This is a genomic window from Ensifer adhaerens (assembly GCF_002007205.1).
Taxonomy (GTDB): domain Bacteria; phylum Pseudomonadota; class Alphaproteobacteria; order Rhizobiales; family Rhizobiaceae; genus Ensifer; species Ensifer adhaerens_D.
This window is the reverse complement of record NZ_LAZS01000005.1, coordinates 1061992-1175632: the sequence shown is the minus strand read 5'-3', so window position 1 is coordinate 1175632 and position 113641 is coordinate 1061992. Positions and strand designations below refer to the sequence as shown.

At 61.4% G+C, this 113641-nt stretch carries 104 protein-coding genes, 11 tRNA genes and 2 pseudogenes (2 of these 117 running past the window's edge); 53 read left to right on the top strand and 64 right to left on the bottom strand.

Annotation, left to right across the window (positions count from 1 at the left end):
* The 3 genes in view from map to phaC are tightly spaced (at most 30 nt apart) and all read right to left on the bottom strand, a layout consistent with a single transcriptional unit that may run on beyond the window.
* A protein-coding gene (map, locus tag XB14_RS09440) for a type I methionyl aminopeptidase (protein ID WP_077961330.1) crosses the window boundary here: on the bottom strand, window positions 1-654 show its 5' portion. The gene continues 186 nt to the left of window position 1, outside the view; the window shows 654 of its 840 coding nt (coding positions 1-654); its start codon is at window positions 652-654; its stop codon lies beyond the left edge, outside the window.
* A gap of 30 nt (window positions 655-684) precedes the next feature.
* Window positions 685-1404: a DNA/RNA nuclease SfsA gene (sfsA, locus tag XB14_RS09435; RefSeq protein WP_077961329.1), complete on the bottom strand. Its 720-nt coding sequence runs from the start codon at window positions 1402-1404 to the stop codon at window positions 685-687.
* Window positions 1405-1424: 20 nt separating this feature from the next.
* Window positions 1425-3266, bottom strand: a complete 1842-nt coding sequence (gene phaC, locus XB14_RS09430) for a poly(3-hydroxyalkanoate) polymerase subunit PhaC (protein WP_077961328.1) — start codon at window positions 3264-3266, stop codon at window positions 1425-1427.
* Between the two features lie 105 nt (window positions 3267-3371).
* On the opposite strand from phaC, the gene XB14_RS09425 reads away from it, so the two are divergent.
* The 4 genes from XB14_RS09425 (at window position 3372) to recJ (ending at window position 8475) form a co-directional block, all read left to right on the top strand.
* Complete coding sequence (locus XB14_RS09425; protein WP_077961327.1) at window positions 3372-3680, top strand: hypothetical protein; 309 nt, start codon at window positions 3372-3374, stop codon at window positions 3678-3680.
* Window positions 3681-3806: 126 nt separating this feature from the next.
* Entirely contained in the window at window positions 3807-5024 is a 1218-nt protein-coding gene (locus tag XB14_RS09420; protein WP_077961326.1) for an LL-diaminopimelate aminotransferase, read from the top strand.
* Window positions 5025-5116: 92 nt separating this feature from the next.
* Window positions 5117-6439, top strand: coding sequence for a homoserine dehydrogenase (locus XB14_RS09415; protein ID WP_077961325.1), 1323 nt, complete (start codon window positions 5117-5119; stop codon window positions 6437-6439).
* Between the two features lie 233 nt (window positions 6440-6672).
* Complete coding sequence (recJ, locus tag XB14_RS09410; protein ID WP_077961324.1) at window positions 6673-8475, top strand: single-stranded-DNA-specific exonuclease RecJ; 1803 nt, start codon at window positions 6673-6675, stop codon at window positions 8473-8475.
* A 631-nt stretch (window positions 8476-9106) separates the two neighbouring features.
* Here the strand turns inward: recJ and XB14_RS09400 are convergent.
* From XB14_RS09400 to XB14_RS09375, 6 genes are all read right to left on the bottom strand, one after another.
* Window positions 9107-9181, bottom strand: a tRNA-Glu gene (locus XB14_RS09400).
* A gap of 138 nt (window positions 9182-9319) precedes the next feature.
* Window positions 9320-9394 (bottom strand) — tRNA-Glu (locus XB14_RS09395).
* 199 nt (window positions 9395-9593) lie between these two features.
* Window positions 9594-9668: transfer RNA gene (locus XB14_RS09390), tRNA-Glu, on the bottom strand.
* A gap of 199 nt (window positions 9669-9867) precedes the next feature.
* Window positions 9868-9942, bottom strand: a tRNA-Glu gene (locus tag XB14_RS09385).
* Between the two features lie 136 nt (window positions 9943-10078).
* Window positions 10079-11425, bottom strand: a complete 1347-nt coding sequence (locus tag XB14_RS09380) for a YcbK family protein (RefSeq protein ID WP_077961322.1) — start codon at window positions 11423-11425, stop codon at window positions 10079-10081.
* 395 nt (window positions 11426-11820) lie between these two features.
* Window positions 11821-12261, bottom strand: coding sequence for a VOC family protein (locus XB14_RS09375; protein WP_077961321.1), 441 nt, complete (start codon window positions 12259-12261; stop codon window positions 11821-11823).
* A gap of 196 nt (window positions 12262-12457) precedes the next feature.
* On the opposite strand from XB14_RS09375, the gene XB14_RS09370 reads away from it, so the two are divergent.
* From XB14_RS09370 to XB14_RS09360, 3 genes are all read left to right on the top strand, one after another.
* Window positions 12458-13036 (top strand): cold-shock protein, encoded by a 579-nt coding sequence (locus tag XB14_RS09370; protein WP_043623636.1) that lies wholly within the window; start codon window positions 12458-12460, stop codon window positions 13034-13036.
* Complete coding sequence (locus XB14_RS09365) at window positions 13036-13521, top strand: DUF192 domain-containing protein (RefSeq protein WP_077961320.1); 486 nt, start codon at window positions 13036-13038, stop codon at window positions 13519-13521. The genes XB14_RS09370 and XB14_RS09365 overlap by 1 nt, the downstream gene beginning before the upstream one ends.
* Before the next feature lie 164 nt (window positions 13522-13685).
* Window positions 13686-14339, top strand: coding sequence for an outer membrane protein (locus XB14_RS09360; protein ID WP_077961949.1), 654 nt, complete (start codon window positions 13686-13688; stop codon window positions 14337-14339).
* A 65-nt stretch (window positions 14340-14404) separates the two neighbouring features.
* On the opposite strand, the gene XB14_RS09355 is transcribed toward XB14_RS09360, so the two are convergent.
* Entirely contained in the window at window positions 14405-15034 is a 630-nt protein-coding gene (locus XB14_RS09355; RefSeq protein WP_077961319.1) for a DUF1062 domain-containing protein, read from the bottom strand.
* A 504-nt stretch (window positions 15035-15538) separates the two neighbouring features.
* Window positions 15539-16714, bottom strand: a complete 1176-nt coding sequence (locus XB14_RS09350) for a GGDEF domain-containing protein (RefSeq protein ID WP_077961318.1) — start codon at window positions 16712-16714, stop codon at window positions 15539-15541.
* Between the two features lie 242 nt (window positions 16715-16956).
* Here XB14_RS09350 and XB14_RS09345 point away from each other — a divergent pair.
* The 4 genes and pseudogenes from XB14_RS09345 (at window position 16957) to XB14_RS09330 (ending at window position 18937) form a co-directional block, all read left to right on the top strand.
* A tRNA-Pro gene (locus XB14_RS09345) sits at window positions 16957-17033 on the top strand.
* A 236-nt stretch (window positions 17034-17269) separates the two neighbouring features.
* Window positions 17270-17575 carry an ETC complex I subunit gene (locus XB14_RS09340; protein WP_034791376.1) on the top strand — a complete coding sequence of 102 codons (306 nt, stop codon included), beginning with the start codon at window positions 17270-17272 and terminating at the stop codon, window positions 17573-17575.
* 34 nt (window positions 17576-17609) lie between these two features.
* A tRNA-Arg gene (locus XB14_RS09335) sits at window positions 17610-17686 on the top strand.
* 299 nt (window positions 17687-17985) lie between these two features.
* Window positions 17986-18937: pseudogene (locus tag XB14_RS09330) on the top strand (IS630 family transposase).
* Here XB14_RS09330 and XB14_RS09325 read toward each other — a convergent pair.
* The 6 genes and pseudogenes from XB14_RS09325 to XB14_RS09295 form a co-directional block, all read right to left on the bottom strand.
* Window positions 18818-19855 (bottom strand): hypothetical protein, encoded by a 1038-nt coding sequence (locus tag XB14_RS09325; protein WP_077961317.1) that lies wholly within the window; start codon window positions 19853-19855, stop codon window positions 18818-18820. The pseudogene XB14_RS09330 and the gene XB14_RS09325 overlap by 120 nt on opposite strands.
* Before the next feature lie 59 nt (window positions 19856-19914).
* On the bottom strand, window positions 19915-22440 hold the full coding sequence (locus tag XB14_RS09320) for a polysaccharide pyruvyl transferase family protein (RefSeq protein ID WP_077961316.1): 2526 nt from the start codon (window positions 22438-22440) through the stop codon (window positions 19915-19917).
* A 251-nt stretch (window positions 22441-22691) separates the two neighbouring features.
* A pseudogene (locus tag XB14_RS09315) lies at window positions 22692-23088 on the bottom strand (type II toxin-antitoxin system HicB family antitoxin).
* A gap of 323 nt (window positions 23089-23411) precedes the next feature.
* Window positions 23412-24260: a glycosyltransferase family 2 protein gene (locus tag XB14_RS09305; RefSeq protein WP_077961315.1), complete on the bottom strand. Its 849-nt coding sequence runs from the start codon at window positions 24258-24260 to the stop codon at window positions 23412-23414.
* 99 nt (window positions 24261-24359) lie between these two features.
* Window positions 24360-25082: an FkbM family methyltransferase gene (locus XB14_RS09300; RefSeq protein ID WP_077961314.1), complete on the bottom strand. Its 723-nt coding sequence runs from the start codon at window positions 25080-25082 to the stop codon at window positions 24360-24362.
* A gap of 65 nt (window positions 25083-25147) precedes the next feature.
* The gene (locus XB14_RS09295; RefSeq protein ID WP_143348306.1) at window positions 25148-25852 is read right to left on the bottom strand and encodes a class I SAM-dependent methyltransferase; all 705 of its coding nucleotides are present in this window, start codon (window positions 25850-25852) and stop codon (window positions 25148-25150) included.
* 414 nt (window positions 25853-26266) lie between these two features.
* Here XB14_RS09295 and XB14_RS09290 point away from each other — a divergent pair, with 414 nt between their 5' ends.
* Complete coding sequence (locus tag XB14_RS09290) at window positions 26267-27247, top strand: GlxA family transcriptional regulator (RefSeq protein WP_077961312.1); 981 nt, start codon at window positions 26267-26269, stop codon at window positions 27245-27247.
* Window positions 27248-27295: 48 nt separating this feature from the next.
* Entirely contained in the window at window positions 27296-27730 is a 435-nt protein-coding gene (locus XB14_RS33915) for a DUF2441 domain-containing protein (RefSeq protein WP_077961311.1), read from the top strand.
* 65 nt (window positions 27731-27795) lie between these two features.
* On the opposite strand, the gene XB14_RS09280 is transcribed toward XB14_RS33915, so the two are convergent.
* From XB14_RS09280 to XB14_RS09270, 3 genes are all read right to left on the bottom strand, one after another.
* Window positions 27796-28059 carry a hypothetical protein gene (locus XB14_RS09280; RefSeq protein ID WP_077961948.1) on the bottom strand — a complete coding sequence of 88 codons (264 nt, stop codon included), beginning with the start codon at window positions 28057-28059 and terminating at the stop codon, window positions 27796-27798.
* 153 nt (window positions 28060-28212) lie between these two features.
* A complete protein-coding gene (locus XB14_RS09275; protein ID WP_077961310.1) occupies window positions 28213-28467 on the bottom strand; it encodes a YMGG-like glycine zipper-containing protein in 255 nt (84 codons plus the stop codon).
* Window positions 28468-28653: 186 nt separating this feature from the next.
* A complete protein-coding gene (locus XB14_RS09270; protein WP_077961309.1) occupies window positions 28654-28893 on the bottom strand; it encodes a hypothetical protein in 240 nt (79 codons plus the stop codon).
* Window positions 28894-29092: 199 nt separating this feature from the next.
* On the opposite strand from XB14_RS09270, the gene XB14_RS09265 reads away from it, so the two are divergent.
* Window positions 29093-29431, top strand: a complete 339-nt coding sequence (locus XB14_RS09265) for a hypothetical protein (protein WP_077961308.1) — start codon at window positions 29093-29095, stop codon at window positions 29429-29431.
* A 247-nt stretch (window positions 29432-29678) separates the two neighbouring features.
* Here the strand turns inward: XB14_RS09265 and XB14_RS09260 are convergent, their stop codons facing one another.
* Window positions 29679-29945, bottom strand: coding sequence for a hypothetical protein (locus XB14_RS09260; RefSeq protein WP_077961307.1), 267 nt, complete (start codon window positions 29943-29945; stop codon window positions 29679-29681).
* A gap of 373 nt (window positions 29946-30318) precedes the next feature.
* On the opposite strand from XB14_RS09260, the gene XB14_RS09255 reads away from it, so the two are divergent.
* Window positions 30319-30900, top strand: coding sequence for a hypothetical protein (locus XB14_RS09255; protein WP_077961306.1), 582 nt, complete (start codon window positions 30319-30321; stop codon window positions 30898-30900).
* A gap of 891 nt (window positions 30901-31791) precedes the next feature.
* Here XB14_RS09255 and XB14_RS09250 read toward each other — a convergent pair.
* Window positions 31792-31867 (bottom strand) — tRNA-Lys (locus XB14_RS09250).
* Window positions 31868-32058: 191 nt separating this feature from the next.
* Between XB14_RS09250 and XB14_RS09245 the strand changes: the two genes are divergently transcribed.
* On the top strand, window positions 32059-32805 hold the full coding sequence (locus tag XB14_RS09245) for a cytochrome c biogenesis CcdA family protein (protein ID WP_077961305.1): 747 nt from the start codon (window positions 32059-32061) through the stop codon (window positions 32803-32805).
* A gap of 119 nt (window positions 32806-32924) precedes the next feature.
* On the top strand, window positions 32925-33887 hold the full coding sequence (locus XB14_RS09240) for an AEC family transporter (protein ID WP_077961304.1): 963 nt from the start codon (window positions 32925-32927) through the stop codon (window positions 33885-33887).
* Here the strand turns inward: XB14_RS09240 and XB14_RS09235 are convergent.
* Window positions 33855-35066, bottom strand: a complete 1212-nt coding sequence (locus XB14_RS09235; protein ID WP_077961303.1) for a UbiH/UbiF family hydroxylase — start codon at window positions 35064-35066, stop codon at window positions 33855-33857. The genes XB14_RS09240 and XB14_RS09235 overlap by 33 nt on opposite strands.
* 274 nt (window positions 35067-35340) lie before the next feature.
* On the opposite strand from XB14_RS09235, the gene pcsA reads away from it, so the two are divergent.
* The 8 genes from pcsA (at window position 35341) to XB14_RS09195 (ending at window position 44259) form a co-directional block, all read left to right on the top strand.
* Window positions 35341-36066: a phosphatidylcholine synthase gene (gene pcsA / locus XB14_RS09230; protein ID WP_077961302.1), complete on the top strand. Its 726-nt coding sequence runs from the start codon at window positions 35341-35343 to the stop codon at window positions 36064-36066.
* Between the two features lie 9 nt (window positions 36067-36075).
* On the top strand, window positions 36076-37053 hold the full coding sequence (locus tag XB14_RS09225; protein WP_077961301.1) for a quinone oxidoreductase family protein: 978 nt from the start codon (window positions 36076-36078) through the stop codon (window positions 37051-37053).
* Between the two features lie 48 nt (window positions 37054-37101).
* Window positions 37102-38676, top strand: a complete 1575-nt coding sequence (locus XB14_RS09220) for an ABC transporter ATP-binding protein (RefSeq protein ID WP_077961300.1) — start codon at window positions 37102-37104, stop codon at window positions 38674-38676.
* Window positions 38666-39760 carry an ABC transporter permease gene (locus XB14_RS09215; protein WP_077961299.1) on the top strand — a complete coding sequence of 365 codons (1095 nt, stop codon included), beginning with the start codon at window positions 38666-38668 and terminating at the stop codon, window positions 39758-39760. The genes XB14_RS09220 and XB14_RS09215 overlap by 11 nt, the downstream gene beginning before the upstream one ends.
* Window positions 39760-40680, top strand: a complete 921-nt coding sequence (locus tag XB14_RS09210) for an ABC transporter permease (protein WP_077961298.1) — start codon at window positions 39760-39762, stop codon at window positions 40678-40680. Before XB14_RS09215 ends, XB14_RS09210 begins: the two co-directional genes overlap by 1 nt.
* A gap of 49 nt (window positions 40681-40729) precedes the next feature.
* Window positions 40730-41800: a BMP family ABC transporter substrate-binding protein gene (locus XB14_RS09205; RefSeq protein ID WP_077961947.1), complete on the top strand. Its 1071-nt coding sequence runs from the start codon at window positions 40730-40732 to the stop codon at window positions 41798-41800.
* A gap of 256 nt (window positions 41801-42056) precedes the next feature.
* A complete protein-coding gene (locus XB14_RS09200; protein WP_077961297.1) occupies window positions 42057-42800 on the top strand; it encodes a FadR/GntR family transcriptional regulator in 744 nt (247 codons plus the stop codon).
* A gap of 166 nt (window positions 42801-42966) precedes the next feature.
* Window positions 42967-44259: a hemolysin family protein gene (locus tag XB14_RS09195; protein WP_077961296.1), complete on the top strand. Its 1293-nt coding sequence runs from the start codon at window positions 42967-42969 to the stop codon at window positions 44257-44259.
* Between the two features lie 271 nt (window positions 44260-44530).
* On the opposite strand, the gene glp is transcribed toward XB14_RS09195, so the two are convergent.
* The 5 genes from glp to XB14_RS09170 are packed head-to-tail and all read right to left on the bottom strand — an operon-like array spanning window position 44531 to window position 49987.
* Window positions 44531-45742: a gephyrin-like molybdotransferase Glp gene (gene glp, locus XB14_RS09190; RefSeq protein ID WP_077961295.1), complete on the bottom strand. Its 1212-nt coding sequence runs from the start codon at window positions 45740-45742 to the stop codon at window positions 44531-44533.
* Window positions 45743-45746: 4 nt separating this feature from the next.
* Entirely contained in the window at window positions 45747-46235 is a 489-nt protein-coding gene (gene moaC / locus XB14_RS09185; RefSeq protein ID WP_077961294.1) for a cyclic pyranopterin monophosphate synthase MoaC, read from the bottom strand.
* The gene (gene trpC, locus XB14_RS09180) at window positions 46235-47050 is read right to left on the bottom strand and encodes an indole-3-glycerol phosphate synthase TrpC (RefSeq protein WP_077961293.1); all 816 of its coding nucleotides are present in this window, start codon (window positions 47048-47050) and stop codon (window positions 46235-46237) included. Before trpC ends, moaC begins: the two co-directional genes overlap by 1 nt.
* 16 nt (window positions 47051-47066) lie before the next feature.
* Complete coding sequence (gene trpD, locus XB14_RS09175; protein WP_077961292.1) at window positions 47067-48080, bottom strand: anthranilate phosphoribosyltransferase; 1014 nt, start codon at window positions 48078-48080, stop codon at window positions 47067-47069.
* A 17-nt stretch (window positions 48081-48097) separates the two neighbouring features.
* Entirely contained in the window at window positions 48098-49987 is a 1890-nt protein-coding gene (locus XB14_RS09170) for a peptidylprolyl isomerase (RefSeq protein ID WP_077961291.1), read from the bottom strand.
* A gap of 349 nt (window positions 49988-50336) precedes the next feature.
* On the opposite strand from XB14_RS09170, the gene XB14_RS09165 reads away from it, so the two are divergent.
* Window positions 50337-51983, top strand: a complete 1647-nt coding sequence (locus XB14_RS09165; protein ID WP_077961290.1) for a Na/Pi cotransporter family protein — start codon at window positions 50337-50339, stop codon at window positions 51981-51983.
* A 13-nt stretch (window positions 51984-51996) separates the two neighbouring features.
* Here the strand turns inward: XB14_RS09165 and XB14_RS09160 are convergent, their stop codons facing one another.
* Window positions 51997-53757, bottom strand: coding sequence for a hypothetical protein (locus XB14_RS09160; protein ID WP_077961289.1), 1761 nt, complete (start codon window positions 53755-53757; stop codon window positions 51997-51999).
* A gap of 243 nt (window positions 53758-54000) precedes the next feature.
* Here XB14_RS09160 and glmU point away from each other — a divergent pair, with 243 nt between their 5' ends.
* The 4 genes from glmU to XB14_RS09140 all read left to right on the top strand — a co-directional run bounded on the left by glmU (window position 54001) and on the right by XB14_RS09140 (window position 58647).
* Window positions 54001-55371: a bifunctional UDP-N-acetylglucosamine diphosphorylase/glucosamine-1-phosphate N-acetyltransferase GlmU gene (glmU, locus tag XB14_RS09155; protein WP_077961288.1), complete on the top strand. Its 1371-nt coding sequence runs from the start codon at window positions 54001-54003 to the stop codon at window positions 55369-55371.
* A 229-nt stretch (window positions 55372-55600) separates the two neighbouring features.
* A complete protein-coding gene (gene glmS, locus XB14_RS09150; protein WP_077961287.1) occupies window positions 55601-57427 on the top strand; it encodes a glutamine--fructose-6-phosphate transaminase (isomerizing) in 1827 nt (608 codons plus the stop codon).
* Window positions 57427-57924, top strand: a complete 498-nt coding sequence (locus tag XB14_RS09145; protein WP_077961946.1) for a GNAT family N-acetyltransferase — start codon at window positions 57427-57429, stop codon at window positions 57922-57924. The genes glmS and XB14_RS09145 overlap by 1 nt, the downstream gene beginning before the upstream one ends.
* Window positions 57925-57942: 18 nt before the next feature.
* Window positions 57943-58647, top strand: coding sequence for a DUF502 domain-containing protein (locus XB14_RS09140; RefSeq protein ID WP_077961286.1), 705 nt, complete (start codon window positions 57943-57945; stop codon window positions 58645-58647).
* A 43-nt stretch (window positions 58648-58690) separates the two neighbouring features.
* Here the strand turns inward: XB14_RS09140 and recG are convergent, their stop codons facing one another.
* A complete protein-coding gene (gene recG / locus XB14_RS09135) occupies window positions 58691-60796 on the bottom strand; it encodes an ATP-dependent DNA helicase RecG (protein ID WP_077961285.1) in 2106 nt (701 codons plus the stop codon).
* A gap of 153 nt (window positions 60797-60949) precedes the next feature.
* On the opposite strand from recG, the gene XB14_RS09130 reads away from it, so the two are divergent.
* Window positions 60950-61255: a succinate dehydrogenase assembly factor 2 gene (locus tag XB14_RS09130; RefSeq protein WP_077961284.1), complete on the top strand. Its 306-nt coding sequence runs from the start codon at window positions 60950-60952 to the stop codon at window positions 61253-61255.
* 7 nt (window positions 61256-61262) lie between these two features.
* Entirely contained in the window at window positions 61263-64766 is a 3504-nt protein-coding gene (gene mfd / locus XB14_RS09125; RefSeq protein WP_077961945.1) for a transcription-repair coupling factor, read from the top strand.
* Between the two features lie 77 nt (window positions 64767-64843).
* On the opposite strand, the gene XB14_RS09120 is transcribed toward mfd, so the two are convergent.
* Entirely contained in the window at window positions 64844-65506 is a 663-nt protein-coding gene (locus XB14_RS09120; RefSeq protein ID WP_077961944.1) for a DsbA family oxidoreductase, read from the bottom strand.
* Between the two features lie 88 nt (window positions 65507-65594).
* Entirely contained in the window at window positions 65595-67409 is a 1815-nt protein-coding gene (locus tag XB14_RS09115; protein WP_077961283.1) for an extracellular solute-binding protein, read from the bottom strand.
* A gap of 273 nt (window positions 67410-67682) precedes the next feature.
* On the opposite strand from XB14_RS09115, the gene XB14_RS09110 reads away from it, so the two are divergent.
* On the top strand, window positions 67683-68312 hold the full coding sequence (locus XB14_RS09110; protein ID WP_077961282.1) for an invasion associated locus B family protein: 630 nt from the start codon (window positions 67683-67685) through the stop codon (window positions 68310-68312).
* A 78-nt stretch (window positions 68313-68390) separates the two neighbouring features.
* Here XB14_RS09110 and hspQ read toward each other — a convergent pair whose 3' ends face one another.
* From hspQ to XB14_RS09095, 3 genes are all read right to left on the bottom strand, one after another.
* Complete coding sequence (hspQ, locus tag XB14_RS09105; protein ID WP_077961281.1) at window positions 68391-68720, bottom strand: heat shock protein HspQ; 330 nt, start codon at window positions 68718-68720, stop codon at window positions 68391-68393.
* A gap of 280 nt (window positions 68721-69000) precedes the next feature.
* Window positions 69001-70410: a type I glutamate--ammonia ligase gene (glnA, locus tag XB14_RS09100; protein WP_077961280.1), complete on the bottom strand. Its 1410-nt coding sequence runs from the start codon at window positions 70408-70410 to the stop codon at window positions 69001-69003.
* A 64-nt stretch (window positions 70411-70474) separates the two neighbouring features.
* Entirely contained in the window at window positions 70475-70813 is a 339-nt protein-coding gene (locus XB14_RS09095) for a P-II family nitrogen regulator (protein WP_003528058.1), read from the bottom strand.
* Between the two features lie 342 nt (window positions 70814-71155).
* Here XB14_RS09095 and XB14_RS09090 point away from each other — a divergent pair, with 342 nt between their 5' ends.
* Window positions 71156-72631: an NAD(P)H-hydrate dehydratase gene (locus XB14_RS09090; RefSeq protein WP_077961279.1), complete on the top strand. Its 1476-nt coding sequence runs from the start codon at window positions 71156-71158 to the stop codon at window positions 72629-72631.
* A gap of 69 nt (window positions 72632-72700) precedes the next feature.
* On the opposite strand, the gene gpt is transcribed toward XB14_RS09090, so the two are convergent.
* Window positions 72701-73198, bottom strand: a complete 498-nt coding sequence (gpt, locus tag XB14_RS09085) for a xanthine phosphoribosyltransferase (RefSeq protein ID WP_034791068.1) — start codon at window positions 73196-73198, stop codon at window positions 72701-72703.
* A gap of 129 nt (window positions 73199-73327) precedes the next feature.
* Complete coding sequence (locus tag XB14_RS09080) at window positions 73328-74083, bottom strand: competence/damage-inducible protein A (protein ID WP_077961278.1); 756 nt, start codon at window positions 74081-74083, stop codon at window positions 73328-73330.
* 165 nt (window positions 74084-74248) lie between these two features.
* On the opposite strand from XB14_RS09080, the gene wrbA reads away from it, so the two are divergent.
* From wrbA to XB14_RS09065, 3 genes are all read left to right on the top strand, one after another.
* Window positions 74249-74848 (top strand): NAD(P)H:quinone oxidoreductase, encoded by a 600-nt coding sequence (gene wrbA, locus XB14_RS09075; RefSeq protein WP_077961277.1) that lies wholly within the window; start codon window positions 74249-74251, stop codon window positions 74846-74848.
* Window positions 74849-75078: 230 nt separating this feature from the next.
* On the top strand, window positions 75079-75321 hold the full coding sequence (locus tag XB14_RS09070) for a DUF2188 domain-containing protein (RefSeq protein WP_077961276.1): 243 nt from the start codon (window positions 75079-75081) through the stop codon (window positions 75319-75321).
* A gap of 80 nt (window positions 75322-75401) precedes the next feature.
* Window positions 75402-75620 carry a hypothetical protein gene (locus XB14_RS09065; protein WP_077961275.1) on the top strand — a complete coding sequence of 73 codons (219 nt, stop codon included), beginning with the start codon at window positions 75402-75404 and terminating at the stop codon, window positions 75618-75620.
* Window positions 75621-75705: 85 nt separating this feature from the next.
* Here XB14_RS09065 and XB14_RS09060 read toward each other — a convergent pair.
* The 4 genes from XB14_RS09060 to XB14_RS09045 all read right to left on the bottom strand — a co-directional run bounded on the left by XB14_RS09060 (window position 75706) and on the right by XB14_RS09045 (window position 79149).
* Window positions 75706-75790, bottom strand: a tRNA-Leu gene (locus XB14_RS09060).
* A gap of 523 nt (window positions 75791-76313) precedes the next feature.
* Entirely contained in the window at window positions 76314-77018 is a 705-nt protein-coding gene (locus XB14_RS09055; protein ID WP_077961274.1) for an HAD family hydrolase, read from the bottom strand.
* A gap of 4 nt (window positions 77019-77022) precedes the next feature.
* Window positions 77023-77613 carry a hypothetical protein gene (locus XB14_RS09050; protein WP_077961273.1) on the bottom strand — a complete coding sequence of 197 codons (591 nt, stop codon included), beginning with the start codon at window positions 77611-77613 and terminating at the stop codon, window positions 77023-77025.
* Window positions 77614-77694: 81 nt separating this feature from the next.
* Window positions 77695-79149, bottom strand: a complete 1455-nt coding sequence (locus tag XB14_RS09045; RefSeq protein WP_077961272.1) for a TrkH family potassium uptake protein — start codon at window positions 79147-79149, stop codon at window positions 77695-77697.
* 152 nt (window positions 79150-79301) lie between these two features.
* Between XB14_RS09045 and ilvA the strand changes: the two genes are divergently transcribed.
* Window positions 79302-80549: a threonine ammonia-lyase gene (gene ilvA / locus XB14_RS09040; protein WP_077961271.1), complete on the top strand. Its 1248-nt coding sequence runs from the start codon at window positions 79302-79304 to the stop codon at window positions 80547-80549.
* A gap of 76 nt (window positions 80550-80625) precedes the next feature.
* Entirely contained in the window at window positions 80626-80946 is a 321-nt protein-coding gene (locus XB14_RS09035; protein ID WP_077961270.1) for an HlyU family transcriptional regulator, read from the top strand.
* A gap of 172 nt (window positions 80947-81118) precedes the next feature.
* Here the strand turns inward: XB14_RS09035 and XB14_RS09030 are convergent, their stop codons facing one another.
* Window positions 81119-83092 carry a bifunctional 2',3'-cyclic-nucleotide 2'-phosphodiesterase/3'-nucleotidase gene (locus XB14_RS09030; RefSeq protein ID WP_077961943.1) on the bottom strand — a complete coding sequence of 658 codons (1974 nt, stop codon included), beginning with the start codon at window positions 83090-83092 and terminating at the stop codon, window positions 81119-81121.
* Window positions 83093-83336: 244 nt separating this feature from the next.
* Here XB14_RS09030 and XB14_RS09025 point away from each other — a divergent pair, with 244 nt between their 5' ends.
* A complete protein-coding gene (locus XB14_RS09025) occupies window positions 83337-84584 on the top strand; it encodes a sensor domain-containing diguanylate cyclase (RefSeq protein WP_077961269.1) in 1248 nt (415 codons plus the stop codon).
* A 14-nt stretch (window positions 84585-84598) separates the two neighbouring features.
* Here XB14_RS09025 and XB14_RS09020 read toward each other — a convergent pair whose 3' ends face one another.
* Window positions 84599-85060: an Lrp/AsnC family transcriptional regulator gene (locus XB14_RS09020; protein WP_077961268.1), complete on the bottom strand. Its 462-nt coding sequence runs from the start codon at window positions 85058-85060 to the stop codon at window positions 84599-84601.
* Between the two features lie 157 nt (window positions 85061-85217).
* On the opposite strand from XB14_RS09020, the gene ald reads away from it, so the two are divergent.
* Window positions 85218-86336: an alanine dehydrogenase gene (gene ald, locus XB14_RS09015; RefSeq protein ID WP_077961267.1), complete on the top strand. Its 1119-nt coding sequence runs from the start codon at window positions 85218-85220 to the stop codon at window positions 86334-86336.
* Window positions 86337-86388: 52 nt separating this feature from the next.
* Here ald and XB14_RS09010 read toward each other — a convergent pair whose 3' ends face one another.
* The 5 genes from XB14_RS09010 to XB14_RS08990 all read right to left on the bottom strand — a co-directional run bounded on the left by XB14_RS09010 (window position 86389) and on the right by XB14_RS08990 (window position 90185).
* Window positions 86389-86856: a DUF1203 domain-containing protein gene (locus XB14_RS09010; protein WP_077961266.1), complete on the bottom strand. Its 468-nt coding sequence runs from the start codon at window positions 86854-86856 to the stop codon at window positions 86389-86391.
* Window positions 86857-86948: 92 nt separating this feature from the next.
* The gene (locus XB14_RS33160) at window positions 86949-87512 is read right to left on the bottom strand and encodes a GNAT family N-acetyltransferase (protein ID WP_077961265.1); all 564 of its coding nucleotides are present in this window, start codon (window positions 87510-87512) and stop codon (window positions 86949-86951) included.
* A 4-nt stretch (window positions 87513-87516) separates the two neighbouring features.
* A complete protein-coding gene (gene sseA / locus XB14_RS33155; protein ID WP_077961264.1) occupies window positions 87517-88371 on the bottom strand; it encodes a 3-mercaptopyruvate sulfurtransferase in 855 nt (284 codons plus the stop codon).
* 16 nt (window positions 88372-88387) lie between these two features.
* On the bottom strand, window positions 88388-89137 hold the full coding sequence (locus XB14_RS08995) for an alanyl-tRNA editing protein (RefSeq protein WP_077961263.1): 750 nt from the start codon (window positions 89135-89137) through the stop codon (window positions 88388-88390).
* 7 nt (window positions 89138-89144) lie between these two features.
* On the bottom strand, window positions 89145-90185 hold the full coding sequence (locus XB14_RS08990; protein WP_077961262.1) for a cysteine synthase A: 1041 nt from the start codon (window positions 90183-90185) through the stop codon (window positions 89145-89147).
* A gap of 304 nt (window positions 90186-90489) precedes the next feature.
* On the opposite strand from XB14_RS08990, the gene XB14_RS08985 reads away from it, so the two are divergent.
* Window positions 90490-91332 (top strand): SDR family NAD(P)-dependent oxidoreductase, encoded by an 843-nt coding sequence (locus XB14_RS08985; protein ID WP_179119563.1) that lies wholly within the window; start codon window positions 90490-90492, stop codon window positions 91330-91332.
* Here the strand turns inward: XB14_RS08985 and XB14_RS08980 are convergent.
* From XB14_RS08980 to XB14_RS08960, 5 genes are all read right to left on the bottom strand, one after another.
* Window positions 91320-91646, bottom strand: coding sequence for an SMR family transporter (locus XB14_RS08980; RefSeq protein WP_077961260.1), 327 nt, complete (start codon window positions 91644-91646; stop codon window positions 91320-91322). The two genes, XB14_RS08985 and XB14_RS08980, sit on opposite strands and share 13 nt — an antisense overlap.
* Window positions 91633-92004 carry an SMR family transporter gene (locus XB14_RS08975; protein WP_077961259.1) on the bottom strand — a complete coding sequence of 124 codons (372 nt, stop codon included), beginning with the start codon at window positions 92002-92004 and terminating at the stop codon, window positions 91633-91635. Before XB14_RS08975 ends, XB14_RS08980 begins: the two co-directional genes overlap by 14 nt.
* An 80-nt stretch (window positions 92005-92084) precedes the next feature.
* Complete coding sequence (locus XB14_RS08970) at window positions 92085-93338, bottom strand: SAM-dependent methyltransferase (RefSeq protein ID WP_143348304.1); 1254 nt, start codon at window positions 93336-93338, stop codon at window positions 92085-92087.
* A gap of 86 nt (window positions 93339-93424) precedes the next feature.
* On the bottom strand, window positions 93425-94888 hold the full coding sequence (locus XB14_RS08965; RefSeq protein ID WP_077961257.1) for a cryptochrome/photolyase family protein: 1464 nt from the start codon (window positions 94886-94888) through the stop codon (window positions 93425-93427).
* Window positions 94889-94986: 98 nt separating this feature from the next.
* A tRNA-Asn gene (locus tag XB14_RS08960) sits at window positions 94987-95061 on the bottom strand.
* A gap of 158 nt (window positions 95062-95219) precedes the next feature.
* Between XB14_RS08960 and XB14_RS08955 the strand changes: the two genes are divergently transcribed.
* The 4 genes from XB14_RS08955 to XB14_RS08940 all read left to right on the top strand — a co-directional run bounded on the left by XB14_RS08955 (window position 95220) and on the right by XB14_RS08940 (window position 97245).
* Complete coding sequence (locus tag XB14_RS08955) at window positions 95220-95513, top strand: hypothetical protein (RefSeq protein ID WP_034791391.1); 294 nt, start codon at window positions 95220-95222, stop codon at window positions 95511-95513.
* 223 nt (window positions 95514-95736) lie between these two features.
* Window positions 95737-96471 (top strand): hypothetical protein, encoded by a 735-nt coding sequence (locus tag XB14_RS08950; protein WP_077961256.1) that lies wholly within the window; start codon window positions 95737-95739, stop codon window positions 96469-96471.
* Between the two features lie 152 nt (window positions 96472-96623).
* Window positions 96624-96697: transfer RNA gene (locus tag XB14_RS08945), tRNA-Cys, on the top strand.
* A 215-nt stretch (window positions 96698-96912) separates the two neighbouring features.
* On the top strand, window positions 96913-97245 hold the full coding sequence (locus XB14_RS08940; protein ID WP_143348303.1) for a hypothetical protein: 333 nt from the start codon (window positions 96913-96915) through the stop codon (window positions 97243-97245).
* Window positions 97246-97332: 87 nt separating this feature from the next.
* On the opposite strand, the gene lexA is transcribed toward XB14_RS08940, so the two are convergent.
* A complete protein-coding gene (lexA, locus tag XB14_RS08935; RefSeq protein ID WP_077961254.1) occupies window positions 97333-98055 on the bottom strand; it encodes a transcriptional repressor LexA in 723 nt (240 codons plus the stop codon).
* Window positions 98056-98289: 234 nt separating this feature from the next.
* Window positions 98290-98679, bottom strand: a complete 390-nt coding sequence (locus XB14_RS08930) for a hypothetical protein (RefSeq protein WP_234804015.1) — start codon at window positions 98677-98679, stop codon at window positions 98290-98292.
* Between the two features lie 249 nt (window positions 98680-98928).
* On the opposite strand from XB14_RS08930, the gene XB14_RS08925 reads away from it, so the two are divergent.
* Both XB14_RS08925 and XB14_RS08920 read left to right on the top strand, forming a co-directional pair.
* Entirely contained in the window at window positions 98929-99543 is a 615-nt protein-coding gene (locus XB14_RS08925; RefSeq protein ID WP_143348302.1) for a hypothetical protein, read from the top strand.
* Window positions 99544-99669: 126 nt separating this feature from the next.
* The gene (locus XB14_RS08920; RefSeq protein WP_077961252.1) at window positions 99670-100272 is read left to right on the top strand and encodes a hypothetical protein; all 603 of its coding nucleotides are present in this window, start codon (window positions 99670-99672) and stop codon (window positions 100270-100272) included.
* A gap of 249 nt (window positions 100273-100521) precedes the next feature.
* Here XB14_RS08920 and XB14_RS08915 read toward each other — a convergent pair.
* Window positions 100522-100597: transfer RNA gene (locus XB14_RS08915), tRNA-Ala, on the bottom strand.
* Between the two features lie 117 nt (window positions 100598-100714).
* Window positions 100715-101143, bottom strand: a complete 429-nt coding sequence (locus XB14_RS08910) for a GNAT family N-acetyltransferase (protein WP_077961251.1) — start codon at window positions 101141-101143, stop codon at window positions 100715-100717.
* Between the two features lie 232 nt (window positions 101144-101375).
* On the opposite strand from XB14_RS08910, the gene XB14_RS08905 reads away from it, so the two are divergent.
* Together XB14_RS08905 and XB14_RS08900 are read left to right on the top strand one after the other, a co-directional pair.
* The gene (locus XB14_RS08905; RefSeq protein WP_077961250.1) at window positions 101376-102890 is read left to right on the top strand and encodes a ComEC/Rec2 family competence protein; all 1515 of its coding nucleotides are present in this window, start codon (window positions 101376-101378) and stop codon (window positions 102888-102890) included.
* A 541-nt stretch (window positions 102891-103431) separates the two neighbouring features.
* Window positions 103432-103632: a hypothetical protein gene (locus tag XB14_RS08900; protein ID WP_077961249.1), complete on the top strand. Its 201-nt coding sequence runs from the start codon at window positions 103432-103434 to the stop codon at window positions 103630-103632.
* Window positions 103633-103754: 122 nt separating this feature from the next.
* On the opposite strand, the gene XB14_RS08895 is transcribed toward XB14_RS08900, so the two are convergent.
* The 7 genes from XB14_RS08895 to XB14_RS08870 all read right to left on the bottom strand — a co-directional run bounded on the left by XB14_RS08895 (window position 103755) and on the right by XB14_RS08870 (window position 111507).
* Window positions 103755-105560 (bottom strand): TniQ family protein, encoded by a 1806-nt coding sequence (locus tag XB14_RS08895; RefSeq protein ID WP_179119562.1) that lies wholly within the window; start codon window positions 105558-105560, stop codon window positions 103755-103757.
* A 10-nt stretch (window positions 105561-105570) separates the two neighbouring features.
* Window positions 105571-106641, bottom strand: coding sequence for a TniB family NTP-binding protein (locus tag XB14_RS08890; RefSeq protein WP_077961247.1), 1071 nt, complete (start codon window positions 106639-106641; stop codon window positions 105571-105573).
* Entirely contained in the window at window positions 106638-108995 is a 2358-nt protein-coding gene (locus tag XB14_RS08885; protein WP_077961246.1) for a hypothetical protein, read from the bottom strand. Before XB14_RS08885 ends, XB14_RS08890 begins: the two co-directional genes overlap by 4 nt.
* Window positions 108995-109648: a hypothetical protein gene (locus tag XB14_RS08880; RefSeq protein ID WP_077961245.1), complete on the bottom strand. Its 654-nt coding sequence runs from the start codon at window positions 109646-109648 to the stop codon at window positions 108995-108997. Before XB14_RS08880 ends, XB14_RS08885 begins: the two co-directional genes overlap by 1 nt.
* A 43-nt stretch (window positions 109649-109691) precedes the next feature.
* Window positions 109692-109850: a hypothetical protein gene (locus XB14_RS33150; RefSeq protein ID WP_179119561.1), complete on the bottom strand. Its 159-nt coding sequence runs from the start codon at window positions 109848-109850 to the stop codon at window positions 109692-109694.
* A gap of 102 nt (window positions 109851-109952) precedes the next feature.
* A complete protein-coding gene (locus tag XB14_RS08875; protein ID WP_077961244.1) occupies window positions 109953-110342 on the bottom strand; it encodes a hypothetical protein in 390 nt (129 codons plus the stop codon).
* Between the two features lie 604 nt (window positions 110343-110946).
* On the bottom strand, window positions 110947-111507 hold the full coding sequence (locus tag XB14_RS08870; protein ID WP_077961243.1) for a type II toxin-antitoxin system VapC family toxin: 561 nt from the start codon (window positions 111505-111507) through the stop codon (window positions 110947-110949).
* A gap of 251 nt (window positions 111508-111758) precedes the next feature.
* On the opposite strand from XB14_RS08870, the gene XB14_RS08865 reads away from it, so the two are divergent.
* The 3 genes from XB14_RS08865 to XB14_RS08855 all read left to right on the top strand — a co-directional run.
* The gene (locus XB14_RS08865) at window positions 111759-111947 is read left to right on the top strand and encodes a hypothetical protein (protein ID WP_077961242.1); all 189 of its coding nucleotides are present in this window, start codon (window positions 111759-111761) and stop codon (window positions 111945-111947) included.
* A gap of 461 nt (window positions 111948-112408) precedes the next feature.
* Window positions 112409-112756: a hypothetical protein gene (locus XB14_RS33535; RefSeq protein WP_234804014.1), complete on the top strand. Its 348-nt coding sequence runs from the start codon at window positions 112409-112411 to the stop codon at window positions 112754-112756.
* An 11-nt stretch (window positions 112757-112767) separates the two neighbouring features.
* Window positions 112768-113641 carry the beginning of an AAA family ATPase gene (locus XB14_RS08855; protein WP_077961240.1) on the top strand. 983 nt of this gene lie beyond the right edge of the window, so 874 of the gene's 1857 nt are visible here — the first part of the coding sequence; it begins with the start codon at window positions 112768-112770; its stop codon lies off the right edge, out of view.

Below are 113641 nucleotides of genomic sequence, written 5' to 3'. Positions count from 1 at the left end.
CGGCTCGATGGTGAAGATCATGCCTTCGCGCAGCTCAGGCCCCTCATTGGCGCGGCCATAGTGCAGGATGTTCGGCGCGTCGTGGAAGAGCTTGCCGACGCCGTGGCCGCAGAAGTCGCGCACGACGGAGCAGCGTTCCGCTTCGGCATAGGCCTGGATCGCCTCGCCGATCGCACCGGTACGGGCACCGGGGCGCACGGCGGCAATGCCGCGCATCAGGCTCTCATGGGTGACGTCGAGCAGTCGTTCGGCCGCCCGTTTGATCTCGCCGACCGGATACATCCGGCTCGAATCGCCATGCCAGCCATCGACGACATAGGTGACGTCGATGTTGACAATGTCGCCCTCGCGCAGCGGCTTGTCGTTCGGGATGCCGTGGCAGACGACGTGGTTGATCGAGGTGCAGGACGACTTCGTATAGCCGCGATAGTTGAGCGTGGCCGGCAGCGCGCCATTGTCCATGCCGAACTCGAAGACGAAGCGGTCGATCTCGTCGGTGGTGACGCCCGGCTGTACCCGTGAGACGAGCTCGTCCAGACAGCGCGCAGTCACCTGGCAGGCCTTTCGCATGCCCTCAAAGCCTTCCGGTCCGTACAGCCGGATAACGCCAGTGTTCTTGTAGGGCGCAGACCCTGCCTCGATGTAAGTCACCATTCCAAAGCTTTCAGTTGTTCCAGTCGGATTTCATAGAGCAGCGAGGGCCGCTTCGTCCACTGCCATCAGTCCGGTCGGGCGGATTTGCGTTGGCGAAACCTGACATTTGATCGCATAGGCCTCGACCCCGCGCATCATTGCCCGATCAAAGGCACGAGCATAGGCGGGATCGAACTCGCGGCAGATCCTTAAAGTGGCGCAGTCATCCCGCTGCACGAGATAGATCATGATGGCACGGTGACCGGCCTCGACCATGTCGCCGAGCTCGTCGAGGTGTTTGGCGCCCCTGGTCGTCGGGCTGTCAGGAAATTCGGCGAGGCCGGGCGTGCGGCTGAAATGCACGTTCTTGACCTCGACATAGGCAAGGCCGCGTTCGGGGTCGCTGAGGAGAATGTCGATGCGCGAGTTGCGTCCGTATCGCTGCTCGCGCGCGCTGTGCGCATAGCTATGAAGATCGGACACGAGCCCCAGCTGGATGGCCTCTTCTGCAAGTCGGTTGGGCAGGCCGGTGTTGATGCCGACCATGGTCCCGTCAGCCTCGACGATCTCGAGCATGTGCCGGTACTTTCGCGTCGGGCTGTCATGTTCCGACATCCAGATGCGCGAGCCGGGTGTCGTGAGCCCGCGCATCGAACCCGTGTTTGGGCAGCACCCGGTCATGGCCGTGCCATCGGGCAGGATCGCATCAAAGAGAAAGCGCTTGTAGCGCTGCACGAGGGTCGCCTGTGCGAGCGGTGGATCGAAGATCAAGACGGGTCCTGCAACTGGCTTTAAGCGCGGGCGCGCACGTAGGAGCCCGGCGCTTCTTCGAGCGTGTTCAGCGGGCCGCCGGGTTTGCGGGCGGGGACGCGCTTCTTGTCGAGCTTCTCGATCCATTGATGCCAATGCGGCCACCAGGACCCCGGCGTTTCCTTGGCGGCCTTGAACCAGTCGTCGAAGTCGCCCTTGGGCGCCCCGCCGGTCCAGAACTGATACTTGCCCTTGTCCGGCGGGTTGACGACACCGGCAATGTGGCCCGAGCCCGAAAGCACATAAGTGACCTTGCCGCCGAAGGATGCGCTGCCGAGGAAGACGGATCGCGGCGGGGCGATGTGATCTTCCTTGGTCGCGAGGTTGTAGATCGGGATGTTGACGTCGCCGAGCGATACCTTCTTCCCGGCGAGCATCATTTCGCCCTTCGAGAGCTTGTTCTCGAGGTAGCAGTTGCGCAGGTAGAAGGAGTGGTTGGCGGCGGGCATCCGCGTCGAATCGGAGTTCCAGTAGAGCAGGTCGAAGGGCAGGGGTTCCTGGCCCTTGAGGTAGTTGTTGACGAAATAGGGCCAGATCAGTTCCGAGGCGCGTAGCATGTTGAAGGCGGTCGCCATCTTCGATCCGTCGAGATAGCCGGTCGCGCTCATGTTCTGTTCGATCTGGCGGATCTGATCCTCGTCGACGAAGACCTTGAGGTCACCCGCATGGGTGAAATCGACCTGCGTCGTGAAGAGCGTTGCCGAGCGGATGCGGTCGTCGCCCTCGGCCGCATGCAAAGCGAGCGTTGCGGCAAGCAGAGTGCCGCCGACGCAATAGCCGATGGCGTTGACTTCGCGTTCGCCCGTCGCCTGCTCGACGATATCAAGTGCAAAGCCGATACCTTCTCGGGCATAGGATTCCCAGTCCTTCGTCGCATGCCGCTCGTCCGGGTTGACCCAGGAAATGACGAAAACCGTATGCCCCTGGTCGACCGCCCATTTGATGAAGGATTTCTGCGGGTTGAGATCGAGCACGTAGAACTTGTTGATCCACGGCGGGCAGATCAGGAGCGGCCGTTTCAGCACCGTTTCTGTCGTCGCCTCATATTGCAGCACCTGGCAGACGTCGCTCTGAGCGATGACCTTGCCGGGCGTGATCGCGATATTCTCGCCGATCGCAAACTTGCTGGTATCGGTCTGCCTGAGCTTGAGGTCGCCGCGGCCGGCGGCGATGTCCTCGGCAAACATCTGCATGCCCTTGACCAGGTTGGCGCCGCTTGAGGCAACCGTCTCGCGGTAGAGCTGCGGATTGGTGGTGACGAAGTTCGTCGGGGAAAGCGCACTCGAAACCTGCCGGACGTAGAAGGCCGCCTTGTGTTTCGTGTGGTCGTCGAGGCCTTCGGCGTCCTCGACCATGCGCTCGGCCCAGTCGGACGTCACGAAATAGGCCTGGCGAATGAAGTCGAAGAACGGGTTCTTCACCCAATCCTCGTCGGTGAAGCGCTTGTCATTGCGCAAAAGTGCGGGTGGTTCCGCCGCCGCAGCGTCGCTGGACATGCGATGAAGCGTTCGCGACCAGATCTCGAAGAAGCTGCCCATCAGGTGAGTCTGCGCTTCGAGCGTGCGACGGGGATCGGAGAGCCAGTACTCCGAGACCTTGGACAGCGTCTTCACCATATCGGTGACGGGTTCGGCGAAGGTATCGGACTTCTGGCCCGATTCACGCGGCGCCAGCCAGGCCGAAGCCGCCTTGCCAAGCTGTTCCATGGCGCGGGCGAGGTTGACGGCGAGGCTTTCCGGATCCTTGACGATGTAAGGCTCGACGGATTTGGGGTCGAAGCCTGCGTAGCCGTCCTTGCCTTCCGCATTCCTCTCTGCTGTCACCCGGCGTCCTCCACAGCATCTTGTTTTGTATTTTTACATTCTGCCCGAAAATGATTACAAGGGCTAGCGCATCGTCGCGCCATCAAAATAGAGGTCGTCTCCAGTATGCTTGCCGTCGGAAAACAGCGTTCCATCACCTGGGTTGCCGGGATCGTTCTGCTAGGCACGCTTGCTGGCTGCAACAGCCAGGGGACCAACTTCGAGAACTACCCTTCGGTCTACGGCCAGAAGCCGGCTGCAACGACGCAGATGACCAACGAAGAGGCGGCCAACATGCAGGCGCGGCTGGCCTCGCTCGGCGCTGCCCGCAAGTCCGGTGCGATCTCCGAAGCCGAATATCAGCGTCGTCTGAAGGAGATGCGCGCGCTCGCCGAACAGCACGGCGCCGACACGCTCAAAGAGATCCAGAATTAGCGCTTGCCTTTCCGGTGATTTGGACGCAAAGCGTTCAATGGCCGCATGGACGGCCGTTCACCACAGCGCACGGTTTCGCAAAGGCTAGAGCCGCTGGCGGGAGCGTGCGCCAAACGAGGTTTGGAGATGGAAGAGTTTCACAAAGTCCGGCGTTTGCCGCCCTATGTTTTCGAACAGGTCAACCGTTTGAAAGCAAGCGCGCGAGCGGCCGGTGCTGACATCATCGACCTCGGCATGGGCAATCCGGATCTTCCCACACCACAGTCGATTGTCGACAAGCTCTGCGAGGCCGTTCAGGACCCGCGCACGCATCGTTATTCGTCGTCGAAGGGCATTCCCGGGCTGCGTCGTGCCCAGGCCGCCTATTACGCCCGCCGCTTCGGCGTCAAGCTCAACCCGGATACCCAGGTCGTCGCCACCCTTGGCTCCAAGGAAGGCTTCGCCAACATGGCGCAGGCGATCACGGCACCTGGCGACGTGATCCTGTGCCCGAACCCCACCTATCCGATCCACGCGTTCGGCTTCCTGATGGCCGGCGGCGTCATCCGCTCGATCTCGGTTGAACCGGACGAAACCTTCTTCGGACCGCTGGAACGGGCCGTTCGCCACTCGATCCCGAAGCCTTTGGCGCTGATCCTCAACTATCCGTCGAACCCGACGGCGCAGGTCGCGACTCTCGACTTCTACAAGGACGTGATCGCGTTCGCGAAGAAGCACGACATCATCGTGCTGTCGGATCTTGCCTATTCGGAAATCTACTTCAACGACGCACCGCCGCCATCGGTTCTGGAAGTGCCGGGCGCGATCGACTGCACGGTCGAGTTCACCTCGATGTCGAAGACCTTCTCGATGCCGGGCTGGCGCATGGGTTTTGCCGTCGGCAACGAGCGGCTGATCGCGGCGTTGACGCGGGTGAAATCCTACCTCGACTACGGCGCCTTCACGCCGATCCAGGTGGCCGCGACCCAGGCGCTGAACGGCGACGGCAGCGACATCCACGAGGTTCGCAACATCTACAAGCGTCGCCGCGACGTGATGGTCGACAGCTTCGGCAAGGCCGGCTTCGAAGTGCCGCCGCCGGCGGCAACGATGTTTGCCTGGGCAAAGATCCCGGAGAAATTCCGGCATCTCGGTTCGCTCGAGTTCTCGAAGCTTCTGGTCGAAAAGGCGGATGTCGCGGTTGCCCCGGGCATCGGCTTCGGCGAGCAGGGGGATGACTACGTTCGTCTCGCACTCGTCGAGAACGAGCACCGCATCCGCCAGGCGGCGCGCAACATCAAGAAGTTCCTGTCGACCGCCGACGAGACGATGCACAACGTCATCTCGCTCAACGCCCATAGGTAAGTAAGACCGGAGGCGCGCCTTTGGGGTTGCGCCTCCTTCCACAACGGCCTCGCGGTTCTCGCGGTGTGCTCTCTACATGTTAGGAAATGGCTATGGCAGATGCCCTCAAAATCGGCATTGCGGGCTTGGGTACCGTCGGTGCCTCGCTCGTGCGGATCCTCCAGGATCGTCACGAGATGCTTGCGACAACGTGCGGACGGGCAATCGAGACCACGGCCGTCACGGCGCGCGACCGCAACCGAGATCGCGGCGTCGATCTTTCGAAGACCACCTGGTTCGACGATGCCATTTCGCTCGCGCGTGACGCTGATATCGACGTTTTCGTCGAACTGATGGGCGGTGCCGGCGATCCGGCCTATTCGGCGGTCAAGGCCGCCTTGCAGCGCGGCATCCATGTGGTGACCGCCAACAAGGCGCTGCTGGCTGCCCACGGCATCGAGCTTGCCAAGATCGCCGAGGAGAAGGGCGCGCTGCTCAACTACGAAGCGGCTGTTGCCGGAGGTATCCCGGTCATCAAGGCGCTGCGCGAATCCATGACCGGCAACACGATCTCGCGCGTCTACGGGATCATGAACGGCACCTGCAACTACATCCTGACGAAGATGGAGAAGGAAGAGCTTTCCTTCGAAGCCTGCCTCAAGGAAGCGCAGCGCCTCGGTTACGCCGAAGCCGACCCGGCCTTCGACATCGAGGGCAACGACACGGCGCACAAGCTGTCGATCCTGACGAGCCTCGCCTTCGGCACGGCGATTGCCGCCGACGACATCTACCTCGAGGGCATCACCAACATCTCGATCGACGACATTCATGCGGCCGCCGATCTCGGTTACCGCATCAAGCTCCTGGGTGTCGCCCAGCGCACCGAGAGCGGCATCGAACAGCGCGTCCACCCGACGATGGTGCCTTATGATTCCGTCATTGCCCAGGTCGACGGCGTCACCAACGCCGTCGCGATCGAATCCGACATTCTCGGTGAACTTTTGATGGTCGGCCCCGGTGCCGGCGGCAACGCGACCGCATCGGCGGTGCTTGGCGACATCGCCGACATTGCCAAGAGCCGCCCGGGCGCTCAGCATGTGCCGGCCTTCGGCCGCCCGACCAATGCGCTGCTGCCCTACAAGCGTGCGCAGATCCAGAGCCACGAGGGTGGCTACTTCATCCGCCTGAAGGTCGTCGACCGCACCGGCGTTTTCGCCAGCATCGCCACGCGCATGGCCGACAACGGCATCTCGCTGGAATCGATCATGCAGCATTCCAAGCATCTGATGGAATCGGGCGAGCCGCAGACGATCATCTTGGTCACGCATGCAACCTCGGAGCACTCCGTTCGCGACGCGATCAAGGCGATCAAAGGCGAAGGCTATCTCGTCGGCGAGCCGCAGGTTATTCGCATCGAACGCCCGAAGGCGAACTGAGGGCCACAAGGACCTTGGATCGCTCGGCATGACGGCGCGCAGCGCCGTTTGCCGCCGATAGATTGGAAGCCTCGCCGCGCAAGCAAGCCGGTGAGGCTTCTTTTTGAGAATTGGGCGCTTACAGCTCGCAAACGCCCGTAAACAGTGGATCTCTGTGTATGCCGTTCCAAAAACGGTCACGATTTCCAGGGTTATGCGCTAAGAGGAATGAAGCGCCAAGCGGATGGACGAGCATGGACGAATTGGTGGATCCGGTACAGCGGGCCTTTCTGAATGTCGAGCGGTCGGTCAGCGGCCAGCGCTGGGTGTCGCGCCTCGACCAGGCGGGCCAGAACCGGGCACTCGCCATCAGTCAGGTTCACGGCTATTCCGATCTGCTCGGTCGCGTTCTGGCCGGCCGCGGCGTCGTGCTCGACGATGCGGCGAGCTTTCTTGATCCGACGCTTCGCTCGCTGATGCCGGACCCGGACAAGCTCACTGACTGCCGCAAGGCCGCGGAGCGTCTGACCAATGCTATCAAGCGCGGTGAAAGGACGGTGATCTTTGGCGACTACGACGTCGACGGTGCCGCGTCCTCGGCGCTGATGGCGCGCTTTCTCCGCCATTTCGGCATCGATGCCGAGATCTACATTCCGGATCGGATCTTCGAGGGCTATGGTCCAAACCCGACGGCGATCGAGCAATTGATCGACAACGGCGCCGAGCTCATCGTGACCGTCGATTGCGGTTCGACCAGCCACGAGGCGCTTGCTGTCGCAGCAAACCGCGGCGTCGATGTCGTGGTGATCGACCACCATCAGGTCGGCTCGGCGCTGCCGCCCTGTCATGCACTCGTCAATCCCAACCGCGAAGACGATCTCTCGGGGCAGGGGCATCTTTGCGCCGCCGGCGTCGTCTATCTGGTTCTCGTCAATACGCTGCGGGTTCTGCGCGGTGCCGGCGATGTCCGTGTGTCCTCCTTCGACCTGCTGGGCCAGCTCGATCTCGTGGCGCTTGCGACCGTCTGTGACGTCGTGCCGCTCAAGGGGCTCAACCGCGCCTATGTCGTCAAGGGACTGATTGCGGCGCGGCACATGGGCAATGTCGGGCTTTCGGCCCTCTTGCGCAAGGCGGCGATCGGTGGCCCGGTCACGCCCTATCATCTGGGCTTTCTCGTGGGCCCGAGGATCAATGCCGGTGGCCGTATCGGCGATGCTGCCCTCGGCAGCCGCCTGCTGGCGATGGAGGATGCCGGGGAGGCGGAGAAGATCGCAGCCCAACTCGACGAACTCAACCGCGAGCGGCAGGCCATGGAAGCCGTCATGCTGGCCGAAGCCGAGGCTGAGGTTCTGGCCGAGTACGGCACGGGCGAGGGCGCCTCGGTGATCGTCACGGCGCGCGAAAACTGGCACCCGGGCATCGTCGGGTTGCTTGCCGCCCGAATCAAGGAAAAATTCCGCCGCCCGACCTTTGCCATCGCCTTCGACCCGAACGGACGCGGCACCGGCTCCGGCCGCTCGATCAACGGCTTCGACATGGGCAAGATGGTCCGGGCCGCCGTCGATGGCGGTCTGCTGATCAAGGGCGGCGGCCACGCCATGGCTGCCGGACTCACGGTCGAACGCGCGAAACTCGGCAAGCTCCGGCAGTTCTTCGAGGAGCGCGCGGAGGCAGCGGTGCGCGAGCTCGTCGCCATCCAGACACTCAAGGTCGACGGTGCGCTTGCGGCCTCGGGCGCGACGCTGGACCTCATCGACCTCCTGGAGCAGGCGGGGCCTTATGGCTCCGCACATCCGCAGCCGGTCTTCGCTTTCCCGCAGCACCGGCTGCGCGACAGCCGTCAGGTGGGCGCCAACCACGTCAAGGTGACGCTTGAGGGGCAGGACGGCAGCCGGCTCGACGGCATCGCATTTCGGGCCACCGAAACGCCACTCGGGGATTTCCTGCTCGCCAACCGCGGCGCATCGATTCACGTGGCGGGGTCCGTATCCGCGGATCTCTGGCAGGGCCAGCGCCGTGTGCAGCTACGCGTTACGGATGCTGCGAAGGCGGTTTGACGGGCCGACGCCGCGGCGGATGTCGAAGGGACAAAGCCCTTCGTCGACGGGTGGCCGCGATGAGCTTGGCAGCTAATCCCTTGCTGGCGCGCCTCCACTTCTACTCACAGCGCTGCAAGTCACGGGACATACGCACGGACTTGCAGAGCCGAGACGGTTGGCACAAAGCGCGACCAGAAGGATCCGTCAGCGCGGCATCTCCAGCCAAGGTGCTCCGCGCCAGTTCCAAGCGCTACGAGTGCAGTTGGGGTAATTCGCGCGCCCAATAAATTGCCGCGATGACGCAAGCGATGAGCAGTGGCATTCGAATCCAAAAGTATCGCATGATAATCTTATACAGGTCGCGGAGAAGGTATGCGGGCAAAATCAAGGCAGTAAGAAGCGACATTGATAGGATGAATAAGGGGTAGCTTAGATATCTCGCGATCATGCCCGTAACCCGTTTCCATAAGAAGAGAGTTGGAATCAACATTCTTTTAGGCGGGCAAGATTGCGTAAATGAGACGAAGCTTCGCGCTCAGACAAAAATCGGCTGACCATCCGTAAGTGTACGCGTCATTGCCACAGTCCGGGAAACAGCGCTGCAAGCATTGGCTAACTGCGTCTGTCGTCAACTAAATTTGTTTGACCTTGGCACGCCCAACGGGAATCGAACCCGTGTTGCCGCCGTGAGAGGGCGGCGTCCTGACCGCTAGACGATGGGCGCCTCGGTATCCGATTGAGTGCAGGCGATTGCTGCACATTCCCGTATCTTAAGCTTGCCCGGCGAAAACGACGAGCAAAATCGATACGCAGTGGCTAGCTGGTGAAATGGTCGCTGATGTGGGGGAGAAATTCAACACAGTGGCACGCCCTAGGGGAGTCGAACCCCTCTTCCCAGAATGAAAATCTGGTGTCCTAACCGATAGACGAAGGGCGCACTCGCTGTGTGGGCGCCTTATAGCCAGCGACTCTGGATACCGCAAGCGCCAAACTCAGTTTTTTTATGCTTTTCCTGTTGAAATCGACGAGAAAAATTCGGCGTCGGAAGGCCCGGAATCGAAGATGCTTCCGGGACGGCAAGTTATCGCTTCAATACGAAAAACGACGATATTCTTGGGAGAGGAAGGTCAACACAGTGGCACGCCCTAGGGGAGTCGAACCCCTCTTCCCAGAATGAAAATCTGGTGTCCTAACCGATAGACGAAGGGCGCACTCGCTGTGTGGGCGCCTTATAGCCAGCGACTCTGGATACCGCAAGCGCCAAACTCAGTTTTTTTATGCTTTTCCTGTTGAAATCGGCGAGAAAAATTCGGCGTCGGAAGGCCCGGAATCGAAGATGCTTCCGGGACGGCAAGTTGCCGCTTCAATACGAAAAACGACGATTTTCTTGGGAGAGGAAGGTCAACACAGTGGCACGCCCTAGGGGAGTCGAACCCCTCTTCCCAGAATGAAAATCTGGTGTCCTAACCGATAGACGAAGGGCGCACTCGCTGTGTGGGCGCCTTATAGCCAGAGGATTTCAGAACCGCAAGCGGGTATTTTCATATTTCTGTAAAAATTCCACAAGCGCCAAACAATGAGGGACTTTTGCGGAATCCCTCGTGGAAACAAATGGTTGCCTTCATCCCTTGGCGCGCCGGCAGCGCCAGTTCCAGTCCCGTTGTGCGCCGATGTCGATGTGGACCGACTCCGTATGGCAATAGGTGCCGACGCCGCCGCGGCCGGGGACGCTGCGCAGGAATTCTGCGAGATCCCACTTGCTGACGCCCTGGACCTGAATGTCAGCCGCCTCGCAGCGCGTATGCAGCGATTGCTTGGCGCGGTTGACCTTGATCGGTCTGAGGCCCGAGGTGACCATGACCTGCTTGCCGTAATGCGTCTCCACCTTCTTCAGCATCTGCATGAGCTCTGGCTTGAAGCAGCCGGCATCGACTTTCTCGGTCTGCAGAATGAGCCCGCTTGGTGCCAAGCGCGCAAGGCCTGAAAGGGATGCGACCTGAACCGGCGCGCCGTCGTCGTCATCGCCGAGATGCTCTTCGTGCTCGAAATTATAGAGCGAATTCAGTTTGACGCCCGGAAGCGTGTAGGCGAGGGAGGCCGTCTGCGGCTGGCTCGCGTTGCTGGTGGTAATCGTCTTCTTTTCCGCCGGCTGCACTGCGCGAAGTGCCGCCTGCTGCGGCTTTTCCTTGCGCTTGCCGGCAAAAAGGGCCGCGAGCGTCCAGGTTTTGGAGGTGTCCTTGTTATCGTCTGCCGGCGTGGCTTCTGGTGCTGCCTGCTGCGCGGCGGCGACCTCGGTCGTTGCCGGTACCGCTTCGGCATTGGCCACCGCCTGTGGCGTCGAAGAGGTTTGTCCGCTGGCGGCAGCCTCGGCGCTCAGCGGCACCGGAACGGCAACAGGAAGGGTGGCGTCCTGCGCGGGAGAGGGAGCATAGGCGGCGACAGCGGCGGCGTCCTTCGCTACGTCGGTGGCCGTGTTGGCGGCCCCCTGCTGCGGCGCTATGACCGGCAGCGGCTGTCGCTGGGTGCCGCTGAAAAGACTGTTGGTGGTTGCGTTCATGCCGGGCTGGCCGGCGGGGAGCGGAACAGTTCCCGTCGTCTGTGGCTGGCCGGTCGTCGTTGCCTGTGCGGCAGGTGCCTGGCCATAGATGCTGGAGGAGGCGGCGCGCAGGCCGGTGCCCTGCATCGTCAGTGATTGCGGCTGGCCGGCATCCTGAGGGGCTACGGCACCGCCGGCTGCCTGTTGCGCCTGCGGATTGCTGCCGAGCGCAACTACCTGTCCATCCTGAACCGTGCCTTCCGATTCGGCGGTTTGCGCAGGGGCTACCTGATTTTCGGCTTTCAGCGCGGTCGCGGCATCGCCTTCCCCGGCTGCCGACATGCAGCCGCTCAAAGCCAGCAGCGAGACGGATAAGGCTGCCGCCCGCGCAATGGTGACGAGCACTGCGCCCTTCGTGTCCGGATCTTGCAACGTCTTATCCCCGCTCTCCGTGCATGATCGGCGAAGTCCCCGCCTTGTCATGCATTAAGTCTCAGTTCCGAAACATCGCTCAGAACAAACAAACTCATGCTTCTCGCGGCGACCGGAATGGGCGCCCGGGAAAAGATCAGGCCAAGTACAAAAAGGGGTCGCCGCCACGAGACATCGCGGATAGGACCCGGCATCAACGTTTCGCGCGAAAAAATACTCAACGATACGCGATTTGTAAACCGGCGCTAACCTTGAGCCCGCATGTTTCCGACATGCAAAGGCCCGGATAGACCAGGCCCTGGATCATTCACAGCTGCTGCTGATCGACGGCTCGGCCGTGCGCCGGGTTTGCCGGCAGCACGCGGCCATCCTCGTTTGCGAGAATTGTGCGGAGCTTACCAGGCGCCCGTATTGGCCATCGACGCCCAGGGCTCCTGCGGCGGACGGTTTTCGCCTTTCTGCAAAATCTCGATCGAAATGCCGTCGGGCGAGCGCACGAACGCCATGTGGCCATCGCGCGGCGGTCGGTTGATGGTCACGCCGTTTTCCATCAGATGCTGGCAGAAGCCGTAGATGTCGTCGACTTCATAGGCGAGGTGCCCGAAGTTGCGCCCGCCCGTATAATCTTCCGCATCCCAGTTGTAGGTGAGTTCGAGGCAGGGCGAGAGTTCGCCGCGGGCGCGGTCGAGGTCGCCGGGCGCGGCCAGGAACACCAGCGTAAACCGGCCCTTTTCGTTGTCGTAGCGGCGGATTTCCGTCAAACCGAAAATCTTGCCGTAGAAGTTCAACGCCTCGTCCAGATTCTTGACGCGAACCATCGTGTGCAGATAGCGCATTGCAATGTCCCTGTTTTGCAGAAGATGGCGTATACTGGGCCGCCAGCAAGCCAGAGGCAAGGCTGCGTCCCCATATTAGTTCTCGGCCAAAATATGCCGAGGGTCTTGCGTATCCGCGGCGGGACGATGTTATTCTGGTCAATAAGAATCAGTTAACCGTATCGGTAGTCGCGCGTAAACGAGGGGCTGGGAGAGAATGGCGGATAGAACATCTTCAAAAGACGTCATGCATGGTGACGACTTTGGCAGCGATGCTCTCGACCTCATCGAAATCACCGGCGTGATCAAATGGTTCGACGTCGCCAAGGGGTTCGGTTTCATCGTGCCCGACAACGGCATGCAGGATGTGCTGGTCCATGTGACGTGCCTGCGGCGCGATGGCTACCAGACGGTTCTTGAAGGCGCGCGGGTCGTTGCCCTTATCCAGAAGCGCGACCGCGGCTACCAGGCCTTCCGCATCCTTTCCATGGACCAGTCGACGGCGGTGCATCCATCGCAGCTGCCGCCGGTTCGCACCCACGTCCAGGTGACGCCGACCAGCGGCCTCGAGCGCGTCCTGGTCAAGTGGTTCAACCGCACGAAGGGTTTTGGGTTCCTGACACGCGGCGAAGGGACGGAGGATATCTTCGTTCATATGGAGACGCTTCGGCGCTTCGGCCTCACCGAGCTTCGGCCCGGCCAGGTGGTCCTCGTACGTTTCGGCGATGGCGAAAAGGGCCTGATGGCCGCTGAAATTCATCCGGACGGCCCGTCGCCGACGAGCCGGTCGCACTGATGTTGGTCGCTCGCGACCCTGTCGGAAAAAGCGCCCTTTTGGCGCTTTTTTTGTTGTTTGCACTGACGGTTTCGTCGTTCGCCGACGTTCAGTTCACGCAGGACAATATGCGTCTCGTGACTGCGGACAAGGCGGTGCACGAACTGACGGTCGAACTGGCCCTCGATCCCGCCCAGCGCGAGCAGGGGCTGATGTTTCGCACGTCCATGGCGGCGGATCACGGCATGCTGTTCGATTTCGGCGAGACACGCCGCGTGATGATGTGGATGAGAAACACGCATCTGCCGCTCGATATGCTGTTCATCGACAACAGGGGCGTCGTGCGGACGATCCACGAAGACGCCGTGCCGTTTTCAGAAGCGATCATTGATTCCGGCGAACCGGTGGCTTTCGTGCTTGAGCTCAACGCGGGCACGGTCAAGCGCCTGAAAATCCGCCCCGGGGACCGGTTGGAGGGTCCTCGCATCCCGGCTTCGCAGCCGTAGACGCGCGAGGCGGCCTCGCGGCCCTCCTTGTTCTCCAAGGATCCGCCCCTAAATTATGTGTCTGAACCCAACCGGTTTCATGGTTGAGATCGTGAAGCCGTTCGGGCAGACTACGCGTTAATGAGTTCCTAATGTTCTTCTGATGACAGCAGGAGGCATCCGTGGTGATCCGGACTGTGCTTGTTGCAATCATGGCGGCTTCCGCCGCTGCGCAGACGGCGATGGCGGCGGATCTGGCGGCTGATCTAATCCAGCCGCCGGCCCCGGTCGTGCAGACATCGCCTGGATTCGTGTGGACCGGCGGTTACGTCGGCCTCCAGGGGGGCGGTGGCTGGCTCAATGGGGATTTCAGTGCGCCTGGCGGCAGCGCTTCCGAAGACTTTAATGGCGGTCTGCTCGGTGCCTTTGCCGGTTTCAACTATCAGCAGGGCGACTGGGTTTACGGCATCGAGGGTGACGTCAACTACAATTGGAACGACAAGACGTTCGACATCGGCGGAACCTCGACTGAGGTCGGTACCGACGTTTCCGGTGCAATACGCGGCCGCGTCGGCTATGTGCTGAATGACAAGGCGTTGCTTTACGGCGCTGGTGGCTGGGCCGTGACCCGAGGCTTCGTCGATGTGCCCGGTGCGTCGAAGGAAAAGGAAACCTTCAACGGTTGGACGATCGGTGCCGGCGTCGACTACTCCTTCACCGACAGGACATTCGGCCGCGCCGAGTATCGCTACAACGACTATGGTGACAAGGACTTCGGCGGCGTCAATGTCGACATCGACCAGCACCAGTTCACAGTCGGTGTCGGCGTAAAGTTCTGATATGCAACCATATTCGGATCACGGAGCGCCGGCGCGATGCCCGGCGCTCCGTGATTCCCGCTGGGTTAGGAGGCCCCACGGGCACGCTCGGCGATTTCGGCTCGGTCATCCTCCGCCGCAAGATCGAGGACGATGCGGCTGCCATGCCTGATCGGGCGTTGCAGACCTTTTCGCGCTTCGGGCAACAGCGTGAGCAGCCCATCCGCTTCGAACCTGGTCAGCCTGGCCCGCGAAACCGCGAGTTCCGTCGACAGCAGGCGGTCGACACGCAGGCTGCTCGCGCCGGTCGCAACAAGGAGGATCTCGAGCCGCGCGCAGTCCGTGGTCCCGCTCAATACGCGCCTTTCCACATGGCAATCGGCAAAGTCCTCGATCCGGTCCGTGTATTGGCGAAGGCCTTCAATGTCGAATGCCACCTGGCGGATCCACGCCGGATCGTTGCCTTGAAGCGCTGCGAGTGCGTCGGGATCGACATTGGCGACATTCCGCCGCTCGAAGATCGGTCGGTTCCAGGTGTCTTCGCAGACCGCGCAGCGATAGATCAGCCAGGCATCGAGCCGACAGCCATTGGCGTTAAGCCGTGTCTTGTCGCTGCATAGGAAAGGGCGGTGGCCGCCGCAGCGGCTGCAGGCAAGAAGGGGGCGGGGTGCTGTTTGTGGTTCGATGGTCCACTGGACCGTCAATGTGTGAGACATGTCGTCTGGTTCTTCCAATTGGAAGTCCATCGAGACGACGGTTTGAGTACCCGTTCCGGGGACGCGGTCTGGCAGCGTTTGGAGGTGATGGTTCCGCCTGACGAAATTACGTCGGGCTTGAGATCGGCAATGCCATTCCGGTCTCGAACCGCCACCTCAACGAACGCATGAAAATTCAATCCGACAGCTTGAGCGCTATCGGGCGTACGGAGTGAAACTAGCGAGACCGGACTTTACAAAGGCAAGGCGAGACTCCAGGAGAGACAGCGCGATTGTGGCTGCCCGGTCGTCCTATAGCCTTGCGCGCCAGTTGAAAAGTGCAGCAAAGCCACAGGCTCGCGCCAAGGTGGCAATCTCCGGCGGCCTAGGCAAGATTTGGCCACACGTGGATCGAGGCGCATTGCGGTAAAATGCACCTCATACCTCCATCTGAAGCGGATCGGAAATGCTTGGGTCCGCTTCCTTTTTTTTGATGATGGTTTTGCGGTGAAGCGCGAGCCTGGATCAGCTGGCGCGGTCGAGGCTTAAGGCTTCCGGTTCGGTGGGTGCCGAATCGAATGCCACGCGGTTGCGACCGCCGCGTTTGGCCGCATAGAGCGCCGCATCGGCTCTGTTGAACAAGTCCTCCCAGGAGCGCTCCGTGCCGCTGGCGGCTGTCAGCCCGATGCTGACGCTGACCGTCACGCATTGCCCATTGGCGACCACCTGCAGGTCTTCCACGGCGCGGCGCAGCCTCTCGGCAATCGCGAATGCCTGGCCCTCGCTCGTTCGCGGCAGATAGAGCCCGAACTCCTCGCCTCCGAGGCGCGCGAAGCCGTCGCCCCGACGCAGGTTTTTCTTCACGAGCTCGGCAAAGGCGACGAGGACCTGATCCCCCGTGTGGTGACCGTAGCGGTCATTGATGCGCTTGAAATGGTCGAGGTCCATGACGATCAGGCAATCGCCCTGCCAGCTTGATTTCGGCAACTGCGCGAGAAACCAGCGTCGGTTGCCGACGCCGGTCAGCGCATCGGTGTCAGCCGACCGGCGCAGCGCGGCTTCCGCCCGCTCCTTGACGAGCACGAGGGCGAAGAGCGCGATGGCGAAGTGGCAGATGATCGAGAGAAAGAAGGCGTACGTAGTGGTGATCGGGACGGTGCCGGGCCTGAGAAGGCCAATGACCACAGCAAGGCAAAGGCTGGCCCCGACAGCCATGCCGGCCGAGAGTATGGCGCGGGCCGGGAGCGGCTCTCGCGAGCGATCGGAGAGGACCGCAAAGGCCGAAGCCGCGAGGAAGAGGAATGCGGCGGCGTTGAAGACGCTGGCTCGGATGTAATTGACCACGTGAAAATGCGTGATGAGACCGATGAGCGCGCCGGCGACCGGCACGCAAAGCGCCAGCCAATCCGCCAGACGACGCCGGCCGGCGCTGAGGCGACGCACACCGATCCAGAACAGCGCGTATCCGCCGATCCCCAGCGTGAAGCTGGAGAGCGTCCACAGATGGGGCGGCAGCAACTTCTGTTCGCCGTAGCCTGCGAGCGTCGAGGCCAGCGCCAGGAAGAGGAACCCGCTCGCCAGGATGCCGAGACCTTCGTCGCGCGGCGATTGCCAGCGCGCATAGAGGAAGCAGAAGGCGCCGACCAGGAACGACGACTTGTGAAGCAGCAGAACGGTGGCGAGGTCGAGTTGGGCAGTCATGGGATCGCTCGGGCGGGCTTGGGAGGCGGGCACGGCACGGCAGCGCGCCGTTTCCGCTCTATCCGCAATGGATTGAGCGATTCCTAAATTCGAATGACAAACCGGCTTTTTTATTCCAGATCGGGACAATTCGTACGGCATTGGACCGTGGTTTAGTGAGGCGGGCTTGTCCGGCACCCAATGTCAGCGAATTTTCATGTTGCAGCCCAAGGGCGAAGCGTGTATCTCCGGCGCCGTTGGCACGGAGTGTAGCGCAGTCTGGTAGCGCATCTGGTTTGGGACCAGAGGGTCGGGAGTTCGAATCTCTCCACTCCGACCATCATTAAGGCGCGATTACGGCGCCTGTCTCCTCGCTTCTCCCTTGGATAATTGTGCGGTTCCGCGATGCGTTGCCGACGCCCAGTTTAAGCTGTCGGAAAAGATCGGCGGTTCTCCGCGGAAAGCCAAATTTATCCAGCCAAAAGTCATTCCGTTTTAATTCATTCTGCGTTATGGGAAGACGGAATGCTGGCGCCCGAGAATGTTGCCAGCAAAAGTATGGAGCCGCTCGAAACCATGTCCGCAAAGATCTATCGTCCAGCAAAGACCGCCATGCAGTCTGGCAAGGCCAAGACGAATCTGTGGGTGCTGGAGTTCGATCAGGAAAAGCCGCGCACCATCGACCCGATCATGGGCTACACCAGCTCCGGCGACATGAAGCAGCAGCTGCGGTTGACTTTCGAAAACGCCGAGCAGGCGATCGCATACGCCGAGCGCAACGGCATCGAATACCGCGTAATCGCGCCGAAGGAAGCGACCCGCAAGAGTGTGTCCTATCCGGACAACTTCCGTTTCAACCGGATGCAGCCCTGGACTCACTGAGGTCCAGCCGCATTCGCCGGGCCCCGCCCGGAACGGCCCCTTAGCTCAGTTGGATAGAGCACCTGCCTTCTAAGCAGGTTGTCGCAGGTTCGAATCCTGCAGGGGTCGCCAGTTTTTTAAATAACTGTTTTCGAATAAGAAACTCTGCTCAATCCCTCACTAATATTAGAGTGAGAGGTTAGGATGTTTACGTTCAGTTTCTCCGCGCCCGAAACTGCAAGCCGGTTCTTGTCCGTGTTCGGGGTAAAGGTTCGCCAGAGAGTCGCTCCGCCACCCGAGCTGCGCCTTTAGTTTGCTGCTGCGGCTGTTGCCGCTCTCGGCAATCATCTGGACGAGTGGCTTATGAAGGCCGTGAGCCGGCAGGCCGGTTTAGTGTTTCAAGATGCTGGCTGGGCGGAGGCCAGTATCTGATGACGCCAGCCCTTTCGAATGATCTTCGCGAACGTGTTGTTGCCGCGGTTCTGGCGGGTGAGAACTGCCGTTCGGTTGCGGCGCGCCTTGGTGTCTCGGTTTCATCGATGGTGAAGTGGCCGCAGCGCTAGAGGGCGACCGGCTCGGTCGCGCCGGGCAAGATGGGTGGCCATCGCAAGCGCATTCTGGAGCCGCATCGCGCCTTCATCACCGAGCGGCTCACCCAGAACCCGCAACTGACCCTTTTCGGATTGAAGGCCGAACTGGCGGGGCGCGGTGTGACCGTTTCCCACAATGCGGTGTGGCAATTCATCCGGCGCGAGGGGCTGCGCTTCAAAAAAAAAGCCGTTCGCCCTTGAGCAGGCCCGTGCCGACATTGTCCGCCGACGTCAGCGATGGAAGGCATGGCAGGGTGCTCTCGATCCCAGGCGACAGGTGTTTATCGATGAGACCTGGACCAAGACCAACATGACGCCGCTGCGTGGCTGGGTTCGAAGGCTTGCGCGCCTTTGCTCCGCACGGCCACTGGCGCACGCTGACGCTCCCGGGCGCACTGCGTTGCAACCAGCTCACCGCACCCTGCGTCTCCGACGGGCCGATCAATGGCCAATGTTTCCGCGCCTATGTTGAACAGCAGCTCGCGCCACCCTCAAACCCGGCGACATTGTCATCATGGACACTCTCGGCAACCACAAATCGGCAGCTATCGGCCAGATTGTTACGGCGGCTGGCGCACGGCTCTGGTTCCTGCCGCCCTACCACGTTCCGAACATTCGTCTCGGCGATCGAGGCGACGTCGGCTGCCAAGCACTGATCACATGGACGCAAAGGCTACGGATCGAGCCTAACCAGCGTTACATCGACAAGTTCAAACTCGCCTTCAATCGCACCAGTCCCGATGAAAGTCCTAACCTCCAAGGGCACGTGCGGCCTCGTTACTTCAAATTCTAGCTGAACGGTGAATGATCCGCTTGTGGGCAGCGGGCTTTTCCCGAGAACTGCGATTTCTCCATCCGCCAAGACATCCACGACTATCGAATTGCCGGAGAAGTTCTTCTCGACGGAGAATGTGACCTCGGCGCGCCAAACCCCACTCGGGAGATGCATGTATGGCCCGAAACTTATGGCCCGCGCCGGACCTGTCATATCTACCGGGCCGTTGAGCCCATGATGTGGTTTTTCGCCGCTTAAGCACATAGCCACCGGCCAAGTGATCCGCTGAACCGACTCTCCCGACATGAGAGGATCATAGTTGCTGGCCGCGGCACTGATAAGTTCTCGCTCGCCTTTCGTAAGCTTCGAGGCGCTAGATCTAGCTTCGATCGCGTGCTCGATCCTTTCGTCGATGATCTCAGCCAGCGGACGGATTTTGGCTCCCTCGGCTTGGCCATAAAGCGCCAGGATATTCTGGACATTCTGCGAGGTCAGGGAGAATCCCAACGATAACGATATCCGGCTGATGAGGGTTTCCAACTCGGCCGAGTGGGTTCCCAGCCTAAGCGGAACGATCGTCTCGGACGACGCAATCGGAAACAATGCTGACGCTGACTGACTAACGAACCGAAGCGCTTCCAGCACGGAAAGTGAACGAGCCTGCATTGAATAAAGGACAGCTTGCTCAACCGGTTCGACGATGAGAACCGTCGGGATGCCATGCTTCACGATTGATTGGCATATTTTTTCGTCAGGGACGTCAAAATAAAGCAAGGCATGGCGCTCGCCTCTTTGTGCAAGGCCATCTCGAAGCTGGTCTAGAGTATTGGCGACAATGTAGTGGTAATCTCGGAACCGTTCCCGGAATATATCTACTCCAAGCCGAGCCGCGAACATGGCGTGGGGGGAGGGGAGTCCGCAGAAAACGTAAATCATCTACGCAACGCGATCGCTACACGTGCAGTCGTCAAAGACTCCCCTCCGTAGTTCTTGTGTTACTTGGTAATGACCATGCCGAAGCAGGTTGCGGGGATGCCGTCGACCGACACCTTGATGTGGTTATTGTCGTTCCCCCAGATGTCTCGCATGTAATCCCCCATGTCGTGGGGGAACGGCGGAACGTCAATGAACTTGTCCAGGGGCTTGTTGCCGACGTCAAAGTCCAGCGGCGCGACCTTGTAGCCCTTTGCTGTAAGTCGTTCGCTGATTTCCACAAAGTGCTTACGCTGGAAAAGAACTGTGTTCCAATGGTCGAAGGTGATGTCGTCGCGGGTGAAGTTGAACTCTGTCGTATGGACTGCAACGCCGCCGGGCTTCAGAACGTCGATCGAGTTCTCGATGAAATTTAAGCCCTTCTCTATGCTGCCTAGGTGTTCAAGGGCGCAGATAGACCAGCAGAAATCAAAGTCGCGCAGGTGGCTGGGGATGGCATTCATGTCGACGTATTCGAGCGATACTTTTCGATCGAATACGTCCTTCGACACTAGGTGATCTTTGAAGGCTTCGTTCAGTGTTTTCGTGTGCTGGTTGGTGTTCGCCCATCCTTGGGTGTTTTGAGCTTCGGGATGGAGATCCGTAACAACAACTTCAGCGCCGTATGATGCCATCAGGGACGGCAGCGGTTCCGTCCCGCATCCGAAGCCGAGGCCACGCCTCCCTTCGCCCAACACACCGGCATCGTGGAACGCCTGCATCGCATAGCAAAGTTCCCAGAGCTTCCGATGGAAAATGACCGGAACCTTCAGCTTTGAAGCCCAGTAGGCGACCCAATCGGATTCAAGATCGGCTTGGGTGCTCGGCTTCGACTTTAACGGCACGGACGTCGGAGACAGGCCCGCCCGAACGGGAAGCGCGGCGGCGAGTGCACGTGCCAGCTCATAGCCGAAAAACTTCACGTTCAGCGCCAGCACATTTACGTTTCTGATGGCCTCGGACAGCGCATTGATGTTCGGCTGCGATTCTTCGTTGACCAGGCTCTTCAGCGCGGCGATCTTGCTGCTCATGTCGTCAAGTTGCTGTCTCTGATCCAATGTCTTCTCCATGGGGCCTAAACTGGTAGGCGTTAGTTGCATTTTTGCCGGTGGCGGGCAAGTCTCGAGAAGGGCTGGCGACAGGGCCGTTTGAACAAGCTTCCTGATGTTGCTTATCCCTGCCAGTTGCCGCGTCAATGGTCTATCTGGGACCGACGGCGTGCATGAAATTAATGGCAGAATCGCGTCCACAATGCCGGCTGCATTGCCGAAGACGAAGGTCTCTTCGGACGGGACGGTCGAGTAGAAGCGATGACGCTTGTCGCCAATCTCGCCTTTGACGAAAACCGGGAGGTTGGCCATGTAGCCAAGCATCATCCCGTGGAATCGCGAGGTGATCACTGCAGATGAATGAGCAATCTCCATCATAAACTCGGTGTGTAGGGCCTGCCGAAGGTCAACGATCTTCGCATCCGCGCCTAAGGCTTGAAGCTGATGAAGGCAATCCTCGCAAGAAGTTACATCCTCTGCGGCCTGGATGATCAGATGGATGGCGATGCTTTTGGACTGGCAGGCAGATGCAATCAGTCCCGTGTCCGTTTGGCTAAAAGACGCGTTGCCGCAAAAAACGATATAAGGGGGAGCATTTGGCCGCGCGCTCGACAGTGAGGCAAGCCTTTCCCTGAACTGAAGGCTAAAGTCGTCGCCGGAAATCAGAGGCGGAGAGGGCGCCAAGTGATCAACGACGAAGCGAGCAGTCTCAACATCTCTTGTCGTTATGAGTAGAGCGCGGCTCAATGATCGGCTGACGTACTTCGCCGTGTTCTTACTGACTACGCCTTGGTAGCCTAGGCCCAAAGAGATGAGTGGCTTGTCATACTCTTGGGCAACGAAGCCAAAACGGAAAAAGTTTCCTATGTTTTGGTAGTAAAGGGTGTTCCCCTCGAAATTGTGAAGATCGTACAGGTATCCGCCAGGGCCGAGGGCCACCATTGTCGATCGCGCTACTAGCTGCCGATCGACAGCCGGGTCGGCGACGATCCATTTCAAGGCAGGGTTCGCCTGTTGCAATAGGTCCAGAGCGGCCGCTGCGAGGAGCTTGTCGCCGCAGTTGCCAGTCATGCTGGCGGTGATCAACAAACCATACTGATCACCGTTGGTCGCAGTCGAAAGGTCATGGTCGACATGGTTCGCTCTGACCGCGTCGCCGGCCAAGATTCTCTCCCGAATCGCCAGAACCTCTGGCGCGTGCGTCCCTCGCTCGTCGAGGTCTGAGGAGATGCGCTTGGCAAGCACGACAAAAGAGGCGTCTGCATACAATGCGCGGAACATGTCGAGTTCCGAGATCCAGGCAAGGGGCAGCCGATCAATATCTCCGATGGGAATGACGATGGCGCACGTATCAGGCTCAAGGATATGTGCGAATTCGATCGGCAGACAGTTCTGGCTCAGCGGCACAAACTCATTGAGGGTGATGATTGTGCCGTAGTGGGGGGCCAACCTTAACACCCATCGGCCCGCATTGAGCCAAAGTTCATCGTCTACCCACATCCTGCTTCATCGCTCCTCGTCTGGGTGACGGACGCTTATCAGCCGTTTGGTCCCGATGCAAACCTTTCAAAGCGTGCGCATCTGTGACAGTTCAGCTTAAGCAGGCGTACAGCTAATCGCCACCCGGTCAGCCGCGGCGACTGCACAGCGCTCACCTCACCTCATCAGGTCTATATGGCTCAATTCGAACTGCATCGATATGGCTTCAGACTGGAAAAGAAAACCCGAGGGGAACCCCGGGCTTCTGATACTCATGCCATCTCGAGTTCCATCTCTCGTTTGGCGGCCTTTGCCAGAAATCCTGAACGGGTCAGTCCGCAAGCCTCTACAAAGGCGTCGATTTGCTGAAGAACATCATCAAGGTAAAGTGAGGTTTACGCGGACCGATTTTTTCGCCTCAGTCTTGAGTGCTACTAGAATGGCAACGCCCTCATTGTTCTCAGGATCGGCCATCGCGGCATCCAAATATGAAGGTTCGGGAATCGCCTCCCCATCAGCGACTAGGCCGTAGATATTCAGCGCCAAGGCTTCGTCAGCCATGGCGCGCGCATCTTCGAGGCTGGTGCCTGCGGTTAGAACACCTGGAAAATCAGGAAGGGACGCACCGAAATCGCTGTCGGCGTCCACTGCGCTGCTCGATTGGCCTATTGCGGTCGTTGACCGCCCCGCAGACCGGTTTCCCGGTGAATGGGCGTGGATGGACGATCTGTGTCACCGGCAAGAACCCCAAAGGCGAGTGGGCCGATCAGCCGGGGGTCATCGGCAACGCGCTGCGCCTAGCTGCAAATGCCAGCGGCTCGGACGTCGAGAAGACGCAGACGCCGCCGGAAGGCGGGTGCCCAGCTGGCAGCCGCGACACCGGCCTCGGCGAAGGCCTTGTCGCGGGGGCGCGACGAGGCCAGAGCTTTTATCGAGGAGACTTCACTCGGGGATATTTGTGAAGCTCTGCGCCGCACTACACGAGCAGGAAGCTACCCGCGTTTCCGAAAGCAAGAGAGAACCGCGGTAACGGGCGCGAACAGGAGCCTGTGGCCCTTGGTGTACATGCGGCCGGGGCGGTGGATCGTCAGCGCGTAGAGATAGGAGCGCCGCTCCAGCAGGTAGGACCGGAACTTCTGGACCACCTGACGTCGTGCATCGTTCTGTCGGGCCCGCTTGCCGTCTGTGAGGCTAAGGTGCTGCGTGACCAGGCTTTCTTCACAGCCAGCGATCAATCCGCCTCCCAAGGCGAAACGAATGGCCCATTCACGATCGACTGCTCGGCGGAAATCCTCGTCGAAGGTAAACTTGCGCAACGTCGAAACCCGGGTGAGCATCGTGCAGGTGCCGACCCTTCCACCGCCGGGGATGGGATCGTTGCAAAGCAGATGGAGGGCAACCGCGTTGCCGCCGACCGGATGCAGGGTACCCATGGCGCTCAGGCTCGTCGTCTTGCCGCCGGAGATCACGCGCCTCGTGCAATAGACTGAGACCGGCGCCGAATGGCGTTCTTCCGCCGCCAGCAGCTTTTCCACCTGAACCTTTAGCCGCCCCGGAGCGTTTTCGTCGTCCGAATCCAGGAAGGCCAGAATCTCGCCTGTGGCTTCGCGCGCAAGGGTGTTGCGTGCGCCGGCATTGCCCTTGTTGGCGCTGTGAACGACCAGCCTTACGCGGGAATCCTGCTGAATGATGGATCGAACGACGTCTGCGGATCGGTCCGTGGATGCATCGTCGCAGACGAGGATCTCCAGATCATCCCAGTCCAATTGTCTGGCCGAGGCGAGAGTCCGCTCGATCGTCTCTTCGGCGTTGTAGCAGCATATCGCAAGTGTTACGCGCATCGATGCCAGTTCCTGTTGCGGTCTACGCCCGTTCAACGGCAGAATTGTCGTTGCCGGGCGCGCGCTGAGTATCCGGTGGAAACTAAGTCTGCCTGTTTACTAGCCGACCGTACGCACAGGAACGGCGTTCGGTTCCAGGGCTGGGCTGCCCGCGCGCACGAAGAGGACGTCGACCAGGCGATTGTGCGACCTATGCGGGATGACGTCGGCAACTTCGAAGCCTTGCTCGGCCATGAAGGCGACAAGTTCCGAAAACCGATAACCGCCCTCAAACCGGCGACGAAGACTGGCTTCGGTAAACACGAAGTGCGTTTCCTTAAGCGTTTGCACGGCGCCCTTGAGGACATCAAGGTCGAAGCCTTCCGTGTCGACTTTCAGCCCAAACGGACCGGAATAGCCTCTGTTCGCCAGCAGCTCGTCAAGCGGGGCGATCTGGATTTCTACGGTTTTTTCCGCTTGTCGCTTCCAGTCCCTGCGCTTCATCAAGCTGGAGGAGGGGCCCTCGAGCGCCAGGGTCGCCGTACCCCTCGTCGCGCCTGCCCCTGACTGGATGTAGTCGAAGTCGAGGCCCTTTACGCTCTCGGCCGCCTTTTCCATCGTATCCGGCTGCGGGTCGATCAGGATGAACTTCTTATCCTTGAAAAGCTCGTAGAACACCGGGCTGCCTTGATAGACGCCGATATCGATGAAGGTGTTGATCTCGAAGTCATAGCGCTTCAGGTACGCCGCCGAATAGCGCTCCTCGGAAACATGGAAACCCTGTCGCGTCAGCATCGAGGCTGCTGAGCGAAGCGCCCGTTTCAACAGCTTTCCCTTGATCATAGTTCCCTCAGCAATGGCAGTGTCTTCCGGACGAAGCGCCCGGCCAGGATTAACGTGATTCAGCCTCAGATTTTAAGGCAGTTGTCCGGCATGTAGAACACGGACGTCCGCCAGGGGCGACCGTTGACCGGTCCGAAACCGTCGAAGTCGAGGCGGCGGTAACCGTTGTTGATCAAGAGGTCGTAGCCCTCCTGATACCTCTCGCGTTCGCTGTTGTCCCAGATGATCGCGGATGGCTTCTGCTTCAGGCTCATCGTCGCCTTGGCGCAATTTACGCGATCACGGCCGTCAATGACGACAACGTCGAACGGCACGTCTTGATGGCGCGTCACCTCGGTGGAGTAGTCGCCACCCTCCACCAGTTCGCGATAGTTGTAACTGACGTTGGCCGGGGACTGTTTCGAGATCAGCTCGAACCAGCCGCGGTCGTGTTCCACGCTGACGACCGACTTCGCCTTGCGGCTCCACCAAAGGGTGGAATTGCCGCTGCCATACTCAAATACGCGCAAATCGGCCAGGTGCCTGGTGCCAAGGAAGTGCAGCATCGGGTAGGTGTACCAGGGGCAAGCCTCGCCATCGGCGGTCAATGGCTTGTGCTGTTTTGCGCTCTCCAACCAGCCCATCTGCCGCGCGCTTTCGACGAATTTGGGGAAGAAGTCGCGCGGGATATCCGGGGTCTCCCAAAGAAGCAGGTCAAGTTTCTGCTCGATCTTTGGAATGCGGCCGATGAGCTTTGTCGCCTTTACGAAGTTCTTCATCGCCCCCAGCATCATAGTCTCCCTCAGTTGCGGAGATGCTTAATGGCTTATATGCGTTGCCAGCGCAAGCCGCGGCGATGAGGATACTCGGAGCATCGAAGCCGGGCACGCCGTGCGTTTCCGCACTGAGACGGGCGGCACGTGCGCCCAAGGAAACCGTGTCGCCTGCCTCCCTTCCATAACCGGCGCTCCTGCTGGTGAACGCAAGCTGAGGCGTGGCGCAAGCGCAGTCTGCCGCTTCGAAACGTTGCATAAAAAAACGGGCCGGTGGAACGTTTCCGACCGGCCCGTTCCGGCAAAGGCGGAAAGGGGAACGTCTCTGCGCGGGGCTGCAGCGCCGCGCGTAGGGAGATCGATACGGTCTGATAATGCCCGAAAGGTGAGAGGGGAATTGACAAATCCCGCTTGAAATTTGACATTTCCCGCATGCCCGCCGATGGACGTCCACAATCTGTGATCGAAGTTTCAGTCGTCATCCTGCCGGAGTCGTCGATCATGTCGCTCGCCTCGGTGCTCGATCCGATGCGCGCGGCCAACCGCATCTCGGGCCGCGAGGTGTTTCGCTGGCGGCTGCTTTCGGCCGACGGCACGCCGGTGGTCCTGACCTGCGGGGTGCCGATCGCGGTCGAGGGCATGCTTGGCCAGCCGCTTTCCGGCGACGCATTGCTGGTGATCGGCGGCTTCAACCTCGATCGCCATGCCGGCAAGAAATTCATTGGCGCACTGCAGGAGTGCTCGCGCCATTTCGACATCGTTGCCGGGATCGAATCGGGCTGCTGGTTGCTCGGGCGCAGCGGTCTGCTCAATGGGCGCAAGGCGACGGCACATTGGGAAGAGCTGGAAGATTTCAGCCAGGCCTTTCCGGAGCTTCGCGTGCTTGGCGACCGGTTCGTCATAGACGGTAAGTTCTGGACGTCGGGCGGCGCTTCGCCGACCTTCGACATGATGCTGCACTGGATCACGCAGAGGCTGGGCTCGGCGCTGGCGCTCGATGTCGCCAGCATCTTCGTCTACGACCAGACGCACAATGCCGCCGACGTGCAGCCCTATGTTTCGCTCGGCCGGATCGAGACGCGTGATCCGAAGCTTGCCGAGGCTATCCGCCTGATGGAACGCACGCTGGAGCGGCCTTTGACGATCGCCGCGCTGACGAAGCGGTTGTCGATCTCGCAGCGCAAGCTGGAGTTGCTGTTTGCCAGGGGATTGTCGACGAGCCCCGGGGCTTACTATCTTCGCCTCCGCCTTCAGTTCGCCCACCGACTGGTGCGCGATTCCGCCAGCCCGATCCGGGAAATCGCCCTTCGCTGTGGCTTTGACAGCCTGTCTGCTTTTTCGCGCGCCTATAACCGCGAGTATGGGATGAGCCCGCTGAAGATGCGCTTGGCACGAAGAGGCGCGGAAGCGTAGAGAAGGCAATATGAAGGCAGTGTCGTAGAGCCCGACAATTTCGGGCGCATGCTCAGGCGTTACCGGCCAAATCACTTCGGCGACGGTTTGTTGATGGCTCGTGAGCTGCACTTCGAGCAGGCCCGCGGAGCCTACGCTGCCCATGCCCCATCGCAGATGAATGCGTACTTCATGTGTTCTACCTGCGAGGATGCAGTGCGATATCAATCGGCAGACGATCCCCATCTTCTCCTGGTGCTTCACGACGTCGAGTTTGTCGAACTCGGCGCCCAGCAACATGTCGGCACGCTGAACCTGTTGAACGAGAACGAGACGATGTCTTTCCTGGATCCGTTCCGCCAGGCGCGTGACTACTGGGAGGGGCGCGGCGAGGGGGCCGTGAAGTCCTTTCGGCCTCACCGATCCAGGTTGTCCAGGTGTTTTGAGGCATTTTCTAGCGGTTCGCGGCGTAGTGCGTCATCCGTCAGGCGCCGCGCGTGCTGAGGTTCGGTGGGGCCGACATAGCATGCCAGCGGCCAGTCGGGCCGCAGTCCCCCGATGGTATGGCGCTAGTGAACCGTTTGCGGCGGCTCGTCGGTAAAGGCCTGGATGCCGTCCCGCTGGACGGTGGCCATGAATTCCTCGAAGGCTTCGCGGTCCGTCGGGAAGGGATCCTCCCAGGTGGTGGAGAAGCCTTCCTCGTCGATAACCTCGAGGGTCCAGTCGCGATTGGTGCCAGCCTGCCGGTAGATCCGCAACTCCACGACGACGCCATCGTCACTGAACTGGCCGGAAAATTCTGAAAATTCGTAGGTCTGCTCTTCGTCAGTCATTTTCACAGTGTAACACGCTTGATTGAGGACGTCCCGCCAAGTTCGGCGTCGGCCAAATTCCTGCAGCTTCAGCCGCGCGTGCAGGCGCATTCGATCTTTTCCACGCAAGGGTTGATCGAGGTGCGCCTGTCGCGATGTCAGATGGCGATGCCCTTACCGGCAGCGTGCCTCGTACCGGCGCCCGTAGCGGTCACGATAGATGCAGTAGCCCTGGCGCTCCTGGGAGCGTCCGATGAGGTTGCCGATAACGCCACCGGCCACCGCACCGATAGCCGCGCCGCCCCAACTGTCGCTTACCGCGCCGCCGATAATGGCGCCGGTACCGGCGCCGATCGCGGTCCCTTTCTCTGTTTGCGTGCAGGACGCAAGCGTACCAATCAATCCAAGCGCAATGACAAGCTTTCTCATGCGTTCACCCCTTTGCTCGATACCAATCTCAGAAGGTCGCGACCTTGCATCCTCAGCGTGAAGCCCAGCATCTACGCAACGCGACGAATTGTCGAGTGTGGTGTTTCCTGGAGTGGCGGATTCCTCGAGACAAGCACTCCGTGGTCGAGCCGCCGCCGGCGGCAGACCTCTTGGGCAATGGAACGCTTACCAGTGGCTCTGCCGGCCATCGACCGATGATCGGCCCATGACGTAGCCAATCGCAAAGGCAAAGCAGCCGACTGCGAGCGTTAAGCCGGTTGCGGTGTATGGGTGATCCGCAGCGCCGGCGACCACCTCGTTTGCCTCGCGGCTGACAGCACCGGCGGCTGCTTTTGCGACCTTGCGGGCGCCGGAGGGTGGTTCAGTCGGCCTTCCGGTAAAGCCCGCCTTCAGATCGTTCGCCACTTTGTATCTCCTTGTGGTGCTCAAGGAAGGAACTGTCGATTCGGCGGGAGGGTTCCGACATCACACACCCGTCCCGCCGGACTTGTGGTTCACAGCGACGGTTCCAATGGCCCGAGGCCGTTTAATCCGTGTGGGCTAGGTATTCATCGGAGGTTCAGGCTCATAAGCCCAGAATGATTGCCAGATAGGAGGAGTTACGATGAGAAAGCTCTTGTCCGCCTTCGCAGCGATCGGCTTGTCAGCATCTTTCGCCATGCCGCTGAGCGCTGCTCCGGTTTTCGTACCGAACCCCGAAAACGCACAGGTCAACTCTGTCGAACAGGTCAACCATCGAAGCCATCGTCGCTGGCACGCCGATCGCCGATGGGATCGTCGGTGGGATAGACGGCACGCCTGGCGTTCGTGTGGCTACTACGGCCGCTGCTACCCGCGCCACTATGGGTACTACGGCGGCTATCGCGATCGCGGCTATTACGGCTACCGTGACAACTACCGCTACCACCGTCGATCCGGCGTCACGGTCTATTTCGATTTCTAGGGACGGGTCCCGACTTGCCGTCCGCGGCGACAGGTCGACGAGATCAATCACCCGGACTCCGGGCTGAATGTGCTTGGTCTGCTTCCAGGGCCAGCGAACGCTTGCAGCGACGCGCGGTGTTCCCCAACGGCGCGTCAACCGGGGAAGCAATCGGTAGGGGGATGTACATGCTCCTGATCGGGCTCGCGCTCGGAACGCTTGCGGAGATAGCGCTGAAGAAATGAAGCCATCGTATGGCATAGCTTCTTCAGTGCCGCGTGCTTTCGGAGGCAAGCTCTATGTATCTGCCGATCGACCAGAGGTAGGAAACGATCTCCAGCTTCAGGGGATCTCGGGCGCCGTATTTCTCGCCGATACGCTGGGCATCTTTCATAGCCCGCTCGCCCGCATCAACGTCTCCGATGACATACATTCCGTGGCCAACTGCGGTGATGTCGCAGTGCGCCGCGATCATCTCGGCCACGAAATTCGGGATTTCACTCCGGCTCATTGTTCGTCGCTTCTTATCGGCCATCTCATGTACTCCATTGAGGGACAAGGCTAGGTCAGCCCCCCGAAAGGCGCATAGGTGTTCACTAGATTTCGGGTAGAGGATTTGGCAGCGTGGCCCCCAGAGCGCAGCGTTGCTGGGGCTGGGGCGCGCTCTGGGGTCACTCGCGTCAAGTGCGGTTGACGCTCAACTAGGAATGGCAATGCGAATGAGATTCGGCAATGCGGGTAGGACCTTTGCGCTGGAGCGTCGGACCTAAGTCCTATCGAGCAACGTCCTCCTTGCTGTCCAGGATGCTCCGGATTCGCGGCTTTGGATGATCGGACCTAACTAGAACGGCGTATTTATGGCTACCCCTAGGTAGTGATACAAGTATACAGGGCGGGAGGGTGTTCCTATGGCAAGTTCGATGAATTTCTATCAACGGGCCAATTTGAGCATGGGGCTTGCGGTAATACTTGGATTCGAACTATCGATATCCCAGTGGGCGCGAAATTCCGCTTATATTACATGGGAACAAGTGTGGCTAAACGCCGACACTTGGCTTTGGATTGCGTTCCAATTTCTCTTTAGGATCAAAGTGACGATTGATGATCACGCGCATTTTTCGAATGAAGTTAAGGGGCTACGAGGTCTGACGGATTTTCTGCTGTTTGTTGTTTCGTCATTCCTATTTGTCGTGTCGGCGGTTCTCTCTTTTCTGCCTCAGGCAACGGCTGTCTTGTTCACGTTGGGGGTTCTCGTGCTTACAGGATGGGTACTGCTTGGAGCGAAGCAACCGAAGAAAAAAACATGGGTTCTTGTTAATATTGGTTACATCCTCGCGCTCTCGCCCATGACAACATCAGGTTTCTTTGGAGCAGTCGAGCAAGAGGCTTTGGTTACTGTTTCGCTGGTAGCGCATGTGTTTCTACTGATACTCTTGCTTATCGACTATCACGAAAGCGAAACACACGACCATATGCCGGACTACCAGTGAGAAGGTCGTCCGGCAGTGTAAAAATCGGCGTGAATCGCGATCGGATATCACTTTAACATCTCGGGTCGTGCTTCGAACGCTCCGCGCGCGCTTACTCACCGCTTCAGCTTTCCGAACCTTGATTACGTTGCCGCTCATGTTGCCGCACTTTCTACAGCGCATCCGCCGCGCCAGCGCCAGGATCGATTGCGACTTCCCGAAGCGGCTTGCCAAAGCTTGGCGATCGAGCTGCCTCTGGCGACCACATCGCTTGCAGAGGCAGAAAAGCTCGTACCACTCCGGCAGATTGGTGAAGGTTACCTCCTCGGGTTTCCCGGCCGGCGCCGCAGTATTGTCGGCCGGGCCCGTCGGGAGAGAGATTGCTCCGCGGGGTGCGTCTCAGAATAGTGAAGGCGGCATCGATCGCGCACTTTGTTCTCGGTCTTCGTGTAGTCATTGGCGGGCGCGGTGAACCCACAAAAGACCCGGCTTTATCATAGCAACGAGCTGATGAATGAGGCCTACGAGATGCAGGCGCGATCAGCCCGTGGCTTGGTGAACAATTGTGGCGCAATGGTAGTCGCCTAAGCCAGCAGACGACACGGCATAACGAACTGAGGGCGCTGGGCTGATCATCCGGCGCCTTTTCTCGTTTCAGGCTCAGAGAGGATCGGGCCGCAATGAGCGAAGCGAAAGACACGTCAGCGGGTCCAAGTGGCAACTTCCCGGCGCGTGCAAGCGACCCTTGGAGCCTGCGGCTCTGAGGCGTTCCGCCCTCATGTTTTCGTGAGATCATTTTGATACCGGGAAGGGCCGGAAGCGCCTGATAAAGCCCGGAAAATAAGGGAAAGCATGTTACTGCTTGGTCGCATGAATAAGGGGTCAGGAATGACCCTAACCCCTTGAATTCGTTGGTGAGCGCGCAGGGATTCGAACCCTGGACCTACTGATTAAAAGTCAGTTGCTCTACCGGCTGAGCTACGCGCTCCCTGGCCGCGGCCCTGAAGCCCGGCGGAAGTGGGCGGACATATGCACGCGTGGTTCCCCCCGGTCAACCGAAAAATTGCGGGTTTTGTGAAGAAACCGTGCATGGCGCAATGATCGCCAAAAGGTGATTGGTATCATCATGATCCTGCGGCTAAGGAATGCCCCAAATGCCGCCTGCCGGAGTTCTTGCCGTTGTCGATCGCCGATATTTCCATCTGGACCGCTGTACTTGCCGGCGCCCTTTCGTTCCTCTCTCCCTGCGTTCTGCCCCTGGTGCCGCCCTATCTGTGCTATATGGCTGGTGTCTCGGTCGATCAGTTCCGCAGCGGTGATGCGGCGACGATCGGCAGTACCCGGCGCGCCGTCCTGCCGGCAGCGCTTCTGTTCACGCTCGGCTTCGCGACCGTCTTCGTGGCGCTTGGGGCGGGTGCCTCGTCGATCGGCGTGCTGCTGCGGCAGCATATGGATCTGCTGTCGCGCATCGGCGGCGTGATCATCATCATCATGGGCCTGCATTTCCTCGGCGTGTTCAAGATCGGGCTCTTGGCGCGCGAGGCCCGTTTCCAGGGGGGCGGCAAGCCGGCGACGCTGTCGGGCGCCTATATCATGGGGCTCGCCTTCGCCTTCGGCTGGACGCCCTGCATCGGCCCGGTGCTCGGCACGATCCTTGGGGTCGCCGCTGCGCGCGATACCGTTTCCGACGGCGCCATGCTGCTTGCCATCTATTCGCTCGGCCTTGCCGTGCCATTCTGGATCGCCGCTGCGTTTTCCGGCTCGTTCATGCGCTTTCTCTTCCGCTTCCGCCGTCATCTCGGCCTGGTCGAGAAGTTGATGGGCGGGCTGCTGGTACTCGCCGGCCTTGCCTTCCTCTTCGGCTTCATCAGTTCCGTCGCCATCTGGTTCCAGACGACCTTCCCGATCCTGATGAAAATCGGCTAGGGCATATTCTCGTATTTTAGAATCACTTTCGCTGGGACCGGCCTAATCGTCAGGCCGGTTCGTGGGTTAGGCGTGCGGGCGGGCGTCGGCGCGGAAAGGTGAAGGATGCGAGGAACAAGATGACGGAAATCGCGGGCCTGGTGCTGCCGTTCTTCGGCCTGATCTTTCTCGGCTATCTGACGGCGCGCTTCGTCCAGCATCCGGGCGAGGCGATGGGCTGGCTCAACACCTTCATCATCTATCTCGCGCTGCCGGCTCTGTTCTTCAAGCTCGTTTCGCGCACCCCGATCGAGCAACTGGCGCGCGCGGACTTCATCCTGACCACGGTCGGCGCGACCTACATCGTCTTTTCGCTGATCTTCCTGATCGGCGTCTATGTCAGGCGCAACTCCATTGCCGAGGCGACGATCCAGGGTTTTGGCGCCGCTTACGGCAATATCGGCTACATGGGCCCCGGTTTGGCTCTTCTTGCCCTGGGGGATGCGGCCGCCGTGCCGGTGGCGCTGATCTTCAGCTTCGAGAATGCCGCCCACTTTGCCGTAGCACCTGCAATGATGGCGATATCGGGCGGCCGGCAGGAAAAGCCGCTGGCGCTTGCCGCCAGCGTCGCGCGCAAGATCATCCTTCACCCGTTCATCCTTGCGACGCTTGCCGGCGTCGTTGCCGCCTTCTTCGCGGTGCAGCCGCCGGTGCCGGTTCAGCGGTTGATCGATTATCTCGCCCAGTGTGCAGCCCCTTGTGCGCTCTTTGCCATGGGCGTGACGCTGGCGCTGCGTCCAATCAAGCGCATTCCGGTCGAGATCGGCTACATCGTTCCAGCGAAGCTGCTGCTGCATCCGCTCGTGATGTTCACCGCCATGAGCCTGACGGGGAACTATGATCCGATCTGGGTGCAGACGGCGGTGCTCTTGGCAGCACTTCCGACGGCAACCAATGTCTTCGTCATCGGTCACCAGTATGGCGTCTGGCAGGAGCGGGCCTCGGCGACGATCCTGATCACTACGACGCTATCGGTCGCCACCGTGACCGGCCTGCTTTACCTGATCCGTTCAGGCGCTCTTCCGCCCGATCTTTTCCCTTAAGCCTTCCTTAAAGGCATTGAGCGCGCTGCCGGGGTGAACGCCTTCGCGCATCAGCAAGCTGCGCAGCGGCCCAACGGCGGAAAGCACATGCAGCCCGAGCGCGCGCAACGCCTGGACCGGCAGGAAACCTGACAGCAGCGAGCGGTTGAGCAGATCGACGCTCGCTGTGCGGCTGATGATGTCTGGCCGGCGACGGCTGTCGAAGCGGTCACCGATATCGCCCGCAAGCGCCTCTCCGTTTGCCGGACCGATGATATCGACGAGCGTCATCACATCGCGCAGGCTGAGGTTGAGCCCTTGTGCGCCGATCGGCGGAAAGGCGTGCGCGGCCTCGCCGAGAAGCACGACGCGGCCCGTGCCGAAGCGTTGTGCTGTCATGCCGGACAGCGGGAAGGATTGCGGCGTGTCCTCGACGGTCACCTTGCCGAGGATCGATTGCATCCGGTCTTCGACCGCGCGCGACAGAGCGGCAAGATCAAGGGTCACCGTCTCAGCCGCATCGTCAGGCTTGCGCACCCAAACGAGGCTGGAGCGATTGCCGGGCAGGGGCACCTGGGTGAAGGGGCCGCTTTCGGTGTGGAATTCGGTCGAGATGTTCTGGTGCGGCAGCTCGTGCGCGAAGTTCAGAACGACCGCCGTCTGCGGATAGGACCAGGTGCTGACGGAGATCTTCGCCGCCTCGCGTACCGGCGAGCGCCGACCGTCGGCGCCGACGAGCAGATGCGCGCTGCATTGGCTGCCGTCGGCGAGCGCGATCGTCGCGACCGAATCCGAAAGGTCGAATCCAGTTGCCGAGGTGGTAATGCGCGTCAATGTCGCGCTCTCTTCGGCGCGCTGGCGGAGAACGTCGATGAAAGGCGCATTCGGGATGTTGTAGCCAAAGGCGTCGAGCCCGACTTCGGAGGCGCGGAAATTGACCGGCGGTGCGCGCAGCAGCCGGTTGGTCCCGTCGAGAATGCGCATGGTCGCAAGCGGTGCGGTCAGCGGCTCGACCTTTGCCCAAAGGTCGAGTTTCTTGAGATACTCGATCGATTGATCCATCAGTGCCGTGGTGCGCCCGTCGCCGACCGCCGGTTCCGGCCCGATCAAGGCAACGCGGTAGCCGGCATTGGCAAGCGCGATGGCCGCGAGCGATCCGGCGAGCCCGGCGCCGACAATGGCGATGTCGTAGTGATCCATGATGCAACCAACCTTTCACGCATGCTCTGAGGCGTCTTGGTCCAGACCCGATCATACCTCTAGTCGCCGGTGCGCGCGAAATAAATGGGTAGAATCAGCGCAGAAGCAATTTGCAGGTGTCCACAGGACAATGGGGCGAGGGGAGGCTGTAATACTTGAATTTTAGTGGCGATGCGTTGCAAAGGGTGCATATTACGGGCAATGCGCCGCAGAGCGGTCGAGGCGGGTCAAGGCCCGCACGGGGAAAAACAGCAGGGGTGGGCGGCGTCCGCATATGAAGTTCTTTAACTACAGACGAGTTCCCTACGCCGAGATCCGCGCCTTCTCCGTGCATATCTTGACAGCATCGGGATCGTTTCTGGCCTTCCTCGGCGTCGTGGCCGCGGCCGAGCACCGTTTCGTCGATATGTTCTGGTGGCTGGGGCTGGCGCTGCTGGTCGACGGCATCGACGGGCCGATCGCCCGCAAGGTCCGGGTCAAGGAAGTGCTGCCCAACTGGTCGGGCGATACGCTCGACAACGTCATCGACTACGTGACCTACGTGCTGTTGCCGGCCTTTGCGCTCTATCAGAGCGGCATGATCGGCGAACCCTGGTCCTTTGTGGCCGCCGGAGCGATCGTGGTTTCGAGCGCCATCTACTATGCCGACATGGGCATGAAGACGGACGAGTATTTCTTCTCCGGCTTCCCGGTCGTCTGGAACATGATCGTCTTCACCCTGTTCGTCATCCAGGCCAGTGAGCTAACGGCGTCGATCGTCGTCTTCGTGTCGGTGGTCCTGACCTTCCTTCCCATCAACTTCCTTCACCCGGTCCGCGTCCAGCGCTTGCGGCCGCTCAACCTCGGCATCTTCCTGCTGTGGTCGGCGCTCGGCATCTACGCATTGCTCTTGCATTTTGCGACGCCGGCATGGGTCGTGACCGGCTTTGTCGTCACAGGCATCTATCTCTACGTGATTGGCTTCGTGCTGCAGATTTTCCCGAATCTCGGCCGGAAATAGGAGCAGGTAATGGCACAGGCGATTGTGGTACGCGAACTCGGTGGACCGGAGGTCCTGAAACTCGAAGGCGTGACACTCTCGCCGCCGGGGCCGGGCGAGGTGCAGATCCGCCAAGTGGCGGTCGGTCTCAATTTCATCGATGTCTATTTCCGCACTGGCCTCTACAAGTCGGCCTCGGGCCTGCCCTTCGTGCCGGGCAAGGAAGGCGCCGGCGTCGTGACTGCGGTCGGCGATGGCGTCAGCCTGTTTTCGGTCGGCGATCGCGTCGCCTATGCCTCGGCCGACGGCGCCTATGCGAGCGAACGCAACGTCGATGCCGCGCAACTGGTGAAGGTGCCTGATGGCATCAGCCTGGAGACCGCGGCGGCGATGATGCTGAAGGGCATGACGGCGCAGTATCTGCTCAATCAGACCTACCAGGTCGGCCCGGGTACGACGATCCTGTTTCACGCCGCTGCCGGCGGCGTCGGCCTGATTGCCGGGCAATGGGCCAAGGCGCTCGGCGCGACCGTGATCGGCACCGCCGGATCGCAGGACAAGATCGATCTGGCGCTGGCGCACGGCTACGACCACGTCATCAACTATCGCACCGACAATTTCGTGGCGCGGGTCAAGGAACTGACCGACGGCCGCGGCGTCGACGTCGTCTATGATTCCGTCGGCCGCGACACCTATCCGGCGTCGCTGGACTGCATCAAGCCCCGTGGTCTTTGGGTCAGTTTCGGCAATTCGTCCGGTCCGGTAGAGGCCTTCAGCATCGGTCTCCTGGCGCAGAAGGGATCGCTTTTTGCGACGCGCCCGACACTCTTTGGTTATGTTGCCACGCGGCCTGCGCTGGAAGCGTGTGCAAATTCCCTGTTTGATATTGTGCAAAGCAACAAAGTGCGTATCAATATAAATCAGACTTATCCGCTTGCCGATGCGGGGCGAGCGCATACGGATCTCGAGACAAGAAAAACAAGTGGAACAACACTGCTGATTCCGTGATCGAAGCCTTAAGGCGGACGCGGATCAACAGAGGGGAAAGAGGGCAGCGTGCCTGTTGAGGGAGTAGCGGCGAACGGTCATCTCTTGGCTGTGAGCAACCTGACGAAATTGTTTGGCAGCTTCGCGGCCTGCAATGGGATCAATCTGCAGATTGAACAGGGCGAGATTCACGCCCTTCTCGGCGAAAACGGTGCCGGAAAATCGACCCTGGTGAAGATGCTGTTCGGCGTATTGGCGCCGACGGCCGGCGAGATCCTCTGGCAGGGCCAGAGCGTGCGCATCGCCAATCCCGCGGCCGCGCGCAAGCTCGGCATCGGCATGGTTTTCCAGCATTTTTCACTGTTCGAGGCGCTGACCGTCGCCGAAAACATCGCGCTGTCGATGGACGCGAACATCTCGCTGGCCAAGGTTGCGGAAGAGGCTTCGCGCCTGTCGCACGCCTATGGGCTGCCGCTCGACCCGAAAGCCCATGTCGCCGATCTTTCGGTCGGTGAGCGCCAGCGCATCGAGATCGTGCGCGCGTTGCTCCAGAACCCGCGCCTCATCATCCTCGACGAGCCGACATCGGTGCTGACGCCGCAGGAAGCTGATCGGCTGTTCGAAACGCTCTACAAACTGAAGGCCGAGGGCCGTTCGGTTCTCTATATCAGCCACCGCCTCGAGGAGGTGCAGCGCATCTGCGACCGTGCAACGGTGCTGCGTCACGGCAAGGTGACCGGCGCCTGCGACCCGAAGGCGGAAACCCCGTCGTCTCTGGCGCGCATGATGGTTGGAAGCGATGTCGCGGCCGTAACGGCGGAAGGCACCAGCGCCAAGGGCGAGGTTCAGCTCGAAGCGCGACACCTGACCGTGCCGGCCCGCACCCCGTTTGCCGTTTCGCTGAAGAACATCTGTCTTAAAGTGCATGCCGGCGAGGTGCTGGCGATCGCTGGTGTCGCCGGCAATGGCCAGGGGGAGCTCTTCGATGCGCTCTCGGGCGAGTATCCGGTTGGAGACGACAGTGCCGTGCAGATTCGCCAAAGGCCAGTCGGCACCAGGAACATCAACGCCCGTCGCCTGATGGGCGCCGGTTTCGTTCCGGAAGAGCGCCACGGTCATGCGGCCGTGTCGGCACTGCCGCTATCGGACAATCTCGTGCTCGCCCGCAGCCGTTCGGACGCCAAGGCGTTCCTTGGCGGCGGCTTTCTCAAGATCATCCGCCGCGATGCGGTGACGAGCGCCACGAAGCGGATTTCCGAGGCGATGGACGTGCGCAAGAGCGGCGAAGACCCGCCGGCGGGCTCGCTTTCGGGTGGCAACCTGCAGAAGTTCATCGTCGGGCGCGAGCTCGACCGGCAGCCGAGCGTGCTCGTTGTCAACCAGCCGACCTGGGGTGTCGATGCCGGTGCTGCGAGCCGCATCCGCCAGGCGCTTGTCGATCTCGCCAAGGCCGGCTCGGCGGTGCTCGTCATCAGCCAGGACCTCGACGAGATTTTCGAGGTGGCGACGGAAATCGCCGTCATCAGCGACGGCCGGCTGTCCGATCCCTATCCGGCGCAGGAGCTCTCGCGCGAAAAGATCGGTCTCCTGATGGGCGGCATGTACGGCAAGACGGAAGGCACGGAGGGCGCACATGCGCATTGAACTCGAAAAGCGCGCCAAGGTCTCGACGCTATTTTCGATCCTGTCGCCGTTCATTGCCTTCCTGCTGACGATCATCTTCGGCGGCATCATGTTTGCGCTGCTCGGCAAGAACCCGGTCATGGCGCTCTACAGTTTCTTCGTCGAGCCGCTGAGCGAGGTCTGGTCGCTGCACGAGCTGGCGATCAAGGCCGCACCCTTGATCCTGATCGCCGTCGGCCTTTCGGTCTGCTTCCGCTCCAACAATTGGAACATCGGCGCCGAAGGCCAGTTCATCATGGGTGCCATTGCCGGCTCTATCCTGCCGGTGGTCCTCTATGACTGGCAGTCGCCGCTGGTGTTGCCGCTGATGATGCTGATGGGCATGCTCGGCGGTGCGTTGTTCGCGGCCATCCCCGCCTTCCTCAAGGCGCATATGAACACCAACGAGATCCTGACGAGCCTGATGCTGGTCTACGTCGCCCAGCTCTTTCTCGATTGGCTGGTGCGCGGGCCCTGGCGCAATCCGGGCGGCATGAACTTCCCGGAGACGCGCACCTTCGCCGTCGATGCGATCCTGCCGGAAATGATCGCGTCGGGGCGCACGCACTGGGGTTTCGCCTTCGCCATCATCGCGGCGGTCCTCGTCTGGTTCATGATGCGCTATACGCTGAAGGGCTTCGAGATTTCCGTTCTCGGCCAGTCCGAGCGGGCAGGGCGTTTCGCCGGTTTCTCGTCACGCCGGATGATCTGGTTCTCGATGCTGCTTTCGGGCGCCTTTGCCGGTCTTGCAGGCATTTCCGAGGTCAGCGGCGCGATCCAGCAACTGCGCCCGGTAATTTCCCCCGGTTACGGCTTCACCGCGATCATCGTCGCCTTCCTCGGTCGCCTCAATCCGCTTGGCATCGTCGCCGCCGGCTTGGTGCTGGCACTCACCTATCTTGGCGGCGAGGCAGCGCAGCTCTCGATCGGCGTCTCCGAGAAGGTGACGCGTGTCTTCCAGGGCCTTTTGCTCTTCTTCGTGCTCTCCTGCGACACGCTCATCCACTATCGCATCAAGCTGGTCTTTGACCGGCTGACCGCGACAAACAGCGAGGGGAGCCGCTGATGGGTATCGTCGAAGCGATCCTTCTGAGCGTCATCACCGCCGCGACGCCGCTGGTGCTGGCCGCAATCGGCGAACTGGTGACCGAACGGTCCGGCGTGCTCAATCTCGGCGTCGAGGGCATGATGATCATGGGGGCTGTGTCGGCTTTCGCCATCACCCAGATCACCGGCTCACCCTATCTCGGCATGCTCGCCGGCGTCGCCTGCGGAGCGCTCTTTTCGCAACTCTTCGCGTTCCTGACGTTGACGCTCGTGGCGAACCAGGTAGCAACGGGTCTGGCGTTGACGCTGCTCGGGATCGGCGTCTCCGGCATGATGGGCGAGAGTTTCCTCGGCATGCAGGGCATCAAGCTGCAGCCGATCGCGATACCGCTTCTGGCCGATATTCCCTATCTCGGGCCGCTCCTGTTCCGCCAGGACATCATTTTTTATCTTTCGATCGCGATCGTCGCCGGCGTGCACTGGTTCCTGTTCAGGAGCCGCGCCGGCCTCAAGCTCCGTGCCGTCGGCGACAGCCACGCTTCCGCGCACGCGCTCGGCGTCAGCGTCATCCGCACCCGCTATCTCGCCGTCATGTTCGGCGGCGCCTGTGCGGGCCTTGCCGGTGCGCAACTGTCGCTCGTCTATACGCCGCAATGGGTGGAAAACATGTCGGCGGGACGCGGCTGGATCGCGCTGGCGCTGGTGGTCTTTTCGTCGTGGCGCCCATGGCGGCTGGTGGCCGGCGGCTATCTCTTCGGTGCCGTATCGATCAGCCAGTTGCATGCGCAGGCCTTCGGCCTTGGCATTCCCTCGCAGCTCCTTTCATCGCTTCCCTATGTCGCGACGATCGTCGTGCTCATTCTCATTTCGCATAATCGGCGCATGACCCTGATCAATACGCCGGCCTCGCTCGGCAAGCCGTTTGTGCCGGACCGGTGATTTCAACCATTTCATACTGACGTTTCTCAAACCGACAGAGGTCAAGAAAATGAAAAAACTACTGCTCGTTCTCGCAAGTTCCGCGGCCGCAATCGGCTTTGCCACCGGTGCAAGCGCCCAGGAGAAGGCGAAGATCTGCTTCGTCTACGTCGGGGCCAAGACCGATGGCGGCTGGACCCAGGCGCACGACATCGGTCGCCAGGAGTTGGAAACGGCGCTCGCCGACAAGATCGAGACCCAGTATCTCGAAAGCGTGCCGGAAGGTCCGGATGCCGAGCGCGCGATCGAGCGCCTGGCACGTTCGGGCTGCGGCCTGATCTTCACGACGTCCTTCGGCTTCATGGATGCGACGATCAAGATCGCCCAGAAGTTCCCGGACGTGAAGTTCGAGCACGCCACCGGCTACAAGACCGCGCCGAACGTCGCGACCTACAACAGCCGCTTCTATGAAGGCCGCTACATCCAGGGCCAGATCGCCGCCAAGATGTCGCAGAAGGGCGTCGCCGGCTACATCGCCTCCTTCCCGATTCCGGAAGTGGTGATGGGCATCAACGCCTTCGTTATCGGCGCGCGCTCGGTGAACCCCGACTTCAAGATCAAGGTCGTATGGGCAAACACCTGGTTCGACCCCGGCAAGGAAGCCGATGCCGCCAAGGCGCTCGTCGACCAGGGCGTCGATATCCTGACGCAGCACACCGACACGACCGCACCGATGCAGGTTGCCGCCGAGCGTGGCATCAAGGCCTTCGGCCAGGCCTCCGACATGATCAAGGCCGGCCCGGAAACGCAGCTGACAGCGATCGTCGATACCTGGGGCGCCTATTACATCAAGCGCACCCAGGCCTTCCTCGACGGCAAGTGGGAAACGACTTCGAGCTGGGACGGCCTGAAGGATGGCATCCTGACGATGGCGCCCTACACCAACATGCCTGACGACGTGAAGAAGCTGGCCGAGGAAACCGAAGCCAAGATCAAGTCGGGCGAACTGAAGCCCTTCACCGGCCCGCTGAAGAAGCAGGACGGCAGCGAATGGCTCGCAGCCGGTGCAGCGTCCGACGACGGCACGCTACTCGGCATGAACTTCTACGTCGAAGGCGTGGACGACCAGCTGCCGAAGTAAGCTGCAGCGTCAGCGAAACAGAACGCAAACCCCGCCGTTTCGGCGGGGTTTGTCGTTTCGGGGCGCGCAAAGGTTGCTTTCCTCGTCGGTCGCGCCCGGCTTACGGTATTGCAGGCACCCGGGGGCTTTCCGGAATCGATGGTTCAAACTACATTCATTTGCGCAAGTTTTGTGAAGACCCCTGGGCTTCACAGGAGGCGTTGTTGGCGCGCTGCGCCGTTCGAAGTCAGGCAGGGGAGTGCCTGGAGGAGATTGATTGAACAGGAGTTTGCTGGAAACCGTTGTGTCCGGCTCGCGCAAGCGCACGAGCCACGCACATGTCGTCGATCAGCTCGGCAAGGCAATCATATCAGGCGAATTTCCAGTCGGTTCCATTCTCCCGGGTGACCCTGAGCTTGCGGCACGCTTCAAGGTGTCGCGAACCGTGCTGCGCGAAGCCATGAAGACGCTGGCCGCCAAGGGGCTAGTCGTGCCGCGGGCCCGCATCGGCACGCGGGTGACGCCGCGCAACGACTGGAATCTCTTCGACAACGATATCCTGACCTGGCACTTCGAGTGCGGTGTCGATGAAGACTTCCTGTATCACTTGAGCGAAGTGCGCCTTGCCTTCGAGCCGCACGCAGCCGCTCTTGCGGCGCGAAACGCTTCCGAGGCCGAAATCAGCCGCATGATGCGTCTCGCGGTTGCCATGGGCGAGGAGGGCCATAGCGCCGAGAGCCTCGCAGGTGCTGACCTGAAGTTCCATCTTGCCGTCGCCGAGGCTTCCGGAAACCCCTTCATGCGCACGGTTGGCGGATTGATCGAAGCGGCGCTGGTCGGCGTCTTCAAGCTGAGCTCTCCCGTCGCCGAAAGGGGCGGCATAGACGAGGTTGCCCGCAACCACATCCGTATCGTCGAGGAAATCGGCAGGCGTGACGAGATCGGTGCACGGCTTGCGATGGAAAACGTGATCAAGATCGGGCGTGAGCGCGTACGCAGCGCGCTGCATAGTCGCGGTTGAGTCTACCGCCGGTCGAGATTGTTCAAGAAAAGAGCACTCGACCGTTCCAATGTTCAGAAGATTGCAGCGTTTTCAACGCTTGCGCTTGCTCAGATCGCGCGCTGGCCTTATCTGGTGAGGGCTTGCTCCTTGGGGAGCGGCTTCCGTCAACGGTGATCTGGAGACCATGTCCGAGTTTTTTGTCATTTTCGTCCTGCTTTTGATCAATGCATTTTTTGCTCTCTCGGAAATGGCAATCGTCTCGGCAAGCAAGCCCATGCTTCGCCAGATGGCAAGACAGGGAAATACCCGCGCCGAAGTGGCGCTGAGGCTTGCGGAAGATCCCGGTAAGTTCCTGTCCACGGTGCAGGTTGGCATCACGCTTGTCGGCACCTTGGCCGGCGCCTACGGCGGCGCGACCATTGCGGCGAAATTCGCTCCTTTCCTCGACGGAATCGCCTGGATCAATCCCTACGGCAACACGGTCGCCGTTGCGCTGGTCGTGACGCTGATTACCTTCCTGTCGGTGGTTATCGGCGAGCTCATCCCGAAGCAGCTGGCGCTGAAGAATTCCGAGGCGCTGGCGATGTTCGTCGCGCGCCCGATGCACCTCCTGTCGCGGATCGTTGCTCCGATCGTCTATGTCTTCGAGACGGCCGCGTCGCTTGCGATGCGCCTTCTCGGCATCCGTCCTGATGATCCCGATCATGTGACGGAAGAAGAAGTCCACGCGATCATGGCCGAAGGTGTCGAAAGCGGCGCCATCGAAAAGTCTGAGCATGAGATGCTCCGGCGAATCATCCGCCTTGGCGACCGCAACGTAAAATCGATCATGACCCACCGGACCGAGGTGAGCTTCATCGACATCAACGACAGCCTGGAGACGGTCGGTCGCAAGATCGGCCAGTTCGGCCATTCCCGCTATCCCGTGGTCGATGGCCCGAGCGGCGACGTTCTCGGCGCAGTTCTCGCCAAGGAAATCCTGAACGCGCCAACCTCCGGTCCGTTCGACGTGCGCAAGTATGTTCGTGAGATCCATACCCTGCCGGAAACGGCGTCCTGCCTGAAGGCGCTGGACGCCTTCAAGTCGTCGAGCATCAACATGGCAATGATCGTCGACGAGTATGGAAGCACCGAGGGCATCATCACCATCGCCGACATTCTCGAAGCGATCGTCGGAGTGCTGCCGTCGAACTACGACGACATCGAGCATGCGTTGATCCGCCAGCGCGAAGACGGAAGCTACCTTGTCGACGGCCGCACGCCGATCGACGAAATCCACCTGACGATCGGCATCGAGGGCATCGACGCCGACGGCAATTTCGAGACTATTGCCGGCTTCCTCGTGCAGCAATTGCGCAAGACGCCGGAGGAGGGCGATGTCGCGTTTGCCCACGGCTACCGGTTCGAAGTGATCGACATGGATGCGCGTCGCATCGACAAGATCCTGGTCAGCCGCTCGGACGAATCGGCCAACTGATCCCGTGACTGCATGGCCGGAGGCGTCTCACGCCCGGCCTGACGCTGTAGGCGCGGCGACCGCGCGATGCGGGGCGTGCGTTCGCGCATCGTCACCAGACTTCACGGTTGGTGTCACGGCGGCGACATGGTTGCCTCTTTACGGAACCACTTGGTCATCGCCGAAATCGTCCGACTACGGATGAACGAGCGCACCCGCGCTGAACGGGAGAAAGGTCGGGTTCTGCCCGGCCTTTTGGCTTTGCGCGGAAGGACTGCTGCGCCTGCGTTGTTCAGCGAAGCCGGAGAATGTCGCAGGACGTGCCCGCGGGCGCCTCGGTGGCGTGCGGCGCGCGCACGATCAGGCAATCGGACTGCGCGAAAACCTTCATCATCGACGAGTCCTGCCGCGAGAAGGGATGGGCGACCAACGTGCCGTCGCTGTCCCTCGTAAGGCGTGCGCGCACATAGTCCTGCCTGATGTCGTTGCCCGGAAGCGGGCTTGCAAGCCGTGCGGATGTCATACGGTCGCGCGACGGCAAGCGGGCGAGCTTCCGGGTCAGGGGCTTGAGGAAGAGCAGGGCGCAGACGAGGCTTGAGACCGGATTGCCCGGCAGGCCGAGGACCGTAGCCGTTCCGAGCTGTCCCACCATGAGCGGCTTTCCCGGGCGCATGGCGATGCGCCAGAAGTCGAGCGTCATGCCGCAGGCAATGAGCGTCGACTGCACCAGATCATGGTCGCCGACCGACGCGCCGCCGAGCGTGACGATCACGTCGACATCGGCTTCCTGCGCACGGCCGACCTGTGCGCTGATCGCGTCCCGGTCGTCTGGGACGATGCCGAGATCAATGACCTCGGCGCCGTTGTCGCGGGCGATCGCCGCAACGCCGAAACTGTTGGAGGCGATGATCTGGTCGTCGCCCGGCTTGCTGCCCGGAGGCACCAGTTCGTCGCCCGTGGCGAGGATGGCGATCCGCGGGCGCTTGAAGACCGGCAGGCTCGCATGGTTCATGCCGGCAGCGAGCGTCAATCGTCCAGCGTCGAGCACGTCGCCCGCCGAAAGTGCCGCTTCGCCGGCGATAAAATCCTGGCCGGCCGTTCGAATATGCCGACCCTTGCCGGGCACGAACTTGGTGCGGATCCGGTTGCCCGGCAACGTCTCGGTATCCTCCTGGATGATCACCGTATCGGCGCCCAATGGCACCGGCGCACCGGTGAAGATGCGCACGGCTTCGCCCGCTTTCATCTCGCCCTTAAAGCCATGGCCCGCAGCCGACTGGCCGATCACGGTCAGTTCGGCGCCGATGGTTTCGATGTCTCGGTGGCGCACAGCGTAGCCATCCATCGCCGAATTGTCGAAGGCCGGGTGGGTGACGTGCGCCGGAATATCCTGAGACAGCACGCGGCCGAGCCCGTCATGAAGGCCGACGAGCTCTGTCAATTGCGGTGGCGTGGCGCTGTGGAGGATTCGCTCGAGCGCATCTTCGACGGACACCAGCGCCATGGCCTCAATTCCCTTCGCGTCTGTAGTCGCCGGATCGCCCGCCGGATTTGCTGACCAACTGGATGCCGCCGATTTCCATCTCGCGATCCGCGGCCTTCGCCATGTCGTAGATGGTCAGGCAGGCGACGCTCACGGCGGTCAGCGCCTCCATCTCGACGCCGGTACGCCCCTTGAGCTTGGCAAGCGCCTCGACCCTGAGACCGGGAAGGGCCGGATCCGGCGTGATGTCGACGGCGACTTTGGTCAGCATCAGCGGATGGCAGAGCGGGATGAGGCTGGCGGTCTGCTTGGCGGCCATGATGCCGGCAAGCCGCGCCGTGCCGATGACGTCGCCTTTCTTGGCATCGCCCTCGAGGATGAGCGTCAGCGTTTCGGCCTTCATGCGCACATGGCCTTCGGCGACGGCAACGCGTACCGTCTCGGCCTTGTCGCCGACATCCACCATGTTCGCTTCGCCGCTGCCACCGATATGCGTAAGCGTCGGCTTGCTCATCACTCGGCCGCCAGCGTAGTGGCGGCGCCGGTCAGAAGCGTGCGCGTCGCGGCTTCGACGTCGCTCTGGCGCATCAGGCTCTCGCCGACGAGGAAGGTGGTGATGCCGCTCTTTTCCAGACGTTGGCAGTCCGCATGGGTGAAGATGCCGCTTTCGCCGACCAGCAGACGGTCGGCGGGCACCATGCCCGCAAGCTGCTCGGAAACCGCGAGATCGACCTCGAAGGTCCTGAGATTGCGGTTGTTGATGCCGACGAGCGGCGAGGTGAGCTTCAGCGCCCGCTCCATTTCCTCGGCGTCGTGCACCTCGATCAGCACGTCCATGCCAAGTTCGAAGGCTGCGTCTTCAAGTCGGCGTGCGTCGTCGTCGCTGAGCGAAGCCATGATCAAAAGGATGCAATCGGCGCCCCAGGCGCGCGCCTCGAACACCTGGTAGGTGTCGAACATGAAGTCCTTGCGCAGCGCCGGCAGGGCGCAGGCCGCACGCGCCGCTTCGAGAAAGGCAGGCGCACCCTGAAAGCTCGGGGCGTCCGTTAGCACCGACAGACAGGCCGCTCCACCGGCTTCATAGGCCTTGGCGAGCGCCGGAGGATCGAAATCCGGGCGGATCAGCCCCTTCGACGGGCTTGCCTTCTTGATCTCGGCGATCAGTCCGAACGTGCCGGCTTCCTTGCGTGCGGCGAGCGCCGCATGAAATCCGCGCGGGGCGGACTGGTCTGCGATGCGCGCCTTGAGTTCGTCGAGCGAAACTTGCGACTTGGCGGCAGCGATCTCGTCGCGTTTGTAGGCTTCGATCTTGCGCAGGATATCCGTCATGTCTGCCGATCCTTCCTCAGGCCGCGTTCGAAACGCTGATCAGGCGCTGCAGCGCGGTCTTCGCGCTGCCGCTTGAAAGCGATTGACGCGCAAGCGCCATGCCTTCGGCAAGGTCCTTCGCCCGTCCGGCTATCATCAGCGATGCGGCCGCATTGGCAAGGGAAATGTCCCGGTAGGGGTTCTCGGCGCCGTCAAGCACCGCCTGGAGCGCGACCGCATTATGCGCACCGTCGCCGCCCTTGAGCGCGTCGATCGTCACAGTCTGGAGTCCAAAGTCGGCCGGCGTCAGCGTGAAGGTGGCAATCTTGCCGTCCTTCAGCGCGGCGACCTCGGTCGTGCCGGTCGTGGTGATCTCGTCGAGGCCATCGCCATGAACGACCCAGACATTGTCCGAGCCGAGATCGCGCAGCACTTCGGCAAGCGGCTGCACCCATTGCGGCGCATAGACGCCCACGAGCTGGCGCTTGACGCCTGCCGGATTGGAGAGCGGGCCGAGCAGGTTGAAGATCGTGCGCGTTCCCAGCTCCACCCGCGTCGGGCCGACATGGCGCATGGCGGAATGGTGCTGCTGGGCGAACATGAAACCGACGCCGGCCTCGCGGATGCACCGCGAGATGGCTTCCGGACCGATGTCGAGCTTGACGCCGAGGCAGGAGAGCGCGTCGGCGGTGCCCGACTTCGAGCTCAGCGCCCGGTTGCCATGCTTGGCGACAGGCACCCCCGCACCGGCGACGATCAGCGAGGCCAGCGTCGAGATGTTGTAGGTGCCGGCGCCGTCGCCACCGGTTCCGACGATGTCGACCGCATCCGCCGGCGCCTCGACCGGCAGCATGCGGGCGCGCATCGCGCCCACTGCGCCGACGATTTCATCGACGGTTTCGCCGCGCACCCGCAATGCCATCAGGAAGCCGCCGATCTGCGATGGCGTCGCGGCGCCCGACATGATGATTTCGAAGGCGGCGCGTGCGTCTTCGCGGTTCAGCGCCTCGCGGGCGGCGACCTTGGCGACGAATGGCTTCAGATCACTCATCGATGGTTTCCTTGGGCCTATCGTTGCGCAATGGCGGTTTCAGCGAGCGTCTGGTTGATCGAAACGCCGTAGGCGGCCTGCAGCGTCGCGACCATCTGGTCGAGGATGTCCTCGCCGCTGACGCGGGCGAGAGCCTCGATCTGGCGGCTGTCGTCCTGCAGCACGTCTGCCGGGCCGGCGTTGTCAACCGAGGTGACCTGCAGGAGGATCTGCCCTTCGCCGCCGATGCCGGGGGCATTGGCGACATGGCCGTTCGCGCCGGAGAAGGCGGCGGCGACGGCCGCCGGGCTGAGTGCTGCGTCCGCTGTCGAGCGCGTCAGACCCGATTTTGTTTCGACGACGAGCCCAAGTTCGGTCGCGACGTCGGCGAGCTTCGCGCCCTGCTCGACGCGCTGCTTCAGCTCGCCGGCCTTCTTGGCAAGGGCGCCACGCTGCTGTTCGGCCATCCAGTCGGCGCCGATTTCGTCGCGGGCCTCGTCCAGCGTGCGATCGCGCGCCGGGATGACTTCATCGAGATCGAACCAGACATAGCCTTCGCGGCCGACATTCACCGGCAAGGTCTCGCCGCCAACATCGGCCTTGAAGACTTCCTGGAGGAGGGCTGCCTGCTCGGGCAGGCCGGCAACGTCGTCGCCATTCTTGTCCTTGCCGGTTGCGTCCACCGCATCGACGGTCACGAGCTTCAGCTTGAGCTGGTCGGCGACTTCCTTGATCGGAGCGCCCGAAGCGCGCTCGTCTTCGATCTTGTCGTGCAGGCGCATGACTTCCTCGCCCGCTGTGGAAAGGGCGATGTCCTTGCGCAGTTCTTCCTTCACTTCATCAAGGCTGCGGACGGTTTCCGGGCGGATGTTCGTCACGCGCAGGATGACCGGGCCGAAGGCACCGTCGACAACCGGCGTCACGCCGTCTGCCTGAAGCGCGAAAGCCGCTTCGCCGATCTTGGCATCGGGAACGCGATCCCTGGTGAACTCGCCAAGAAGAACGTCGGCGGAGGATTTGCCTTCGGCCTTTACGAGATCGTCGAAGCTGGTGCCGGCAGTAAGCTTTGCAGACGCTGCGTCAGCAGCCGCACGCGACGTGAAGGAGAGCTGTTCGATCGTCCGGGCGGCAGCGCTGCGGAAGCTCTCCTTGCGGCGGTCGTACTCGGTGCGGATCTCCTCGTCCGTGACAGCGCTCGTATCGGCAACGTCGGACGGCTCGAGCTTCACGTAGCTGATCTTGCGATACTCCGGGGCACGGTAGTTGGCCTTGCGGCTGTCGTACCAGGGGGAAAGCACGTCGTCGGCCGGCACCTTGACCGGGTCGATATTGGCGTTCGAGAGCAGCAGGTAATCGATCATGCGCTTTTCGTGCCGGTAGGCGCCGATCGCGTCGGTGAGAACCTTGGGGGCTGCGTAGCCGTCGGACAGCGCGTCGACGATCTGCGAGCGGATCGCGGTCTGGCTCTGGCTGTTGATGTAATCCTGTTCGCGCAGGCCTGCATTGCGCAGCACGCTCGAGAACGTCAGTCGGTCGAACTGGCCGTTGACGCTGTGGAACGCTGGATCGTCGGCGATCAGCTTGGCGAGCCGATCCTGCGACAGGCCGAGATTCATGTCGTTGGCGAGCTGGTCGAGAGCCGCGCCGGCCACGATCTGCGAGTAGACCCGCTGCTCGATGCCGAAGGCACGTGCCTGCTGCGGCGTCAGCCGCGTGCCGAGCTGGCGGGAAGCCTGCGCCAGCATGGTCTCGTAGGCGAGCCGGAATTCCGGGGGCTTGACCTTGACGTCACCGACGACCACCACCGCGTCCGACTGGTTCGTCATCGTCAGCGATGAGCCGCCCCACACCATGAACGACAGAACGAGAACGATTAGCAGGCCTTTGACGACCCAGGTCTGGGCGGCGCTTCTCAGGAATTCGAGCATGGGGGCAGAAACCTCGTTGCAATGCGGTGGCCATCGGCCAAACGAAATCGTTCCTTAAAACAAACGAAACAGGAAATGAAGGGTTGTTTGCCGCAAATTGCGCGCGCTCACGGGATCGTTGATCCCGGTCGTGCGGCCGTTCTCTCGGTGCTTGCCGCGACATGTTTGTCGTGGGCGAGGGTGGGGCGAAAGGCGCGCGCCGATCGGGCTGGCGCAGACGCTCAAGTCCATGTCGAATTTGTTAGCCGGCAACCGAAAAATATCTGTCACATTGGCTCGAACATGCCTCTGTTCTGTGGTTCTGTTGCAAGGGCGGAGCGATTCTGACGAGCATCCGCGGGAATAGTCCATGCAGTCGACAATCGTGATGGTAAACCTGTTTGGAGCAGTTGCGCTGCTTCTGTTCGGCCTGTCCCTGGTCAAGGACGGCGTGACCCGTGCCTTCGGGGCCCGGCTGCGTGCCGGCCTCGCTCAAGGAACCGACGGGTCTCTTCGCTCCTTTGCGACCGGACTTGTCGCGACCCTTGCCCTGCAGAGTTCCACTGCGACCGCGCTGATGACCGCATCCTTCGTGGAGAAGGGGCTCATCCGCGCGCGCATGGCGCAGATCGTGCTGCTCGGCGCCAATCTCGGCACGGCGATGACGGCCTGGATCGTTGCGACCGGGATCGAATGGCTGTCGCCGCTCGTCATCCTCATCGGCGTGGTCTTGCACCGCGCCAGCCGGTCGAATGCGCGCCAGGGTCTGGGCGCGGCCTTCGTCGGTATCGGCCTCATGCTCCTGTCGCTGCATCTTTTGGGCGCGGCGACGGAGCCGATGCGCGACAGTCCCGCCTTGGGGGCGTTCCTGTCGATGCTCGACAGCGCCTGGCCGGTCGCACTTCTCATTTCCGCGGGACTTGCCTTTGCGTCGTCGTCCAGTCTGGCTGTGGTGATGCTGGTGCTGTCACTCTCGACGACGGGCATCCTCAGCGTCGGGTTGACGGTGGCACTCGTGCTTGGCGCCAACCTCGGCGGCGCCGTTCCACCCGTCATGGCGACGCTCGGCTCTGCGCCGTCGGCACGCCGCGTCACCGTCGCCAATCTCGTCGTTCGCGCCGTCGGCTGTCTGATCGCGCTGCCGCTGACGGGTATCAGTGTGGAGTTTCTCCAAAGCCTGCCGCTGCCGCGCCAGAATCTGCCGGTCGACATTCACCTGGCCTTCAACCTCGCCGTTGCTATCCTTGCCTGGCCTTTTGCCGGACTGCTGTCGCAGCTGATGGTCCGGTTCATTCCGGACGGTGACGCCGAGGAAACCGGTCCGCGCTATCTCGACGAGGCGTCGCTGCACACGCCGGTCATGGCGCTCTCCGGGGCCACCCGCGAAGTGCTGCGCGTCGGCGACCTGGTCGAAGTGATGCTGATGCGGGCGGCCAATGCCTTCGAGAACAACGACCTCTCGGATATCCGCGACATCGGCAAGTTCGAAAAACAGGTCGATCAGCTGCAGCAGGAAGTGAAGATCTTCCTGTCGCGATTGGGCCGCGACGGCTTGAGCCAGGAAGACGGCCGGCGCTCGATCGTCATCATCGACTACGCCATCAACCTCGAGCATATGGGCGATATCATCGAGAAGGGGCTGTGCGAGGAGATCGCCAAGAAGGTCAACAACGGCCTGAAGTTCTCCGAGGAGGGCTATCAGGAACTGAAGAGCCTGTTCAACCTGACGATCGACAATCTGCGCGTCGCCCAATCGATCTTCGTCAGCCGCAATGCCGATCTCGCCCGCCAGCTGATCGAGGTGAAGGTGAGCGTTCGCCACATGGAGAAGCGTTCGGCCGAGAGGCATATCGAGCGGTTGCGCGACGGGCTGGTCCAGAGCCTGCAGACGAGCTCGCTGCATCTCGACATGCTCAGGGACCTGAAGCGCGTCAACGCCCATATCGCTTCCGTCGCCTATCCGATCCTCGAGGAAAACGGGCTTTTGAGCGAGAGCCGGTTGCGGCCGGGAGCCTAGTCGTTGCCGTCGATCAGCTGCCGGCGTCGGGCGCGGGCTTCAGGCCGTTGCGGATGAAGGCGTCGTAGCAGCTTGTCAGCATGATCCTGCTGTGGCCGGTTTCAAGGCTTGGCAAATAGAGCGACAGCAGCGTCTGGTTGACATTGGTCACCGGGCAGGTCGGTACCAGCGCGATGTCGACCGCGCTGAGGGCGGCGCGAACGCCTTCGTCCGGCGGCGGAATGGCACGGAAGGGATCGGCGCCGATCGCGACGTGCTCCGGTGCGCTGCGATCCATCAGCCACGGAAAGGGGTTGGTGAAGTCGATGTTGAAGATCGTCCCGAAGCGCACGCCGTTCTTGGCCTCGTAAGCCTTCAGCGCGTCGATCGCCTCATCGATGTTCGTGAGCCATATCGCCTGAAAATCGAAGTCGCTGTAAAGCAGGAACGACGGCAATTCGTCGGCCTTGGCGAAGGCGTCGAAAGTGGGGCGCTGGCTCGCGTAGATGGCGCGCAGGCGCTGGGCGCGAAGCGCCAGGATGGGGCGGAGATTGACCGCGCCCATCGTTTTGAGGTTGCGGCTTTCCAGCGCCACATTGTTGACCGCTCCGACCCAGGCGCGGGCACTTTTTTGCACGACGGCCGTGGCCGGGGGCAGGGCTGTCGCGAGTGCGAGTACGGCGACAGCGATTGCGACGGGCCGTGACTTGGCGGCTGTGGCCTCATCGATAGCGAGCTTGAGCAGCAGCGGCAGCAGGAAGATGAAAGCCTGGCTGCCGGTGTTCTGGCTTTCAAAAACGATGCCGGCAACAACGAAGGCGGACAACCAGAAAAACGGCTGATCGAACACCCTGCCGACCACCGCCAAGGACGGGCCCGTTCCAAGTTGCCGCAGCGATTGCGCGAAGGATGAAAAATGGGTGCCGATGAGAACGAGGCAAAGCAGCCCGGCCGGGATCAACAGCCCGGCGTTGAGCGAGGCTGCCTGCAGCAGGCGCGGCAGCAAGCTGCCGTCGTTGACGGAAAGTAGCGCCAGGATATCGGCAAGATAGGCGGAGACGCCGCCGAAGGAGAGTTCGACGATGGCGAGGATAGCAACCACCACAAGCCCCGCCGCGACAGCCGCTCGAAATGGCAGGCGTCCCGAAACAAAAGCCGTCAGGCACAGGAGGGTGCCGGCAACCGCGCCGGTGATCTTCACAAAGAAGAGCGCAGCCATGGCGCCCGCAACCGCGGCGACGAGCAGCCGGGGGTCGCGCACATGGATAAGTGCCGCCGCGAGAACATAGAGGAGCTGGCAGACCTGACGGTTGTAGATGCCGAAACCGTCTGAGCCGGGATAGGGGTAGAAGTCGCCGGTGTTGAACGGCAGGACCGAAAACATCAGGAACGGCAATAGGATCGCATAGGCGAGTGCGGTCGAGCGCTTCTGGACATCGATGACGACGAGCGCGATCAGCGGTCCGCTGACGAGAAGCAGGCACCAGCTCACCAGGAGCAGCGGCTGGCCGTTCGGAAAGATGCCCTGCAGGCCGGCGAAGAGATAATAGCCGAGAGCGCCGACGGGGGTGAAGAAGTCGACCGACGGGATCTGGCCGTCGCGGATGCGATTTGCGGCATCGAGATAGAGATAATGGTCCCAGAACATCGGGCCGATCGGCTGCGGGATCGTGAAGCTGAGCAGAACCGCGAGCACGCCAAGCACAAGGGCAAGCAGCAGAAGCGGAGATCGAGCGAGAGGTATGACCGCGCCGGTAGACTTTGCCGGTGTGTCGATGTCAGTGCGGCTGTGCATTGCGGCTTGATCCCCCGAAGGAGCGATGCACCCGCACGGCTTTGCTGACACAGGCTCCGCGCCTTCTTATGCCATCATCCGGTTTTAAGCCGGTTAATGCGACGTGATTGTGAGAATTATGCTTCTCGCAATATGTTGCTGCTAGCACCGCGCCGAATCGAAAGGCGATTTTGTACTTGAGCCGATTCCGATCTAAGGAATTGTGCAGTGGGCGCGAGCCTGGAAAAGACCAAGGAGAGATATATGGAACGGACGTGCCTGGCCATCGTTCTGGCTGCGGGTGAAAGCACGCGGATGAAATCGTCCATGTCGAAGGTCCTGCATCCGGTGGCCGGCCGACCGATGATCGCCCATGTCGTCGAGGCCCTGGCGAACGCTTCCATTTCGGACATCGCTCTCGTCGTCGGCCGCGACGCGGACGCGGTTTCGGCCGCCGCCGACATCGGCGGCGTATCTGTTTCCTCCTTTTTGCAGAAGGAACGGCTCGGCACCGGTCATGCGGTGCTTGCAGCCCGCGACGCTATCGCAAAGGGGTACGACGACATTCTCGTCGTCTTCGGCGATACGCCGCTGATCAAGCCGGAACCACTTCGGGCCGCTCGCGAGGGACTTGCGGCCGGCAACGATGTGGTGGTGATCGGCTTCGAGGCTGCAGACCCGTCGGGCTACGGCCGCCTGATCGTCAAGGACGGCGCGCTGCTCGCCATTCGCGAGCATAAGGACGCAACGGAAGAAGAGCGCCGGATCACCTATTGCAACGGCGGCCTGATGGCGATCGACGGCCGCAAGGCGCTCGATCTTCTCGGCCGCATCGGCAATGCCAACGTCAAGGGCGAGTACTATCTGACCGACCTCGTCGAGATCGTCCGCGAGATCGGCGGTCATGCAATTGCCGTCGAAGCGCCTGAGGAGGAACTGACCGGCTGCAACACACGCGCCGAGCTCGCCTTCATCGAGCGGCTGTGGCAGCAGCGCCGCCGTCACGAACTCATGCTGGCGGGCGTATCGATGATCGCGCCGGAAACCGTGTTTCTGGCCTGGGATACGATGCTGGAGCAGGATGTCCTGATCGAGCCCAATGTCGTCTTCGGCCCGGGCGTGCATGTCGAGAGCGGTGCGATCATTCATGCCTTCTCGCATGTCGAGGGTGCGACGGTCCGCGCAGGCGCGACGGTCGGCCCGTTTGCACGCCTGCGTCCGGGGGCTGATCTCGGCGAAAAGTCCAAGGTCGGCAATTTCTGCGAGGTCAAGAAGGCGGAGATCGGCGCCGGCGCCAAGGTCAACCATCTGACCTACATTGGCGATGCCTTTGTCGGCGCAGGCACCAACATTGGAGCCGGCACGATTACCTGCAACTATGACGGTGTGAACAAGCACGAGACCCGGATCGGCGAAAATGCCTTCATCGGCTCGAATTCGTCGCTCGTGGCTCCGGTGTCGATCGGCGACGGTGCTCTGGTCGCGTCCGGCAGCGTCATCACCGAGGATGTGCCGGCCGACGCTGTCGCCTTCGGCCGTGCACGCCAAGAGACCAAGCCTGGCCGGGCACGGCTGCTGCGTGAGCGTTACGAGGCGGTCAAGGCGGCCAAGAAGGCGGCGAAGGCTGCCGGTTAGGCCGTGGCGCCCGCGCGTCCGCGGGGCCGCCTCGGATTTGCCGCATGTCGCTTGAATCCGCCAGGATTTCAGGAAACATGCTGTGACGTTAAATATTGAAATCGAAAGTGAAATCGGGGCGGATTGCCTCGATCGGCAAATGCTTTACCAAGGCAGCGCGCCGGGCGGCATTTTCCGCCCTCGTTTACAGGGCGCCGATCGCGGCGCGGGGACGAATTCGGAGACGACTATGTGCGGTATTGTAGGCATCGTTGGCAACCAGCCGGTATCGGAACGACTGGTCGATGCGCTGAAGCGCTTGGAATACCGCGGTTATGATTCCGCCGGTGTCGCCACCGTCATTGGCGGAAAGCTGGAGCGCCGGCGCGCCGAAGGCAAGCTCGTCAATCTGGAGATCCGGCTGCGCGAAGAGCCGCTCGCCGGCACGATCGGCATTGCCCACACGCGCTGGGCGACCCATGGCGCGCCGACCGAGCGAAACGCGCATCCGCATTTCACCGACGGGGTCGCCGTCGTCCACAACGGTATCATTGAGAACTTCGCCGAGTTGAAGGACGAACTGATCGCCAGTGGCGCAAAGTTCGAAACGGACACCGACACCGAGGTCGTGGCGCACCTGCTCTCCAAGTTCCGCCGCGAAGGCCTCGGCCGGCGCGAGGCGATGCACGCGATGCTGAAGCGCGTCACCGGCGCCTATGCGCTTGCCGTGCTTTTCCAGGACGACCCTTCGACGATCATGGCGGCGCGCAACGGCCCGCCGCTTGCGATCGGCCATGGCCGGGGCGAGATGTTCCTCGGCTCCGACGCTATCGCGCTTGCGCCCTTCACCAATGAGATCACCTATTTGATCGACGGCGACTGGGCGGTGATTGGCGCCAACGGCGTGCATATCTTCGATCTCGACGGCAATGTCGTCGACCGGCCGAAGCAGCTGTCTTCGGCTGCCGCCTACATGATCGACAAGGGCAACCACCGGCACTTCATGGAGAAGGAGATCTATGAGCAGCCGGAGGTGATCGCCCATGCGCTCAGCCACTACATCGATTTCGCCGACAACCGCATCAAGGCCCTCGCAGGCGCGATCGATTTCGCCAAAATACCGAGCCTCGCGATTTCCGCCTGCGGCACCGCCTATCTCGCCGGCCTTGTCGGCAAGTACTGGTTCGAGCGCTACGCCCGCCTGCCGGTGGAAATCGATGTCGCGTCCGAGTTCCGCTACCGAGAGATCCCGCTGTCGCCTGAGGCGGCCGCACTGTTCATCTCTCAATCCGGCGAAACCGCCGACACGCTGGCCTCGCTGCGCTACTGCAAGGATCTCGGCCTGAAGATCGGTGCCGTCGTCAACACGCGCGAGTCGACCATCGCCCGCGAATCCGATGCCGTCTTCCCGATTCTTGCCGGTCCGGAAATCGGTGTCGCCTCGACCAAGGCCTTCACCTGCCAGCTCGCCGTGCTTGCTTCGCTTGCGATTGGCGCAGGCAGGGCCCGAGGCACGGTAAGCGCGGATGACGAGCGGACCCTGGTGCGGTACCTCGCCGAGATGCCGCGCATCATGGGGCAGGTGCTGAACGCCGTTCAGCCCAAGATCGAACTTCTGTCGCGCGAACTGTCGAAGTGCCGCGACGTGCTTTACCTCGGTCGCGGCACCAGCTTCCCCCTGGCGATGGAAGGCGCACTCAAGCTCAAGGAAATCTCCTATATCCACGCGGAAGGTTATGCCGCGGGTGAGCTGAAGCACGGGCCGATCGCGCTGATCGACGAGAACATGCCGGTCATCGTGATCGCGCCGCATGACCGCTTCTACGAAAAGACCGTCTCCAACATGCAGGAAGTGGCGGCGCGTGGCGGCCGGATCATCCTGATCACCGACGAGAAGGGCGCTGCCGCCTCGAAGCTCGAGACGATGGCGACGATCGTGCTGCCTGACGTCGACGAAGTCATCGCGCCGATGATCTTCTCGCTGCCGATCCAGCTCCTCGCCTACCACACCGCAGTGTTCATGGGCACCGACGTCGACCAGCCTCGCAACCTCGCCAAGTCGGTGACCGTCGAATGATCTATGTCCGGCACGAGCGCCCGGGAGATGAAAAGGCGATCCGCAACGTGACCGCGGCCGCTTTCGAAGGGCATCCGCGCAGCGATCAGAGCGAACCCCTCATCATCGAACGCCTGCGCGAGGCCGGTGCGCTGAGCGTGTCACTCGTCGCCGACATGAACGAGGAGATCGTCGGGCACATCGCCTTTTCGCCCGTTACTCTGACGCCGGATGAACCCGGCTGGTTCGGGCTCGGCCCGGTCTCGGTCAAGCCGGACCTTCAGGCCCAGGGCATCGGCAGGCAACTGATCCTCGAAGGGCTCGAATGGCTGCGGGCGGAAGGGGCCTCAGGCTGCGTCGTCGTCGGCGATCCGGCCTTGTATCAAAAGTTCGGTTTCCGCAACGAATCGGCTCTTGTATTCCCCGGTTGTGCGCCGCAATATTTCATGGCGCTGGCTTTTTCCGGCGCGATGGCGGCCGGTACGGTGGCTTATCATCCGGCCTTCGGCGTCGAGTGAGGTTGAGACGGAAGAAGCATGACGGAACACTCAAAACGCGGCTATATCGGCACCCGGCTGCGCAACTACTTCCTGACCGGTTTGATCATCTGCGCACCGGTGGCGATCACCGTCTGGCTCGTGCGCACGTTCATCGATTGGGCCGACGGTTGGGTGAAGCCGTACCTGCCCAACTTCTACAACCCGGACACCTATTCGCCTGTCGCCATCCCCGGCTTCGGCCTGCTCGTCGCGATTTTCGTGATCACCTTCGTCGGCTTCATGACAGCAAACCTCGTCGGTCGGTCGATCGTGAATTTTGCCGAGTCGCTCCTCAATCGCACGCCGCTCGTCCGCACGATCTACAAGTCCACCAAGCAGATATTCCAGACGGTGCTGCAGGAGCAGTCGTCCTCCTTCAAGAAGGCGGGGCTGATCGAATATCCGAGCCCGGGTATCTGGTCGCTGGTCTTCATCGCAACGGATGTGAAAGGCGAGATCGCCTCGAAGTTCAACGAGCGTGGCATGGACATGGTGGCGGTCTTCCTGCCGCCGACCCCGATCCCGACGGCGGGTTTCCTGCTGTTCATCCCGCGTGACAAGATCATCCCGCTCGAGATGAGCGCGGAGGACGCGGCCAAGCTCCTGATTTCGGGGGGGCTCGTGACGCCCGATCAAAAGCCGATCGCCAACGTCCCCTTGAAGATCGGCCAGCAAAAGACGCCTGAGCTTCCCGTCACTTGATGCCAGGCTGCCGCGAACGTCGCCTTTGCGGGCCGGCGGAAGGTCAGCCGGCGCGCAGGAAGCGGATCGCCTCGTCGCGGCGGTAGAGATAGAGCAGCGTGCGCAGCGCTTCGCCGCGCTCCGAGGTAAGATCCGGATCGCGCTCGATCACATAGGCGGCGTCCTTTCGCGCAATCTCGAGCAGATCGCCGTGGGCTTCCAGGCTGGCGATGCGGAAGCCCGGCGTGCCCGATTGCCGGGTGCCGAGCAATTCGCCTTCGCCGCGCAGCTTCAGGTCTTCCTCGGCGATGAGAAAGCCGTCTTCGCTGTCGCGCAGGATCGAGAGCCGCGCCCGGCCGGTCTCACCGAGCGGCCCCTTGTAGAGCAGGATGCAGGTCGAGGCCTCGTCGCCACGGCCGACACGGCCGCGCAACTGGTGGAGCTGGGCGAGGCCGAAGCGTTCCGCATGTTCGATCACCATGATCGTCGCATCAGGCACGTCGACGCCGACTTCGACAACGGTGGTGGCGACCAGCAGGCGGATCTCGCCGCTCTTGAAGGCGAGCATCACGGCGTCCTTTTCCGCCCCGTTCATGCGGCCGTGCACGAGGCCGACATTGTCGCCGAAGCGCTTGGCGAGGCCTTCGTATCGTTCTTCCGCCGACATGACATCGACGGCTTCCGATTCCTCGACGAGCGGGCAGATCCAGTACGCCTTCTTGCCTTCGCGAAGGGCCGCGTCCAAGCGATCGACGATGTCGTCAACGCGTTCCGTCGGGATCGTCACGGTCTGGATCGGCTTGCGCCCGGCGGGCTTCTCCGTGAGCTTCGACACGTCCATGTCGCCGAAGGCGGCAAGCACCAGCGTGCGCGGAATGGGCGTTGCCGTCATCACAAGCATATGCGGCGAGATCCCCTTGGCAGTCAGGCGCAGGCGCTGGTGGACGCCGAAGCGATGCTGTTCGTCCACCACAGCCAGCGTCAGTTCCTTGTAGCTCACCGTTTCCTGGAAGAGCGCGTGCGTGCCGATCACCATCCGGGTCTCGCCGGAGGCGATGCGCTCGAGGATGGCGTCGCGCTCCTTGCCCTTGGTGCGGCCGGTCAGAACGTCGATCGTCAAGCCGGCAGGGGCCGCCATTCTGGCAAGCGTCGCATGGTGCTGGCGGGCGAGAATTTCCGTCGGCGCCATCAGCACGGCCTGTCCGCCCGATTCGACGGCTGCCAGCATCGCCATCAGGGCGACCATCGTCTTGCCGGAGCCGACGTCGCCCTGCAGCAGCCGGAGCATGCGTTCGTTCCCGGACATGTCCTTCAGGATGTCGGCGATCGCCGTCGACTGGCTCGCCGTCAGCGAAAAGGGAAGGGCATTGATGACCGGACGGGAAAGCACGCCGGTCGCGTGAACCGGCGTCCCCGCGACCTTGCGCAGGCGTTGGCGAACAAGAGCCAGGGACAGTTGTCCGGCCAGAAACTCGTCATAGGCAAGGCGGCGGCGGGCGGGTGCCTGCGGATCAAGGTCGGTCGCGTCGCGGGGATCATGGAGCGCCCGGAAACCTTCGGCCGCTGTGCTGAAACCCTGTCGCGTCAGCAGCGCGTCGTCCATCCATTCCGGCATGTCCGGGACGCGGGCGACGGCCGCCTCGATCGACTTGCGTAATATCCGGGGTGAAAGTCCCGCCGTCAGCCCGTAGACCGGCTCGACCAGCGGCAGGTTTTCCGCTTCGCTTGCCCGGACCGCATAGTCCGGGTGAACCATGGAGGGGCGGCCGTTGAACCAGTCGACCTTGCCGCTGACGATGACTGTCTCATCGACCGGCAGCGATTTTTCCAGCCAGTTGCCCTTGACGCGGAAGTAGGTGAGCGCCAGCTCCCCGGTCTCGTCATGCAGGAAGACGCGATAGGGCAGGTTGGGTTTACCGCGTGGCGGCGGCTGGTGGCGATCGACCCGGCCGGTGATGGTGACGATGACGCCTTGCGGCGCATGGGCGATGCCCGGCTGCTGGCGCCGGTCGATCAACGAATGCGGCGCGTGAAAAACGAGGTCGACGACGCGGCAGTCTTCGATCGTGTCACGGCCGAGCAGACGGGCATAGAGTTCGCCGATCTTCGGGCCGATGCCTGGAAGCGTGTCGAGCGGAGAGAAGAGCGGGTCGAGCAGGGCAGGGCGCATGGCGATGAAATTGCGATGATAATTCGGGCTTTGGCAAGGCTGACAATCGGCTATTCAGCGTTTATAGAGCCATTGACGAAAAACCGTACCCTAAAGCCTTCGGCGTTCGTTTGACCCTACGGACGCTATGGCGGGCGGCAGGAAGGAAATCCCATGACTGGCATCTCACGCACCAGCGCCGATCTCGATCCGCGTCGACGGCGGATCCTGTTTCGCGCCTGGCATCGCGGCATCCGCGAGATGGATCTGATCCTCGGGCAGTTTGCCGAGGCCGAGCTTTCGACGCTTTCCGACGAACAGCTCGACGAACTTGAGACGATCATGGGCGAAGAGGACAACGATCTCGTGAAATGGATCACCGGCGAGCAGCCGGTGCCGTCCCGCTACCAGACGCCGATGTTCGAGCGCATCACCGCCTATCGTCCGGATTTCGACAAGCTCCCCGAAGGGATGAAATAGACCGATGATGCTGGCTGGCCTTGATCCGAAGAAAATTGTCGAAGCACAGCGGGAGATCACGATCGGGCCGGTACCTTCCGGAGCCGAGGCGCTGGTCCTTGCCGAGCTGGCCCGTGCCGGCCAGCCGGTCGCCTATATTCTTTCGGATGGCCAGCGGATCGCCGATCTGGAGCAGGTCCTCTCCTTCGTCGCGCCCGACATTCCGGTGCTGACGCTTCCCGGCTGGGACTGCCTTCCCTATGACCGCGTCTCGCCGAGCGCCGATACCTCGGCCCGGCGGTTGGCCGCACTCAGTGCGCTGATCGCGCACAAGAAGAAGCCGCACGCGGCGATCGTGCTGGTGACGGTCAACGCCGCGCTCCAGAAGATCTCGCCGCAGGACGTGATCCAGAGTCTGGCGTTCTCGGCCCGCCCGGGCAACCAGGTGCGCATGGACGACATCGCTGCCCGCCTGGAGCGCAACGGCTTCGAGCGGGTCGCGACCGTGCGCGAGGTCGGCGAATACGCGGTGCGCGGCGGCATTCTCGATGTCTTCGTGCCGGGGAGCGGCGAGCCGCTGCGCCTTGATTTCTTCGGCGATACGCTCGAAACCATTCGCTCGTTCGATCCTGCAAGTCAGCGCACGACCGGTCAGGTCCGCTCCCTCGATCTCAATCCGATGAGCGAGGTGTCGCTGACGCCCGAAACGATCAGCCACTTCCGCAAGCACTACCTGTCGCTGTTCGGCGCGACGACCCGCGACGACGCGCTTTACCAGGCTGTCTCCGAAGGCCGGCGCTATGCCGGCATGGAGCATTGGCTGCCGCTGTTCTATGACGGGCTGGAGACAGTCTTCGACTATCTCGACGGCTTCCGTATCGTCACCGATCATCTGGCGCGCGAAGCTGCGGCTGAGCGCTCGAAGCTCATTCTCGACTATTACGACGCCCGTCTGGCATCGGCGTCTCCGGGCAAGGCGCAGGCCACCCAGGGCACGCCCTACAAGCCGGTTCCGCCGGAACTGCTCTATCTGAGCTCGCAGGGCTTCAACGCCGGCCTGAGTTCGCGCGACGCCATTCGCCTGTCGCCCTTCAACGAACACGAGGGCGAAGCCCGCCAGGTCATCTCGGTCGATGCGCGACAGGGCATGCGCTGGGCGAAGTCGGCCGGCGAGGGTGACGCCGAGGACGAGCGCGTCAACGTCTTCGATCAGGCGGTCAAATTTATCGCCGAGCGACGCTCTAAGGGCGCCAAGGTGGTGATCTCGGGCTGGAGCGAAGGCTCGCTCGACCGTCTGCTCCAGGTCCTTGCCGAGCACGGTCTCGGCAACATCAAGCCGATCAAGGCGCTGGCCGAGGTCAAGTCGCTGAAACCGGGTGAGGCGGCATCCGCCGTGCTCAGCATCGAAGCCGGCTTCGAAACCGGCGATCTCGTCGTTATCGGCGAACAGGACATCCTCGGCGACCGCATGGTCCGCCGCTCGAAGCGGCGCAAGCGCGGGGCCGACTTCATCGCCGAAGTGGCCGGCCTCGACGAGGGCAGCTATGTCGTGCATGCCGAGCACGGTATCGGTCGCTTCGTCGGCCTGCGCACCATCGAAGCCGTCGGCGCACCGCACGATTGTCTTGAGCTCGTCTATGCCGACGATGCCAAGCTGTTTCTGCCGGTCGAAAACATCGAGCTGCTGTCCCGATACGGCTCGGAAGGCACCGATGCGATCCTCGACAAGCTTGGCGGCGTCGCCTGGCAGGCGCGTAAGGCGAAGCTCAAGAAGCGGCTGCTCGACATGGCAGGCGGCCTCATCCGCATCGCCGCCGAACGCCATACGCGCCGCGCACCGGCGCTCGTCGCCCAGGATGGCGTCTATGACGAGTTTGCCGCCCGCTTCCCCTATGACGAGACCGAAGACCAGTTGAGCTCGATCGACGCAGTGCGCGACGATCTCGGCAGCGGCCGCCCGATGGATCGCCTCGTCTGCGGCGACGTCGGCTTCGGCAAGACAGAGGTGGCCCTGCGCGCTGCCTACATCGCCGCCATGAACGGCGTGCAGGTCGCGGTCGTGGTGCCGACGACGCTGCTCGCGCGCCAGCATTTCAAGACCTTTTCCGAGCGTTTCCGCGGCTTGCCAATCCGTATCCAGCAGGCCTCGCGTCTCGTCGGCTCCAAGGAGCTGGCACTGACGAAGAAGGAAGTGGCCGACGGCAAGACCGACATCGTCGTCGGGACGCATGCGCTTCTCGGCTCCTCGGTCAACTTCGCCAATCTCGGCCTCCTGATCATCGACGAGGAGCAGCACTTCGGCGTCAAGCACAAGGAGCGGCTGAAGGAGCTGAAGTCCGACGTGCACGTGCTGACGCTGTCGGCAACGCCGATCCCGCGCACGCTGCAGCTCGCCCTGACCGGGGTTCGCGAACTGTCGCTGATCACTACGCCGCCGGTCGACCGCATGGCGGTGCGCACCTTCATTTCGCCGTTCGATGCGCTGGTGATCCGCGAAACGCTGATGCGCGAACATTATCGCGGCGGCCAGAGCTTCTATGTCTGCCCGCGCCTGAGCGACCTGTCGGAAATCCACGACTTCCTGAAGTCGGACGTTCCGGAGCTGAAGGTGGCCGTCGCCCACGGCCAGATGCCGGCGACTGAGCTCGAAGACATCATGAACGCCTTCTATGACGGCCGTTACGATGTGCTGCTGTCGACGACGATCGTCGAGTCCGGTCTCGACGTGCCGACGGCCAACACGCTGATCGTTCACCGCGCGGACATGTTCGGTCTTGCTCAGCTCTACCAGCTTCGCGGCCGCGTAGGCCGATCGAAGGTGCGCGCCTTCGCGCTGTTCACGCTGCCGGTCAACAAGACGCTGACGGGCATGGCCGAGCGCCGGCTCAAGGTTCTGCAGTCGCTCGACACGCTTGGCGCCGGCTTCCAGCTTGCGAGCCACGACCTCGATATTCGAGGCGCCGGCAACCTGCTCGGCGAGGAACAGTCGGGTCATATCAAGGAAGTCGGCTTCGAGCTTTACCAGCAGATGCTCGAGGAGGCGGTTGCCGAGCTCAAGGGCGAGGAAGAAATCCACGACACCGGCTGGTCGCCACAGATTTCGGTCGGCACCCCGGTCATGATCCCGGAACACTACGTACCGGATCTGCACCTGAGGCTCGGTCTCTATCGCCGCCTCGGCGAACTGACGGACCTGAAGGAGATCGACGGCTTCGGCGCCGAGATGATCGACCGCTTCGGTCCGCTGCCGATCGAGGTCCAGCATCTCTTGAAGATCGTCTACATCAAGTCGCTCTGCCGCACGGCCAACGTCGAGAAGCTCGATGCCGGGCCGAAGGGCGTCGTCGTGCAGTTCCGCAACAAGGAATTCCCGAATCCGGCGGCGCTCGTCGGCTACATCGCCAAGCAGGGTACGCTGGTGAAGATCAGAGCGGACCAGAGCGTCTTCTTCCAGCGCGAGCTGGTGACCCCGGAGAAGCGCCTTTCGGGTGCGGCAATGGTGATGACGCAGCTTGCCGGCCTGGCAAAATAACGAAAGGCCATCCTGCCGCTGGATACGGCAGGATGGCCTGAGCTATTGGCGGCATGTATGTTCCGATCGCCGCGCGATCAGTTCGGCTTGCCGCTTGCCTTCATCTCAGCGATTTCGCGCAGCGCGTTCGTCAACACGTCGACGGATTGCGCTCCCATCACGGCATATTGTCCTTCGAGGATGAAGCAGGGAACGCCGGTCACGCCCATCTCGCGGGCCATGCCGACCTCCTCCTTGACCGCGTCCTTGTCGGCATCCGAGCCAAGCAACGCCGCAATGACGGGGCGATCGAGCCCGGCCTGCTCGGCGATATCGAGCAGCACGGCGTGATCGCCGACGTTGCGGCCTTCTTCGAAGTTGGCCTTGAACAGCAGGCCGACGACGGCCGACTGCGCTGCCTCGCCGTTGGTCGCGGCCCAGCGGACCAGCCGATGGGCATCAAGCGTGTTCGGGCTGATCTTCACCGCATCGAAATCGAAGGCGATTCCGTCGGCCTTGCCGAGTTCGCGCAACGTGTCGTGGGCGCGGTCGACGGCCGCTTGGCCGCCAAGCTTCTCTGCAAGATGCCGCTTGTGATCGATCCCTTCGGGCGGCAGGTCGGGATTGAGCTGGTACGGACGCCAATTGACCGTGACGAGCACGTCCGGAACGTTGGCAATCGCCTGGTCGAGCCGTGCCTTGCCGAGATAACACCAGGGGCAGACGACGTCCGAGACGACATCGATGCTGACGGTTTGCATGGTGTGGGCGCCTTTCCTTGTTCGGTTGAAGGCGAGATAAGCCGGTTTCATCCGGCTTTCAATGCGTTACCAAAAGGGAACCAACCCTCTATTGCGCGTCTTGATCCCACCAGGTGGGAAGCTGGTAGCCGTAGAGCGGCATGATATCGGGCCGACCGATATGTTTGCGTCGCGCCACCCACTGGGCGTCGAGATGGTAGAGCGGCACCAGATAGGAATTGTTGACGAGCAACCGGTCATGCGCCCGCACCGCCGCTGTGAAGTCCTCGCTCGTTCGGGCCTGCAGGATGTTGTTGACCATCCGGTCGACATCCTTGTCGGCGACGCCGGCGAAGTTGTCGCTTCCCTGCCGGTCCCGTGCTTGCGCGGTCCAGCGCCCGACCTGTTCGACGCCGGGTGACAGCGTCGAGGGGTAGGATTTGATGATCACGTCGTAGTCGAAGGACTGGCTGCGTTGCTGGTACTGCGAATCGTCGACGGTGCGCACCGACGCCTGGATGCCGAGGGGGGCGAGAAAGCGCTGGTAGGCGAGCGCGATCTTTTCCTGGCCGGCGTTCTGGCTCATGATCTCGAAGGCAAGCGGCTTGCCCTGGGGATCGACCATCTTGCCGTCCTTGATCTGGTATCCGGCCTCCCGCATCAGCGAGACCGCGACGCGCAGCACGTTGCGGTCGCGGCCGGAGGCATCGGTGACCGGCAGGCGATAGGTGCCGTCGAGAATCGCCGGGTTGATTCGATCGCGCGCGTCACCGATCAGGCCGAGTTCGCGGTCGTCGGCCGCCGCGCCGAGAAAGCTCAGTGTCGAGTTCTGCCAGTAGCTCTGGGTGCGCGTATAGGCGTTGTCGAAGAGGTTCTTGTTGACCCATTCAAAGTCGAAGACCAGCGCCAGACCTTGCCGAAGCTTGAGGTTGTCGAACATTGGCCTGCGGGTATTGAAGACGATGCCGAGCATGCCGGACGGCGTCTTCGGTGTGAAGGTCTCCTTGACGACGTCGCCGGAACGGACCGCGGGGAAATCGTAGCCGCGCGCCCACTTTGTGGCGCTACCCTCGGGATAGATGTCGATCTCGCCCTTCTTGAAGGCTTCGAACAGCGAGTTTTCCTGGAGGAAGTACTCAACGGAGATCTCGTCGTAATTGTCCTGGCCGACCTTCGACGGCAGGTCCTTCGCCCAGTAGTCTGGATTTCGCTTGTAGACGATGCGCTCGCCCGGTTTCACCTCGGCGACGCGGTAGGGGCCGGAGCCGAGCGGTGGCTTCAACGTGGTCTGATCGAAGGTCGCAAGGTCGATGGCGTGTTTCGGCAGCACAGGCGACAGGCCGAGCAGGAGCGGAAGTTCGCGATCGGCATCTTCGGTGAAAGTGAAGCGCACGCTGCGCTCTCCCACTTTTTCCAGTTTCGCCACCTTGGCCAGGCGGTTGCTGAAGGGAACGCGCCCCTTGTCGCGCAGCAGTTCGAAGGTGAAGATCACGTCCTCGGCGGTGACCGGCTGCCCGTCGGTCCAGCGAGCCTTGGGGTTCAGGTTGAACTGAATGAAGGTCCGGTCGTCGTCCCACTCCACGGTTTCGGCGAGCAGGCCATACATGGTGAAGGCCTCATCGCGCGACCGCTGCATCAGCGATTCGTAGACGAGGTTGCCATATTCCGGATCCCACATGCCGCGCGCGGTCGTGCGCATGCTCTTCAGGATGAAGGGATTGAGGCTGTCGAAGCTGCCGACGACGCCATAGGAGATCTTTCCGCCCTTTTTTACGTCCGGATTGACGTAGGGAAAGTTCTTGAAATCGGCAGGCAGCGCCGGCTCTCCGTGCATGGCAATGGCATGCACGGGAGCGGCTACCGCAGCAGTTCCGAATGAAGTGGTGGTCAGGATCAGCGCCAGACCGGAAAGAATTGCACGCAAGGTCACCTCCCGTGAGGGGTATCAACAGGCCGATTCCCTGAACGTTACCAACGGCGACCGATGAATCCAACCGATCCGTCGCCCAAATTCCGCCCAGTAAGAAGTCAAAAAATGACAGGAAACACTGGATAATCGAAGCGAGCCAATGTAACAGGTGTTTCCGGAAACGGGGTCATGCATTTGCCTTATTTGGCCAACAGGACAACGGCGGCTGACGATACTCACCTGCGGAACGAACTGTTCCGTTACCGGATTTCAGGAGACGGAATCACAATGATCTTCAAGTCGAATATTACAAGACGTTCGGGCATGGCTGCGCTGGCGCTCACGGTAGCTGCTGCGGGCGTTCCGAACGTTGCGTCTGCACAGCAGGCCGGCGGCAAGCCGCCGCAGGGCTGGTTCAAGGTCTGCACCAAGCAGGAAGACAACGATGTCTGCATCGTTCAGAACCTCCTGACCGCCAACAACGGCCAGCTCGTGACCGCCGTCGGTCTCATCACCGTTTCCGGCAAGGTCAACCGCAAGATCATGCAGGTTTCCGTACCGTCCGCGCGTCTCATTCCGACCGGCGTTCAGATGCAGATCGACGGCGGCAAGCCGGTCAAGCTCGACTATGCCATCTGCATGCCCGACAAGTGTGTTGCCGAAGCCCCGCTTTCCGATCAGCTGATCGCCAGCCTGAAGAAGGGCAATGAGGTCGTCTTCACCTCGGTCAACTTCCAGCGCGCTCCGAACCCGATCAAGATGGCCCTCACGGGCTTCACCGGTGTATTCGACGGCGAGCCGATCGAGCAGTCGCAACTCGAAGAGCGTCAGCGCCTGCTGCAGGAAGAAATGCAGAAGAAGGCCGAGGACGCACGCAAGAAGCTTGAAGAAGCCCAGAAGGCTGCCAAGCAGAACTAAGCGGCGCTCCGCGAACTCATAAAGAAACGCCCGGACCGCAAGGTCCGGGCGTTTTCATTTGTTCGAGAGCGAAGTGCCTTAGTGGCGGAACGTCGCCTTGGGCTTGTAGTGACCGACGCCATCCTTGTCGAAAAGGGCATCGACTTGCGCGTGGCGCATGGGCCGGTCGCTGTCGTCGAATTCCAGGTTCTGCTCGGAGACATAGGCGACATACTCGCTGTCGTCGTTCTCGGCGAACAGGTGATAGAAGGGCTGATCCTTGCTCGGGCGGATCTCCTGCGGAATGGCGTTCCACCACTCCTCGGTGTTGGCGTATTCCGGATCGACGTCGAAAATGACGCCGCGGAACGGGAAAACCCGATGGCGAACCACCTGTCCGATCTCGAATTTGGCGTTTCTCTGTTTCATGACGCAACACATCCTTTCAGGAGATTATCTGGGTTGGCGAACCCAAAACATCAATAGGGAATTCCCTTCCGCCTTCCGTTGATCGATCTCGCGCCGCGCGTCCCGCGGACGCGCAAAGGTTGTCGGCAACATAATATCACACAATTCGACAGTTTCGTGCTGCTCCTCGCTCGGGCTTGCGCTCGTCTGCGCCAAAGAAAAGGCCGGCGGCTCCGATTGGGGAGCCGCCGGCCTTGAGCCTTGTTCGAGCCGATGATCGACGCCACCGGTCTCAACGGTCTTAGACCGAGTAGTACATGTCGTACTCGACCGGATGCGGGGTCATTTCGAAGCGCATGACTTCCTGCATCTTCAGTTCGATGAAGGAATCGATCTGGTCGTCGTCGAAGACGCCGCCGGCCGTCAGGTACTTGCGGTCCTTGTCGAGGCTCTCAAGTGCTTCGCGCAGCGAGCCGCAGACGGTCGGAATCTTCTTCAGCTCCTTCGGCGGCAGGTCATAGAGGTCCTTGTCCATGGCCTTGCCCGGGTGCAGCTTGTTCTTGATGCCGTCGAGGCCGGCCATCAGCATGGCTGCAAAGGCGAGGTAGGGGTTGGCGGTCGGATCCGGGAAGCGGACTTCGACGCGCTTGGCCTTCGGGTTGGTGCCGAACGGAATGCGGCAGGAAGCCGAACGGTTGCGCGCCGAGTAGGCGAGCAGAACCGGTGCCTCGTAGCCCGGGACGAGACGCTTGTAGGAGTTCGTCGACGGGTTGGTGAAGGCGTTCAGCGACTTGGCGTGCTTGATGATGCCGCCGATGAAGTAGAGGCAGGTCTCCGAAAGGCCGGCATATTCGTCACCGGCGAAGGTCGGCTTTCCGTCCTTCCAGATCGACAGATGCACGTGCATGCCCGAGCCGTTGTCGCCGAAGATCGGCTTCGGCATGAAGGTTGCCGTCTTGCCATAGGCATTGGCGACCTGGTGCACGACGTACTTGTAGATCTGCATCTTGTCGGCGTTGCGAACGAGCGCGTCGAACTTGACGCCGAGCTCGTGCTGGGCGGCCGCCACTTCGTGGTGGTGCTTTTCGACCGTCACGCCCATTTCGGTGAGTACCGTCAGCATTTCCGAGCGCATGTCCTGGCAGCTGTCGATCGGCGGAACCGGGAAGTAGCCGCCCTTGACGCGCGGACGGTGGCCGAGGTTGCCGGTCTCATAGTCGGTGTCGTCGTTCGACGGCAGTTCCGAGGAGTCGAGCTTGAAGCCGGTGTTGTACGGGTCGGCCTTGTACTTGACGTCGTCGAAGACGAAGAATTCGGCTTCCGGGCCGACGAACACGGTGTCGCCGATGCCGGAGGCCTTGAGGTAGGCTTCCGCCTTCTTGGCCGTGCCGCGCGGGTCGCGGTTATAGGCTTCGCCCGAAACCGGATCGAGAATGTCGCAGATGATGACCATCGTCGACTGCGCGAAGAACGGGTCCATATGCGCTGTTTCCGGATCGGGCATCAGCACCATGTCGGACTCGTTGATGGCCTTCCAGCCGCCAATCGAGGAGCCGTCGAACATGACGCCATCGGCGAACATGTCTTCGTCGACGCAGACGACGTCCATCGTCACGTGCTGCAGCTTGCCCTTGGGATCGGTAAAGCGCAGGTCGACGAACTTGACGTCGTTGTCCTTGATTTGCTTCAGAATATCGCTTGCAGTCGTCATTTGCCGTTATTCCCTGTGTGAGATGACGAGGTTTGAAAAGAACCGGGCCGGACGGCCCGTGATGTCAGATGGCGTCGAGGCCGGTTTCGCCCGTGCGAATTCGGATGACTTCTTCCACATTGGAAACGAAAATCTTTCCGTCACCAATGCGGCCGGTTTGCGCGGCGTTGCGGATCGCCTCGATGACGGCCTCCGCGTTTTCATCCGCCAGCACGACTTCGACCTTAACCTTCGGCAGGAAGTCCACCACGTATTCCGCGCCGCGATACAGCTCCGTGTGACCCTTCTGCCGCCCGAAGCCCTTGGCTTCTGTGACGGTGATACCCTGCAGGCCGACTTCCTGAAGGGCTTCCTTCACTTCGTCGAGCTTGAAGGGCTTAATGATCGCTTCGATCTTTTTCATGAGAAAATGTCTCTCCGCTTCTCCCTTGAAAGCAGGATCATGCCCGCTCGCTCTGAATATGCACGTTGCATGCCAGTTTTTCTGCGAAAATCTGTCAGAACGACAAAAAATCTGCTGCCGGCGGGCCGAATGCGGGATTTCCATGCCTTCGGCGGGGCGCAATCTGCCTATTTTTTGTAATTTTCGATCGAAAGATGTCCGTCTCTAGTGGCAGCGCCAACCCGGTGCGCTCGCAAAGCTCGTTATTTGAGCACTAAATATGTGCAAATGCAGAATTTATGAGCAAACTATCGCCGGGATCGAACTCTTGCTTCACGCGCTCGGGCATGGATAAGTCTGGGAATGCGCTTAGAACTTCAGCACGTCCTGGTCACGCCCTCCGAAATGACGACGATCGATCGGGCGGCTGCGCAATCCGGCATCGATAGCTTCGCTCTGATGCGCAACGCCGGGCTGGCGGTGACGGCGGCGGCCCTGCGATATTTCCCGGATGCCCGCCGCTTCGCCGTGCTCTGCGGCCCGGGCAACAATGGCGGCGATGGCTATGTTGCAGCCCGCGGTCTCGCCGAAAGTGGGGCGGATGTCGCGGTGTTCGTCCTCGCCGATCCCGCCAGGCTTCAAGGCGATGCAGCGCGGGCCTGGTCCGACTGGAGTGGTCCTGCCGCGCCAATCTCTGCATTCGAACCACAGGCTGGCGATGTCGTCATCGATGCGCTCTTTGGGGCTGGCTTGTCACGCGACCTCCCGGACGACGTCGTTCACCTTATAGAACGGGTCAATGCCAGCGGCGTCCCGGTCGTCGCCATCGATCTGCCGAGCGGCATCGACGGCCGGACCGGCGAGATCCGGGGCGCCGCCTTTGCCGCCCGCCACACCGTCACGTTCATGGCGCCAAAGCCCGGTCATTGGCTTCTGCCCGGGCGATCCCTCTGCGGCACACTCGAGGTATTCGACATCGGCATTCCCCAGCGCATCGTGCGCGCCGGCGCAGGTTCGCTGCGCCTCAACGCACCGTCCGTCTGGGCGGACTGGGCGGCCGAACTTGCGGCGTCGACGCACAAGTTCAAGCGGGGCCATCTCGTCGTCTTCTCGGGCGATCGTCAGGCCACGGGCGCGGCGCGCCTTTCGGCGGCGGCGGGCCTTGCTGCCGGCGCAGGCCTGGTCACCGTTGCCACGGGCAAGGCGGCGCTCGGCATCAATGCATCGCAATTGACAGCGGTGATGGTGAAGGAAGTCGATGGCAAGCGTGACCTTACCAAATGGCTGCAGGACCAGCGCCTGGGTAGCTTCGTCCTTGGGCCGGGTTTCGGCATCGGCAAGAAGGCGAGGGACTTTGCGCTTGCGCTCTGCGATCGCTCTCTGGTGCTCGACGCCGACGGCATCACATCGTTCCAGGCGAACCCCGGCGAACTCTTCGCGGCTCTGGCGAGAGCTGGAGGCCAGATGGTCATGACGCCGCACGAAGGCGAGTTCGCCCGCCTCTTTCCCGAGATTGCCGGTGATGACGGGCTTTCGAAGATCGAGAAGGCACAGGCCGCGGCGCGGGCGAGCCATGCGGTAATCGTCTACAAGGGCGCCGACACGGTCGTTGCCGCACCGGACGGACGGGCCGTCGTCAATAACAATGCGCCGCCGTGGCTGGCGACCGCTGGATCGGGAGACGTTCTTGCCGGCATCGTCGGTGCGCACCTGGCGCAGGGGATGCCGGCCTTCGAGGCGGCGGCCGCCGCGGTCTGGCGCCATGGCGCGGCCGGCACACAGGCGGGGCGGGGCTTGACCGCCGAAACGCTGATCGGCGCGATACCGCCGATCACTTGATCGAAACTCGCGAACCGACAAGCCACCTCTCTTGAGGCGCCACTCGCCGTGTCCGGCTCAGATGCACTGTCAGCCGCGCGTGCCCTTGGCGATCGGCTCCTGGTAGGTGAAGCCCAAGTCCCAGGGGAAATAGATCCAGGTGTCCTGGCTGACCTCGGTCACGAAGGTATCGACGAGCGGGCGGCCTTTCGGCTTGGCGTAGACGGCAGCAAAATGCGCCTTCGGCAGCATGGCGCGCACCTCTGCTGCGGTCTTGCCGGTGTCGGTCAGGTCGTCGACGATCAGCACGCCTTCGCCGCCGTCCTTGGTGATTTCAGGCGTGATGCCCTTCAGCACCTTCATCTGCCCCTGCGTGTCGTAGTCATGGTAGGAGGCGACGCAGACGGTTTCGATCATCCGGATATTGAGTTCGCGCGAAATGATCGCAGCCGGAACCAGGCCGCCACGGGTGATGCAAACCATGGCACGCCATTCCTGGCCGTTGTCGGCCAGCCGCCAGGCAAGCGCCCGGGCATCGCGGTGGAACTGGTCCCAGGAAACGGGAAAGGCTTTATCGGGCAGCGACATGGGTGGGCTCCGGCTTGTCTGAACGAGGGTAAGGCGAAGCGTCCGGCAGATCGGGCAGGCGGGAACGCGTCATCCTGATTTGCCCACATGCAATAACGGCATTGAGGCCCCAAGTGCAAGGGCTTCGCACTATCCCTTTGCCCGCGCGGCGGCGATTGCCTGGATCATTGCCTGGACATCGGCCTCCGCTGCAGCAAGCGCTTCCGGATCGCGGGCCCGCACCACGATATCCGTCGAGAAGGTCTTGCCGTCGAACTTCGGGTAGGAGCCGATGCTCGTCTCCGGATGGTTCTTCTGCACCTCCGTCAGTGGGCTGCCGATATCGCCTTCGCCGAAGGGCGAGCGCACGGTTCGCGAGAGCAGGGGCGAACCGACATTCAGACCAGGCAGCAGAGTGTCGAGCATAGCCTGGAAGACCTGCGGCACGCCGGCCATGACATGCACGTTGCCGATGGCGAAACCCGGCGCCGTCGATACCGGGTTCGGGATGTGACGCGCGCCGAGCGGCATGCGCGCCATGCGCTTGCGCGCGTCGGTAAACTCCATGCCCCGGCGTTCGTACATCGCGCCAAGCAGCGCCATCGCCTCCGGCTCGTAGACGCATTCGACGCCGAAGGCGCGAGACACGGCATCGGCCGTGATGTCGTCATGGGTCGGGCCGATGCCGCCGGACGTAAAGACGTAATCGTAGCGGCTGCGCACCGCATTGATCGCCTCGACGATCGCCGCCTCGTCGTCGGCGACGATGCGCACTTCCTTGAGGTCGATGCCGACCATGGTCATCATGTCGGCGAGGTGACCGATGTTCTTGTCCTTCGTTCGGCCCGACAGAAGTTCGTCGCCGATGGCGACCATGGCGGCTGTGACGATTGTTGTGCTGCTCATCGGTAATTCCATCTATTTAAGCTTATCGTTTAACAGTGAGTTGTTATTGTTCGAGAGATGAGAACAGTCTGTTTCCCGGATAGCTCCTGGCAGGCGGCCGCATTTTGATAAATCTTCCCGGCGGCAGTGATCAAGTGGGATCGCTTGAATCCAAAGGAGCATTTTATGGCCAAGGTTCTTGTTCTCTATTATTCGGCGTATGGACATATCGAAACCATGGCCTATGCCGTGGCCGAGGGTGCGAAATCGGCTGGCGCCGAAGTGGACGTGAAGCGCGTCCCCGAATTGGTGTCGGAGGAGGTTGCCAAGGCTTCGTACTACAAGCTCGACCAGGCCGCACCGGTCGCCAATGTCGAAGAGCTTGCCCAATACGACGCAATCATCTTCGGCGCCGGCACGCGCTTCGGCACGGTTGCCTCGCAGATGCGCAACTTCATCGATCAGACCGGCAGCCTGTGGGCCAAGGGCAAGCTCGTCGGCAAGGTCGGTTCGGTCTTCACGTCGTCTGCGACCCAGCACGGCGGTCAGGAGTCCACCATCCTCGGCTTCATTCCGACGCTGATGCATCACGGCATGGTGGTCGCCGGTCTACCCTATGCCTTCCAGGGCCAGATGGGTATCGACGAAATCAAGGGCGGCTCGCCCTATGGCGCCTCGACGATCACCGATGGCGACGGCTCGCGCCAGCCGTCCGAGGTCGAACTCCAGGCTGCCCGCTTCCAGGGCGCACACGTCGCCAAGATCGCCGCGAAGCTTTCGGCCTGATCAGTTCGACCTAATCGTTTCAAGAGCTTAGGCGGCGCCGCAAGGCGCCGCCTTTCTGTTTTGCGGCTAGCCATTCCGGGTGATTCGCGAATGTGGCAATTCGTACCACACTTGTGCTAAGATCCGCCGCGTTCGGCATTGAGTATGCCTTTGACGAGGAGGAATGCAGGGCTGTGCGGCAACGGCCCGCCGAGGACGGGAAACGTCTTTCGGATTACTGGGAGGGAAGTATGGCGCGGATTACTTACACCATCGTTCCTCATGACGGCGGATGGGCCTACAAGGCTGCCGACGCCTTTTCGGAACCCTTTCCTGACCGCGAAATGGCGCTTGCCGCCGCCAAGGCAGCCGCCGCCGAACAACAGGTCGGTGGTGACGACGAAGAGATCAGCTTCCAGGACGAACAGGGCAACTGGCACTTCGAACACACGGATGGCGGCGATCGACCCGAAGCGACCGTCGAGGACGGCTGAAACGGTCAAGGCGACCGGCTCACTGCGAACACATAGCGTTTAGTATTGCGTGCACACCACTTCTCCATGGAGGGTATTCGATGCACTACAGCGTTCAGATCTTCACCTGGACCCCGCGGCAGGGTGTCCACCAGGTCGGATCGGCAATCGAGGTGGACGCCCCCAATTCGAAGGCGGCAGCGGTCTCGCTTCTCGGCCTCAGGCTGGAAAACCAGGGATGCGCAACGAAGCTCGCCGTTCGCGTATGGCACGATGATGCCTACCAGGCCGAATGCGATTGTTATTACTACAATAGCTGAGCGGCCATTCTCGCCGGCGCAACGTCTCGCTCTCCTGCGAGAGTTGGGTGCGCGTCGCCTATTGAATCTTTAAAAACCGATTGCCTGGTGCGGGCGGCGGGGATCGAACCCGCACAGCCAAGGCCGAGGGATTTTAAGTCCCTTGCGTCTACCAGTTTCGCCACGCCCGCAATCGCCCCTAGATCAATCACTTGGGCTGCTGCGTCAAGGGGATGGGAACAGCTTTCCCGACCGTCCCGCAAAATCCGGTTGTAATCCCGGCATTTCCGGCCGGGGCAACAGCCCGGCAGGGAAATCGCGCTCTCGACCTTAGTCGGTTGGTGGCCTCCTTGGCCGGAGGAGCCGATGTGATCAGGCCTGCCGACGCACGGCAAACGCCCTATTTGGCAGGCCGAGTCGGCGTTCTATTCTACGTACCGCAGATTGTGGAGGAACTGAATCCTGCGTTTCGGGCAGTCGGTCGCCATGCTAAGTCGATTACATCGTAAAGTTGCAAGGCGAAGAAACGCCACGTTCATTGCTTCTGGATTGAGGGCCGTGGTTTCGGGCCGTCGCAGTCATCTACGGGTTGCCGTCGCCCTGATGAGCCTCGTCCGGCGCAAGGGACTTAAAACCCCTTGTCCGGCAAGTTCATGTCGACGCCGGTCGACTGCGCCCCGTCACAACGTTGGGTGAGACCGCCGTTGCTTGAGCTTAGTCCTTCAAGCCACGAACGAGCTCGGCCAGTCCTCCGAGGTCTTCAAGTTCGCGGAAGCGCGGGTGTTTCTCCGGCTTGTCATGGTGCTCGAACGACCAGGTCAGCGCATGGGGGACGTAGACACCCCAGCTGCCGGCATCGAGCGCTGGCACGATATCGGACTTCAGCGAATTGCCGACCATCAGGCTTTTCGGCGCGCCATCGCCGTGACGGCGGAAGATGCGGTCGTAGGTGGCGGCGTTCTTGTCGCTGACGATCTCGACGGCGTCGAAATAGTCGCCGAGGCCGGAGGCGGCGAGCTTGCGCTCCTGGTCGAAAAGGTCGCCCTTGGTGATCATGACAAGACGAAAATGGCCATGAAGCGCGTCGAGGGTTTCTTTGACATGCGGCAGCGGTTCGACCGGATGCACGAGCATGTCGCGCCCGGCCGAGAGGATCTCGGCAATGACGGAGGAGGGCACCTTGCCGTCGGTGACGTCGACGGCGGTTTCGACCATGGAGAGCACGAAGCCCTTGATGCCGAAGCCGTAGAGGCCGAGGTTGCGCTTCTCTGCGGCAAGCAGCCGGTCGGAGAGGTGTTCGGTGTCGGTGTGGGCACTCAGGAGTTCGGCGAAGCGCGCTTCCGTCAGCCGGAAGAACTGCTCGTTCTGCCAGAGTGTATCGTCGGCGTCGAAGCCGACGGTCGTCACTGCATGGGGCATGGTGTTATGGTCCGGCAATCTTGAACGGTTGGTCGACGCTGGCGCTTTTGCCGCTGTTGACGTCATTGAAATGGAAGCGCAGCACATAGTCGCCGGCCGGTGCGCCGGAGACGTCGATGGTCAGCGTCGAATAGATTTCCTGGTTTCTGAGGTGGCCGGTGAAGGTGAAATCACCGAACGCCTTCTGGCCTGCGAGCACGTCGCCCTTCGGGTTGAGAATATCAAAATCCACGGTGAAGTGGCTTTCGAGCTGGCCCTTCGTTGCCGACTCCTTCCAGGTGAGGCCGATCGGCTCGATATAGGAGATCAACGACTCTCCCTCCTTGAAGACCGAGCCCTCACGCGGGTCATACATGGCGTAGCCGGCCGGTGCCTTGGTCACGAAAACCGCCCTACCGATCGCCAGCGGCAGCGTTTGCGAGAAATCGCTCATCGCCTGGCGCAGCAGGTCATGGGCCTTCGCCGCGTCGCCGGAAGCCGCGAGCTTCTCGGCTTGGGCGGCCGCTTCGGCAAGCGGGCCTGCCTGTACGGCGAGACCGGTCGAAAGCGCCGCTGCGGCGGTCAGCAACGCCAGAAGCCCCATATGTTTCACCATGACGTTCCCCCATCGCCGGTTCCGACCGACTTTCGGCATCTGCTGCACCAAGTCAAGACGATAGGGCCGGCGCGCGAATGGTCAATGCTTCCAGAAGACCGGCGTCAGGATTACCAGCACGGTCAGCACTTCGAGACGACCGAGCAGCATCATCAACGACAGCAGATAGAGTTCGGGATCGCCGAGCGTCGAGAAGTTGCCGGCCGGCCCGATGATCGGCCCGAGGCCCGGGCCGACATTGGAGAGGCAGGTGATGACCGCCGAAGTCGCGGTGACCAGATCGTAGCCGAGCGCGCCCATGGCGAGACTGCCGAGCACCCACAGTAGAATGTAGGTGATGAAGAACAGGAAGATGGAACGTTGCGTGTCCGCGTCGACGGCGTTGCCGCCATAGCGCACCGCATAGATCGCATTGGGGTAGACGAGTTTGTTCAGTCCCGAACGGATCGCGTTGAAGAGCACGATGAAGCGATAGGCCTTGATACCGCCGGCGGTCGATCCGGAACATCCGCCCATGAAGGTGGCGATAAAGGCGGCGATGACGACGAACGGTCCCCAGAGGCTGTAGTCCTGGCTGGCATAGCCGCTGGTCGAGAGGATCGAGGTGATGTTGAAGAAGGAATGCGCCAGCGCCAGGTGGAATTCCACGCCATTGGCAAGCCGGTGGTAGACGGCGACGGCGATCGAGAATGCAGAGAGATAGCCGAGGAACACGATGATTTGCGGGTCGCGCAGCGCGTCGAGTCTTCCGCGCGCGACGAGCACGATCAGGATCGAAAAGGGCAGGCTGCAGAGCGCCATGAAGAAGGTGGCGGTCCAGAGCAGCGGTATGCTGCCGAAATAGGCGAAGGATGCGTCATGGGTGGAGAACCCGCCGGTCGCCACCGTCGACATCGCGTGGTTGATCGCATCGAAGCGGTTCATGCCGGTGAGGAAGTAACCGATCGTGCATAGCAGGGTGATGACGACGTAGATCGCCAGGAAGGCGCGGCTGAAGCTGGCGAGCCGGGCAAAGGGTTTGTCGCCGGTGTCGGAGGACTCCATCTTGAAGAACGACATGCCGCCCACCCTGAGATAAGGGATGATGAACAGCCCGAGCACGACGATGCCGATGCCGCCAAGCCAGCAGAGCAGTGAACGCCAGACGAGAAGCCCCGGCGGCGCATCGTCGAGACCGACGATCACGGTTGCGCCTGTCGTGGTGATTGCCGACACGGATTCGAACAGCGCCTGAGCAAAGTCGAGCTTCATGGACGACAGCCAGAGTGGGATCGCGCCGACCACGGAAAACACAGCCCAGAGCATGTTGACGAGGACGAAGCCGAACTTCTTCGAAAACGGCGGCGGCCCCATGCGCGTGGCCATGAAGGTCGCCAGCGAAAGGCCGCCGACCATGAAGGACGAGGCGGCAAAAATCTGCCAGTCCGGGTGTCCGTAATAGAGGTCGACCATCGCCGGCACCAGCATGGCGCAGGCAAGATAAATGCCGAGGATCGCCGAGATGTGCACGGCATGCCGGATGAGGGTTGCGTTCAAGCGTTCATTTCCTGGAAATCAATGCGGCATACCGGCCGGACAGGTGCTGCCCATTTTCAACGCCGGCCCGATTCGAGTCAAAGCCATGGCTTCGGGCGTTGTGATGTGCAATAGCGACGGCCAGCGACCAACTCAACGGAAGACCGTACGTGATGAAGCAGGATGTCGAAACCGCAACCGAAGCCTTGCGGGAGATCTTCCCGCCGACGCCGCTGCAGCTCAACGAGCACTTGAGCGCACGCTATGGCGCCAACATCTACCTCAAGCGCGAGGATCTTTCGCCGGTTCGCTCCTACAAGATCCGCGGCGCCTTCAATTTCTTCCGCAAGGCGATCGGCGCCGGCGCTTCGGGCAAGACCTTCGTCTGCGCCTCGGCCGGCAACCATGCCCAGGGCTTCGCTTTCGTCTGCCGTCATTTCGGCGTGCCGGGTGTCGTCTTCATGCCGGTGACGACGCCGCAGCAGAAGATCGACAAGACTAGGATGTTCGGCGGCGAATTCATCACCATCAAGCTGGTCGGCGATATCTTCGACCAGTGCTACAAGGCGGCCCGCGACCACGTGGACGCGATCGGCGGCGTCATGGTGCCGCCTTTCGATCACGCCGACATCATCGAGGGGCAGGCAAGTGTTGCGGCGGAAATTGCCTGGCAGTTGCCGGAGGGCGTAGTGCCCGATCTCGTCGTGCTGCCGGTCGGCGGTGGCGGACTTGCCGCGGGCGTCACCGGCTACCTCAAGGATAAGGTCGCGGCTGATCACTTCGTGTTCTGCGAACCGGTCGGCGCGCCCAGCCTGCGCGAAAGCCTGGAAACCGGCAGCGTGGTGACCCTCGACCAGGTCGACAACTTCGTCGACGGTGCCGCTGTCGGGCGGATCGGCGATCTGAACTTTGCAGCACTTCGGCGTTTCTCGCCCGACCAGGTCATGCTCCTGGCGGAGAATGCCATCTGCCTGACGATCGTGGACATGCTGAATGTCGAAGGCGTCGTGCTCGAGCCGGCTGGCGCCCTTTCGATCTCGGCGCTGGAAATGCTGGGGCCCGAAAAGCTTGCCGGCAAGACGGTGGTCGCCGTCGTTTCCGGCGGCAATTTCGATTTCGAGCGCCTGCCCGACGTCAAGGAGCGCGCGATGCGCCATGCCGGCCTCAAGAAGTACTTTATCCTGCGCATGGCGCAGCGACCGGGGGCCCTTCGCGATTTCCTCAATCTGCTCGGTGACGAGGACGACATCTCGCGCTTCGAATATCTGAAGAAGTCGGCCCGCAACTTCGGCTCCATCCTGATCGGCATCGAGACCAAACATGCCGAGAACTTCCCGGTGCTGAAGGCCCGCTTCGACGCCGCCGGGCTTCGCTACCAGGACATCACCGAGAACGAGATCCTCTCCAATCTGATCATCTGATGAGGATGAGGACGTCGCGGTCGATTATCGGCACTTAGGCTTTGACAGTATCGGCCGCGGCGTCTAAGTCTTGGGCATGGCATCGTTTTTCTCGAAATTTTTCGGCCGTTCCGGCAACTCCGAAGACCAGGCGCAGGCAGCGCCGGGGAAATCCGAGGCCTATGCGGATTGCACCATCCGCGCCACGCCGATGCGCGAGGGCTCGCAGTTTCGTCTGGCCGGCAATATCGAGAAGGCCTCGGCCGAAGGTGGGACCAAGGTCCGCAGCTTCATCCGTGCCGATCTCTTCACGTCCGAGCAGGATGCGATCGACGCGGCGCTGCGCAAGGGGCGCCAGATCATCGATCAGACCGGCCCGTCGCTGTTTTCCGACGACGCCCCGTCGCGCCAGGTGTGAGCCTCCGCGGCTCTTCAAGATAATGTAAAATAAACAGAGACTTACCAGGCGCAGCTCATACCCTGCGTCAGGAACGCTGAGGATTTCTGCCGGCGATTTGCGCGGCCGGATCGACCACGCGCCAGGCGCGTGGGCCGCCGCAAGCGGCAACCCACGCCCGATCGGCTGCGGCTCAGAGCTTGATCCGGAAGCGTGCGAAGCCCTCGGCGGCGTCACCGGCATCCTCGATCGTCACGCCCTTGACCTGCGCCAGGAACTGCCGCGCCTTCGGACCGCTGTCGAAGGTGACGCTCGTGCCGGCGAGCGGCACGAAGGTCCAGTTGGCGTCGGCCGACGGGTTGATCGTGCCCTGATCGATGATGTAGCGGACCACGACGTCGCGGTTGGTGTCCGGGGCGACGAAGATCACCCTGTCGGCGGTGATGTCGGGGAAGTTGCCGCCGCCGCCGGCGCGGTAGTTGTTGGTGGCCACGACGAATTTCTGCGCCGGATCAATTGCTTGCCCGTTGAATTGCAGGTTCTTGATGCGGTTCGAGGCGGCGTTGATGGTGTTGCCATCCTTGTCGAACTTCGGCGGCACGGAAAGATCGATCTGATAGGTGACCCCGTCGATGACGTCGAAGTTGTAGGACGGGAAGCCGCCGTTGATCAGCGGTGCGTCCGAAGCGCCCGGTTTGACCTCGTTGAAGATGCCGGCCGACATCTCCAGCCAGTTGCGCACCTGTTCGCCTGATATGACCACGGCCTGGACGGTGTTCGGATAGAGATAGAGGTCCGCGACGTTCTTGATGGCGATGTCGCCGGCCGGAACGTCCGTGTAGTAATCGGCGCCGCCACGGCCACCGGCCTTGAAGGGAGCGGCGGCCGAAAGCACAGGCAGGTCGCGGTGCTCGGTGTCCTTCAGCATGTCCTTGATGTACCAGGTCTGCGCCTGGCTGACGATCTGCACCGATGGATCGTCGGCAACCAGGGCGAAGTAGGAGTAGAGCGGCGCACTGGTCTTGCCGACTGGCGTGCGCACATATGCAAGCGTCGCCTCGTGGTCCTTCTGCGCGGCAGCCAGAACTTCCTTTCTGTCGGCGACTTCGGCCACGACTTTCTTTTCGACGCGGCGATAGATCGGCCGCGCTTCGCTCGTCGAGCTGACGACGCGCCAGGCGCCGCCTTCGCGCTCGATGAGCAGGTCGATCAGGCCGAGATGCGAGCCCCAGAAGCCGCCCATGACGCCGGGCTTGCCGGAGATCAGCCCCTTCTTGTTGTCGACGCCGGAGAGGCCGTCGAACTTCGGTCCTGGGAAATCCAGGTGGCTGTGGCCGGTAACGATCGCGTCGATGCCTTCGATTGCGGCCAGCGGCACGGAGGCGTTCTCGAGGTTTTCCGCATAGGCCTCCTGGCCGATGCCGGAGTGGGAGAGCGCCACCACGATGTCGGCGCCTTCCTCGCGCATCTGCGGCACCCAGGCTTCGGCCGCCTTGACGATGTCGCGGGCATTGGCCTTGCCCTCCAGATGCTTGGCGTCCCAGGTCATGATCTGCGGCGGAACGAAGCCGATGAGGCCGATGCGGATCTCGTGCTCCTGGCCAGAGCCGTCCTTCACCTTGCGGTCGAGAATGACGTAGGGCTTCAGGAACAACTCGTCCTGGCGGGCATTGGCGGCAAGTGCCCCTTTCGTCAGGTTGGCGCAGACGAGCGGGAAGTTGGCGCCGTTGAGCGCCTTGAACATGAAGTCGAGGCCGTAGTTGAACTCATGGTTGCCGAGCGTGCCGCAGTCATAGCCGAGCACGTTCATGGCGGCGATAACAGGGTGGATGTCGCCGTCCTTTATACCGCGTTGATAGGCGATGTAGTCGCCCATCGGATTGCCCTGCAGGAAGTCGCCGTTATCCACGAGGATCGAATTCGTCGCTTCGGCGCGGATGGCGTCGATGATAGAAGCCGTGCGCGCAAGGCCGACGGTGTCGTTCGGCTTGTCGCCGTAATAGTCGTAGGGGAACACGTGGACGTGCAGGTCCGTCGTTTCCATGATCCTGAGATGCGCCTGGTTGGCGGCGGCCCGAACCGAGAATGGATGCAACATGACGAGCGCCGAGGAAGCTGCGGCCCCCGCAAGAAGCGAGCGGCGCGTGAGGTGAAGCGGGGATGTCATCGATGTCATGCGGTCCTCCATTTATCAAGAATACGGGTCGTCATGTAAAAAAGGGATGCAATCGGGAGTTTTGTTCGCCGGAAGGCGAACGACGGTGGGTTGGCGGCGACTATGCCGGAAAGCCGACGTTTCCGAAAGCGGCAGATTTTCGCACCTCAAGGTCGAGCGAGAGCGGATACCTGGTAAAGTTTTCTTCAAGTTTCCTGGTTAACGGTGCTCCAGGAAACGGAACTTTCTCAAGCACATGCCAAACGCCAACCTTCTTCTTTTCGTCGGCGAGGCGCTGGTCTACGTCACGGCGATGATCGGGCTGCTGCACCTTCGCGCCCGGTTGGGGCTCGGTGTGTTCGTCGCCGCGCTCGGGGTGATGCATTTCATCGAGACCTATCTCGCAGCGGTCTTCTATGTGCAGTTGCCTTTCGGCGTGATTTCGCCCGGCTCGGCGGTCCTGTTTTCCGGCAAGCTGATGATGATTCTCCTTCTCTATGTGAAGGAGGACGCGGCAACGGTGCGCCAGCCGATCTATGGTCTGCTCGCCGGCAATTTCCTGACCGTGGCGCTCAGCCTTCTTCTGCGCCAGCACGATACGGTGTCGATCGTGGCGGAGCGCTCCGCCGACCTCGCCTTCATCGACGAGATGGGATGGCTGATGGTCTGGGGAACGACGATCCTCTACTTCGATTCGCTGATGATCATCCTGCTTTACGAGCGCCTGGGGCGGTGGCTGCGTCACTTCGTGACCGTCCGCTTCCTCATCTGCGGCGTCGTGGTGCTGACCTTCGACCAGGCCGCCTTCTATGCGGCGTTGCGCTGGTGGAACGGCGCGCCGGCCGAGGTGTTCTGGGGCGGATGGATGGCGAAGATGCTGGCGGCGCCCTTCTATGCCATTGCCGTCGGCCTTTATCTCAACCTCTCGCGCCATCCGTCGCTGGCGATGTCGGACCGGCCGCTTGGCGACATCTTCAACACGCTGACCTTCCGTGAACGCTACGAGGATCTGCTGTCGCGCTCCGGGCAGGACACGCTGACGGGCTCGCTCGACCGCAGCCGGTTCGAGATCGAGGCACCCGAGATGCTGCGCGCGGCGAGCGCCGAAAATGCAGCGGTGACGCTGATGATCATCGACGTCGACCACTTCAAGGGCGTCAACGATCGCTTCGGTCATCTCGAAGGGGACCGGGTGCTGCAGCGGCTGGTGGAGACGGTGAAATCGAAGTTGCGCCCGGTCGACCGGCTGTTTCGTTATGGCGGCGAGGAATTCGTGATCCTGTGTCCGGCAATGGCGCATGCCGACGCCCTGCGGCGCGCGGAAGAGATTCGGCTCTCGATCTCCGATCAGATCGCGACGCCGGACGGGCAGGCGGTGACGGCGAGCATAGGGCTTTCGTCGTCACCTGCCGATGGTGCCTCGGTCGAGGATCTGCTGACCCAGGCCGACCTGAGGCTCTATGCCGCCAAGGGACGCGGGCGCAATTGCGTCGTCGGCCGATAGGTCATCTCGAAGCTTCAGATGCCGACATTCGGCCGGTCGATGATTTCGCGCAGCGAGAAGCTGGAATTGATCTTCACCACGTGGGGCAGGGCCGAAAGCCAGTCGCGGTGAATGCGCTCATAGTCCTGCAGATCCTTGGCCGCGACCCGCAGGATATAGTCGTACTCCCCGGACATCAGGTAGCAGACAAGCACGTTCGGACAGAGCTTTACCGCTGCCTCGAATTCGGCGAGCGTCTTTGCGAACTGGCCGGAGAGCGAAATATGCACGATGACCATGATCTGGTAGTCGAGCGCCTTATGGGCGATCCGGGCATGATAGCCGGCGATGGTTCCGGATTTTTCCAGGATGTCGAGCCGCCGAGAACAGGCGGACGGAGAGAGTCCGACCTTGGCCGCCAGATCGGCATTCGAGATCCGGCCGTTCTGCTGAAGAATGCGCAGAATCGCATGATCGATGGCATCAAGTTCGCTCATTCGTGATTTCCCTCAATCCTGCGCTTGTTGTCGCAACATTCTTCGAAATCATTGCGCGGGGGCTCTCGTCTTTGCAAGGACATTCGATTGTCAGCGTGTTTTGCTGATTGCCTCGTCAAAAGCGGCGCAAAGCCCATTACAGGAGAGGAACGCTAGGATGCGTGTCGGTTGCCCGAAGGAAATCAAAAACCATGAATATCGTGTCGGCCTGACGCCCGGCTCGGTGCGTGAATATATTGCCCATGGCCACGAGGTAATCGTGGAGACCAAGGCCGGGGCAGGGATCGGCGCGGATGACGATGCCTATCGTGCCGCTGGCGCGAAGATCGTCGCGACGGCAAAGGACGTGTTCGAAAGGTCGGACATGATCGTCAAGGTCAAGGAGCCGCAGCCCTCCGAATGGGCGCAGCTGCGTGAAGGCCAAATTCTCTATACCTATCTGCATCTTGCGCCCGATCCGGAACAGACCAAGGGTCTGTTGAATTCCGGCGTCACGGCGATTGCCTATGAAACCGTCACCGACGATCGCGGCGGCCTTCCGCTGCTCGCGCCGATGTCCGAAGTTGCGGGGCGCCTGGCGATCCAGGCGGGTGCCACCTCGCTGCAAAAAGCCAATGGTGGCCGCGGCATCCTGCTTGGCGGCGTGCCGGGCGTGCTGCCGGCCAAGGTTACCGTCATCGGTGGTGGTGTCGTCGGCCTGCATGCCGCGCGCATGGCGGCTGGTCTCGGCGCCGATGTCTCTATCCTTGATCGTTCGATCCCGCGTCTGCGGCAACTCGACGATCTCTTTGCCGGCCGCGTGCACACGCGCTATTCGACCATCGACGCGCTGGAAGAGGAAGTCTTCTCCGCCGATCTGGTCATCGGCGCCGTGCTGATCCCGGGTGCTGCGGCGCCGAAGCTTGTGACCCGCGAAATGCTGACCGGCATGAAGAAGGGTGCCGTCATCGTCGACGTCGCCATCGACCAGGGCGGCTGCTTCGAAACCTCGCATGCCACCACGCACTCTGACCCGACTTATGAGGTCGACGGCATCGTGCATTATTGCGTTGCGAACATGCCGGGCGCCGTACCGGTGACCTCGGCGCATGCGCTCAACAACGCCACGCTGCACTATGGCCTGCAGCTTGCCGACAAGGGGCTGAAGGCGATTGCCGAAGACCGGCATCTGCGCGCCGGCCTTAACGTTCACCGTGGTCGCGTCACCAACGCGCCTGTCGCCGAAGCGCTCGGCTATGATGCCTATGCGCCCGAGGCGGTGCTGAACGTCGCCTGACGGAATGACCAATCGGCCCGGCGGCGATGCCGGGCCGATTGCCACGAAGGTGTCAGGCGGAGACGATCCGACACTGGTAGCAGTTGTACCTGGTCGAGCGCACATGGACGGCTGAAATGTCGGGTCGTGCCAGCAGTTCATTCGCTCGCGTTTCAAGCTGTTCCCTGGCGATGACGTCACCGGTCCCGTAGACGATCCGTTCGTCGGGGCCGTAGCCGCGCAGGAGATAGCTGTCACGCGAGCTCAGGATCGGCGGCAAGGTTTCGCCATCATGCGCCGGGCAGGCCTCGGCGTGCATGAATACCGGGCCGGTTTCCGCGTAAGGCTGCAAGGTCGAAAACGGTCGAAGCGCGAAGATCAAATAGGGCGCGCCGGCCTCGACATAATCCAGGCAATGACGGCAAGGTACGCCGCCGCCGTCGGAGATCTGTCGCTCCGGCGCATTGCCATAAGCGTCCAGCCCGCCCTCTCTTATCCGGCGGGCTTCCGCGTCAGACATCGGAAAATAGCGCAGCGGCATGGTGTATCTCCTTGATCGACTTATATTGTTCGATCAGGAGATTGCACCGGCTGCAGCCATCAGGACACCCGGAACTTGCCGGATGGTGTTCGTCAGAGGTTTTTCGCCAGGCTCAGAAGTTCGGCATCGGTCAAAGGAGAGACCGTGGCCTCGCGGGTTGCGACCGGCGAGAAGCCGAACTGCTGGTAGAGCTGCAGCGCGCGCGGGTGGTCGAGATTGTTGGTGGTCACCTTCAGCTTGCTCGGGTTCAGCGCCCAGGCGGCAAACAGCGTCTGCAGCAGGAACCATTTGCCGAGCCCAAGGCCAAGCGCGTGTTCCATCAGCCCGAAATGGACGAGCTCGACCACGTCGTCGTCGCCCTGATGCAATTCGAAGAAGCCGGCAGGTGCGCCGTTAACGTAAAGAACCGTCACGCTCGTTCGCTTGTCGCCAAGCAGCGCTGCCAGATCCTCGTCGCTCATCCGCAGCCGTTCGGTCCAATGCCAGCGGCGGCCGACGCGCAGATAGAGAAACCGATAGTAGCCGAGCGGAATGTCGGAGACGCGCAGGATTGCAGTCTGGATATTGACCGGCATCGGCAGGCTCTGCTTCGGCGGAGCGGTCATTTCGAGTTCGGTAACGTGCGCCGTCAGTGAGGCGAGTTTCGGAGGGCGCATGGCGTCACTCACGACCGGTGACGACGGTGGTGTCGGCACGTCCACCCCATTCCGACCAGGAGCCGTCATAGAGCGTGTTGTCGGTGTGGCCGAGCGATTGCAGCGCCAGCGTGATGATAGCCGCGGTCACGCCCGAGCCGCAGGTCGTGACCACGGGCTTCGAAAGGTCGACGCCGGCGTCCGCAAAGGTCTGGCGCAAGGCGGCGAGATCCTTAAGCTTGCCGTTTTCCGAAAAGACACCGGACGGAAGGCTATGGGCGCCGGGCATGTGACCGGAACGTAGGCCGGCGCGCGGCTCGGCCTCCTCGCCATAGAAGCGGGCAGCGCCACGAGCATCGGCGATCTGGACGGCGCCGTTGGCAACGATCTCCTTCATTCCGGCCAGGGAGGTGACGGCGGCCGGCGTAAAGCTCGGCTTGAACGTGGCCGGCCTAGGCGAGGGCACTTCGGTCGTGACGGGGCGGCCTTCCCGGTGCCAGCCGTCCATGCCGCCATCGAGCACGTAGACGTTCCTGGCCCCCATGATGCGCAGCTCCCACCAGACGCGCGGCGCCGTCATGATGCCCGGGCCGTCATAGACGACGATCGTGTCCGTCTCGCTGACGCCGAGCGCGCCCACCGCTTCAGCAAAGGCTTCCGGCGAAGGCAGCGTATGCGGCAGGCCGCTCGTATGGTCGGCAATGGCGTCCTGGTCGAAGAAGACAGCACCGGGAATGTGCCCGGCGTCGTATTCCGCCTTCGGGTTGCGCTTCTGTGCCGGCAGGTACCACGACGCGTCGAGGATCCGGATCGAGGGATCGCCGAGGCGCTCCTGCAGCCAATCGGCGGAAACGACAAAGGCGCTCTTGTTGTTGGTCACGGTCGCAACTCCTTACTCAAACTGATGCACGGTCTTCGGGCGCGCCGAAGCGGATACGGAACCGACGGTTCTCCTTACCCTTTTTCTCGATCTTGGCGATGTGGATGGCGCCGACTTCCTGCGTTTCGGATACATGCGTGCCGCCGCAGGGCTGGCTGTCGACCGCCGAGTTCTCACCGATGCAGACAAGGCTGACGCGTCCGAGCCCCATCGGCGGGCGAACATTCTTGGATTTGACGATGCCGGGATTGGAGGCCAACTCGTCGTCGGTGATCCATTGCACGTAGACGGGGTGGTTTTCTTCGACCAGTTTCATCAGCGCCGCCGTGACTTCGTCCCGGTCGATCGTCTCGCTCATGTCGAAATCGACACGGCTCTCGTCCTCGCCGACCGAGGCGCCCGTGATTGGGAAGGGGCAGACGACCGAAAGCAGGTGGCAGGCGGTGTGCATACGCATCAGGCGGTAGCGGCGCGGCCAGTCGATATGGAGAACGAGCTTCTCGCCGACTTCAGGCACCGGCTGCTCTGCGGCCGGGACGTGAATGATGATGTCCTTCGTTTCGCCGTGGCGCGCGACCGCGATGTCGATCCGGCTGCCGTCGGCGCGCTCCAGGAAGCCCGTGTCGCCGGGTTGGCCGCCGGACGTGGCATAGAAGCAGGTCTGATCAAGCTCGATCCCGCCATCTTCGAGGATTCCGGTGACGCTCGCCTCGCAGGTCGAGAGGTAGAAATCGTCACGGAAGAGGGCAGTCACGGTCCTGGGCATCGCATTCCTATCCAACTGATTCGTATGGCACAGCAATGTTGGAAGCCGTCTTCAACCACGTCGGCACCGGCAGCCCCTTGGAGGCGAGGAAGTCCGGATTGAAAAGCTTCGACTGATAGCGGTTACCATAGTCGCACAGGATCGTCACGATCGTATGTCCCGGTCCGAGGTCCTTGGCGAGCCGCACCGCACCGGCAATGTTGATGCCCGTGGAACCACCGACGCAGATGCCTTCCTTTTCGATCAGATCGAAGACGTAGGGCACCGCTTCCGAATCGGGAATCTGGTAGGAGAAGTCGGGCGTGAAGCCTTCGAGGTTGGCCGTGATTCGGCCCTGGCCGATGCCCTCGGTGATCGAGCTTCCCTCGGATTTCAATTCGCCATTGGCGTAGAAATTGTAGAGGGCGGCGCCTTGCGGATCCGCCAGGCCGATCTTGACCGCGGGGTTCTTGGCTCTGAGGCCCTGGGCGACGCCGGCCAGCGTGCCGCCGGAGCCAACGGCGCAGATGAAGCCGTCGACCTTGCCGTCCGTGTCGCGCCAGATCTCCGGCGCAGTCGTTTCCACGTGCGCATCGCGGTTGGCGACGTTGTCGAACTGGTTCGCCCAGATCGCCCCGTTCGGCTCGGTCTTGGCCAGTTGCTCGGCAAGCCGGCCGGAGATCTTCACGTAGTTGTTGGGGTTCTTGTAGGGAACAGCCGGCACTTCGACCAGTTCGGCGCCGAGCAGTCGCAGCGCGTCCTTCTTTTCCTGGCTCTGGGTTTCCGGGATGACGATGACGGTGCGATAGCCGAGCGCCTGGCCGACCAGCGCCAGGCCGATGCCGGTATTACCGGCCGTGCCTTCGACGATGACGCCGCCCGGACGCAGCTGGCCGGTGCGTTCCGCATGGCGAATGATCCAGAGCGCCGCGCGGTCCTTGACCGATTGTCCGGGGTTCAGAAACTCGGCCTTGCCGAGGATCTCGCAGCCTGTCGCCTCGGACACGGATTTCAACCGGATCAAAGGCGTGTTTCCGATTGCTTCGAGCACCGACGGGAGAATGGCCATTTGCAGAACCTCGTGTTGGAGGACAGGCACCGCGGCAAGGCGGCGCGTACCAGGTAAGAACGAACGGCGGCCGGCGAATATCGACAACGTTTCCGGACCGCCGAAATGTTGGCGTGTTTTCGGCTCAGCCTGCACTTCAGGCAAGAAATAGCGTTTCGTCACCGCTCTGTCCCGAACAAAAATCGTCTCCAGGGCATCGGAGAGCCGGCGGCAAGGAGCGCTGACGCGATGAAGGGCCGGGCAAGTCATTTTTCGCCCACAGAAGGAGATGCGTACGTGTTTCCCGGCGCGTGCCGAGGAGTGAGTGATGAGTATCCAATCTACGAAACCGGAACAGAAACTGGCTTGGGTTACGGGCGCCAGTTCGGGGACAGGGCGGGCGCTGGCTCTTGCTCTGGTGCGCGAAGGTTATGCCGTCGTCGTGACGGCCAGGAACCATGACAGGCTTGTGGACCTGCAGCACGAAGCAGCAAGCGAGGGCCGTATCACCGTGCTCGACGGTGACGTTACCGATCCCGCCGATATGGAACGGGTGATGGCGGCGATCGAATACGATCACGGGCATCTTTCGCTCGTGGTCCTGAACGCGGGTGTCGCGCTGGCGGTGCGGGGGGACGAGCTTCACCGCGAGACTTTCGAGAAGAGCTTTGCCGTCAACCTCAACGGCGTCGTTAACTGTCTCTTGCCGGCGGTCGACCATATGAAGGCGCGGGGGCGCGGACACATCGCCATCGTCTCGTCCGTCGCCGGCTATGGCGGGTTGCCGACCAGCGCCGCCTATGGCGCGACAAAGGCCGCGCTGATCAATATGGCGGAAAGCTTGAAATTCGATCTCGACCGGATCGGCATCCGGCTGCAGATCATCAGCCCCGGCTTTGTCGATACGCCGGGGACCGCGCGTATCCGCTTTCCGCGGCCGGTCCCGGTGACGAGCGAGGAGGCTGCAAGCCGCATCGTCGCCGGCCTGAAATCGCGGCGGTTCGAGATCGCCTTCCCGCGCCGCTTTGCTTACGCGGTGAAGCTGATGGATCTCTTGCCCTACAGCCTCTATTTCAGCCTGCTGAACTGGCTGACCCGCGGCCAGACGGAGGCGATGGAAGGCAAGAAGCACGCCGGGCCCGGCGGGCGTCCGCGTCAGGCGGTGTGAAGCACCAGCACCGCGCCGAAGATGAGCGCGAGGCCGGCCCAGCCGATCGGCTTCAGCTTCTGGCCGAACAGAACGCGGCCGCAGATAGCTGTCCCGAAGATCCCGGTTGCGCCAAGCACGGCATAGGCGATGGCAAGCTCCATGCCCTTGATGGCTTCCGCCAGGAAGGCAAAGGCGGCAAGCACCAGCAGGATCGAAAGGATGCCCCAGCCGCGGCGGGCGAACCCTTCGGATTTCGTCGAGGCGAGGTTGGCCGCAACGTCGAGAATGCCGGCAATGACCGCGAGAACGAAGTAGATGCTAGGCGCGCTCATTGGCTGCTCCTGCGCTCGCCGCTTCGTCCTCGTCGTGATATTCGCCGGCATTGACAAGCAGGATGCCGACGATCGCCATTGAAAGACCGAGCATTTCGCGTCCGGTCAGCACGTGGCCGAAGACGAAAACCGAAACCAGCGTGATGATGGCTACGCCCGAACCTTCCCAGATTGCGTAAGCGACGCCGACCGATATCGTCTTTACCGCTTTGGCCAGAAAGACGTAGGAGAGCGCGATCGAGACATACATGATGATATGCCCGAGATAGGAGCCGCTTTCGGAAGCGGCCTTCATCACCGTCAGGCCCACCACTTCGGTCGCGATGGCGAGCGCGAGGAAAAACCATGCAAGACGCATGCTGTACCTTTGAAAAGAAACTTGGATGACCGCCTCTTAAGCGCTACGGGTGACGCGGTAAAGACGCGCCGAGCACGCACTCACTCGAAGACGATCTGCCGGACGTCGATGTTGCGGGCGCGGAACCCGGCTTCGCAGTAGTAGAAGTAGAACTCCCACAGCCGCTTGAAGCGAAGATCGAAGCCGAGCGGCTCTATCCTGTTCCAGACCGACCAGAACCGTTCCCGCCATTCGCCAAGTGTGCGGGCATAGTCGCCACCGAAGCCGAAGTCGTTGATCATGCGCAGGCCGACGTTGCGGCCAAGCTCGACCAGATGCTCGCGCGTCGGCAGCATGCCGCCCGGGAAGACGTATTTCTGGATGAAGTCCGGATTGGAGCGGTACTCCTCGTAGGCTTCGGGTTTGATGGTGATGATCTGCAGACCGGCCTTGCCGCCAGGCTTCAGGCATCGCCTCAGCTGCGAGAAATAGGTCGCCCAGAATCTCTCGCCGACGGCCTCGAACATCTCGATCGAGACGATGCGGTCGTAGGTACCCGTTTCTTCGCGATAATCCTGGAACTTCAGTTCGACGCGGTCCGCAAGGCCCGCACGCTGCATGCGTTCGCGCGCGAACGCCAGTTGCTCGCGGCTGATCGTCAGACCGGTGACCTTGCAGCCGATTTCCGTGGCCGCAAACTCGGCAAAACCGCCCCAGCCGCAGCCGATCTCAAGCACATGATCACCGGTGCGCAGGTTCGTTGCCTCCGCAAGCGAGCGGTACTTGGCCCTCTGCGCGGAACGCAGATCGTTGGCGCCGGTGGCATAGAGTGCGGACGAATAGGTCATGCTCGGATCGAGCCATTCGCTATAGAAGGCATTGCCGAGGTCATAATGGGCCGAAATGTTGCGGCGAGCGCCGGAGCGCGTGTTGGCGTTGCGCCAGTGTAGGAACTTGTCGAAAAGTCGCAGAAGCCCGCGCGCACGGTTTGGAAAGTTCCTGCCGATCTCGGCGTTGATGAGGAACAGTTCGAGAAAGGCGCCGACATCGGGACTGTCCCAGTCGCCGTCGATGTAGCTTTCCGCCGCACCGATCGTGCCGCCTGAGATGGCACGCTGGGGCAGGTTCCAGTTGTTGAGATTGAGTATCGCGCGGGGGCCGGCCCTGGTGCCGTTGATGATCAGCCTGCGGCCGTCGGGCGTGGCGAGCATCAACGTCCCCACCTGAAGGTGCACCAAGGCGCCAAGCACCATGCGCGCCCTGAGCGGAAAATCCCGTGCGACCGTCGCCAGATTGTCAGAGGAGAGCTCCACCGCACCGTCAAATGCGGCAAAATCGGCTTCCAGGTTACGCATACACCACCCCCTCAGCTGTTGCATCCGTAGCGTGAGCCTAGCCGCAATCGGGCGAGACGCCAACTGTGGAATTCTACCGGAGGGCTTTATGTCCTTTCGGATTCTCCCGGCGCGCTTGTGATCTGCCGGAAGGCGGCCAGTGCCCGGTCCCGTGCGACGGCATGGTCGACGATCGGTTTCGGGTAGGTCGCGCCGAGTTCTATCCCGGCTTCCGCAAGGGCCGCGGCCGGGGCCGCAAAGGGACGATGGACGTAACGCGGGTGAAGGCGCTCAAGTTCCGGCACGAAGCGCTTCACATAGAGGCCATCGGGGTCGAACTTTTCGCCCTGGAGGACCGGGTTGAAAATGCGGAAGAACGGCGCGGCGTCCGCACCCGATCCGGCAACCCACTGCCAGCTTGCGGCATTGTTGGCCGGATCCGCATCGACCAGCGTGTCGCGGAACCAGGCCTCTCCCTTGCGCCAGTCGACCAGGAGGTCCTTGATGAGAAAGGAGGCGACGATCATGCGCACGCGATTGTGCATGTAACCGTGACGCCAGAGCTGACGCATGCCGGCGTCGACGATCGGGTATCCGGTCAGCCCCTTGGTCCAGCGGGTAAAACCGTCCTCATGGTTCAGCCAATGGAAACGATCGAACCGGCGGTCGAGATTGCGGCGGCCAAGCTCCGGGTAATGAAACAGCAGATGATAGGAGAACTCGCGCCAGGCGAGTTCCTTCCGGAAGGTGGCAGCACCTTCGCCGCCGTCGGCTTCGGGCCTTGCCGCCGCATGCCAGGCCTGCGCCGGTGAAATTTCGCCGAAGGCGAGGTGAGGCGAGAGCAGGGACGTGCCGTCCGCATCGGGAAAGTCGCGGCGACGTTTGTAGTCTCCGAGCTTTTCCTCGACGAATTCTTCGAGACGGGCGGCCGCACCCTCTTCGCCCGGCGTCCAGACCTCGCTGAATGTCGCCGCCCAATCCGGTTTCGTCGGCAGCAGCGACCAGTCCTCGAGACGATCCGATCGCGGCCAGGTTTCCGGTGTTGCGATATGGTGTGGCCGGTCGATCGGCGGTACCGGCTCGCTCTTGGTCTCGAGCGCGCGCCAGAACGGCGTGAACACCCGGTAAGGGCCGCCCGTGGTCGTCAGCAGCCGCATGGGCTCATGCAGCAACTGTCCCGCAAAGCTCTCGGCGACGATGCCGCGGTCGGCCAGTGCCTTCTTGAGCGCGGTATCCGTGGCAATGCCGCTCGGGTCGTAGCGCCGGTTCCAATAGATGCGCTCCGCGCCGCTTTCACGCGCAATGTCGACAATCACGTCCAACGCGTCACCCGAACGGAGAACGAGTCTGGAAGCATGCTGCTCGAGGCTCGCGCTCAAGGCATCGAGCGAATGGTGCAGCCACCACGCCTGGGCCGCGCCAAGCGGACCGTTGCCGCTATCGGCGGGTTCGCGGATGTAGAGGGGGATGACAGCGGCCTCGCCAGCGGCGGCCGAAAGAGCACGATTGTCGGTAAGCCGCAGATCCTTGCGGAACCAGACGATGATGGGTGGCACCACTGCCCTTGTCATGGAGAACCGTCAGGAGGTTGGGGATTGATCACCCGGTGAACATAGGTGCAAAATGAAAAAGAGCCATTCGCATCGCTGCAAATGGCTCTTTTTGAAACTGGCTCCCCGGGCCGGATTCGAACCGGCGACCTGTCGATTAACAGTCGAATGCTCTACCGCTGAGCTACCAGGGATCATCCGCGCCGCTGTTTGCTGTGCGCTTCAGAAGTGAGGCTGCTAATACGCATGCTTTTCCGATTTGCCAAGCGCTTTTTTCAAAAAAAATGACAAGTTCCGTTGCGAGGCTGTGGAGAAGTCCCCAATTGTGGGAAAACACGCCGGATAGGGAATGATGAATAAAAACAGGAAGCAGACGCATTTCGGCATTGATCCGCAGACACGACAGATCGTGCTGGGCAAATGGCGTATCGCGCTGCCCGACTCTCCGCTGCTGCGCATCCTGCTGGGTTCGCTGCTGGTGTTCTGCGGTTTTCTCGGCTTCCTGCCCGTGCTGGGCTTCTGGATGATACCGCTGGGCCTGATCGTGCTTTCGCACGACATTCCCTCCGTTCGCCGCCGTCGCCGCCGCCTGGCCGTCTGGTGGGCGCGCTGGCGCGGGAAGGCCAATTCCTCGAACGGTTCTTGAACCCGGCGTCGCCTGGTCACCGCTCCTTGCCGGGTGCGGCGCTGCCGAGTGCTCTCAATCCCGTTACCCTGCACCTTCAATCCCGAATCTCCCGCTAGCGATCGCGATCGTGCGTGGTTAACGAGCGAGCGCATTCGGCCTTCCCCAGCTGTTGGGGTGCCCTCGAAAACTTTTCGGCAACCCATCAAACGCATAATGCGGTCTCGAATCAGGATGGGGACCAATGGCCAAAGCCACTACGAAACGTCGACGCCGCAGCTCGGGCCGGAGCAGCAGCAAACAGGGCGGAATGGCGCCGTGGTATCTGGCAGCAGCGCTGACCCTTGGCGGCGTCATGGCCTATGACCATCGCGCCGAATTGCGGCACTGGCCGGTGGTGTCCGATGTCATGGCCTTTGCGTCGCGAACGGAAACGAAGCCGAAGCCCCCGCGTTCGGTTCCTGTGGCGGAAGAGCGTGTCGCCCAACAGGCGGACAGGCACAAGCCGAATCCGAAGCCGAACCCGGTCACGAAGGTTGCGCTTGCCGCCCCGGTGCCGTCGGTAAATGTCGGTGTCACGCCGCCTACCCCCGTCGTGCGGCCGAATGAAGAGGTGAAGACGGCATCCATCCGCAGCGACCAATTCTATTTCTGCGGCATTCGCAACGACAACTGCGTGATCGACGGCGCAACCTTCGTCTTCCACGGCGAGACGATCCGGGTGGCCGACGTCGATGCACCGCGAATCCGTCAGGCGAGCTGCGACAAGGAACGTTCGCGCGGCTTCTACGCCAAGCAGCGCCTGCGCGAATTGCTGAATGCAGGTGACTTCAAGCTGGTTTCGGCAGGAGGGCGATCAGATGCCAAGGCCGGCGAGAAGCTGCGCCTGGTCACCCGCGACGATCGGTCTCTTGGACGTATGCTCGTTTCCGAGGGGCTTGTGCGCCCATGGGAAGGGCGGGCGACACCCTGGTGCTGAGAACAACTGGGACCCGATCGTCCGACATTGTCGATCGCTCTGTGGAAAGTAACTGTCATATAAATCGACGGCGCGTTTTTCAGAAAATGCCTCTTGCGGTTTTTCTGCAATCATTCTAAATCCGCGCCAACGCTTGGTTATCCGAGCAGTGAGGCCTCGTGGCGGAGTGGTGACGCAGAGGACTGCAAATCCTTGTACCCCGGTTCAATTCCGGGCGAGGCCTCCAAAAATCTCACCTCCTATTGGTTCGGATTAGTGTTCTGCCCCCTGTGGCAGCGCAGTCGATGTTCGCCGCCCCACGTCCGCGCAAGCCGCGCCTTCTATAGCTCTCCGTCGGATCTTATCGCTTCGGTGAATTCGGTAGAGGGGGAACGATGACTCCGCTGAGATCAGCCGCGTCGATAGCGTCCGTCAACATTAAGAACGGAGGCAATGGTAACAATGAAAAAGAGACTGATCCTGACGGCGTTGGCGTGTTTTGCCGCGACCGCGATTGAAGCGCGTGCGGAAGACCTGGTTTTTCAGTTGAAAAACAACACCAGCGCGGTGCTGACGAACTTCTACACCTCGCCGGTCGGCGTCAACGAATGGGAAGACGATGTTTTCGGTCGGCAGGTTCTGAACCCCGGCGAGAGCATGGAGATCACCATCGCCGACGGGCGGGACGTCTGCAAATACGACATGCGATTCGAGTTCGAAGAAGGCTCGGCCCTCGATACGACCGAGGACACGCAGGACCTCTGCGAGCTCGGCGAATACACGGTCCACGAATAGACGCTCTGGCTTCAGTTCGCCTGAAATGGAAAGAGCCTCGCCGCTTTCAGTGGCGAGGCTCTTTTGATTCGGCGTTCTGCCTGGAACTCAATGGTAACGGCGGATCAGCCCGACGAGCTTGCCCTGGATCTTCACTCGATCGGGTCCGAAGATCCGCGTCTCGTAGGCGGGGTTGGCAGCCTCGAGTGCAATCGACGCGCCCTTGCGGCGGAAGCGCTTCAGCGTCGCTTCCTCGTCGTCCACCAGCGCCACGATGATATCGCCGGGATTGGCGGTGTTGCCATTGCGGATGATCACCGTGTCGCCATCGAAGATGCCGGCCTCGATCATCGAATCACCCTTCACTTCGAGGGCGTAGTGCTCGCCGTTGCCGATCATGTCGAGCGGAATGGTAATGTCGTGGGTGTTGTTCTGGATCGCCGAGATCGGCACGCCGGCGGCGATGCGTCCCATCACGGGAACGGAAACAGATGTACTTTCGGCGACCGGCGTGGGCTTGGGCGTGGCAGGGGCGGCGGCCGGCGGCTTGCCGAGGCTGCCCTCGATCACGCTGGGGGAGAAGCCTCGGCGCGGTTGCTGCTGGCTGGCGGCGTACGCTTCCGGAAGCTTGATGACCTCGAGCGCGCGCGCCCGGTTCGGCAGCCGGCGAATGAACCCGCGTTCTTCGAGCGCCGTGATCAAACGGTGGATGCCGGACTTCGACGCCAGGTCGAGCGCATCCTTCATTTCATCGAATGACGGCGGAACGCCTGACTCCTTCATGCGTTCGTGGATGAACAGAAGCAATTCCTGTTGCTTGCGGGTCAGCATGGCACGTCGCTCCAGAGGCGTGAAACAAATCAAGAACAGACACTATCTGTTCCATATGTGTTCCGCAAGTGCCTAAAATTCCGTGAATTCGGGCAATTGCTCGCTCCTAAGGGGCCGATTGGTCACTTTTGCGGGAACGGCGCAGGGTTTGGGCGACGATCATGCGCCAAGGAGCGCAGTAGAAGGCCGATCGCAGCATGATTCGAACGACGCGCTTCTCCCTCGCGCAGAGACTTAAGTCGCTTGCGAGGCGGAGCAGGCGTCTTCGAACTCCTTCACCGTCTCGGCGTCGTTGTCGTCAGGCAGCACCGCGTCCGCCGCGTCGGTCGCAACAGGCGTGTCGCCGTCATAGACGAACGACTGGATGTAGAATGCGATCGCGCCCTTCCATACCTTGCGTCCATCGATCTGATGGCACGGCACGGCGCGCTCAAAGTCGGTCTGGAGTTCGTCCACGGTGGCGGCACTGAGCTTGACATCAGGCATATTGGGCGAAGCGACGATCGAAGCGAGAAGCAGGGCGGCAAGCACGGTGTTCGTCCACTTGGTGATTGGGGGGACTACGGGGCGGTTAACGATGTGAACCGCGCTTTCGTTCCGAAGTCCAGCAAGCTTGCCGATCACTCCCGCGTGTTCAACAGCTCTTTGCCTGCAGGCTGTGTCCCTTTTGCGCCAAATGTCCCTGACGGATGGCAACCTGGCTCGCTCTCCCGTGGGACGTGCGGAAACCGCTTCGACGGCAGCAGCACGCGCCCGGCACCGGCGATGCACAAAAATCCCCGTCGTGAACAAGCTTCACCGTCTCGACAGGTCGCCAGAAAACGGTAACTTTGCATGGAAAGTTGGGGGTGTTGCATGCATAGATTGCCTTTGGTGGTGCTCGGCCTGTTGCTCACGGCCGGAGCGGCATCCGCTGAGGACGGGCGTTCGAATATCTGGAAGCGGATCAACGCCTGGACCGTGGGGTCGGATCCTTCCCTGGGAGGTTCGTGCTACGCGGCGACGAGCTACGATGCCGGCGCTATCCTCCGCATCGGCTTTTACCCGAGGGGATCGGCGAACCTGGCGTTTCTTTCGATAGGCAACGCCGACTGGAAATCGATCGAGCCGCAGCGGGAGTACGACGTCGCCTTGCAGCTCGACCGTAGTCGCCAGTGGCCGGCGACCGCCTTCGGCGTCGACCTCACCGGCGCCAAGGCTCTTGTCGTCAACTTCTCCAACACCGACTTCTTCACCGAATTTGTGCGCAAGAACACGCTGGCGCTGGCGTTTGAGGGACGCGTTATCGCGAGCCTCAGTCTGCGTGATTCGATGAAGGCCGTCAGTGAGATGTTCAAATGCCAGGAGGCGGTGAGCGCCTTGATCCCGAACGGTGGGCAGGGGGTGGCGGCCGATCCCTTTGCGGGTGCCGGCGGCAATGCGCCAAACAACGACCCCTTTGCCGGCGGCGGCCAGACCAAGTCGTCGAAAGATCCTTTCGCCATGTAACCTGTCATAGGGCGCCTCTCTCGATGCAGAGAGGTGAATATTCCTAAAATTTTGCACCGGATCAGGCTGCGCACCCTCGACAGCAGGGGGAGGACCTATCAAAATGCGCGCAAACGGGGGTTTTGCATGCGTAGATTGCTGGTCGGCTTGGTAAGCTGTCTGATCGCCGCGGGATCGGCCGCGGCTGAAGAGTCTGAAATCATCAAGTGGAAGGACGTCGACGGCTGGACCGTTGCATCCGACACCTCGATGGAGGGCTCATGTTTCATCTCGTCGATATTCGAGGGCGGGGTCACCTTGCGCCTGGGGTTCTATCCCAAGGGCTCCGACTCGCCGCTCTATATGAGCTTCGCCAGCGACGACTGGAAGTCGCTCGAGGTTGGCAAGGACTACGACCTGACATTCCGTTTCGACAAGAACGATCCGTGGAGCGCCTCGGCGACCGCCGCTGGGGATGCGAGCGGAAAATTCCTCTTCGTGAACGTCACCGACGCCGAGTTCCTGACGGGCTTCGTACGCAGGCGGGCCTTGGCCATCGCCTTTGAAGATCGCGTCATCGCGAATCTGAGCCTGCGCGGCACAGGCCCCGCGGCGGAGGAGTTGATGAAGTGCCAGCGGGCTGTCGACGAGATCATTGCCGATGAGGGACGCAAGTCCAAGGAGAAGAAGGCCGACCCGTTCAATGCGCCTAGCGAGAAGCGCTCGGCGCGCGATCCCTTTAGTCTCTGAACAGGTGGCCGCAAGCGCGCGCCCGTGTTTGCCGTGCACCATGTGAGATGGCAAGCGCCTGAGACGCAAGGCGTGATTCTAAGCGAGCACGACGCGCCTCCCGCATGCCCGCGGGTTTGTTCGCCGTTCAGGCTGCAGGAAGGCTGGAAGTGGGTTGGTGGTGCACCGCACCGAGAGATACGAACTTCCCTGCGGATTACCAATCAGCCGCACAATGCGAGCTTCGACCAGGCAGAGTTCCGGTCGTTTTGGTGGAGCCGAAGGGAGTCGAACCCTCGACCTCCGCAGTGCGATTGCGGCGCTCTCCCAACTGAGCTACGGCCCCGTATCGACCAGTCAACACGACACCCGCCGAGCCTGTCAACATCTTCCGCGTGGTAGAGAACCGACACCCGGCCGACGCACGGCGTCCTCGCCTCCGAGCCCACGCCTGTGCGGAGCTTCAGAACCGTTTCTTCAGGAAATAGCGCGCAATCGCTCCTTGTCCGCCTTCGAGTTCACCAAAGACTTCGAAGCCCAGCTTCTCGTAGAAAGGCCGGGCCTGGAATTCGAACGTGTCGAGCCAGAGGCCGACATAGCCGCGATCCCGCGCGATCTTCTCCGCTTCCTCGATCAGACGCCGGCCGAGGCCTTGGCCGCGGTACTCATCGGGAATGGCGAGGTAGCGGATGAACGCCCAACCGTAACCATCCGTCGCATAGAGCCCGCCGGTTGCTGCCTTCGTCTCGGGGTCGCGAAGCACGACCGCAAAACCGGGCAGATCGGCCATGCCGCTATGGGCGTCGTTATAGGCGTCCAGCGGCGCCACGATGCCGCGCAGGTCCTCTCTGTTCGGGTCTTCGAGGATGATGTCGATGATCGGCGCGGCCATGATGGGATCCGGCTGGGGTGAAGCAAGCACGGGCCACGGGCGGCCCCTGAGTCAAGTTGAACGATATTCATGTTTCGTTCTGAATGGCAAGCGCGGTCCGAAGACCGTTTCAGGTCGACTTGCGGCCGGGACGGCGGCCTGTCGCCTCGATCTTGCATAGGCGCTTGACACAATCCTGAGGCGAGCGCCTTCTATTGTTGACCGATGTAAGAGATCTGGGGGGGCATATCCGATGGTCGACCCTGCGTTCGATGACTATGTCAGTGTGGATTCTACGAAGCTCTGGCGCGACTCCAGCGGCGGTAAACACTCTGGATTTCTCCTGTGGGGCGATGGCGTGTTTCGTCGTGGCCAAGAGGAGAACGGCCGGGTCAAGGTGACGGCCAGGGGAAAGAACCGCGAAGGCTGGATAGACGAGCAGGCGCTGGGCGGAAAATCGCTTCTGGAAGTGTATTTCATCGATGTCGGACAGGGGGACGGGGTGTTGGTCAAGACACCGGATTTCCGGCACCTCATGATCGACGGTGGTCATTCCCGCACGAGCCAGAATACCGGAAAGTCGGCCGCCGACTTCGTGGACTGGAAATTCACGCAGGACTACGGGCTGGAGAACATTTCTCTCGACGCGATGATCGCTTCGCACAACGACCTGGACCACTATGGCGGGCTGTCGGATGTGCTCGATGCCGGTCAGACCAGCGAACTTGACGCGAAGTCGACGTCGATCGAGAACTTCTACCACGCGGGCATTTCCTGGTGGAGGAAGGACGGGGAGCGGACGCTCGGCACGACGCGATCCGTCGATGGCAAACAATTTCAGACGCAGCTTCTCGAAGATCGCGAGAGCGCGGTGAACGCGATCGGCGGGGGTGCGGATCCTCCGTTGCAGGGCGAGTGGGGCAAATTCATCGAAAAGGTCGTGTCGGCGAAGCGTTCGGACGGCTCTCCCACGCCGATCACACGCCTCAGCCACATGACGGGATATCTGCCGAGCTTTGAGCCCGCAGCCGGCAATGCGTCGATGAAACTTCTTGGCCCTGCCGAATTCACGATTGACGGAAAACCCGCCCTTGCGGACTTCGGCGCCGACTCCAAGACCACCAATGGCAACAGCGTGGTCTTGCGCATCGACTACGGCCGGTCGCGCATCCTCCTGACCGGCGATCTGAACAAGGTCAGCCAGCAGCTACTTATGGAGATTCACTCGGGGCACCGCATGGAGTTCCAATGCGACGTCGCCAAGGCGTGCCACCACGGCAGTGAAGACGTCTCCTATGCGTTCCTGCAAGCCATGACCCCGGCGGCGACTGTCATCTGCTCTGGCGACGGGGAGGGACATGACCACCCCAAACCCAGGATTGTCGCGGCATCCGGCGTGACGGGATATCGAACCGTCGAGCGGGATGAAATCCTGACGCCGCTCGTCTACTCGACCGAACTCGCGCGCTCGGTCTCGATTGGAAAGCCGACGTCCCTTGCCATCAAGAGTGAGGCCATCGCCGGAGCATCCGAAGACGTGGAGATCGATGCGGCGCGGCTTCAACAGGTCACCGTGCATTTTACGGAAACGAAGCCCGGCGCGCTCAACCCGGAGAGGAAGCAGAAGCCAATGTCCCGCGTGCCCGTCGTTGCGGGGCTCATTTACGGGCTCGTCAACATCCGCACCGACGGCGAGACGATCTTGTGCGCCACGATGAACGAAGGCGACGGATCCTGGGCGGTCAAGAAATTCAGATCGCGATTTTGACGTTGGCTGCGTCGGCACCCGCGGATTGGTGAACTCGACCGACGACGCCCGTCGAGCGGCGTCTGCGGTTGATCTCTTTTTGTTCCACCTGGCAGTTTCAAGCGTCGAAACGCCTGAAACTCACTCACTCACTAACTGTAGGATGACACGAACTTTGCCACACGTTAACCAATAAAACCCTTTAGATTCATTTGCGTAAGAGACATCAAGGTTGTCATAGTTTTGCAGGCCAGTGTCACCAGCAAGATTGATTTAGCCGCCCGCGTCGACGACAAGCAGAAGGGGCGTGGGGTTGCCTCCAGGACACCCTTACGGCGAAACCGTGATCGGCGAGCTCCTGCGCCCGGGAGGGGGTGCTTGCCGATAGCCAGGGACTACTTTGCGGGCGCGGCTGAGGGAGACAACCACCGAATTCCTTAAAATCCTTCGTGGGGGGTGTCGGGGTTCCTTCAGACAAGTCGGGAAACCGGCTAAGATGTAGTGGAAATCCAGAGCAGATGAGATCTCCGCGATAGCGGACTGTCGGAAGTGGGAGACTGGAGTGCCGCACGGTAAGAAGAATGATGCGGGCAAAGGCCGCGACTTTGATCCTATCGGGGAAACGGGGGAGAACAAAGAAACGTTTGGCGAAGCGCTATCAAAGGCGGGCTTCGAGCCTGCGAAGGTCGGGCGCAAGATCGTGTCGCAGGGGAAGCGCAGTGCGGCTCTGAAGAAATGGGAATCCAAGAGCCCGGACAATTAGGACTTCATTGCGCTATCGTTCGCTCTCTCTATGCGATGGACACAAGTCGAGCCCAGCACCTTGAGCGACGTGAAAGCCTTCGCGCTGCAAAGGCCGCGCAAAGAGAGTGGTCCAGATGGTCGCTACGCTATAGCGTTCATCAGTGCTTCGATCTCTGATCGCCGATAGAAGTTTGGATGCTTGCTTGCCTTGGGTATCGAGGGTCGGATCCGCTTTGTATTTATAGCTGACTGCAATTCCCCGAACCTATCGCTGAACTCGAAAACCATCTCCGACAGGGAAATGTACTCTGCGCGGAATGCTTCGATATCAGAATGTCTCACATATTGCGTGGCCTGATTATATCGGTTCTTTCCGTTGTAGCATGGTAGATATCCTGACCCGCAAAGGCTTCGTGCCGCGTCCGAGCCAACGTTCAAGATTTCACCGACTTCATCCAGCGAGGGGTCCTCCGCCTCGTGAGGCTGGTCGAGCGCGAGGACCTCCTCGGGATCCACCAAAACAGCTTCAAGTCCGACCTTTCCGTCATCCCATCCGACGCGCTTCAATTTCTTATCGTGGACGAGTTTCAGAACGTCGCTGTCCCTGCATCGCGCTAGTTTGGCTGCAACGTTTATCGGCTTTAGGCCTTCCGCGACCGGAGACCCCACCGCTGGGTGAATACTCTCAAGGAAAGCCTCAAGAGCTCGTTTGGAAAACCTCTCGGAAAGCGTGACGCCGTTGCCCGGAACGATGACCGGATCGAAAAAGCCTGCGCGTCGGTATTTCGCAAATTTCGGATAGGTAATTCCCAGAACGCCAGCCGCCTTTTTGGCCAGCAAGCTGTCAGCCAGGATTTCAGCGACTTTGCGAGCTACATCCTTTGGGACCGCTCCGGATTTCGCCGACGCAGCGTCCAGCATCCCCAGCGCGACGGCCATCTTTCTTAGATGGCTGGGCCTGAGGCCAAACTGTGTGCGTAGCTCGGTCTCTGAGATATGGCTTGCCTTTTTCGAAGTTCCAAAAACGTTCGCTGTCTGGCTCAGAGGAAGAACCGCGAATGCGTAGTCGTGTATATCTCTCTTTATCTGGTCCCAAACAGGATCTCGCTGGTCCCAGAGGATCTTGTAGAATCGACCATATAGCTTGCCGCCGCCGAAGTCGGACTTGTTTAGTTCGAGGCGGCCGTGAAACACATCCAAAGCGTCCCGAAGACCATCGCGGCCTCTCGAAAGATACTGATAGCCCTTCTCGCCGGCATGCCACAATTGATCTTCATCGACCGCCGCCTGGTCGGTGTTGTTGCCATAGAGCAGGGCTATCCCAAGAACCTCGCAAAGGTACCCCGCGCGTTCCAGAGGCATTGAATCCAGTGTACCGCCATGCCGTCGGATGCCCTCGAGGCGATCGAGAGAGAAGCGTTCGAAGCCGGAGAGGGCGCGCGGCCGAACCTGTCCGAACCCAGGGCCGATGTCAGATGCCATCAGGCTGTCGATGAAGTCATGGCATCTGATGGCGTGTAGCGGCGATCGACCGAAATCGTTGAGCGCACAGTTGTGATGCGGGCAGGTTCTGACAAACTGCAACGACCATGATCGACGCATGTAGTGTCGGACACCCGGCATTCGATCCACGGCCCTGGCATCCTCTTCGAAGCAGCGCGGGCATATCCGAAGCTGCGTTCTTACATAGAACTTATTGTTGATCGCCTCGCCACCGACAATCCAGCTATCGCCTTTTTTGCCGATTGCAGCACGCTGGATGCTCTCGATCGGCAAATCTCCGATCTCTGCCAGCCTTTTGACAGCGAAGTCTGTAGCTTGGATCACATCCTGGAAGCGGATCCCCATATCGAGACAGAAGTCTGGAGCGGTCTTCACATTGGCAGCCGCAAGTCTCGAGCAATAGCTCGTCAGGCTTTCGTCATGGAACAGGGGAACACGATACATCGCTGCAGCCTCAGTTCGCCGTTTTCTTGGAAAGAGACCCGAAGACGCCATTTCTGTTGACCGGCCGATGGATCGTCCTCCAGTTGTCAGAGGCCATCACGTTGTTATTCGCCTCATAGTCACCGTTGACCAGGCGACGATAACCTTCCTCCCAGTGGTGGGCACAAACCACACTCTCGTCGTGTTCGAGGGCGTCCTCAATGGCGTGGTAGATTATCTTCATGACCATCCCGAACCGGAAGTGCGCGCCGAACATGAGCCTTTCGATGAAGTCTGCCGGCACATCGGGAGACATCCGAAGTCCTGCTCGCTTCTCCACGAGCTCCAGGATAATCGCCGCAATCATTTCTCCGTCGGCTTCGAGTGACAGGTCCAGCAGTCCAAAATCGTCGACACGACGCAGCATCTGATCCTTGGGATCCCTGAGGACGACTTCCTTGATCTCGGGAAGGCCGACGAGGACGATGAACACCGGCCATCGCGGGTTCTGCAGCATGTTCTTGATCGAATCTGCGACGTGCGCCGGACCCTTGGTCTTCGGTGCGTCAAGGACGTGCTGGAAATCATCGATGACGACAACCCTGGTACCACGACGTCTGAGATAGTTGCCCACGTCCCTGACGATGGCAGCTTCCTTCTTCTGACGCGTGATCGGATAACCCATCGCATCGAGCATCTGCTCCCCTAGATCGCTCATAGACGCCTTCGATGGAGCCTTCACGTAGAGCACCGGGTATAGGTAGTTATTATATCCGTCCGGGAGAGGTTGGAAGGATATTTCGTCCTTCAGGCGCTGTTCGATCAACGTCGACTTGCCCATTCCGGTCTCGGCGAAGATAGACACGGCGAAACCTTCCGGTTCCATGCCGGCTACGGCGCGTTTCATTCGAGCAAAAGGGATGTCGACCAATTTATCATTCCGGGTTGGAACGTAGGCGGACTTCACCCTCGTCATCGTGGCCATGATCCGCCGATGCTTGTCGTCTAGGCCTCTCGCCACTCCGGCCGCAACAAGCTGTACATTCACATCGCTTACGCCGGAAAACTCGGGCTTCTCACCCAGAATTGGTCCCTTGCTCATTCTTCTTCGCTGCTCCAGTCCGATTTGAATGCTGGCGGCCGACCTGCAATTCGCCCCTTCGGTTTTTCATCCTTAGGCGCTGCGGGGGCGCCTCGCATGAGATCCGAGATTGTTGCGGGAAGATATGGTTCCTCATTCTTCTTCCTTCGTGGCTTTTTCTCTTCAGCCGGAGCCGGCGTGACGCGGGGATGCGCCACACCTTCCTGCTCACGCAGGCGCGCGAAGCGGCCAGGATCGAACTCACCCTCCGGTGGGCTGAGAATGCTTGCGGGCTCCTCTGCAACCGAGACGTCCTTGTTAATGTCGTCGCTTTCGTCTTCGATCGAGGTGACTCCGTCATGCGGAAGGTTGTCCAACAGAAACATCTCGGGCTCGGGAGCGTAGTCGGGACGCGTCCGGCCACCCGCGACGTAGCCGTTGAAAACTTGGTCTTCGAGCCGATCGTAGTCGTCTTTGGTCACGACATGCGAGGCCACGTTATGCCTGTCTTCCGAGACTTTCGCGATCGCCATGACATCCTTGAAAGCCTTGGCGATGATCTTCGCATCCTCAATGTCGTGCTGCGAGTACGCCTCATCCAGACGGCGCTTCGTGGCGGCCCATTCGATCGCCGAAACACCTTCAAATCCGGGCACTGCGGCCTTGATCCAGAAGACACGATCATCGCCGGCCATTCGAAAGCCGATACTTTCAAGATTGTATGGATTGACGCGGATATGCACCTCGGCTTTCTCGTATTGTGCGATGATCGCCTGGAGACGGCCGTCCCAGTAGGGAACCCCTAAGCACACAATGCCCGAACGACTGATCGCCCGTGTTCCTGCCCGGAAGCCGAATATCATCCCCTCTTTGTCAGGATCCGCGAGAACGTCCACCGGTCGGTCCCTGGTCATCTGCGACCAAGCGTCAATCGGCTTCTGGTTGGCAAGGCCCCGGTGCTTTGTCAGGTGGTAGGCATCGACGATGAGCCGAACAAGGCACCGCGCAAGCTCCTCGAAGTCCATCGAGGCGTTCGCTTCGGAATCATATGCCCCGCGGGCAATTGGATTGGAAAACGTTTGCCCGGAAAAGAGGCGCAGCCAGCTCTTACCGGTCTTGAAAAAGCGTTCGATCCGGCCGCGTAGCCTCGGGGTACCTGTGGGCGGCATCAGATGGCTGCCGCAGAGCGCAACGACGCACTCATGAAACTCGTCGTCGAGATAGCCGGCGCCATGGTCAGTCGCCACCTCTTCCGGAATGCCGAACTGAATCCAGGATGCTTCGGCACCGGCGGCCTTGGCGAAATCATCCTTCGGCATGACAGCCATGTGGAGGGTCTCAACGGCGGACCTGCCTTTGGGATCGGAATCGAGAAGACGCAATGCGAGAATCGATCTCGTCGCGCAGTCGATTGCCATGGATCCCCAGAAGCGTTGCTTCTTGATGCGCTCCTGGACCGCGGGAGCGATGACATTCCAGAGGCGCGTGCCTTTCAACAATGCAATGATGTCGAGCTTGTCCTCGTCCATCTCAATGCGTTCGAGGGGGCGAAACTTTCGGTTCGCGGTCTTTGACAGCTCGTATTTGTCGCGCGTCGCCTCTGCGCCATTGTGACCTAGATCGATCAGCATTCTCTTTTGTTCTGCAACACGCCGATAGAAGGTACGGATGTCAGGCAGATCAAGCGGATTCGCACTATCCTCGTTGTCCTTCACCATAAGCTTCCAATGAAGGGCGATGTCGGCCTTCTTGGCGGTAGCCAGTTTTCTTGCCTCGGAATCGAGGTACTGGTTTACTGGCTCGGGAAGACGTCGCCGAGGGGGATCGGCGTCGCTCGGGTCGCCGCCGTACATCAAGCAAAACGGGCTGCGATTGCCTTGCTCGAACCTCCGGACTAGCCTCAGGAAATGGCCCGGACTCCCGAAATGATGCGTCTCGACCTGAACCTTTTTCTGTCCAGCGCGAGGTTCTGGAAGTTGCGCCTCGTAGGACGAAGAATAGTCCTCGTAAAACTCCAGGACGCTTTCCTCCGTTTTGGAACGCAGACCGGCCTCCCACTCCTCGAGGAACTTGGTGAGCATCCTGGCCCGGTACATGATGTGCTTTGGGACGATGTCCGGATCGAGCGACTGTTTCTGACGACTGACGGCTTCCTCTTCTGAATAGTAGTTGCGCCTAATCACCATGGCGCGTCGGCGGATGAACTTCGCGATCTCGGAATTCTTCAGATAGTCGACGGCACCAGCGCCGCCTATCTCCGTAAAGATGAATCCAAGCCCGTTCTTGGATGGGTGCACGCGGAAGGCCGCACCATTCATCTCGACACGGTCCACGATCCGGAGCCGCGCAGTCGTAAAGCTCCCCGTCGACGCCATCAGCTCGGCCTCCGGGCGCGCACGAAGGAAACGGGCGTGAACGTCAACGACGCATTGCTGGAAACGTGATCTACCAAGCCATCCCCCATCAGGTTCCACAGCGCGATCATTCCGCTCCCCTGGCAACCGAACTCGTCAAGAAGCTCGAATGCGCGGACCGGCTTCGTCCTCGCGCGGAGTCGTTCAAGGAGACGGACGCAATCGGGGGAGTTCTTGAGGCGCCGGGCCGCGAGAATTTCACGCGCGCGGTAAATATCGGCTTTCGTCACCGTCTTCTCCGTCAGAATTTCGATGCGGTTGGCATGATATCTGAGCTCATGGTTACGGATATCTTCGACCGCTGCCTTCAGCTTGCCGCGTCTGTCCTTCTCCGAGGGCCGGACGCAGTAGAGAGCCACCCAGCCGTTCGTGAACTCGACCCGGAGGTCGGCATAGTGCTCGCGGATGACGCCATCCTCGTCGGTGTATTCGATAGGCCCGTACTGAGCTTCGACCGATCGGACGTTCGGCATCGCCCAGAAAACGCGTGCGCAATCGGCTTCGAACTGGCTTTCAAATACGAGGTACTGGTTGGAACCCGGCGCACACATCACGATGCGGCAGGAGGCGTTCGTCTTCAGCGTTACCTTACGGGCCGCGGGCGACGGTTCCATCTCATAGAAGAACGGAAGGCCAGCATATTCCTCGACCGATACCTCACGCTTGTGAACCTCGGCAGTTCCCTGACATGAGTCCGCCGCGATAACCCTCGTCGGGGTTGGCCACGTAAGTCTTGCGTTCATAGGCGCGCGCCCAGGGAAGGTATCCCTGTCGAGCGAAATAGAGTGCCTCAATCTGGTTCAGAACCTGGATCATGCTGTCTTCCTTTCATGATCAACGGTTTACAGGAACTCCGCCGCAGGATCGCGGCGGGTGTTCAGCGCAGGTCGTCCGGGAAACGCGGGGGGTTGAAGAGCATCAGGTCGATGAGATATCGAGGACGCTTGCGGCAGCGGACACGAGGTCGAACGTGCTGGCTTTTTTCAGCCGGCCGAAACGCCTGTAGCGGACGAAATCGCTGGGCAACGACCTGATGATGCGCCGGAACGTCGAGGACGAGGGCTTGCGGACCGGCAGCGCAGTTCGGGCATTGTCCTCATCGATCAGGGCGCACAGCATCCGGTACACCTGGACCATGGTCGGGCGTGCCGCATCGGCGTAAGAAAGGGCTGCGATGCTGAAGAGGTCAGCCTCGTCCTTTCTGAAGTAGCCGGAGCGGTGTTCCCGCGACCACTGACGGAGTTCAGGGAGGAAGGTTTCCGGGATGGGGTCGTTAAACAACAGGCGTGAGTCATCGATCTGCAGCATCGCGCAGCTCCTTTTGTCGAAGTCCAGAGGAGGAGACCAGCATCGGCACGGCCTGGTGGGTCTTGCCGAAAATGCTGGTTGACACGGATCAGGGCTCTATTCGACCCACGGAAGATTCTCAGCAGCCATGCTTATTGAGAACCCGACGGGTCAGCGAATGAGCCGACCGATCGACATCATTGTCGCGAAGCCGCGAGAGCGGACTGGGGAAGGGTATTCCTGGACTTGGACATGGATCTACTCGTTTCTCAGAAGTGTAGGGCTGAGAAAGGGCCGGGACCGCCTGGATCACCGGAGTCGGCACCGATGCCTTAGGCGGATTGTCGGCTCTTTCGGGCCAGATATGTCGGTGCGACTTGTTGCATGTCGTATACATCCTTGCATGGTGAACCAGTGCGGTTCACTGAGGGCGAAATGTGCACATAAAGATCTCGTCGTCAACAGGAAAGTATCAAGAGATACGTTCGACTGGAAATGAAGCTCCGGAACATTCTGCATCATCTCGAAATCGAACGGTAAATGAAATGTTAAGAGATATGGTTACGCTTCACGGCAACACTGTTCTTCACTGTTCAGTATAAAGCGTTACCCGATAGTGACGCGGCTATGAGAAATACCCCACCGCTTGTAGGTCATCGGAGGCTTCAGCTTCGAACGAACTTCTCCACTCGGTCGTCGGCTCGATGTGCCAGCGGCACGCATGCGGCTCATAAAGTCCGGGCAGAGGAAAATGGCGATGGATGAGCATGAAGTCGTGGACGTCACGGGTTGCGATGGGCATGCCGTGGTGAATCGCGATTGCGGCGAGCCCCGGATCGCATCCGAACCGCATCTTCGGCGGATCTCCGGTATCGATCCAGAACTTGCTGAGGGCGGGCACCAACGCCATGCGGGCTAGAAGGCGCCAGATATCGACCGTGACAGGAGGAATGAAGATGTCCGTCGCGAGCAGATCGTCCAGCCAGTCGAGGAGTGGCTGGGCGCGCTGTCCGTCGACAAGTTGCAGCTTCCGCACACCCCGCTCGAGTTCGAAGACGGTGAACGTCGGAACGGCGATCGAACCACGTGGCAATGACCGCAGGAAGCGCACGACGGTCTCCTCCGGGGCTTTCCCTCGTGCCGCACTCACGACGCTCGTGTCGAGCAGCATGTAACCTGTGTGCATCACTGTCTCCACCCAACCATGCATACATACGTGCACTGAGGGTCCCGGGACACGGTTAAAGAAGCCCTAACGCCAGCAATGGGATGGAATTGAAATGGAGACGGCGGAGGCGCGGCACATGATTGGAAGGATTCAATCCTCCCGAGATATCACACGGCTGCATTCGGGCTTCTGTGGAGATTCACCTGCTCGGCTAGCAACAGTACCCCATCCCCTATATATTCATATGTGATCAGGGTATGCGAGGTCGAATGTCGCGCACAAAAACCATCTCTCTCGGCGACGTCCTGAAGGACCCTTTAGCCTTCTTTGCAGCCGCAAAGTCCAAGGGTTCGCAGCAGGTCGATGACGAGGACGGTTCGTTTACGCTCATCTACCAGAAGAAAAACGGCAAGCCCGATGCCAGGGAATTCCTCGCAAGGGGTGCACGGCGGGACTGAGGTCGGGCCGCGCAACACAAGACCGTTGGCCGACTCCGAATTGAAGGGCGCCGGAATTCGATTTTTGACCGGTATTATAATACCGGTTGACTCCCGATAGATCGTTCCGTATTTGTTCCACTATGAAGCTGGATCATCGACAACCTGGACTGGACTGATGAAGCCGCCGCCACCGCGGCAGTCGTCACTCGTCTGTGGATCTTGTCATGCGTATCGAGTCTCCCCCTAGCGGCAGCCGTGAGGTGCCGCGTACTGCGACCATTTCCTTCCCACCCAAAGCCACTATCAGATGCTCCGGAACGCCATCATTCCGGTCACGAGATGCCCGCGACCTCGGTTGTCTGCTCGACGTCGATGATGCGGTGGAGAGATGGGAGTGCCTTCCGGTCGAGCTCCGCGTTGGAGACGTGACGTTAACGCCCGACTTCCGGGTGACATTCACCTGCGGACGAGAGTGCTTCATGGATGCCTCAGACCACGTGAACGGGGCCATCGAAGAGGCGGCATCCTCGGCCGGACTGACCTACGAGTTCATCACCCGCGAACAGCGGGAGCGGGGATGGAGGCTGCGCAACGCCCGCGACCTACTTCGATATGGGAACTATCGCTGCCCGCTTGGCGACCGGATCCGGGTGATGGCCGCACTCGACGAGGTCGGATCGTTCAGCATTGCGGAGGGGCTTGCGCTGTTCCGCGAGATCGCTCCGATGGCGGGCCTCGCCTCGCTCGCCCTTCAGAGGATCGTAAGTCTCGAGCTCGATGAGGCATTGATCGGGCCAGACACCTGCATTCGTCGCACAGCGCGCTGAAGGAGGCTGCCGTGAACAAGAGTTCGTTCTCCGAGCGCGCCGCGACGCTCGAAGTGGTCGCTTATTCGATCGCCGCCAGAACCGCCCTGCGCAAGGGCGGCGTGCTCGCCCGAAAAGACGCCGCGGTCGGTCTGGTGCTTTCGAATGCGGTCAATCACGAAGTTTATGCTGACGCCGTCAAATCCATTCTCAAAAGCGCAAACCTGAACGACGTCTACACCGTCGTTCGCGTGGAGGAGTCCTGGAAGGGGCAGCACAACTGGACAGACGCGATCGAGTTTCTCGGCGTGAAGCCCGCTGTCATCATCCTTATCCCGGAGGATGCAACGATCCCCCCAAGGCTGGTTGTTGGCCTCGACCGCATTGTAAACGTCGGCGAACTCCTCCCCACTCATCTGGCCGCGGCCATCAAATCCGCCCGAGGCATCCGCATCTCCAGCGCCGTTGCCAGGTCGCTGCTGGCGCACCCGCCCGAACTGATCTTTCAGTCGCTGCGTCCCGGCCGCTCGATCGAGGACGCCTTGTCCAGATTGAGCGCCCTCGCGGCACGGCGGAAGTCCGTCGTGGTTGATTGCGGGGTGGAGGATCTTCCCGGATTCGGTGCGGCACAGGACTGGGTGCTCGACCTTTCCCGCGATATTGCGGACTGGCGCAAGAGAAGCATCCCGTGGGAGGACGTGGACTGCGGCCTCTTGCTCAGCGGGCCGACCGGAACCGGCAAGACGATGTTCGCTTCCGCGGCGGCACGCACCTGCGGCATCAACTTTATGGCTGCATCCAGTGCCGAATGGCAGGCTGCGGGGCATCTTGGGGACTACCTGAAGGCGATGCGCAAGTCTTTCCGGGAGGCTGCGGACAAGGCGCCCACCATCTTGTTCCTCGATG

Coding starts and splice junctions, on each gene's coding strand:
- XB14_RS09425 (WP_077961327.1), top strand. CDS start 3,372: ATGCTTGCCGTCGGAAAACAGCGTTCCATCACCTGGGTTGCCGGGATC.
- XB14_RS09420 (WP_077961326.1), top strand. CDS start 3,807: ATGGAAGAGTTTCACAAAGTCCGGCGTTTGCCGCCCTATGTTTTCGAA.
- XB14_RS09415 (WP_077961325.1), top strand. CDS start 5,117: ATGGCAGATGCCCTCAAAATCGGCATTGCGGGCTTGGGTACCGTCGGT.
- recJ (WP_077961324.1), top strand. CDS start 6,673: ATGGACGAATTGGTGGATCCGGTACAGCGGGCCTTTCTGAATGTCGAG.
- XB14_RS09375 (WP_077961321.1), bottom strand. CDS start 12,261: ATGCGCTATCTGCACACGATGGTTCGCGTCAAGAATCTGGACGAGGCG.
- XB14_RS09370 (WP_043623636.1), top strand. CDS start 12,458: ATGGCGGATAGAACATCTTCAAAAGACGTCATGCATGGTGACGACTTT.
- XB14_RS09365 (WP_077961320.1), top strand. CDS start 13,036: ATGTTGGTCGCTCGCGACCCTGTCGGAAAAAGCGCCCTTTTGGCGCTT.
- XB14_RS09355 (WP_077961319.1), bottom strand. CDS start 15,034: ATGTCTCACACATTGACGGTCCAGTGGACCATCGAACCACAAACAGCA.
- XB14_RS09350 (WP_077961318.1), bottom strand. CDS start 16,714: ATGACTGCCCAACTCGACCTCGCCACCGTTCTGCTGCTTCACAAGTCG.
- XB14_RS09340 (WP_034791376.1), top strand. CDS start 17,270: ATGTCCGCAAAGATCTATCGTCCAGCAAAGACCGCCATGCAGTCTGGC.
- XB14_RS09325 (WP_077961317.1), bottom strand. CDS start 19,855: ATGATTTACGTTTTCTGCGGACTCCCCTCCCCCCACGCCATGTTCGCG.
- XB14_RS09320 (WP_077961316.1), bottom strand. CDS start 22,440: ATGTGGGTAGACGATGAACTTTGGCTCAATGCGGGCCGATGGGTGTTA.
- XB14_RS09305 (WP_077961315.1), bottom strand. CDS start 24,260: ATGCGCGTAACACTTGCGATATGCTGCTACAACGCCGAAGAGACGATC.
- XB14_RS09300 (WP_077961314.1), bottom strand. CDS start 25,082: ATGATCAAGGGAAAGCTGTTGAAACGGGCGCTTCGCTCAGCAGCCTCG.
- XB14_RS09295 (WP_143348306.1), bottom strand. CDS start 25,852: ATGCTGGGGGCGATGAAGAACTTCGTAAAGGCGACAAAGCTCATCGGC.
- XB14_RS09290 (WP_077961312.1), top strand. CDS start 26,267: ATGCCCGCCGATGGACGTCCACAATCTGTGATCGAAGTTTCAGTCGTC.
- XB14_RS33915 (WP_077961311.1), top strand. CDS start 27,296: ATGCTCAGGCGTTACCGGCCAAATCACTTCGGCGACGGTTTGTTGATG.
- XB14_RS09280 (WP_077961948.1), bottom strand. CDS start 28,059: ATGACTGACGAAGAGCAGACCTACGAATTTTCAGAATTTTCCGGCCAG.
- XB14_RS09275 (WP_077961310.1), bottom strand. CDS start 28,467: ATGAGAAAGCTTGTCATTGCGCTTGGATTGATTGGTACGCTTGCGTCC.
- XB14_RS09265 (WP_077961308.1), top strand. CDS start 29,093: ATGAGAAAGCTCTTGTCCGCCTTCGCAGCGATCGGCTTGTCAGCATCT.
- XB14_RS09260 (WP_077961307.1), bottom strand. CDS start 29,945: ATGGCCGATAAGAAGCGACGAACAATGAGCCGGAGTGAAATCCCGAAT.
- XB14_RS09255 (WP_077961306.1), top strand. CDS start 30,319: ATGGCAAGTTCGATGAATTTCTATCAACGGGCCAATTTGAGCATGGGG.
- XB14_RS09240 (WP_077961304.1), top strand. CDS start 32,925: ATGACGGAAATCGCGGGCCTGGTGCTGCCGTTCTTCGGCCTGATCTTT.
- XB14_RS09235 (WP_077961303.1), bottom strand. CDS start 35,066: ATGGATCACTACGACATCGCCATTGTCGGCGCCGGGCTCGCCGGATCG.
- pcsA (WP_077961302.1), top strand. CDS start 35,341: ATGAAGTTCTTTAACTACAGACGAGTTCCCTACGCCGAGATCCGCGCC.
- XB14_RS09225 (WP_077961301.1), top strand. CDS start 36,076: ATGGCACAGGCGATTGTGGTACGCGAACTCGGTGGACCGGAGGTCCTG.
- XB14_RS09215 (WP_077961299.1), top strand. CDS start 38,666: ATGCGCATTGAACTCGAAAAGCGCGCCAAGGTCTCGACGCTATTTTCG.
- XB14_RS09210 (WP_077961298.1), top strand. CDS start 39,760: ATGGGTATCGTCGAAGCGATCCTTCTGAGCGTCATCACCGCCGCGACG.
- XB14_RS09205 (WP_077961947.1), top strand. CDS start 40,730: ATGAAAAAACTACTGCTCGTTCTCGCAAGTTCCGCGGCCGCAATCGGC.
- XB14_RS09195 (WP_077961296.1), top strand. CDS start 42,967: ATGTCCGAGTTTTTTGTCATTTTCGTCCTGCTTTTGATCAATGCATTT.
- glp (WP_077961295.1), bottom strand. CDS start 45,742: ATGGCGCTGGTGTCCGTCGAAGATGCGCTCGAGCGAATCCTCCACAGC.
- moaC (WP_077961294.1), bottom strand. CDS start 46,235: ATGAGCAAGCCGACGCTTACGCATATCGGTGGCAGCGGCGAAGCGAAC.
- trpC (WP_077961293.1), bottom strand. CDS start 47,050: ATGACGGATATCCTGCGCAAGATCGAAGCCTACAAACGCGACGAGATC.
- trpD (WP_077961292.1), bottom strand. CDS start 48,080: ATGAGTGATCTGAAGCCATTCGTCGCCAAGGTCGCCGCCCGCGAGGCG.
- XB14_RS09170 (WP_077961291.1), bottom strand. CDS start 49,987: ATGCTCGAATTCCTGAGAAGCGCCGCCCAGACCTGGGTCGTCAAAGGC.
- XB14_RS09165 (WP_077961290.1), top strand. CDS start 50,337: ATGCAGTCGACAATCGTGATGGTAAACCTGTTTGGAGCAGTTGCGCTG.
- XB14_RS09160 (WP_077961289.1), bottom strand. CDS start 53,757: ATGCACAGCCGCACTGACATCGACACACCGGCAAAGTCTACCGGCGCG.
- glmU (WP_077961288.1), top strand. CDS start 54,001: ATGGAACGGACGTGCCTGGCCATCGTTCTGGCTGCGGGTGAAAGCACG.
- glmS (WP_077961287.1), top strand. CDS start 55,601: ATGTGCGGTATTGTAGGCATCGTTGGCAACCAGCCGGTATCGGAACGA.
- XB14_RS09140 (WP_077961286.1), top strand. CDS start 57,943: ATGACGGAACACTCAAAACGCGGCTATATCGGCACCCGGCTGCGCAAC.
- recG (WP_077961285.1), bottom strand. CDS start 60,796: ATGCGCCCTGCCCTGCTCGACCCGCTCTTCTCTCCGCTCGACACGCTT.
- XB14_RS09130 (WP_077961284.1), top strand. CDS start 60,950: ATGACTGGCATCTCACGCACCAGCGCCGATCTCGATCCGCGTCGACGG.
- mfd (WP_077961945.1), top strand. CDS start 61,263: ATGCTGGCTGGCCTTGATCCGAAGAAAATTGTCGAAGCACAGCGGGAG.
- XB14_RS09120 (WP_077961944.1), bottom strand. CDS start 65,506: ATGCAAACCGTCAGCATCGATGTCGTCTCGGACGTCGTCTGCCCCTGG.
- XB14_RS09110 (WP_077961282.1), top strand. CDS start 67,683: ATGATCTTCAAGTCGAATATTACAAGACGTTCGGGCATGGCTGCGCTG.
- hspQ (WP_077961281.1), bottom strand. CDS start 68,720: ATGAAACAGAGAAACGCCAAATTCGAGATCGGACAGGTGGTTCGCCAT.
- glnA (WP_077961280.1), bottom strand. CDS start 70,410: ATGACGACTGCAAGCGATATTCTGAAGCAAATCAAGGACAACGACGTC.
- XB14_RS09095 (WP_003528058.1), bottom strand. CDS start 70,813: ATGAAAAAGATCGAAGCGATCATTAAGCCCTTCAAGCTCGACGAAGTG.
- XB14_RS09090 (WP_077961279.1), top strand. CDS start 71,156: ATGCGCTTAGAACTTCAGCACGTCCTGGTCACGCCCTCCGAAATGACG.
- gpt (WP_034791068.1), bottom strand. CDS start 73,198: ATGTCGCTGCCCGATAAAGCCTTTCCCGTTTCCTGGGACCAGTTCCAC.
- XB14_RS09080 (WP_077961278.1), bottom strand. CDS start 74,083: ATGAGCAGCACAACAATCGTCACAGCCGCCATGGTCGCCATCGGCGAC.
- wrbA (WP_077961277.1), top strand. CDS start 74,249: ATGGCCAAGGTTCTTGTTCTCTATTATTCGGCGTATGGACATATCGAA.
- XB14_RS09070 (WP_077961276.1), top strand. CDS start 75,079: ATGGCGCGGATTACTTACACCATCGTTCCTCATGACGGCGGATGGGCC.
- XB14_RS09065 (WP_077961275.1), top strand. CDS start 75,402: ATGCACTACAGCGTTCAGATCTTCACCTGGACCCCGCGGCAGGGTGTC.
- XB14_RS09055 (WP_077961274.1), bottom strand. CDS start 77,018: ATGCCCCATGCAGTGACGACCGTCGGCTTCGACGCCGACGATACACTC.
- XB14_RS09050 (WP_077961273.1), bottom strand. CDS start 77,613: ATGGTGAAACATATGGGGCTTCTGGCGTTGCTGACCGCCGCAGCGGCG.
- ilvA (WP_077961271.1), top strand. CDS start 79,302: ATGAAGCAGGATGTCGAAACCGCAACCGAAGCCTTGCGGGAGATCTTC.
- XB14_RS09035 (WP_077961270.1), top strand. CDS start 80,626: ATGGCATCGTTTTTCTCGAAATTTTTCGGCCGTTCCGGCAACTCCGAA.
- XB14_RS09030 (WP_077961943.1), bottom strand. CDS start 83,092: ATGACATCCCCGCTTCACCTCACGCGCCGCTCGCTTCTTGCGGGGGCC.
- XB14_RS09025 (WP_077961269.1), top strand. CDS start 83,337: ATGCCAAACGCCAACCTTCTTCTTTTCGTCGGCGAGGCGCTGGTCTAC.
- XB14_RS09020 (WP_077961268.1), bottom strand. CDS start 85,060: ATGAGCGAACTTGATGCCATCGATCATGCGATTCTGCGCATTCTTCAG.
- ald (WP_077961267.1), top strand. CDS start 85,218: ATGCGTGTCGGTTGCCCGAAGGAAATCAAAAACCATGAATATCGTGTC.
- XB14_RS09010 (WP_077961266.1), bottom strand. CDS start 86,856: ATGCCGCTGCGCTATTTTCCGATGTCTGACGCGGAAGCCCGCCGGATA.
- XB14_RS33160 (WP_077961265.1), bottom strand. CDS start 87,512: ATGCGCCCTCCGAAACTCGCCTCACTGACGGCGCACGTTACCGAACTC.
- XB14_RS08995 (WP_077961263.1), bottom strand. CDS start 89,137: ATGCCCAGGACCGTGACTGCCCTCTTCCGTGACGATTTCTACCTCTCG.
- XB14_RS08990 (WP_077961262.1), bottom strand. CDS start 90,185: ATGGCCATTCTCCCGTCGGTGCTCGAAGCAATCGGAAACACGCCTTTG.
- XB14_RS08980 (WP_077961260.1), bottom strand. CDS start 91,646: ATGAGCGCGCCTAGCATCTACTTCGTTCTCGCGGTCATTGCCGGCATT.
- XB14_RS08975 (WP_077961259.1), bottom strand. CDS start 92,004: ATGCGTCTTGCATGGTTTTTCCTCGCGCTCGCCATCGCGACCGAAGTG.
- XB14_RS08970 (WP_143348304.1), bottom strand. CDS start 93,338: ATGCGTAACCTGGAAGCCGATTTTGCCGCATTTGACGGTGCGGTGGAG.
- XB14_RS08965 (WP_077961257.1), bottom strand. CDS start 94,888: ATGACAAGGGCAGTGGTGCCACCCATCATCGTCTGGTTCCGCAAGGAT.
- XB14_RS08955 (WP_034791391.1), top strand. CDS start 95,220: ATGAATAAAAACAGGAAGCAGACGCATTTCGGCATTGATCCGCAGACA.
- XB14_RS08950 (WP_077961256.1), top strand. CDS start 95,737: ATGGCCAAAGCCACTACGAAACGTCGACGCCGCAGCTCGGGCCGGAGC.
- XB14_RS08940 (WP_143348303.1), top strand. CDS start 96,913: ATGAAAAAGAGACTGATCCTGACGGCGTTGGCGTGTTTTGCCGCGACC.
- lexA (WP_077961254.1), bottom strand. CDS start 98,055: ATGCTGACCCGCAAGCAACAGGAATTGCTTCTGTTCATCCACGAACGC.
- XB14_RS08920 (WP_077961252.1), top strand. CDS start 99,670: ATGCGTAGATTGCTGGTCGGCTTGGTAAGCTGTCTGATCGCCGCGGGA.
- XB14_RS08910 (WP_077961251.1), bottom strand. CDS start 101,143: ATGGCCGCGCCGATCATCGACATCATCCTCGAAGACCCGAACAGAGAG.
- XB14_RS08905 (WP_077961250.1), top strand. CDS start 101,376: ATGGTCGACCCTGCGTTCGATGACTATGTCAGTGTGGATTCTACGAAG.
- XB14_RS08895 (WP_179119562.1), bottom strand. CDS start 105,560: ATGTATCGTGTTCCCCTGTTCCATGACGAAAGCCTGACGAGCTATTGC.
- XB14_RS08890 (WP_077961247.1), bottom strand. CDS start 106,641: ATGAGCAAGGGACCAATTCTGGGTGAGAAGCCCGAGTTTTCCGGCGTA.
- XB14_RS08885 (WP_077961246.1), bottom strand. CDS start 108,995: ATGGCGTCGACGGGGAGCTTTACGACTGCGCGGCTCCGGATCGTGGAC.
- XB14_RS08880 (WP_077961245.1), bottom strand. CDS start 109,648: ATGGAACCGTCGCCCGCGGCCCGTAAGGTAACGCTGAAGACGAACGCC.
- XB14_RS33150 (WP_179119561.1), bottom strand. CDS start 109,850: ATGATCCAGGTTCTGAACCAGATTGAGGCACTCTATTTCGCTCGACAG.
- XB14_RS08875 (WP_077961244.1), bottom strand. CDS start 110,342: ATGCTGCAGATCGATGACTCACGCCTGTTGTTTAACGACCCCATCCCG.
- XB14_RS08870 (WP_077961243.1), bottom strand. CDS start 111,507: ATGCACACAGGTTACATGCTGCTCGACACGAGCGTCGTGAGTGCGGCA.
- XB14_RS08865 (WP_077961242.1), top strand. CDS start 111,759: ATGTCGCGCACAAAAACCATCTCTCTCGGCGACGTCCTGAAGGACCCT.
- XB14_RS33535 (WP_234804014.1), top strand. CDS start 112,409: ATGGATGCCTCAGACCACGTGAACGGGGCCATCGAAGAGGCGGCATCC.